The 87,869-nt window shown below is 62.5% G+C and carries 91 protein-coding genes, 5 tRNA genes and 1 pseudogene; 54 read left to right on the top strand and 43 right to left on the bottom strand.

Annotation, left to right across the window (positions count from 1 at the left end):
• Positions 1 to 4 precede the first annotated feature (4 nt).
• Both ACFY68_RS10900 and ACFY68_RS10895 read right to left on the bottom strand, forming a co-directional pair.
• A tRNA-Val gene (locus ACFY68_RS10900) sits at positions 5 to 81 on the bottom strand.
• Between the two features lie 161 nt (positions 82 to 242).
• Positions 243 to 319: transfer RNA gene (locus ACFY68_RS10895), tRNA-Val, on the bottom strand.
• A gap of 201 nt (positions 320 to 520) precedes the next feature.
• On the opposite strand from ACFY68_RS10895, the gene ACFY68_RS10890 reads away from it, so the two are divergent.
• Positions 521 to 1,804 (top strand): FAD-binding oxidoreductase, encoded by a 1,284-nt coding sequence (locus tag ACFY68_RS10890; protein ID WP_346612181.1) that lies wholly within the window; start codon positions 521 to 523, stop codon positions 1,802 to 1,804.
• A gap of 42 nt (positions 1,805 to 1,846) precedes the next feature.
• On the opposite strand, the gene ACFY68_RS10885 is transcribed toward ACFY68_RS10890, so the two are convergent.
• The 3 genes from ACFY68_RS10885 to ACFY68_RS10875 form a co-directional block, all read right to left on the bottom strand.
• A complete protein-coding gene (locus ACFY68_RS10885; protein WP_387526720.1) occupies positions 1,847 to 2,590 on the bottom strand; it encodes a peptidase C39 family protein in 744 nt (247 codons plus the stop codon).
• A gap of 462 nt (positions 2,591 to 3,052) precedes the next feature.
• A complete protein-coding gene (locus tag ACFY68_RS10880) occupies positions 3,053 to 3,805 on the bottom strand; it encodes a TerC family protein (protein ID WP_387526717.1) in 753 nt (250 codons plus the stop codon).
• A gap of 25 nt (positions 3,806 to 3,830) precedes the next feature.
• On the bottom strand, positions 3,831 to 4,070 hold the full coding sequence (locus tag ACFY68_RS10875; RefSeq protein WP_387526714.1) for a hypothetical protein: 240 nt from the start codon (positions 4,068 to 4,070) through the stop codon (positions 3,831 to 3,833).
• Between the two features lie 134 nt (positions 4,071 to 4,204).
• On the opposite strand from ACFY68_RS10875, the gene nhaR reads away from it, so the two are divergent.
• The 3 genes from nhaR (at position 4,205) to ACFY68_RS10860 (ending at position 7,092) form a co-directional block, all read left to right on the top strand.
• Positions 4,205 to 5,098 (top strand): transcriptional activator NhaR, encoded by an 894-nt coding sequence (gene nhaR / locus ACFY68_RS10870; RefSeq protein WP_387526711.1) that lies wholly within the window; start codon positions 4,205 to 4,207, stop codon positions 5,096 to 5,098.
• A gap of 46 nt (positions 5,099 to 5,144) precedes the next feature.
• Entirely contained in the window at positions 5,145 to 6,356 is a 1,212-nt protein-coding gene (gene sstT / locus ACFY68_RS10865; RefSeq protein ID WP_387526708.1) for a serine/threonine transporter SstT, read from the top strand.
• Positions 6,357 to 6,444: 88 nt separating this feature from the next.
• Positions 6,445 to 7,092: a DUF480 domain-containing protein gene (locus tag ACFY68_RS10860; RefSeq protein ID WP_346612176.1), complete on the top strand. Its 648-nt coding sequence runs from the start codon at positions 6,445 to 6,447 to the stop codon at positions 7,090 to 7,092.
• Between the two features lie 5 nt (positions 7,093 to 7,097).
• Here ACFY68_RS10860 and ACFY68_RS10855 read toward each other — a convergent pair whose 3' ends face one another.
• The 8 genes from ACFY68_RS10855 to ACFY68_RS10820 all read right to left on the bottom strand — a co-directional run bounded on the left by ACFY68_RS10855 (position 7,098) and on the right by ACFY68_RS10820 (position 14,496).
• The gene (locus tag ACFY68_RS10855) at positions 7,098 to 7,286 is read right to left on the bottom strand and encodes a hypothetical protein (protein WP_346612175.1); all 189 of its coding nucleotides are present in this window, start codon (positions 7,284 to 7,286) and stop codon (positions 7,098 to 7,100) included.
• 158 nt (positions 7,287 to 7,444) lie between these two features.
• On the bottom strand, positions 7,445 to 9,007 hold the full coding sequence (gene ahpF / locus ACFY68_RS10850) for an alkyl hydroperoxide reductase subunit F (RefSeq protein WP_387526704.1): 1,563 nt from the start codon (positions 9,005 to 9,007) through the stop codon (positions 7,445 to 7,447).
• Positions 9,008 to 9,131: 124 nt separating this feature from the next.
• Complete coding sequence (ahpC, locus tag ACFY68_RS10845; protein WP_033696855.1) at positions 9,132 to 9,695, bottom strand: alkyl hydroperoxide reductase subunit C; 564 nt, start codon at positions 9,693 to 9,695, stop codon at positions 9,132 to 9,134.
• A gap of 267 nt (positions 9,696 to 9,962) precedes the next feature.
• The gene (gorA, locus tag ACFY68_RS10840) at positions 9,963 to 11,318 is read right to left on the bottom strand and encodes a glutathione-disulfide reductase (protein ID WP_387526700.1); all 1,356 of its coding nucleotides are present in this window, start codon (positions 11,316 to 11,318) and stop codon (positions 9,963 to 9,965) included.
• Between the two features lie 98 nt (positions 11,319 to 11,416).
• Positions 11,417 to 12,256: a UTP--glucose-1-phosphate uridylyltransferase GalU gene (gene galU / locus ACFY68_RS10835; RefSeq protein WP_012315035.1), complete on the bottom strand. Its 840-nt coding sequence runs from the start codon at positions 12,254 to 12,256 to the stop codon at positions 11,417 to 11,419.
• Between the two features lie 173 nt (positions 12,257 to 12,429).
• A complete protein-coding gene (locus tag ACFY68_RS10830; protein WP_387526696.1) occupies positions 12,430 to 13,344 on the bottom strand; it encodes a c-type cytochrome in 915 nt (304 codons plus the stop codon).
• Positions 13,341 to 13,991, bottom strand: coding sequence for a c-type cytochrome (locus tag ACFY68_RS10825; protein ID WP_387526693.1), 651 nt, complete (start codon positions 13,989 to 13,991; stop codon positions 13,341 to 13,343). Before ACFY68_RS10825 ends, ACFY68_RS10830 begins: the two co-directional genes overlap by 4 nt.
• Before the next feature lie 145 nt (positions 13,992 to 14,136).
• Positions 14,137 to 14,496, bottom strand: a complete 360-nt coding sequence (locus tag ACFY68_RS10820; RefSeq protein ID WP_346612170.1) for a hypothetical protein — start codon at positions 14,494 to 14,496, stop codon at positions 14,137 to 14,139.
• Positions 14,497 to 14,656: 160 nt separating this feature from the next.
• Between ACFY68_RS10820 and ACFY68_RS10815 the strand changes: the two genes are divergently transcribed.
• From ACFY68_RS10815 to csrA, 8 genes are all read left to right on the top strand, one after another.
• Positions 14,657 to 14,959 (top strand): DUF1883 domain-containing protein, encoded by a 303-nt coding sequence (locus tag ACFY68_RS10815; protein WP_016487931.1) that lies wholly within the window; start codon positions 14,657 to 14,659, stop codon positions 14,957 to 14,959.
• Between the two features lie 7 nt (positions 14,960 to 14,966).
• Complete coding sequence (locus ACFY68_RS10810) at positions 14,967 to 15,137, top strand: hypothetical protein (protein ID WP_095115567.1); 171 nt, start codon at positions 14,967 to 14,969, stop codon at positions 15,135 to 15,137.
• Positions 15,138 to 15,160: 23 nt separating this feature from the next.
• Positions 15,161 to 16,237: an NAD(P)H-dependent flavin oxidoreductase gene (locus ACFY68_RS10805; protein ID WP_387526688.1), complete on the top strand. Its 1,077-nt coding sequence runs from the start codon at positions 15,161 to 15,163 to the stop codon at positions 16,235 to 16,237.
• An 88-nt stretch (positions 16,238 to 16,325) separates the two neighbouring features.
• Positions 16,326 to 17,084, top strand: a complete 759-nt coding sequence (gene modA, locus ACFY68_RS10800; protein WP_387526685.1) for a molybdate ABC transporter substrate-binding protein — start codon at positions 16,326 to 16,328, stop codon at positions 17,082 to 17,084.
• Positions 17,084 to 17,764: a molybdate ABC transporter permease subunit gene (modB, locus tag ACFY68_RS10795; RefSeq protein WP_387526682.1), complete on the top strand. Its 681-nt coding sequence runs from the start codon at positions 17,084 to 17,086 to the stop codon at positions 17,762 to 17,764. Before modA ends, modB begins: the two co-directional genes overlap by 1 nt.
• A 1-nt stretch (position 17,765) precedes the next feature.
• Positions 17,766 to 18,857, top strand: a complete 1,092-nt coding sequence (gene modC / locus ACFY68_RS10790; RefSeq protein WP_387526679.1) for a molybdenum ABC transporter ATP-binding protein — start codon at positions 17,766 to 17,768, stop codon at positions 18,855 to 18,857.
• 56 nt (positions 18,858 to 18,913) lie between these two features.
• On the top strand, positions 18,914 to 19,936 hold the full coding sequence (locus ACFY68_RS10785; protein ID WP_387526676.1) for a DNA topoisomerase IB: 1,023 nt from the start codon (positions 18,914 to 18,916) through the stop codon (positions 19,934 to 19,936).
• A 251-nt stretch (positions 19,937 to 20,187) separates the two neighbouring features.
• Positions 20,188 to 20,385 (top strand): carbon storage regulator CsrA, encoded by a 198-nt coding sequence (gene csrA, locus ACFY68_RS10780; RefSeq protein ID WP_012315047.1) that lies wholly within the window; start codon positions 20,188 to 20,190, stop codon positions 20,383 to 20,385.
• A gap of 65 nt (positions 20,386 to 20,450) precedes the next feature.
• Here the strand turns inward: csrA and ACFY68_RS10775 are convergent, their stop codons facing one another.
• From ACFY68_RS10775 to ACFY68_RS10760, 4 genes are all read right to left on the bottom strand, one after another.
• Positions 20,451 to 20,804 carry a response regulator gene (locus ACFY68_RS10775; RefSeq protein ID WP_346612164.1) on the bottom strand — a complete coding sequence of 118 codons (354 nt, stop codon included), beginning with the start codon at positions 20,802 to 20,804 and terminating at the stop codon, positions 20,451 to 20,453.
• 12 nt (positions 20,805 to 20,816) lie between these two features.
• Positions 20,817 to 22,262, bottom strand: coding sequence for an ATPase domain-containing protein (locus ACFY68_RS10770; protein WP_387526672.1), 1,446 nt, complete (start codon positions 22,260 to 22,262; stop codon positions 20,817 to 20,819).
• Between the two features lie 5 nt (positions 22,263 to 22,267).
• Positions 22,268 to 23,428 (bottom strand): nitrogen regulation protein NR(II), encoded by a 1,161-nt coding sequence (locus ACFY68_RS10765; protein WP_387526669.1) that lies wholly within the window; start codon positions 23,426 to 23,428, stop codon positions 22,268 to 22,270.
• 83 nt (positions 23,429 to 23,511) lie between these two features.
• A complete protein-coding gene (locus ACFY68_RS10760) occupies positions 23,512 to 23,796 on the bottom strand; it encodes a hypothetical protein (protein WP_387526666.1) in 285 nt (94 codons plus the stop codon).
• 202 nt (positions 23,797 to 23,998) lie between these two features.
• Between ACFY68_RS10760 and ACFY68_RS10755 the strand changes: the two genes are divergently transcribed.
• Both ACFY68_RS10755 and ACFY68_RS10750 read left to right on the top strand, forming a co-directional pair.
• A tRNA-Leu gene (locus tag ACFY68_RS10755) sits at positions 23,999 to 24,083 on the top strand.
• Positions 24,084 to 24,186: 103 nt separating this feature from the next.
• Positions 24,187 to 24,600 (top strand): DoxX family protein, encoded by a 414-nt coding sequence (locus ACFY68_RS10750; RefSeq protein WP_387526663.1) that lies wholly within the window; start codon positions 24,187 to 24,189, stop codon positions 24,598 to 24,600.
• 1 nt (position 24,601) lies between these two features.
• On the opposite strand, the gene ACFY68_RS10745 is transcribed toward ACFY68_RS10750, so the two are convergent.
• Positions 24,602 to 24,796 (bottom strand): hypothetical protein, encoded by a 195-nt coding sequence (locus ACFY68_RS10745; protein ID WP_387526660.1) that lies wholly within the window; start codon positions 24,794 to 24,796, stop codon positions 24,602 to 24,604.
• A 415-nt stretch (positions 24,797 to 25,211) separates the two neighbouring features.
• Here ACFY68_RS10745 and ACFY68_RS10740 point away from each other — a divergent pair, with 415 nt between their 5' ends.
• Positions 25,212 to 25,937, top strand: a complete 726-nt coding sequence (locus ACFY68_RS10740; protein ID WP_387526657.1) for a hypothetical protein — start codon at positions 25,212 to 25,214, stop codon at positions 25,935 to 25,937.
• Positions 25,938 to 26,191: 254 nt separating this feature from the next.
• Here the strand turns inward: ACFY68_RS10740 and ACFY68_RS10735 are convergent.
• Positions 26,192 to 26,265: transfer RNA gene (locus tag ACFY68_RS10735), tRNA-Cys, on the bottom strand.
• A gap of 152 nt (positions 26,266 to 26,417) precedes the next feature.
• Complete coding sequence (gene sohB / locus ACFY68_RS10730; protein ID WP_387526654.1) at positions 26,418 to 27,437, bottom strand: protease SohB; 1,020 nt, start codon at positions 27,435 to 27,437, stop codon at positions 26,418 to 26,420.
• 198 nt (positions 27,438 to 27,635) lie between these two features.
• Here sohB and ACFY68_RS10725 point away from each other — a divergent pair, with 198 nt between their 5' ends.
• From ACFY68_RS10725 to ACFY68_RS10710, 4 genes are all read left to right on the top strand, one after another.
• The gene (locus ACFY68_RS10725; RefSeq protein WP_387526651.1) at positions 27,636 to 28,346 is read left to right on the top strand and encodes a histidine phosphatase family protein; all 711 of its coding nucleotides are present in this window, start codon (positions 27,636 to 27,638) and stop codon (positions 28,344 to 28,346) included.
• A gap of 56 nt (positions 28,347 to 28,402) precedes the next feature.
• On the top strand, positions 28,403 to 28,720 hold the full coding sequence (locus ACFY68_RS10720) for an SCP2 sterol-binding domain-containing protein (protein ID WP_346612155.1): 318 nt from the start codon (positions 28,403 to 28,405) through the stop codon (positions 28,718 to 28,720).
• Between the two features lie 192 nt (positions 28,721 to 28,912).
• Positions 28,913 to 29,980, top strand: coding sequence for a phosphotransferase family protein (locus ACFY68_RS10715; protein ID WP_387526647.1), 1,068 nt, complete (start codon positions 28,913 to 28,915; stop codon positions 29,978 to 29,980).
• A gap of 23 nt (positions 29,981 to 30,003) precedes the next feature.
• Positions 30,004 to 30,771 (top strand): SDR family oxidoreductase, encoded by a 768-nt coding sequence (locus tag ACFY68_RS10710; RefSeq protein ID WP_387526644.1) that lies wholly within the window; start codon positions 30,004 to 30,006, stop codon positions 30,769 to 30,771.
• Here ACFY68_RS10710 and ACFY68_RS10705 read toward each other — a convergent pair.
• Both ACFY68_RS10705 and ACFY68_RS10700 read right to left on the bottom strand, forming a co-directional pair.
• Positions 30,772 to 30,876, bottom strand: a pseudogene (locus ACFY68_RS10705) (SAM-dependent methyltransferase); the annotation flags it as partial. It abuts the gene before it with no gap.
• Positions 30,869 to 31,219: a hypothetical protein gene (locus ACFY68_RS10700; protein ID WP_387526641.1), complete on the bottom strand. Its 351-nt coding sequence runs from the start codon at positions 31,217 to 31,219 to the stop codon at positions 30,869 to 30,871. The gene ACFY68_RS10700 and the pseudogene ACFY68_RS10705, both read right to left, overlap by 8 nt.
• A gap of 113 nt (positions 31,220 to 31,332) precedes the next feature.
• Between ACFY68_RS10700 and ACFY68_RS10695 the strand changes: the two genes are divergently transcribed.
• Positions 31,333 to 31,635: an RcnB family protein gene (locus tag ACFY68_RS10695; protein WP_387526638.1), complete on the top strand. Its 303-nt coding sequence runs from the start codon at positions 31,333 to 31,335 to the stop codon at positions 31,633 to 31,635.
• Between the two features lies 1 nt (position 31,636).
• On the opposite strand, the gene ACFY68_RS10690 is transcribed toward ACFY68_RS10695, so the two are convergent.
• Positions 31,637 to 32,797, bottom strand: coding sequence for a GGDEF domain-containing protein (locus tag ACFY68_RS10690; protein ID WP_387527138.1), 1,161 nt, complete (start codon positions 32,795 to 32,797; stop codon positions 31,637 to 31,639).
• 224 nt (positions 32,798 to 33,021) lie between these two features.
• On the opposite strand from ACFY68_RS10690, the gene ACFY68_RS10685 reads away from it, so the two are divergent.
• The 4 genes from ACFY68_RS10685 (at position 33,022) to ACFY68_RS10670 (ending at position 37,180) form a co-directional block, all read left to right on the top strand.
• Positions 33,022 to 33,201 (top strand): hypothetical protein, encoded by a 180-nt coding sequence (locus ACFY68_RS10685; RefSeq protein ID WP_387526636.1) that lies wholly within the window; start codon positions 33,022 to 33,024, stop codon positions 33,199 to 33,201.
• A 51-nt stretch (positions 33,202 to 33,252) separates the two neighbouring features.
• On the top strand, positions 33,253 to 33,639 hold the full coding sequence (locus ACFY68_RS10680; RefSeq protein WP_346612149.1) for a glycine zipper domain-containing protein: 387 nt from the start codon (positions 33,253 to 33,255) through the stop codon (positions 33,637 to 33,639).
• Positions 33,640 to 33,787: 148 nt separating this feature from the next.
• On the top strand, positions 33,788 to 35,617 hold the full coding sequence (locus ACFY68_RS10675; RefSeq protein WP_387526632.1) for an SLC13 family permease: 1,830 nt from the start codon (positions 33,788 to 33,790) through the stop codon (positions 35,615 to 35,617).
• Between the two features lie 138 nt (positions 35,618 to 35,755).
• Positions 35,756 to 37,180 carry a diguanylate cyclase gene (locus tag ACFY68_RS10670; protein WP_387526629.1) on the top strand — a complete coding sequence of 475 codons (1,425 nt, stop codon included), beginning with the start codon at positions 35,756 to 35,758 and terminating at the stop codon, positions 37,178 to 37,180.
• A 1-nt stretch (position 37,181) separates the two neighbouring features.
• Here the strand turns inward: ACFY68_RS10670 and ACFY68_RS10665 are convergent, their stop codons facing one another.
• Positions 37,182 to 37,943 carry a TSUP family transporter gene (locus tag ACFY68_RS10665; RefSeq protein WP_346612146.1) on the bottom strand — a complete coding sequence of 254 codons (762 nt, stop codon included), beginning with the start codon at positions 37,941 to 37,943 and terminating at the stop codon, positions 37,182 to 37,184.
• 100 nt (positions 37,944 to 38,043) lie between these two features.
• On the opposite strand from ACFY68_RS10665, the gene ACFY68_RS10660 reads away from it, so the two are divergent.
• Positions 38,044 to 38,964, top strand: coding sequence for a LysR substrate-binding domain-containing protein (locus ACFY68_RS10660; RefSeq protein ID WP_387526626.1), 921 nt, complete (start codon positions 38,044 to 38,046; stop codon positions 38,962 to 38,964).
• A 116-nt stretch (positions 38,965 to 39,080) separates the two neighbouring features.
• On the opposite strand, the gene ACFY68_RS10655 is transcribed toward ACFY68_RS10660, so the two are convergent.
• Both ACFY68_RS10655 and ACFY68_RS10650 read right to left on the bottom strand, forming a co-directional pair.
• Positions 39,081 to 39,275, bottom strand: a complete 195-nt coding sequence (locus tag ACFY68_RS10655; protein WP_387526623.1) for a hypothetical protein — start codon at positions 39,273 to 39,275, stop codon at positions 39,081 to 39,083.
• 382 nt (positions 39,276 to 39,657) lie between these two features.
• Positions 39,658 to 40,011: a ligand-binding protein SH3 gene (locus ACFY68_RS10650; protein WP_387526620.1), complete on the bottom strand. Its 354-nt coding sequence runs from the start codon at positions 40,009 to 40,011 to the stop codon at positions 39,658 to 39,660.
• A 205-nt stretch (positions 40,012 to 40,216) separates the two neighbouring features.
• Between ACFY68_RS10650 and ACFY68_RS10645 the strand changes: the two genes are divergently transcribed.
• The 3 genes from ACFY68_RS10645 (at position 40,217) to ACFY68_RS10635 (ending at position 43,305) form a co-directional block, all read left to right on the top strand.
• Positions 40,217 to 41,257: an alpha/beta fold hydrolase gene (locus ACFY68_RS10645; RefSeq protein ID WP_387526617.1), complete on the top strand. Its 1,041-nt coding sequence runs from the start codon at positions 40,217 to 40,219 to the stop codon at positions 41,255 to 41,257.
• A gap of 300 nt (positions 41,258 to 41,557) precedes the next feature.
• Positions 41,558 to 41,743 (top strand): hypothetical protein, encoded by a 186-nt coding sequence (locus ACFY68_RS10640; RefSeq protein ID WP_387526614.1) that lies wholly within the window; start codon positions 41,558 to 41,560, stop codon positions 41,741 to 41,743.
• Positions 41,744 to 42,087: 344 nt separating this feature from the next.
• Entirely contained in the window at positions 42,088 to 43,305 is a 1,218-nt protein-coding gene (locus ACFY68_RS10635; protein WP_387526611.1) for an amidohydrolase family protein, read from the top strand.
• 126 nt (positions 43,306 to 43,431) lie between these two features.
• On the opposite strand, the gene ACFY68_RS10630 is transcribed toward ACFY68_RS10635, so the two are convergent.
• Both ACFY68_RS10630 and ACFY68_RS10625 read right to left on the bottom strand, forming a co-directional pair.
• A complete protein-coding gene (locus ACFY68_RS10630; protein ID WP_387526608.1) occupies positions 43,432 to 44,310 on the bottom strand; it encodes a LysR substrate-binding domain-containing protein in 879 nt (292 codons plus the stop codon).
• 295 nt (positions 44,311 to 44,605) lie between these two features.
• Positions 44,606 to 44,693 (bottom strand) — tRNA-Ser (locus ACFY68_RS10625).
• A gap of 134 nt (positions 44,694 to 44,827) precedes the next feature.
• On the opposite strand from ACFY68_RS10625, the gene ACFY68_RS10620 reads away from it, so the two are divergent.
• The 8 genes from ACFY68_RS10620 to ACFY68_RS10585 all read left to right on the top strand — a co-directional run bounded on the left by ACFY68_RS10620 (position 44,828) and on the right by ACFY68_RS10585 (position 50,927).
• The gene (locus tag ACFY68_RS10620) at positions 44,828 to 45,499 is read left to right on the top strand and encodes a Bax inhibitor-1/YccA family protein (RefSeq protein ID WP_387526605.1); all 672 of its coding nucleotides are present in this window, start codon (positions 44,828 to 44,830) and stop codon (positions 45,497 to 45,499) included.
• A gap of 400 nt (positions 45,500 to 45,899) precedes the next feature.
• On the top strand, positions 45,900 to 47,279 hold the full coding sequence (locus ACFY68_RS10615) for a uracil-xanthine permease family protein (RefSeq protein ID WP_346612137.1): 1,380 nt from the start codon (positions 45,900 to 45,902) through the stop codon (positions 47,277 to 47,279).
• Between the two features lie 213 nt (positions 47,280 to 47,492).
• Positions 47,493 to 47,885 (top strand): sulfurtransferase complex subunit TusD, encoded by a 393-nt coding sequence (gene tusD / locus ACFY68_RS10610; RefSeq protein WP_346612136.1) that lies wholly within the window; start codon positions 47,493 to 47,495, stop codon positions 47,883 to 47,885.
• A 1-nt stretch (position 47,886) separates the two neighbouring features.
• Positions 47,887 to 48,246 (top strand): sulfurtransferase complex subunit TusC, encoded by a 360-nt coding sequence (gene tusC / locus ACFY68_RS10605; protein WP_387526601.1) that lies wholly within the window; start codon positions 47,887 to 47,889, stop codon positions 48,244 to 48,246.
• Positions 48,246 to 48,542 carry a sulfurtransferase complex subunit TusB gene (gene tusB / locus ACFY68_RS10600; RefSeq protein ID WP_387526598.1) on the top strand — a complete coding sequence of 99 codons (297 nt, stop codon included), beginning with the start codon at positions 48,246 to 48,248 and terminating at the stop codon, positions 48,540 to 48,542. The genes tusC and tusB overlap by 1 nt, the downstream gene beginning before the upstream one ends.
• A complete protein-coding gene (locus ACFY68_RS10595) occupies positions 48,539 to 48,874 on the top strand; it encodes a TusE/DsrC/DsvC family sulfur relay protein (protein ID WP_387526595.1) in 336 nt (111 codons plus the stop codon). The genes tusB and ACFY68_RS10595 overlap by 4 nt, the downstream gene beginning before the upstream one ends.
• Positions 48,871 to 49,875: a glycosyl transferase family protein gene (locus ACFY68_RS10590; RefSeq protein ID WP_387526592.1), complete on the top strand. Its 1,005-nt coding sequence runs from the start codon at positions 48,871 to 48,873 to the stop codon at positions 49,873 to 49,875. The genes ACFY68_RS10595 and ACFY68_RS10590 overlap by 4 nt, the downstream gene beginning before the upstream one ends.
• A 92-nt stretch (positions 49,876 to 49,967) precedes the next feature.
• Positions 49,968 to 50,927 carry a glutathione S-transferase family protein gene (locus tag ACFY68_RS10585; protein ID WP_387526589.1) on the top strand — a complete coding sequence of 320 codons (960 nt, stop codon included), beginning with the start codon at positions 49,968 to 49,970 and terminating at the stop codon, positions 50,925 to 50,927.
• Between the two features lie 209 nt (positions 50,928 to 51,136).
• Here the strand turns inward: ACFY68_RS10585 and cysG are convergent, their stop codons facing one another.
• From cysG to ACFY68_RS10555, 6 genes are all read right to left on the bottom strand, one after another.
• Positions 51,137 to 52,528: a siroheme synthase CysG gene (gene cysG, locus ACFY68_RS10580; RefSeq protein ID WP_387526586.1), complete on the bottom strand. Its 1,392-nt coding sequence runs from the start codon at positions 52,526 to 52,528 to the stop codon at positions 51,137 to 51,139.
• Positions 52,529 to 53,809 (bottom strand): serine--tRNA ligase, encoded by a 1,281-nt coding sequence (gene serS, locus ACFY68_RS10575; RefSeq protein WP_387526583.1) that lies wholly within the window; start codon positions 53,807 to 53,809, stop codon positions 52,529 to 52,531.
• A gap of 30 nt (positions 53,810 to 53,839) precedes the next feature.
• Positions 53,840 to 54,214: a fluoride efflux transporter CrcB gene (gene crcB / locus ACFY68_RS10570; RefSeq protein WP_387526580.1), complete on the bottom strand. Its 375-nt coding sequence runs from the start codon at positions 54,212 to 54,214 to the stop codon at positions 53,840 to 53,842.
• Complete coding sequence (locus tag ACFY68_RS10565; RefSeq protein WP_387526577.1) at positions 54,211 to 55,536, bottom strand: replication-associated recombination protein A; 1,326 nt, start codon at positions 55,534 to 55,536, stop codon at positions 54,211 to 54,213. Before ACFY68_RS10565 ends, crcB begins: the two co-directional genes overlap by 4 nt.
• 12 nt (positions 55,537 to 55,548) lie before the next feature.
• Positions 55,549 to 56,172 carry an outer membrane lipoprotein chaperone LolA gene (gene lolA, locus ACFY68_RS10560; protein WP_387526574.1) on the bottom strand — a complete coding sequence of 208 codons (624 nt, stop codon included), beginning with the start codon at positions 56,170 to 56,172 and terminating at the stop codon, positions 55,549 to 55,551.
• A gap of 61 nt (positions 56,173 to 56,233) precedes the next feature.
• The gene (locus ACFY68_RS10555) at positions 56,234 to 58,693 is read right to left on the bottom strand and encodes a DNA translocase FtsK (RefSeq protein WP_387526571.1); all 2,460 of its coding nucleotides are present in this window, start codon (positions 58,691 to 58,693) and stop codon (positions 56,234 to 56,236) included.
• Positions 58,694 to 59,075: 382 nt separating this feature from the next.
• On the opposite strand from ACFY68_RS10555, the gene aat reads away from it, so the two are divergent.
• The 3 genes from aat to infA all read left to right on the top strand — a co-directional run bounded on the left by aat (position 59,076) and on the right by infA (position 60,841).
• Positions 59,076 to 59,756, top strand: a complete 681-nt coding sequence (gene aat / locus ACFY68_RS10550; RefSeq protein ID WP_387526568.1) for a leucyl/phenylalanyl-tRNA--protein transferase — start codon at positions 59,076 to 59,078, stop codon at positions 59,754 to 59,756.
• A 56-nt stretch (positions 59,757 to 59,812) separates the two neighbouring features.
• Positions 59,813 to 60,520, top strand: a complete 708-nt coding sequence (locus tag ACFY68_RS10545) for an arginyltransferase (RefSeq protein WP_346612124.1) — start codon at positions 59,813 to 59,815, stop codon at positions 60,518 to 60,520.
• 102 nt (positions 60,521 to 60,622) lie between these two features.
• Complete coding sequence (infA, locus tag ACFY68_RS10540; protein WP_002553999.1) at positions 60,623 to 60,841, top strand: translation initiation factor IF-1; 219 nt, start codon at positions 60,623 to 60,625, stop codon at positions 60,839 to 60,841.
• A gap of 175 nt (positions 60,842 to 61,016) precedes the next feature.
• Here the strand turns inward: infA and clpA are convergent, their stop codons facing one another.
• Together clpA and clpS are read right to left on the bottom strand one after the other, a co-directional pair.
• Positions 61,017 to 63,287, bottom strand: coding sequence for an ATP-dependent Clp protease ATP-binding subunit ClpA (clpA, locus tag ACFY68_RS10535; protein ID WP_346612123.1), 2,271 nt, complete (start codon positions 63,285 to 63,287; stop codon positions 61,017 to 61,019).
• Between the two features lie 30 nt (positions 63,288 to 63,317).
• Positions 63,318 to 63,680 carry an ATP-dependent Clp protease adapter ClpS gene (gene clpS / locus ACFY68_RS10530; protein WP_012315251.1) on the bottom strand — a complete coding sequence of 121 codons (363 nt, stop codon included), beginning with the start codon at positions 63,678 to 63,680 and terminating at the stop codon, positions 63,318 to 63,320.
• A 230-nt stretch (positions 63,681 to 63,910) separates the two neighbouring features.
• Between clpS and cspD the strand changes: the two genes are divergently transcribed.
• Positions 63,911 to 64,168, top strand: a complete 258-nt coding sequence (cspD, locus tag ACFY68_RS10525; protein WP_387526564.1) for a cold shock domain-containing protein CspD — start codon at positions 63,911 to 63,913, stop codon at positions 64,166 to 64,168.
• A gap of 75 nt (positions 64,169 to 64,243) precedes the next feature.
• Here the strand turns inward: cspD and icd are convergent, their stop codons facing one another.
• The gene (icd, locus tag ACFY68_RS10520; RefSeq protein ID WP_387526561.1) at positions 64,244 to 65,500 is read right to left on the bottom strand and encodes an NADP-dependent isocitrate dehydrogenase; all 1,257 of its coding nucleotides are present in this window, start codon (positions 65,498 to 65,500) and stop codon (positions 64,244 to 64,246) included.
• Between the two features lie 415 nt (positions 65,501 to 65,915).
• On the opposite strand from icd, the gene ACFY68_RS10515 reads away from it, so the two are divergent.
• The 8 genes from ACFY68_RS10515 (at position 65,916) to ACFY68_RS10480 (ending at position 76,022) form a co-directional block, all read left to right on the top strand.
• Positions 65,916 to 68,141, top strand: coding sequence for an NADP-dependent isocitrate dehydrogenase (locus ACFY68_RS10515; protein WP_387526558.1), 2,226 nt, complete (start codon positions 65,916 to 65,918; stop codon positions 68,139 to 68,141).
• 202 nt (positions 68,142 to 68,343) lie between these two features.
• Positions 68,344 to 68,784, top strand: coding sequence for an NUDIX hydrolase (locus tag ACFY68_RS10510; protein WP_387526555.1), 441 nt, complete (start codon positions 68,344 to 68,346; stop codon positions 68,782 to 68,784).
• Between the two features lie 59 nt (positions 68,785 to 68,843).
• The gene (mnmA, locus tag ACFY68_RS10505) at positions 68,844 to 69,968 is read left to right on the top strand and encodes a tRNA 2-thiouridine(34) synthase MnmA (RefSeq protein WP_387526552.1); all 1,125 of its coding nucleotides are present in this window, start codon (positions 68,844 to 68,846) and stop codon (positions 69,966 to 69,968) included.
• On the top strand, positions 69,965 to 70,591 hold the full coding sequence (hflD, locus tag ACFY68_RS10500; RefSeq protein WP_387526549.1) for a high frequency lysogenization protein HflD: 627 nt from the start codon (positions 69,965 to 69,967) through the stop codon (positions 70,589 to 70,591). The genes mnmA and hflD overlap by 4 nt, the downstream gene beginning before the upstream one ends.
• A 132-nt stretch (positions 70,592 to 70,723) precedes the next feature.
• A complete protein-coding gene (purB, locus tag ACFY68_RS10495; protein ID WP_387526546.1) occupies positions 70,724 to 72,094 on the top strand; it encodes an adenylosuccinate lyase in 1,371 nt (456 codons plus the stop codon).
• Between the two features lie 81 nt (positions 72,095 to 72,175).
• Positions 72,176 to 73,342 (top strand): JmjC domain-containing protein, encoded by a 1,167-nt coding sequence (locus tag ACFY68_RS10490; RefSeq protein ID WP_387526543.1) that lies wholly within the window; start codon positions 72,176 to 72,178, stop codon positions 73,340 to 73,342.
• A complete protein-coding gene (locus ACFY68_RS10485; RefSeq protein ID WP_387526540.1) occupies positions 73,335 to 73,769 on the top strand; it encodes a GNAT family N-acetyltransferase in 435 nt (144 codons plus the stop codon). The genes ACFY68_RS10490 and ACFY68_RS10485 overlap by 8 nt, the downstream gene beginning before the upstream one ends.
• 306 nt (positions 73,770 to 74,075) lie before the next feature.
• The gene (locus ACFY68_RS10480; protein ID WP_346612113.1) at positions 74,076 to 76,022 is read left to right on the top strand and encodes a DNA topoisomerase III; all 1,947 of its coding nucleotides are present in this window, start codon (positions 74,076 to 74,078) and stop codon (positions 76,020 to 76,022) included.
• Positions 76,023 to 76,156: 134 nt separating this feature from the next.
• On the opposite strand, the gene ACFY68_RS10475 is transcribed toward ACFY68_RS10480, so the two are convergent.
• The 3 genes from ACFY68_RS10475 to ACFY68_RS10465 all read right to left on the bottom strand — a co-directional run bounded on the left by ACFY68_RS10475 (position 76,157) and on the right by ACFY68_RS10465 (position 79,344).
• Positions 76,157 to 77,254 carry an extracellular solute-binding protein gene (locus tag ACFY68_RS10475; protein ID WP_387526538.1) on the bottom strand — a complete coding sequence of 366 codons (1,098 nt, stop codon included), beginning with the start codon at positions 77,252 to 77,254 and terminating at the stop codon, positions 76,157 to 76,159.
• The gene (gene aguA, locus ACFY68_RS10470) at positions 77,254 to 78,363 is read right to left on the bottom strand and encodes an agmatine deiminase (RefSeq protein WP_387526535.1); all 1,110 of its coding nucleotides are present in this window, start codon (positions 78,361 to 78,363) and stop codon (positions 77,254 to 77,256) included. Before aguA ends, ACFY68_RS10475 begins: the two co-directional genes overlap by 1 nt.
• Positions 78,364 to 78,456: 93 nt before the next feature.
• Complete coding sequence (locus tag ACFY68_RS10465; RefSeq protein WP_346612110.1) at positions 78,457 to 79,344, bottom strand: LysR substrate-binding domain-containing protein; 888 nt, start codon at positions 79,342 to 79,344, stop codon at positions 78,457 to 78,459.
• 214 nt (positions 79,345 to 79,558) lie between these two features.
• Here ACFY68_RS10465 and ACFY68_RS10460 point away from each other — a divergent pair, with 214 nt between their 5' ends.
• The 6 genes from ACFY68_RS10460 (at position 79,559) to ACFY68_RS10435 (ending at position 85,950) form a co-directional block, all read left to right on the top strand.
• Entirely contained in the window at positions 79,559 to 80,848 is a 1,290-nt protein-coding gene (locus tag ACFY68_RS10460) for an NAD(P)/FAD-dependent oxidoreductase (protein WP_387526532.1), read from the top strand.
• Positions 80,841 to 81,392 carry an XRE family transcriptional regulator gene (locus tag ACFY68_RS10455; RefSeq protein WP_346612108.1) on the top strand — a complete coding sequence of 184 codons (552 nt, stop codon included), beginning with the start codon at positions 80,841 to 80,843 and terminating at the stop codon, positions 81,390 to 81,392. Before ACFY68_RS10460 ends, ACFY68_RS10455 begins: the two co-directional genes overlap by 8 nt.
• A 9-nt stretch (positions 81,393 to 81,401) precedes the next feature.
• On the top strand, positions 81,402 to 82,757 hold the full coding sequence (locus tag ACFY68_RS10450) for a glutamine synthetase family protein (RefSeq protein WP_387526528.1): 1,356 nt from the start codon (positions 81,402 to 81,404) through the stop codon (positions 82,755 to 82,757).
• 151 nt (positions 82,758 to 82,908) lie between these two features.
• Positions 82,909 to 83,739, top strand: a complete 831-nt coding sequence (locus ACFY68_RS10445) for an alpha/beta fold hydrolase (protein WP_387526525.1) — start codon at positions 82,909 to 82,911, stop codon at positions 83,737 to 83,739.
• 147 nt (positions 83,740 to 83,886) lie between these two features.
• Positions 83,887 to 84,855 (top strand): RHS repeat-associated core domain-containing protein, encoded by a 969-nt coding sequence (locus ACFY68_RS10440; RefSeq protein WP_387526522.1) that lies wholly within the window; start codon positions 83,887 to 83,889, stop codon positions 84,853 to 84,855.
• A 315-nt stretch (positions 84,856 to 85,170) separates the two neighbouring features.
• Positions 85,171 to 85,950 (top strand): TSUP family transporter, encoded by a 780-nt coding sequence (locus ACFY68_RS10435; protein ID WP_387526519.1) that lies wholly within the window; start codon positions 85,171 to 85,173, stop codon positions 85,948 to 85,950.
• Here ACFY68_RS10435 and nudC read toward each other — a convergent pair.
• The 3 genes from nudC to ACFY68_RS10420 form a co-directional block, all read right to left on the bottom strand.
• A complete protein-coding gene (gene nudC, locus ACFY68_RS10430) occupies positions 85,918 to 86,748 on the bottom strand; it encodes an NAD(+) diphosphatase (protein WP_387526516.1) in 831 nt (276 codons plus the stop codon). The genes ACFY68_RS10435 and nudC overlap by 33 nt on opposite strands.
• A 33-nt stretch (positions 86,749 to 86,781) precedes the next feature.
• Positions 86,782 to 87,594 (bottom strand): crotonase/enoyl-CoA hydratase family protein, encoded by an 813-nt coding sequence (locus tag ACFY68_RS10425; protein ID WP_387526513.1) that lies wholly within the window; start codon positions 87,592 to 87,594, stop codon positions 86,782 to 86,784.
• 93 nt (positions 87,595 to 87,687) lie between these two features.
• Positions 87,688 to 87,869 (bottom strand): hypothetical protein (locus tag ACFY68_RS10420; protein ID WP_387526510.1); only part of this gene is annotated, 182 nt, incomplete at its 5' end.

The raw sequence follows: 87,869 nt of genomic DNA, 5'->3' as shown, positions 1-87,869 counted from the left end.
TGTTTGGTAGGCACAATTGGACTCGAACCAACGACCCCCACCATGTCAAGGTGGTGCTCTAACCAACTGAGCTATGTGCCTGTCGTGTGGTGCGCATATTAGTCATCGAAAGCACACCTGTAAAGCGTTTTTTTTCAAAAAAATCAAAAACTTTCAGAACCCTACCGCTTGTGCAGTGCAGCGCTTTCGCGACGCGCAGAATGCAAAAAGGGCGACCCTTTCGGATCGCCCCTTCTGATGTTTGGTAGGCACAATTGGACTCGAACCAACGACCCCCACCATGTCAAGGTGGTGCTCTAACCAACTGAGCTATGTGCCTGTCGTGTGGTGCGCATTCTACGCATTCCAAAAACGGTGTCAACACTTTTTTTCGCGCTAACCCACTGAATCTTAACCCCTTTATAGAGAAGGGCCAGCCAGGGGACAGTAAAGGATTTTCAACGGACGACTAGCGGGTGTTTATTATTATTGATAGCATCGGTACATTCGTTAAAAATATAAAACACGAGGTTTCTCGAGCATGGCCAATACCCCCTACCCCCAGTCCTACTACGCCGCCTCGGCCAACCCGGTGCCGCCACGTCCGGCGCTGCAGGGTGAGGTGGAAACTGATGTGTGCATCATCGGCGCCGGCTACACCGGCCTGTCCAGCGCACTCTTCCTGCTGGAAAACGGCTTCAAGGTGAGCATCGTCGAAGCGGCCAAGGTCGGCTTCGGTGCGTCGGGCCGCAACGGCGGCCAGATCGTCAACAGCTATAGCCGCGACATCGACGTCATCGAACGCACTGTCGGCCCCAAGCAGGCACAACTGCTGGGCCACATGGCATTTGAAGGCGGCCGCATCATCCGTGAGCGCGTTGCCAAGTACAACATCCAGTGCGACCTGAAAGACGGCGGTGTGTTCGCAGCGCTCACGTCCAAGCAGATGGGCCACCTGGAATCGCAAAAGCGCCTGTGGGAACGTTTCGGCCACAACCAGCTGGAGCTGATGGACCAGAAGCGCATCCGTGAAGTGGTTGCCTGTGACAGCTACATCGGCGGCATGCTGGACATGAGCGGTGGCCACATCCACCCACTGAACCTGGCCCTGGGCGAAGCTGCCGCGGTCGAGTCGTTGGGTGGCATCATTTATGAGCAGACCCCGGCCATCCGCATCGAGCGTGGCGCCAACCCGGTGGTGCATACCCCGCAGGGCAAGGTGCGCGCCAAGTTCATCATCGTCGCCGGCAACGCCTACCTGGGCAACCTGGTGCCAGAACTGGCTTCCAAGTCGATGCCATGCGGCACCCAGGTGATCACCACCGAGCCGCTGAGCGAAGAACTGGCCCGCACCCTGCTGCCGCAGGACTATTGCGTCGAGGACTGCAACTACCTGCTCGACTACTACCGCCTGACCAGCGACAAGCGCCTGATCTTCGGCGGTGGTGTGGTGTACGGTGCACGCGACCCGGCCAACATCGAAGCGATCATCCGCCCGAAGATGCTCAAGGCCTTCCCGCAACTGAAGGACGTGAAGATCGACTACGCCTGGACCGGCAACTTCCTGCTGACCCTGTCGCGCCTGCCTCAGGTTGGCCGCATCGGCGACAACATCTATTACTCGCAGGGTTGCTCGGGCCACGGTGTCACATACACCCACCTGGCCGGCAAGGTGTTGGCCGAAGCGCTGCGCGGCCAGGCCGAACGTTTCGACGCGTTCGCCGGCCTGCCGCACTACCCATTCCCGGGTGGCCAAATGCTGCGTGTGCCGTTCAGCGCCATCGGTGCCTGGTACTACAGCCTGCGCGATCGCCTGGGCTTCTGATGCAAACAGCGCCGGCCCGCATAAGGGCCGGCGCTGGCAGGGCTACCGGCCCAGGCTGGTCACTGCCTGCTTTGCCGCCACTTCCTGGCCCGCCCGGGCCAGTTCGTCGGCAGCCTGCAGCCAGCGCTGCCGGTCTACCTGGGCTGGCAGTTGCCGCGGCGGCTGCACCAGTACCGCCCAACTCCCCTCCTGCGCCCACGCCGAGGCAAAATCGTCAAAGGCCATCATTTGCCGCCGGTGCATGCCGGAGCGCAACAGCACCCGCTGCTTGTAGCGATCATAGCCGATCAGCAGCGCATAGCGCGGCTCACTCCACCACGCCGAACCTTCCTCATACCGCAGCAGCACCGGGTTGCCAGCGGCCACTTGTGTCAACAAGGCATCAAGCTGTTTGTCCAGCGGGTAGACCACCATGCCGTAATCGCGGGCCACGCGGGGGATGCTGGTGCCCAGCGCCTCGGCGCCCTGTGGCAGGTTCAACGGCTTGTCCAGCAGCCCTGGGGTGATCGGCGCGCCCTGCTGCGAGAGCAGTGCCGCCAGGGCCATGGCGCCGCTGTGGTTGGCATTGCCGCGGTAGAACGGCACGCTGCTGATCTCCACCCGCTGTGGCAAGCCCTTGAGCGTGGCGGGTGGCGTGCTCGCGCAACCGGCCAGGGTCGCCGCCAGCAGGCAGGCAACCATGAGCCGCCGGGGGCCGGCAACCAAAGACTTGAGGGAAATTTGCTCCATGGACACTCGCTTGTTCTGGCGCCAGGCTGGCAGCGCCTGGCTCTGGCCAACGATCATAGGGTGCGGCGCCGCCCGGGTATAGCCCGGCGCTGGCTTGGAACCAAACGAACCAAGCAATAGACCTTAGATCAATGGAACGTCACACAGCCAGAGCTAGACTAAAGCAGTGTCTGGAGGGCGAGCCGTGGGCCAGCCCGAGAGAAGGAGGCACACATGAGCCTGACAATGGCAATTCTCATGCTGGTGGGTATGTGGCTTAGCGTTGCAGCCGCCATGTTATGGGGTGTTCTGCGTATCGTACGGCGTCATTCACAGCATCCCCTACCACCGCAGGTTGCGCCTGAATCACGGCCGGTCAGCCGTGCACGGCGGCATGCCGGGGTGCATTGATTCTCAGGTCTTTTAAACTCAGTCGCCGGCAAGCCGGCTTCCACAGGTACTGCACTGGCTTCAATAACAGTACGGTACTTGTGGAAGCCGGCTTGCCGGCGAATGGGGCGCTATGCGCCCCCGCATGCATCAACCTTCGGCAGCTTCGCGCTTCATCCGTGCGCGACGCGACAGGATGTTGAGGATCTCGATCACGGTCGAGAAGGCCATCGCCGCATACACATACCCCTTCGGCACGTGGGCACCGAAACCTTCGGCAATCAGCGTCATGCCGATCATGATCAGGAAGCCCAGGGCCAACATCACCACGGTCGGGTTGTCGTTGATGAAGTTGGCCAGCGGGTCGGCGGCCACCATCATTACGATCACGGCGGTGATCACGGCGATGATCATGATCGGCAGGTGCTCGGTCATGCCCACGGCGGTGATGATGCTGTCGACCGAGAACACGATGTCCAGCAACAGAATCTGGAAGATCGCGGCGGCGAAGCCCAGGGTGACCGTGGAGGCAACCTTGGATTCTTCCTTGGCGCCGTGCGGGTCGACGTTTTCGTGGATTTCCTTGGTTGCCTTCCACAGCAGGAACAGGCCACCGGCAATCAGGATCACGTCCTTCCAGGAGAAGGCATTACCGAACACCTCGAACACCGGGTCGGTCAACTGAACGATCCAGGCCACCGTGCTAAGCAACGCCAGGCGCATGACCAAGGCCATGCTGATACCGATACGGCGCGCCTTGGAGCGGTATTCGACCGGCAACTTGTTGGTCAGGATCGAGATGAAGATCAGGTTATCGATGCCCAGTACGACTTCCATCGCCACCAACGTGGCTAGGGCGACCCAGGCGGTGGGGCTTGCGGCGAGTTCCAGCAGATATTCCATTTTTCAGTCCTGCAACGGTTCTGGGTCAGATGTCCTGGGTCTTGTCTTGCTGGTCGTCACCCTTGGGCTTCTGCCCTTCGGTGCCGATGGCGTCGCTCAACGCGTTCTGCGCCGCCTTGTTGGTGTCATCGATGGCTTGCTTGGCCGATTTGGCCGCCTGGTCCAACATCTGCTGGGCGGATTTCTCGGCCTGGTCGCAACCGGCCAGGGTGAACAGGGCCAAGGCTAGCACCAGTGGCGTGCCGATGGATTTGAATTGCAGCATGGGGTCCTCGCTTGTCGATATCCCGACGGCGCGCATTGCGCCTGATGGGGTCGAATTCTAAAGACGCCGATACATCAGGAAAATTCGTTTTTTCAGGGGTTATACTTCGGTTTTTACGAATCGGGAACGCATCAATGCTCAACTATCGTCAGCTGCATTACTTCTGGGCCGTGGCCAAGACCGGCAGCATTGCCCGCGCCAGTGAGCAGCTCAACCTGACCCCGCAAACCATCAGCGGCCAGATCAGCCTGTTTGAGCAGACCTATGGCCTGGAGCTGTTCCAGCGGGTCGGCCGCCAGTTGGAGCTGACCGAGACCGGCCGCCAAACCTTGGCCTATGCCGAGCAGATGTTCCAGCTTGGCGGTGAGCTGGAGGCCATGCTGCGGGCAGGCCCGCAGGAGCAGATCCTGTTCCGCGTGGGCGTGGCCGACGTGGTGCCCAAGTCGATCGTCTACCGCCTGCTCGCCCCCACCATGGAGCTGGACGACGTGCTGCGCATCAACTGCCGGGAAGACAAACTGGAACGCTTGCTGGCGGACCTTGCCATTCAGCGCCTGGACCTGGTGATTTCCGACAGCCCGATGCCCAGCCACCTGGACATCAAGGGCTACAGCCAGAAGCTCGGCGAGTGCGGCCTGAGTTTTTTTGCCACAAAGGCCCTGGCGCAGCGCCATGCCGGCGCCTTCCCCGCCTGCCTGCACGATGCGCCGTTGCTGATCCCAGGGCAGGAGACCGTGGTACGCAGCCGCCTGCTGCGCTGGCTGGGCGAGCAGCAGGTGCAGCCGCGAATCGTCGGCGAGTTCGACGACAGCGCCCTGATGCAGGCGTTCGGCCAGTCGGGTAGCGGCATTTTCGTCGCCCCCAGCGTGATTGCAGAGGAAGTGTGCCGCCAATATGCAGTGCAGCTGATCGGCCAAACCGAGGCCGTGCATGAGTCGTTCTATGCCATTTCAGTGGAGCGCAAGGTCAAGCATCCCGGGATCGTGGCCATTACCGAAGGCGCGAGAAAAGAGTTGTTTCACTGGTGACATGGTAAAGTCGCGCGCTTTAGAAGATAACGAGATACCGCTGCACATGTCCCCCATCCTGCGCATCCTCAACCGCACCAGCCTGGTGAGCCAGATTGTCATCGGCCTGATCGCCGGCATCGCCCTGGCCCTGCTCGCGCCAGCCATCGCCCGCGACCTGGCGTTCCTCGGCAAGGTGTTCGTCAGCGCCCTGAAAGCGGTGGCACCGGTGCTGGTTTTCGTCCTGGTCATGGCCTCGATCGCCAACCATCGCCACGGCCAGCAAACCCACATCCGCCCTATTCTCTTTCTTTACCTGCTGGGCACCTTCGCAGCCGCTGTGGTAGCCGTGGTCGCCAGCATGTTGTTCCCTTCTCCGCTGGCCTTGAGCACAGGCGAAGCTGCACTGAGCGCACCGGGCGGTATCGTCGAAGTGATGCAGAACCTGCTGCTGAGCGCCGTCGATAACCCGGTCAGCGCGTTGGTCAATGCCAACTTCATCGGCGTGCTGACCTGGGCCATTGGCCTGGGCGTGGCCCTGCGCCACGCCAGCGAAACCACCCGCACCATGGTCGACGACCTGTCCAATGGCGTCACCCTGCTGGTGCGCGTGGTCATCCGTTTCGCCCCGCTGGGCATCTTTGGCTTGGTCAGCTCTACCCTCGCCCAGTCTGGGCTGGATGCCCTGCTGGGTTATCTGCACCTGCTGGGGGTGCTGATCGGCTGCATGCTGTTCGTGGCGCTGGTGATGAACCCGCTGATCGTGTTCTGGAAGATTCGCCGCAACCCTTACCCCCTCACCTTGCTGTGCTTGCGCGAGAGCGGCATCACGGCCTTCTTCACCCGTAGTTCGGCCGCCAACATTCCGGTCAACCTGGCGCTGTCGGAGCGTTTGGGGCTGCATGAGGACACCTACTCGGTGTCGATTCCGTTGGGTGCGACCATCAACATGGCCGGCGCCGCCATCACCATTACCGTGCTGACCCTGGCCGCGGTGCACACGCTGGGCATCCCGGTCGACCTGCCGACCGCCGTGCTGCTGAGTGTGGTGGCGGCCCTGTGTGCCTGCGGTGCGTCGGGTGTGGCCGGTGGCTCGCTGCTGCTGATTCCGCTGGCGTGCAGCCTGTTCGGCATTCCCAGCGAAATCGCCATGCAGGTGGTGGCCGTGGGCTTCATCATCGGCGTATTGCAGGATTCGGCGGAAACTGCACTGAATTCGTCGACCGATGTGCTGTTCACGGCGGCGGCGTGCGAGGCTGAAGAGCGGCATAGCGCCTGAATATATTGGGGCCGCAATGCGGTCCCGATTGCCTTGAACGGCGGCTTTACCTACGCTAGTGGCCTTTTCCTCGCAATGAGACAGGGCCATGTCAGAAGACCAAACCACAGACGAAGGCCGCTTCACCGCTATCGAGATCCGTATTCTCGGCTCGCTGATCGAAAAACAGGCCACCAGCCCTGAAAGCTACCCGCTGACCCTCAATGCCCTGCTGCTGGCCTGCAACCAGAAGACCAGCCGCGAGCCGGTCATGAACCTTACCCAGGGCCAAGTCGGGCAGGCCTTGCGTGCCCTCGAGGGCCAGGACATGACCCGGCTGCAGATGGGCAGCCGCGCCGACCGCTGGGAACAGCGCGTAGACAAAGCCCTGGAGCTGGTACCGGCACAACTGATACTGATGGGCCTGATGTTCCTGCGCGGGCCACAGACCCTCAACGAACTGCTGACCCGCAGCAACCGCCTGCACGATTTCGACGACACCGAACAGATCCAGCACCAGCTTGAGCGCCTGATCTCGCGCGGCCTGGCCTTGCACCTGCCGCGCCAGGCCGGCCAGCGTGAAGACCGCTATACCCACGCGCTGGGCGACCCGGCAGAAATAGAGGCGATTCTTGCCGCGCGCCAACAGGAAGGTGGCGCTCGCAGCAGTGGCGCCAGCGTCTCGGAAGAGCGGATCGAAGCCCTGGAAGCACGCATTGCAGCACTGGAGGCGCGCCTGGCCGAGCTCGAAGGCTAGGCCACTCAGTGATCCGGTTCAGGAAAGTTGCGGCAGCTTTTGCGTTCGGCCAGTTCCCGCTCACTGGGGCGCTGGTCGACGAACACGGTGCGCCCGTCGGCGTAGATTTCCAGGTAGCCCCAGTGCAGGTCCTGCTCTTTCTGCCCGGGCTTTGGCGGCACGAGCCACCAGGGTTCGCGGCTGATCAGGGTCATGGGTGAGATTCCTGAGGGTGTCTGCACTCATCATAGACACCTTCGGAATTGGGCTGGGCATGACCGGCCTCATCGCGGGCAAGCCCGCTCCTACACGTACGATACGGTACCTGTAGGAGCGGGCTTGCCCGCGATGAGGCCGGTGCAGCTTACGCAGCTTATGCCGGCGCCGAGGTGCGGATCAGGTGGTCGAAGGCCGACAGCGAGGCCTTGGCGCCCTCACCCACAGCGATGACGATCTGCTTGTATGGCACCGTGGTCACGTCACCAGCCGCGAACACGCCCGGCACATTGGTCGCACCCTTGGCGTCGACAATGATTTCGCCACGCGGTGACAATTCGACCGTACCCTTGAGCCAATCGGTGTTCGGCAGCAGGCCGATCTGCACGAAGATGCCTTCCAGCGCCAGGTCATGCAGCTCGTCGCTGGTGCGATCTTTGTAGCGCAGGCCGGTGACTTTTTCGCCGTTGCCCAGCACTTCGGTAGTCAGCGCACTGGTGATCACCTTGACGTTCGCCAGGCTGTGCAACTTGCGCTGCAGCACGGCGTCGGCGCGCAGCTGGCTGTCGAACTCGATCAGCGTCACCTGGGCGACGATGCCGGCCAGGTCGATGGCCGCTTCCACGCCCGAGTTGCCCCCACCGATTACCGCCACACGCTTGCCCTTGAACAGCGGGCCGTCGCAGTGCGGGCAATAGGCTACGCCACGGGAGCGGTATTCCTGCTCGCCTGGCACGTTCATTTCGCGCCAGCGGGCACCGGTGGCGAGGATCACGGTCTTGGCCTTGAGCGAGGCGCCGCCAGCCAGGCGCACTTCATGCAGGCCGCCGTCGGTGGCCGGGATCAGCGCTTCGCCGCGCTGCAGGTTCATGATGTCGACGTCGTACTGCTTGACGTGCTCTTCCAGCGCTGTGGCCAGCTTGGGCCCTTCGGTTTCCTGCACCGAGATGAAGTTCTCGATGGCCAGGGTATCGAGCACCTGGCCGCCGAAGCGCTCGGCGGCGACACCGGTGCGGATGCCTTTGCGCGCGGCATAGATGGCCGCCGATGCACCGGCCGGGCCACCGCCAACCACCAGCACGTCGAAGGGGTCCTTGGCGTTGATCTTCTCGGCCTGACGGGCGCCAGCGCTGGTGTCGATCTTGCCCAGGATTTCTTCCAGGCCCATGCGGCCCTGGCCGAACACTTCACCGTTCAGGTAGATGCTCGGTACCGCCATGACCTTGCGCGACTCGACCTCATCCTGGAACAGCGCACCATCGATGGCCACGTGGCGCACGTTAGGGTTGAGCACCGCCATCAGGTTCAGCGCCTGCACCACGTCGGGGCAGTTCTGGCACGACAGCGAGAAGTAGGTTTCGAAGGTGAACTCGCCTTCCAGCGCCTGGATCTGTTCGATCACTTCGGCACTGGCCTTGGACGGATGGCCGCCGACTTGCAGCAGCGCCAGCACCAGGGAGGTGAATTCGTGGCCCATGGGGATGCCGGCAAACCGCAGGCTGATGTCCGCCCCCGGGCGATTGAGCGAGAACGAAGGGCGACGGCTGTCGGTGCCGTCCGCGCTCAAGGTAATGAGGTTCGACAGGCCGGCGATTTCTACCAGCAGGTCGTGCAATTCGCGGGACTTCGCGCCGTCGTCGAGGGAAGCTACGATCTCGATCGGCTGGGTGACCCGCTCCAGGTAGGTTTTCAGTTGCGATTTAAGCGTGGCGTCCAACATACGGGCGATTCCTTATTCAAACTTCGGATACAAAAACGCCCAGGCAATAGCGCCCGGGCGTTTGGCGGGGCAGTGAGGAAGTCAGCTTTGGCGGCTGCTCACCGCCCACGATTGATGCATGGCCTTAGATCTTGCCGACCAGGTCCAGCGATGGCGCCAGAGTGGCTTCGCCTTCTTTCCACTTGGCCGGGCAGACTTCGCCAGGGTGAGCGGCAACGTACTGGGCAGCTTTGACCTTGCGCAGCAGCTCGCTGGCGTCACGGCCTACACCACCGTCGTTGATTTCGACGATCTTGATCTGGCCTTCCGGGTTGATCACGAAGGTACCGCGATCGGCCAGGCCGGCTTCTTCGATCAGCACGTCGAAGTTGCGCGAGATGACGTGGGTTGGGTCACCGATCAGCGGGTACTTGATCTTGCCGATGGTTTCCGAAGTGTCGTGCCAGGCTTTGTGGGTGAAGTGGGTGTCGGTGGACACGCCGTAGATTTCCACGCCCAGCTTCTGGAACTCGGCGTAGTTGTCAGCAAGGTCACCCAGCTCGGTCGGGCAAACGAAGGTGAAGTCGGCCGGGTAGAAGAACACGACAGACCACTTGCCTTTCAGGTCGGCTTCGCTTACCTGAACGAATTCGCCGTTGTGGAAGGCGGTGGCGTTGAACGGTTTGACCTGGCTGTTGATGATTGGCATGAGAGACGCTCCTTCATGGGGTTGGAATCAGTTGATGGATAGAATCCTAACTAATCATTCCGTTGAAGGCTCATTGGCAAAGCTCATGCTCGCGATTGGTTTTGGCTATAAGCAGGGTTTATTAATAGAAGGGATTGGGCTGAGCAAAGGATGGCGCTGCATGCATTGGCCCCATCGCCGGCAAGCCAGCTCCCACAGGTACAGCCCAGGCCCATGGACTTGTGCAATACCTGTGGGAGCTGGCTTGCCGGCATGAGGCCAGTGGCGTTAACGAGTGACCGTACGCATGGTCACGAACTCTTCCGCGGCCGTCGGGTGCACGCCGATCGTCTCGTCGAACTGCTGCTTGGTCGCGCCTGCCTTCAGCGCGATACCCAGGCCCTGAATGATCTCGCCGGCGTCAGGGCCGACCATATGGCAGCCGAGTACCTTGTCGGTTTCGGCATCCACCACCAGCTTCATCAGGGTCTTTTCCTGAATATCGGTGAGGGTCAGCTTCATGGCGCGGAAGCGGCTTTCGAAGATCTGCACCTTGTGCCCGGCCTCCAGCGCCTGTTCCTCGGTCAGGCCCACGGTGCCGATCGGTGGCTGGCTGAACACCGCCGTTGGGATGTTCTGGTAATCCACCGGGCGGTACTGCTCGGGTTTGAACAGGCGACGTGCAACCGCCATGCCTTCGGCCAGGGCAACAGGGGTGAGCTGCACCCGGCCGATCACGTCGCCGATGGCGAGGATCGACGGCGCGGTGGTCTGGTACTGCTCGTCGACGCGGATGAAGCCGCGTGGGTCAAGCTCCACGCCGGTGTTTTCCAGGCCCAGATTGTCGAGCATCGGGCGCCGGCCGGTGGCGTAGAACACGCAGTCGGCAAGCAACTCGCGGCCGTCCTTAAGGGTGGCCTTGAGGCTGCCGTCTTCGAGCTTGTCGATACGCTGGATGTCAGCGTTGAACTGCAGGTCCAGGCCGCGCTTTTGCAGTTCTTCCTTCAGGTGGGTCCGCACCGAACCGTCGAACCCGCGCAAGAACAGGTCACCGCGATACAGCAGCGTGGTGTCGGCGCCCAGGCCCTGGAAGATGCCGGCAAACTCCACCGCGATATACCCACCGCCCACTACCAGCACGCGGCGGGGCAGCTGCTTGAGGTAGAACGCTTCGTTGGAGGTGATGGCCAGTTCCTTGCCCGGAATGTCCGGCACCTGTGGCCAGCCGCCGGTCGCGATGAGGATGTGCCTGGCGCTGTAGCGCTGGCCTTCGACTTCCACTTCGTTGGCAGCGGTGATGCGCGCATGGCCTTGCAGCAAGGTCACACCGCTGTTGACCAGCAGGTTGCGATAGATGCCGTTGAGGCGCTCGATCTCGCGGTTTTTATTGGCGATCAGGGTGCCCCAATCGAAATGGCCCTCTTCCAGGGTCCAGCCGAAGCCCGCGGCCTGCTCCAGCTCATCGGCAACGTGGGCGCCGTATACCAGCAGCTTTTTCGGCACGCAGCCAACGTTGACGCAGGTACCGCCCAGGTAGCGGCTTTCGGCTACCGCCACCTTCGCGCCAAAGCCCGCAGCAAAGCGCGCCGCGCGCACACCGCCGGAACCGGCGCCAATCACGAACAGATCAAAATCGTAGGCCATGTATTCAGTCTCCTTGGCTGGCGCTCAGCATACCGCCGTTGGCCGCCACAAACAAAAAAGCCACCCCGAAGGGTGGCTTGTCGACCTGCAGGGGCGAATCAGTACGCCTTGCCGGTCTTGTAGTAGTTTTCGAAGCAGAAGTTGGTCGCGTCGATGTAGCCTTCGGCGCCGCCGCAGTCAAAGCGCTGGCCCTTGAACTTGTAGGCAATCACGCAGCCGTTCTGCGCCTGCTGCATCAGGGCGTCGGTGATCTGGATCTCGCCACCTTTGCCCGGCGGGGTGTTGCGGATGATGTCGAAGATGTCCGGGGTGAGGATGTAACGGCCGATGATCGCCAGATTCGACGGGGCGTCTTCTGGGGCGGGTTTCTCGACCATGTTGGTCACACGGAAGATGTCGTCGCGGATCATGTCGCCGGCGATGACGCCGTACTTGTTGGTTTCCTGCGGGTCGACTTCCTGAATGGCGATGATCGAGCAGCGGAACTGGTTGTACAGCTTGACCATCTGGGTCAATACGCCGTCGCCTTCAGGGTTGACGCACAGGTCGTCCGCCAGCACCACAGCGAACGGTTCGTCACCGATCAGCGGCTGGCCGGTCAGAATGGCATGGCCCAGGCCTTTCATTTCGGTCTGGCGGGTGTAGGAGAACGAGCACTCGTTGAGCAGGCGGCGGATACCGACCAGGTATTTTTCCTTGTCGGTGCCCTTGATCTGGTTTTCCAGCTCGTAGCTGATGTCGAAGTGGTCTTCCAGGGCGCGCTTGCCACGGCCGGTGACGATGGAAATCTCGTTCAGGCCAGCGTCCAGGGCCTCTTCAACGCCATACTGGATCAGTGGCTTGTTGACCACCGGCAGCATTTCCTTGGGCATGGCTTTGGTAGCAGGCAGGAAGCGAGTGCCGTAACCGGCTGCCGGGAACAAGCATTTCTTGATCATATACGTCCTTAAAATAAGGCAGACACTGTGGAATTCGGCGCAGTCTAATCAGGCGGAAGACACCTTACAATGCCCCGCCTGCAGACGACCAATGGGATCATAGAGATAACCCAGTGTAGATAGTTCCGAGGGTTCGTAAATATTACGACCCTCGACGACTGTCGGCATCACCGTCAACCACCCGTCCCCTGCCCGATCAACACACCCTCGACCTTCTGCCCATACAGGTTGACCCCGTCATTGGCATGGAACTTCAACCGGGTCTTCTCGACCGAGCCCTCCACCAGCCGAGGGTCTTGCGGGCGCTCATGGCGGTTGATCCAGGCCGCCACGTCCCACGCCTGTTGGTCACTCAAGCTGCCCGGCTTGCCCAGCGGCATGTTGTATTTGATGAAGGAAGCCGCCGTGTTGATACGGTGCATACCGGCGCCCCAATTGTAGGAATCCTTGCCCCACAACGGCGGCATCACATATTCACCGGCTACTTTCTGGCCTTCACCCTTGTCGCCGTGGCAGATGGCGCACTGCTCGCGGTAAACCTGTTGGCCACGCTTGAAGTCATAGCCACCCTGCGGCTGTGGCACGTCGGGGTACCCGCGCCCGGCAAGCTCCACGCCTGTAGGCGCCTTGGTCGACAGCCAGTAGGCGTATGCCGACAGCGCCGTCATCTGCGGGCTATCGGCCGCTGGCGGCTTGCCGTTCATGCTGAACTGGAAGCAGCCCTGAATGCGTTCGGCATAGGTGTTGACCTTGTCGTTTTTCTTGCGATAAGCCGGGTACATCGGGTAAGCACCCCACATCGGCGCAGAATGTGCCAGGCGCCCCTGGTCCAGGTGGCAGTTGCTGCAGTTCATGCCGTTGCCCACGGCGTCCGGCATCAAGCGGCGGGTATCGACGAACAACGCATGGCCTTCGCGAACCAGCTTGCCGAAGGCGTTGTCCGGCAGTTCGCCTTCGGCCGGCGGGGCGAATTGCGCCGCGTTCTGAGCGGGCGCAACGGTCAATTGCGACTGGTCTTCCATGGTGATGGGCACAGCGAGGGCACTGCCCACCGCTAAAAGCAGCAAAGTCGGCATCCAGGCTTTCATGGCTTGACCTCCGGGCTGGCGGGGTTGGCGAAGAACTCGGCGATGGCCACGACTTCATCGTCGGTCATGGCCTTGGCCACACCGACCATCAGCTGGTTGGGGTCGTTGCTGCGGCTGCCGTCGCGCCAGCCGTTGAGCTGTGCCACCAGGTAACTGGCAGGCTGCCCAGCCAGCGGTGGAAAGTGCTCACCGACACCGCTGCCACCTGGGCCATGGCACTGCACACAACCGGGTATTTGCCGGCTCCAGTCACCGTACAGGGCCAGGCGCGTGGTGGGGTCGTTGGCGATCTGCTGACGACGCACGGTGGGTGCAGGGTCGCCCGGCAGGCCGGCCAGGTAGCTGCTGACCGCCTTGATTTCGTCGTCTGTCAGCGCTTTTGCCAGCGGTTCCATCACCGGCTGCTTGCGGCTGCCCGTGCGCCAGTCGTGCAATTGTTTGCTCAGGTAGCCGGCCGGCAATCCCGCCAGGCGCGGGAAGCCAGCGGCGGCGATGCCTTTGCCATCCGGGCCATGGCAGCCAAGGCAGGCCATGGCGGCGGGGTTACTCCCGCCCTGGGTAAAGATCTTCTGGCCATCAGCGGCGTGCGCCATGGGCCAGGCCAGGATCAGCGCGCTGCCGATCACGACTCGACTCAACAGGGTCATCACGAATCTCCATTTCTTTTGTTATAAGCTTAGGCTTAAAAAACATAAGCAAATGGATACTAGCCGTGTAAGGCAATTCGCAACAACGCCAACCCCGACCAAGGGATGGCAAAAGGCCTGTTAACCGCGCATTAATTGCGCCAGATCAACTGCCGGAGATGCATTTGGTCGCTGCCGTGCGCACATCACCCAGGCGCAGGGGGAAGTTGTTCAGGCGCTCGTGCAGCTTGATGCTGCTGCCGCTGCCGCGCTTGTCGATGTCCACCAGTGCCGCCGGCCCGGCGCCAGCTGTCAGCTTTTGCGGCACGATCAGGCGCAGCCCGTCGTCACGCTGTTCTTCGACCAGCGGGTCGCGGGTATCGGCCAGTTCATTCTTGACGCAGTCGGCGTACTCGCGCGGCGTCTTGCCAGAGATCACATCCAGCGTTTCATGCGACTGCTCAAGCTCAGACACGCTGACACATCCACCCAGCGCCAGGGACAACGCCGCTACCATCCACTTCATTTGCCGCACCTCAGCTGTCAAGAATGCATAGGACCACCGCCAGGCCATTTTGCTCCGTGAACTGGCAGATTTATCTAGCCCCTTGCCATCAGGCGCGGCAGCGAAACCCGACATCGTGTTATCGTTTGCGTTTGCAGAACCAGACCTTGTGGAGCACTCCATGAAATTCGTACACCAGCGCGAGCACCTCAACGAGGACGACATCGTCGTCATCGAGTGTTCTCAGCGCTGCAACATCCGCCTGATGAACGACGCCAACTTCCGCAGCTTCAAAAACGGCGGTCGCCACACCTACCACGGCGGCCAGTTCGTTGACTTCCCGGCCAAGATCACGGTACCCAGCACCGGTTTCTGGAACATCACCATCGACACCGTGACCACCCGCCCGATCTCGGTAACGCGCAAGCCAACCTTGAGCCACAAGATCAAGATCATCCGTCGCTCGTCGTCGAAACTCAGATAAGACTGCCATGACCCAGAACATCAAGTACGTCATCAAATACAAGCTCGACGGCGAGCGCCGCTGGGATTTCGCCGTCATGCCCGACGCCTCGCAAGAGCAGGCCCTCGATGCCTTGCGCAAGATCCACGGCGACGACGCCGACAAGATCAGCGACATTCAGGTGAGCAAGGCACTGTAAGGCTGCGCGCCAAGGAGAACTGCATGAGCAACTGGCCCGACCGTCGTATCCTCGATCTGCTGGGCATCGAGTTGCCCATCCTCCAGGCGCCCATGGCCGGGGCCAGCGGCTCGGCCATGGCCATCGCCGTGGCCAACGCCGGGGGCCTTGGCGCCCTGCCCTGCGCCATGCTCACCGGTGATCAGGTGCGTGGCGAGATCGCCGCCTTTCGCAGCGCTTGCCCGGGCCGCCCGCTGAACCTGAATTTTTTCTGCCACCAGCCGCCCGCCCCGGACAGCGACCGCGACGCGCGGTGGAAGCAGGCGCTCAAGCCCTATTACGACGAAGTCGGCGCCGACTTCCAGGCCCCCACACCCGTCTCCAACCGCGCACCTTTCGATGAGCAAAGCTGCCAGTTGGTCGAGCAATTGCGCCCAGAGGTGGTGAGCTTTCACTTTGGCCTGCCAGAGGCGGCATTGCTGCAACGGGTAAAGGCCACCGGTGCCAAGGTGCTGTCCAGCGCCACCACGGTTGAGGAAGCACTGTGGCTCGAGGCCAATGGCTGCGACGCGATCATTGCCATGGGTTATGAGGCTGGCGGCCATCGCGGCATGTTCCTAAGCGAAGACATCACCAGCCAGATCGGCACGTTTGCCCTGGTACCGCAAATAGCCGACGCGGTGGGCCTGCCGGTGATCGCCGCAGGCGGCATCGCTGACCATCGCGGCCTGGTCGCGGCGCTGGCCCTGGGTGCCAGCGCCGTGCAGATCGGCACTGCTTACCTGTTCTGCCCCGAGGCCAAGGTATCTTCAGCCCACCGCCATGCGCTGGACAGCGCATCGGCCAGCGATACAGCCCTGACCAACCTGTTCACCGGGCGCCCGGCACGCGGTATCAACAACCGCATCATGCGCGAACTGGGGCCAATGAGTGCGCTGGCGCCGCGCTTCCCGCTGGCCGGCGGTGCGCTGATGCCGCTGCGGGCAATCACCGACCCACAGGGCATTAGCGACTACAGCAATTTGTGGTCGGGCCAGGCGTTGCGGCTGGGCAAGCATGCCCCTGCACAGCAGCTGACCCAGGAGATTGCCGCTAGCGCATTGGCGCTTATAACGCGCTGAAAAGATCCAGCCTGTGCAGCCCCTTCCCGGCCAATGGCCTATCGCTATATAGTTGGCGCTATAACGATAACCTCTAGGAGCTGTATTCATGCGCATCCGTCTGCCCCACCTGGCCACCACCGCCTTCGTCAGCCTGATTTCCCTCAACAGCGCCTGGGCCGACGAGGTGCAGGTCGCGGTCGCCGCCAACTTCACCGCGCCGATCCAGGCCATTGCCAAAGACTTCGAGAAAGACACCGGCCACAAGCTGGTCGCAGCCTACGGCGCCACCGGGCAGTTCTACGCGCAGATCAAGAACGGCGCCCCGTTCGAGGTGTTCCTCGCCGCTGACGACAGCACCCCGAAGAAGCTTGAAGACGAAAAGGAAATCGTCCCCGGTTCACGCTTCACCTACGCCATCGGCACCTTGGCCCTGTGGTCGGCGCAAGAAGGCTACGTCGACGCCAAGGGCGAAGTACTGCAGAAGAACGACTTCAAGCACCTGTCCATCGCCAACCCTAAAGCCGCACCTTATGGCCTTGCCGCCACGCAGGTACTGGGCAAACTGAAACTGGCCGAAGCCACCAAGGGCAAGATCGTGGAGGGCCAGAACATCACCCAGGCCTTCCAGTTCGTTTCCACCGGCAACGCCGAGCTGGGCTTCGTTGCCCTGTCGCAGATCTACAAGGACGGCAAGGTAACCAACGGTTCGGCCTGGATCGTGCCATCCAACCTGCACGACCCCATCCGCCAGGACGCCGTGATCCTCAATAAAGGCAAGGACAACGCGGCTGCCAAAGCCCTGGTGGAATACCTGAAAGGCCCGAAAGCCGCTGCGGTGATCAAATCTTACGGCTATGAACTCTGATGCCACTGGACGCCGGTGACCTGGGTGCAATCTGGCTGACCGTCAAACTGGCCAGCCTGACCACCTTCATCCTGCTGGTCATCGGCACCCCCATCGCCTGGTGGCTGGCGCGCACGCGTTCCTGGCTGCGCGGGCCGGTGGGCGCAGTAGTGGCGCTGCCGCTGGTCCTGCCCCCTACGGTGATCGGCTTTTACCTGCTGATCGCCCTTGGCCCGCACGGCTGGCTGGGCCAGGGTACCCAGGCATTGGGCCTGGGCAGTGTGGTGTTCAGCTTCACCGGGCTGGTGATCGGGTCGACGGTGTACTCCATGCCGTTCGTGGTGCAGCCCTTGCAGAATGCTTTCGGCGCGATCGGCCAGCGCCCGCTGGAAGTCGCCGCCACCCTGCGCGCCAGCCCTTGGGACACATTCGTCCATGTGGTGCTGCCGCTGGCACGCCCCGGCTTCGTCACCGCCAGCATCCTCGGCTTCGCCCACACCGTGGGGGAATTCGGCGTGGTGCTGATGATCGGTGGCAACATCCCCGACAAGACCCGCGTAGTCTCAGTGCAGATCTTCGATCACGTCGAGGCCATGGAGTATTCTCAAGCCCACTGGCTGGCCGGTGCCATGCTGGTGTTCTCGTTCCTGGTGCTGCTCCTGCTGTACGCCGGGCGCCGCGACAAGGCTGGCTGGAGCTGAAATGACTGGATCAATTGTGGCGCGCCTGAAACTGGCGCGCGACGACTTCACCCTGGATGTCGACCTGCAGTTACCTGGCCGCGGCATCAGCGCATTGTTTGGCCATTCAGGCTCGGGCAAAACCTCCTGCCTGCGCTGCCTGGCCGGGCTGGAGCGGGCTGCCAGCGCCTACGTCGAAGTCAATGGCGAGGTGTGGGAGGACAGTGCGCGTGGCTATTTCCAGGCGCCGCACCTGCGGCCCGTGGGCTACGTGTTTCAGGAGGCCAGCCTGTTTGCACACCTTTCGGTGCGCGGCAACCTGGAGTTCGGCTGGCGACGGATTGCGCCAGGCGCGCGCAAGGTCAGCCTCGACCAGGCGTGCCAGTTGCTGGGCATCGGCCACCTGCTCGAACGCCGGCCGGCTACCTTGTCCGGCGGCGAGGCTCAGCGCGTCGGTATCGCCAGGGCGCTGCTCAGCAGCCCGCGCCTGCTGTTGATGGACGAGCCCCTCGCCGCCCTCGACGGGCCACGCAAACGGGAAATCCTGCCATACCTTGAGCGCCTGCACGACGAGCTGGATATCCCGCTGGTGTACGTAAGCCATGCCCAGGACGAAGTGGCGCGGCTGGCCGACCACCTGGTGTTGCTGGAGCAAGGCAAAGCCATGGCCAGCGGGCCGATTGGCGAGACGCTTGCACGGCTGGACCTGTCGCTGGCCCAGGGCGAGGATGCCGGCGTTGTGTTCGAGGGCATAGTGGTTGGCCACGACCCTTATTACGACCTGCTCGACCTGCGCCTGCCCGGTGGCGACGCACCGTTGCTGCGCATCGCCCACCCTGCGCACAGCATGGGCAGCACCTTGCGGGTAAAGGTCCAGGCCCGCGATGTGAGCCTGACGCTGGCGGCAGACAGCGCCTCGAGCATCCTCAACCGGCTGGCGGTACGGGTGCGTGAAACACGCCCGGCGGACAACCCGGCACATGTGCTGGTCAGCCTGGACGTCGGCGGCAACGCCTTGCTGGCACGCATCACCCGCTTCTCGGCAGACCAGCTTGGCCTGCACCCAGGCCAGGCCTTGTACGCACAGATCAAATCGGTCGCGCTGTTGGGCTGAGCATCGGCCGTGCGGCCGTTGTCCATTGATCAGAAACCTGATCGAGGCCCACCGCAATGCTCGACTGCACCCTGCCGCCCAGCCTGCATTACGTTGAAGACAGCCAGCCCGGCCTGACCCGGCGGCGCTGGCGCGACCGCTTCATCTACCTTGATGCGCAAGGCCAACGCGTGCGCGACAGCGACACCCTGGCGCGCATTGCCGCCCTGGTGATCCCGCCGGCCTACACCGATGTGTGGATTTGCGCCGACCCGCAAGGCCACCTGCAAGCCACCGGGCTCGACGCCCGCGGCCGCAAGCAGTACCGCTATCACGCCCAATGGCGTGAACTGCGCGACCAGCACAAGTACGGGCGCATGCTGGCCTTTGCCCAGGCCTTGCCCAAGCTGCGTGCGCAGCTGGAAGCCCACCTGGCGCGCCCGGGGCTGGACCGGGAAAAAGTCATGGCGCTGGTGGTCAGCCTGCTGGACCACACGCTGATCCGCATCGGCAACCAGCGCTACCTGCGTGACAACAAGTCCTATGGCCTGACCACCCTGCGCAACCGGCATGTCAAGGTCGAGGGCAGCACCATCCGGTTCCAGTTCCGCGGCAAGCGTGGCGTGGAGCACAACGTCACCCTGCGCGACCGGCGCCTGGCAAACCTGCTCAAGCGCTGCATGGAGTTGCCCGGGCAGGCGCTGTTCCAGTACCTGGACGAGGACGGCCAGCGACACAGCGTGGGCTCCAGCGAGGTCAATCAGTTCCTCCAGCAACTGACCGGCGCCGATTTTACCGCAAAGGATTACCGCACCTGGGCGGGCAGCAGCCTGGCGCTGAGCCTTCTCAGGCCCTTGGCCTGGGAGCCGGAAACCGAAGCCAAGCGCCAGGTTGCAACCATCGTCAAGCAGGTTGCCCAGCGCTTGGGCAACACACCGGCAGTGTGCAGGCGTTGCTACATTCATCCCGCAGTGCTTGAGCATTACGCGTTGGGCCGCCTGGCCGCCCTGCCAGGGCGCCGCGTACGCAAAGGGCTGGACACGGAAGAAGTGGCGTTGCTGTTGTTTCTCCAGGCCCTTGAAAATACCGATGATGATTGAACCCGACTATCTGCCCAATCATGCAGAGAAATTTCCCATTAAGGCCGAAGCGCCCTATCCTTGCCACCGACCACCTTCGCCGACACGCCAGGCGCGTTTAAATCGGCACCTGCAACTAAAGACACACAACAGAATTTGTCTTACGGGGAATTAATATCCGCCGAAAGCGTCTTTAATGAGAGGAAGAGGGACAGGCTCCCACCGCTATGGCACCTGGCCAAGCGGATTTTTACATCACCAAGGAGAATTACATGCTGATACTCACCCGTAAGGTTGGCGAAAGCATCGTCATCAACGATGACATCAAAGTCACCATTCTGGGCGTCAAAGGGATGCAGGTGAGGATTGGCATCGATGCACCGAAAGATGTTCAGGTGCACCGCGAAGAAATCTTCAAGCGTATTCAGGCTGGCAGCCCGGCCCCGGAAAAACACGACGACCAACACTGAGTGCCTCGCTTCAAGCCGCACGGACGCGCTTGATCGAACGCTTGGCATTGGCTGCAGCCTGAACCTCAGGCTTCCAGCAGCTCACGCACCTTGGCAATCATCTTGTCCATGTCGAACGGCTTGTCGAACACTGCGGCGAACAGCTCCGGACGTCCTTGGCTGGCCTGGGCGCCGCTCATCAGGATCACCGGCAGGTCAGGCAACTGCAGCTCCTTGCGTATTGCCAGTACCAGCTCCTCACCATTGAGCACCGGCATCATGTAGTCGGTAATCACCAGCTCCACGCGCTTGTCCGTCAGCGCTTCCAGGGCCTTGCGCCCATTGCTCGCCTTTTCTACCAGAAAGCCTTCGTCCTCCAGGGCAAAGCCCAGGATATCGGCAATCAGGTATTCGTCATCGACGATCAGGATGGTGCTCATCGGTTGGCTCCGTCACCCGTTGCCTTGCGGCAACGGGGTACCCGAGAGCACGCCGCAGGCGCCCTCGAAGGCCTTGCGCAGGGTGATCCCTTGCGGCCCTATGTTCAGCTCGTGCAACGCGGGGTCATGGTGGCTGTCGCGCACCTTGAGGATCGACAGCATGCGCCGCAGCTGCGAGTCGAGCTCGACAAAGCGCATCAGTATGAGGTTGTCGACGATGCTCGACAGGTCGGGCGCCGGCGCGGTGATTTCCGAACCAAAAAGGTCACGCATCTCCCAGGTGAGCATTACGCTTACATCACGTGCCCGCAGCTCACCGGTCAGTGCCCGGAAGAACGCATTGAGGCGCGCAGGGTCGACCGCCAGGCGGCTGAACGCACCCAGGCTGTCGATCAGCACACGCTTGCTGCCCTGCTGCTCGACGCGTTCCAACAGGCGTGCCCCGACCTGGTCCAGCAAAGCCTCAGTGGTCGGCTGCCAGCACAACTGCAGGGTGCCCTGGCGCTCCAGCGCAGCGAAATCGTAACCCAGCGCCGCGGCCTTGTGGCGAAGCCTTGCAGGGGGTTCATAGAAGCCGAAGTGCAACGCAGGCGCCTCGGCGGTGGCCGCGCCAAGAAAGGCCAGGCCCAAGGAAGTCTTGCCGATGCCCGAAGGCCCCATCAGCAGGCTGACAGACCCTGTGGTCAGGCCGCCACCGAGCATTTCATCCAGCCCCGGAACACCCGTCGTGACCCTGCTCAGCTCGGCACAACCCAGCTGGCTGGGATGGCCGTACAACGCCTCCAGGCGCGGGTAGACATGCATCCCGGCCTCGTCGATGAGGCACTCGTGGCGCCCCGACAGCGCCCCACTGCCGCGTGTCTTGCGCAGCTGTACATGGCGCACGGCGCGGCTGCCCACCAGCTGTTCGCCCAGTTCGATCACGCCATCGACCATGGTGTGCTCCGGGCTGCCTTCATCCAGCCGTGCACTGGTCAGCAGCAACACGGTGCAGCCTGCGAAAGCAGCGTGCCCCTGCAGCTCGGAAACGAACTTTTTGGTGTCCAGGGTCGTTTCGGCGCGCACCCGGGCATTGAGCACGCCATCGACGATCAGCAGGCTGGCCTGCTGCCGGCCGATTTCCTGGCGCAGCAGTTTGACCACCGCATCGAGCCCCTCCTGCTCCAGGGTATCGAAGGCGCTGACGAACTGGATCTGATCACCCACCAGGCTCGGGTCGAAAAATTCCAGGGTCGCCAGGTACTGGAACAACCGCTCATGAGACTCACTGAGCAAGGTCGCCACCAGCACCCGGCCCCCCTCCCGCACATGGCCGCAGGCCAACTGGTTGGCGAGAATGGTCTTGCCCGCGCCGGGCGGGCCTTGAATGATGTACGAGGCGCCCGCCACCAGGCCGCCCTTAAGCAGCGCGTCGAGCCCTTCGATCCCCGTCAACAGCCGCTTGAGTGCCTGAACCATGGTGGCTACCTGTTGAGTTTAGCGTGCCCATCCTGGACAGACGCCGGCAGATAGAGGCGCATGCACGTGCCCTTGCCAAGCGTACTGTCCACGGTAATTGCGCCATTGCTCTGCTTGGCAAAGCCGTAGGCCTGGCTGAGCCCAAGGCCTGTACCCTTGCCAAACGGCTTGGTGGTGAAGAACGGCTCGAAAATACGCTGCAACACCTGGGGGTCGATGCCGGCCCCGCTGTCGCGCACTTCAAAACACACGAACGGGCCGAGCAACCCTTCCACCTCACCCTTGAGTTCGACAGCCTCGATCTCGATGCAGATGGTGCCGCGCTCGCCGATCGCGTCACGCGCGTTGAAGAGCAGGTTGAGCAGCACCATCTGCAACTGCCCGGCATCCACCTCGATCATTGGCAAACCGGGCTGCAGACGCTGCTGCAGCTCGATGTCGCGCGGCAACGCATGCTCCAGCAAGCTACGGGTAGACACCATCAGCGTGGCAGGCTCGATCAGCGAAACAGCCAGTTGCCGATGCCGGGCGAATGCAAGCAATTGCTGCGTCAGCTCGGTACCACGCTGGCCGGCATCGATGATGTGCTCGAGCATGCGCTGCACGCGGGCCGGGTCCTGGCTGGCCAACGCCAGCTTGGCCGACGTCAGGATGATGGTCAGCAGGTTGTTGAAATCGTGCGCCAACCCGCCCGTCAGCTGGCCAAGCGCCTCGAGTTTCTGCGCCTGGAACAGCTGTGCCCTAACAGCATCGAGCTGCAACGCCGTCTCACGTCGGTCGGTGATGTCCCGGGTGACCTTGGCCAGCCCGATGATCTGCCCCAGGTCGTCTCGAATCACATCGAGGGCGGCCAGCGCCCAGAACTGCGTGCCGTCCTTGCGCACTCGCCAACCTTCGTCCTGGGCCACCCCCTGCTCCAAGGCTTGGTTGAGCAGGTAATCGGGGCGCCCGTCGACGCAATCCTGGGGGGTGAAAAACAGCGAAAAATGCCGGCCAATGACTTCGTCGGCGCGATAGCCTTTAATCCGCTCGGCACCTGCGTTCCAGGACACCACCCGGCCAGAGGGGTCGAGCATGTAGATGGCGTAGTCCACAACCGACTGCACCAACTGCTCATAGCGGTTGGCGGTCATGACAGGTTGATCGATGCAGTCAGCTGAAACCATGCAAACTCCACAGGCACAGCGGGAGGGACGAAGTTAACTTAGGCAATAGTACTCGCTTGAGTCCGCCTGCGTGGCAACTGAATTCAGCGCTCCGACTCGATGAGCACCGGGGTGATTCGCCGAGGCATCGCCACCTTCAGCAGCCACAGGCCCACCAGCAGGATCAGGCCACCGCCGCCCAGTGCCATCAGGCGCTGCCGCAGAGGGTATTCCACGTCGAACCCCTGCATCACCAAGTAGCCACCCAGGCACACAAGGCAGAGATAAAGAAAGCCTCCCAGCATTAACACCAGCAGCAACAACAGGCGCCAGAGGAGCCTTGGGCGAACAATGCGGCCGCTGACAGTGGACGAACTGGCCTGAGACATGACGTGAACCCATTGGATCCAACCAAAGAGGGCACAGTGGCCTAATGACAGCAAGGTGTCAATTGCCCTTTTACTTGGCCCTTCAATCCTTTGATCATAGGTGCTGTAGTTGACTCAACTATAACAATGGGTTATAAAGCGGCCTTGATTGCATGGCCCTTCTGCCTGGAAGCGCGCCGGTCTTCATGACCCTTTCAAGCGTGCGAGTGTGGTGGAATTGGTATACACAGCAGACTTAAAATCTGTCGGCGTGAGCCTTGCGGGTTCGAGTCCCGCCACTCGCACCATATTCCTGTAAAAAAGGCGCCCCTTGGGGCGCCTTTTTGCTGCGCAGCGGAAATTCACGCAACTGCTAGAGTGGAGCTTGTCACCGTCCACTGGAATGCCGCCATGCGCTACTCCCTGTTCGCTGGTCAACGCGACGCCATTATCCTGATCGCCCGCGTGCTACTGATGATCCTTTTCGTGATATCCGGCTGGGCCAAGCTGACCGGCTTCGAAGGCACGGTCAGCTATATGACTTCACTGGGAGCCCCTGCGCCGATGGTCGCCGCAGCGGTTGCCGTGATCATGGAGTTCTTCGTTGCCATCATCCTGATCCTGGGCTTTTATACCCGCCCACTGGCCTTCCTGTTCGCCCTGTTCGTGCTGGGCACTGCGCTGATCGGCCACCCTTTCTGGAACATGATCGACCCTGAACGCTCCGCTAACATGACCCAGTTCCTGAAGAACCTGAGCATTGTCGGCGGCCTGCTGATGCTGGCTGTGAGCGGACCGGGGCGCTTCTCGCTGGACGGGCGCTGAGTCAGTCGTCCACGTCGTCATGCCAGGCTGGATGATCGTCCTCGTCGTCATCGAGGTCATCCAGCTGTTCATGGTCTTCTTCGATATCGTCTTCGGCGCCTTGGGCATCCGCCTCGGGCTCGAAGCCGTCATGAAGAAATTCATGGTCGAGCAGGTGATCGTGCTCGGGCTCGGGCAGGTCGTCTTCTTCGTGCATGGTGGCTCCTGGGAAAATAGCACGCCTGTATAGGCGCATCGCCTGCCACGGTCAATGCCCTACGGTTAATGCTGACTTAACCTACGGGCCCCAGCCTACAGACTTTCCCTTCAAACGCTCCTTGCCCGCCTTCATGGCGGGCTTTTTTTATGCTTCACGAAACCCGAGCAAACAGGACAACTTGACCACAGTTTGTTCACGAATTTACGACAAGTGCTTCGGCATACTGGCACTGCTTCGTACGTTCTTTAGGCCCGCCACTTGTTGGCGGGTTTTTCTTTTTCTGGGCTCGCCTCCGTGCGCCGGTTCAACACCCCGGCCGCAAAAGTCGCTTGCACCGAACGTTTATGGCAATCTGCCACAGCTTTCGATACCGCACGCCCAAGAAAAAGACATAAACCTCAAGAATACGACCATGTCAGAAATTTCTGCCGATAACGCCAGCCTGATTCATACCATTGCAACGGCCACCGCCATCATTGCTGCACTGATCTCGGCCTGTGCGGTCATCCTAGCGCAGCTGACATCCGAGGTGCAGACCAAGCACTCGGACCAGTCGATGGAAAACGCCAGCCAACTCATCGCCAGCGCCAACCAGTCCGCCGCGCAATCGCAGCTGAAAATCGACGCGCTCACTCAGCAGAACCTGGAGTTGACGGCGCGCCTGCGTGCAGCAGAGCACGCGGCACAACAGGCCCGAGCGCAAGCCCAAGCGCACCTGCAGCCACGGAAGCTGACGGTGCAGGCACAGGCCGCATTCACGGCATTGGCGGCGGAATTGGCTAAAGCCAAGGCAACGCCGACCGTGCTGCTCAATATCGTTAAAAATGACGACGAAGCCCTGGCCTTCTCCAAGCAGATCGCCGTAGCCCTGACGAAAGCTGGCGTCAGGGTTCAGATCAAGCAATTGATGCTTACCAAAGAGGCCACGGGCACCCATGTGGTGGTTTACAACAGCCCGGGCAGCCAGCAGATTGAACACGCCTTGAAGGCGGCCAATATTGCCTCGCAGCTAAGCCGATCGTCTCAAACGCCGAAGATCAACATCGATGATCAGGACACGGCCGCGATCAGCGCGTTTATTAGCGTGTACCCGAAGGGGGTTTCGCTGGCGGAGGTACCAGAGCCATCTGCTGGCTGACAGGCAATAAGGGCGGGGCCGCTTCGCGCCCCATCGCCGGCAAGCGCGGCTCCCACAGGTACTGCGCGCGCCCGGGGACTAGCTATACGTCTGTGGGAGCCGGCTTGCCGGCGATGAGGCCGGTACTGGTTACATAGTGTTGGGGCGGTGTCCGCTATGGGTCTAGCAGCTGTTCTAAGATCGTTGCAATCTCGGTCTTTTCGGATGCACAAATAAAAGCCCCGCAGACGTTAATCTGCGGGGCTTTCGAATGGTGGAGGCCGAGGTCGGAATCGAACCGGCGTAGACGGATTTGCAATCCGGAGCATAACCACTTTGCTACTCGGCCTCAAAGTTCGGATCTAGTTGCTTTCGCTTCTATCTCCTTGAAACGCTGAATCTTTTTCAAAGTTTGCTGCGTTTCGATGGGCGCCATTATGTCTTCATTCATCCAACCTTGCAACCCCCTGAAGATAAAAAATATTCAAGAGGTTCAAGGTGTTAGCGCAAGCGGCCGAGTTTGCTCCACAAACCCACCACGGTGTTCTCCACCGTACCGCTAGCGGCCATGCCGATGCGCTCTTGCAGGCTCTTGCGCTCGGCGTAGTGCAGGTGGAACAGGTTGGCGTGGCGGGCGCGGTCGCTGAGGTACTCGTCGCTGGTCTGCAACTGGTCCACCAGCTGGCGATTCAGGGCCGCGACGCCCAGCCAGACTTCGCCGGTGGCCACTTCGTCGATGTGCAATTGCGGGCGATAGCGGGAGACGAAGTCCTTGAACAGCTGGTGAGTGATGTCCAGGTCTTCCTGAAACTTCTCCCGGCCCTTCTCGGTATTCTCGCCGAACACGGTCAGGGTGCGCTTGTACTCGCCAGCGGTCAGCACCTCGAAGTCGATGTCGTGCTTTTTCAACAGGCGGTTGATGTTGGGCAGCTGCGCGACCACGCCAATCGAACCCAGAACGGCAAAGGGTGCGCTGACGATCTTCTCGCCGATGCAGGCCATCATGTAACCACCGCTGGCGGCGACCTTGTCGATGCACACCGTCAGCGGGATGCCGGCCTGGCGGATACGCGCCAGTTGCGAGGCAGCCAGGCCGTAGCTATGCACCAGGCCACCGCCGCTTTCAAGGCGCAGCACCACTTCGTCGCGCGAGGTGGCGAGGGTGAGCAGTGCAGTAATCTCGTTGCGCAGGCTTTCGGTGGCAGACGCTTTTATGTCGCCATCGAAGTCGAGCACGAAAACCCGGCTTTTCTCTTCGGCCTTGCCTTTCTTCTGCTGTTTTTCCGCCTTGGCCTGCTGCTTGCGCAACGCTTTGAGCTGGGCCTTGTCGAGCAGGCCCGACTCCAGGCGCTCACGCAGCTCTTTATAGAACTCGTTGAGGCGGGTGACCTGCAGCTGCCCGCCAGCCTTGCGCCGCCCCTTGCCGCGCAAGCCGGCGATGGCGGACAACACCACCAGGAGGGCGATCACCAGGGTGGCGGTTTTAGCGAGAAAGCTTGCGTATTCGGCAAGAAACTCCACGTTGACTCCTTTATGAACTTGCGCTTGAAACGCGCGAAACTGCTGCAAGCATACCGGTGCGCCGGTGGCGCTGCCAGCGGCGGCAAACGCTGGCAACACAGTTCAAACAACCTTTTCAAACGCTTGTATGTTTTTTCGTTGACAGCCCGTACGGCGCATCCTAACCTCGCATCAACCTTCAAGCGGCCGGACAACTTCGTGGGCAACCTCTACCTGATCCGACATGGCCAAGCCTCCTTTGGTGCCGACGATTATGACGTGCTGTCACCCGTGGGCATCCGGCAGAGCCAGGCGCTGGGCGAACACCTGGCTCAGCTTGGCCTGCGCCTGGACCGCTGTGTGGCGGGTAACTTGCGGCGCCAGCAGGACACTGCGCGGCTGGCGCTGGAAACCTTGAAAGGTAATGGCCATGCCGTCCCGGCCATCGAGACCGACCCGGCGTTCAACGAATTCGATGCCGACGGCGTTATCCGCGCCCTGCTGCCGGGCCTGATGGCCGATGAGCCGAACGCCGGGCATATCCTGCGTAATGGCGTGCAGAACCGTAGCGAGTTCCAGCGCCTGTTCGCCCTGATGGTGCAGCGCTGGCACGCCGGCGAACACGAGGGCGACGGCCTGGAGACCTGGCAGGCTTTCACCGCGCGGGTCAACGCCGGCCTGCAGCGGGTGCTGGACACTGCTGGCAGTGGCGACAACATCGCCGTGTTCACCTCCGGTGGCACCATCGCCGCCCTGCTCCACCTGGTTAGCGGTATTACCCCCAGTCAGGCCTTCGCGCTGAACTGGCAGATCATCAACACGTCGCTCAGCCAGCTGAAGTTTCGCGGCCGCGACGTGGCACTGGCTTCTTTCAACAGCCAAGCCCACGTGCAACTGTTGAAGGTGCCGGAGCTCATCACCTACCGATGAGCCCGGCCTGTTGTGTCCCTGCGGGGACGTGTAAATCACTCTATAAGGAATGCGCCATGACCTCCGTAGCTGATGCCGTGAAAAAGATGCAAGAGAAGTTCAACCCGTCCGCAGCCGAAGGCCTGGACCTGGTGTTCGGCTTCAACATCACCGACGAAGACAAGCACTACGCGTTGATCGTCAAGAACGGCACCTGCGACCTGCAGGAAGGTGAAAACCCGGATGCCAACTGCACCCTGGTGATGGACAGCGAAACCCTCAAGGGTATCGTCAGCGGTGAAACCGACGGCATGCAGGCGTTCATGGGCGGTAAGCTGCGCGTTGAAGGCGACATGATGCTGTCGATGAAACTCAGCGAGCTGTTCCCTTCCTGAGTGACGGGCACGCCGAGCGATGCGAAAACCGAAGCCTGACCGGCTTCGGTTTTTTTTTGCCCGGTGCAAGGCATTCGGAACAGTGATCGGCCTGCAACACCCACACCTATATGGCGCCTGGCACGCTTGTTCCAACACGCCAAGGCCATTAGATTAGCCAATAATCCTTGCGATCTATAATAAGGCAAACGCATGACGCTCACCGACCAGTCCACCCAGGTACGCCCCGGCGAAGAACTCGACGCGGCCGTCATCGATCCTTACCTCAAGGCCCACATCACAGGCCTTGATGGCACACCACAGATCAGCCAGTTCCCCGGCGGCGCTTCCAACCTCACTTACCTGGTCGCCTACCCCAGCCAAGAGTTCGTGCTGCGCCGCCCGCCGTTCGGCCAGAAGGCCAAGTCGGCCCACGACATGGGCCGCGAGTTCCGCATCCTGAACCAGCTCAACAGCGGTTTCCCATACTGCCCCAAGGCCTATGCCCACTGCACCGATGAAGCGCTGATCGGCGGTGAGTTCTATGTAATGGAACGGGTCAAAGGCATCATCCTGCGTTCGGACATCCCCAGCGAACTGAACCTGGATGCCACGCGTACCGAGGCGTTGTGCAAAAGCTTCATAGACCGCCTGGTAGAGCTGCACCAGGTCGATTATCAGGCCTGCGGGCTGGCTGACCTGGGCAAACCGGAAGGCTATGTACAACGCCAGATCGAAGGCTGGACCAGCCGCTACGAAAAGGCCCTGACGCCGGATGCCCCGCGCTGGGAGCAGGTGATTGCCTGGCTGCGCGAGAAGATGCCAGCGGACCACCCACGCCCAGGCATCGTGCACAACGACTACCGCTTCGACAACGTCATCCTCGATGCCGAAAACCCGATGCGCATCATTGGCGTGCTCGACTGGGAAATGACCACCCTCGGCGACCCGCTGATGGATCTGGGCAACAGCCTCGCTTACTGGATCGAGGCTAGCGACCCGGCACCGGTGCAGCTGATGCGCCGCCAACCGAGCAACGCCCCCGGCATGCTTACCCGCCGCCAGTTTGTCGATTACTACGCCGAGCGCGCGGGCATCAGCCTGGACAACTTCGATTACTACTATTGCTATGGCCTGTTCCGCCTGGCCGGCATCGTCCAGCAGATCTACTACCGCTTTTATCACGGCCAGACCCAGGACAAACGCTTCGCCCAGTTCATTCACATGAACCGGTTGCTGGAGCAAATGAGCTTACAGGTCATCGCCAAGTCCACGCTCTGACGACAGACAACAAGGAAAACAGCATGTCCAAGACCCACCTGTTCGACCTCGATGGCAAGATTGCATTCGTCTCCGGCGCCAGCCGTGGCATCGGCGAAGCCATCGCCCACTTGCTGGCCCAGCAGGGCGCCCATGTGATCGTCTCCAGCCGCAAGCTCGAAGGCTGCCAGCAGGTGGCCGAGGCGATCATCGCGGCAGGCGGCAAGGCCACTGCGGTAGCCTGCCATATCGGTGAACTTGAACAGATCCAGCAGGTGTTCGCCGGCATCCGTGAACAGTTCGGGCGCCTGGATGTGCTGGTCAACAACGCCGCCACCAACCCACAGTTCTGCAACGTGCTGGACACGGACGTAAGCGCCTTCCAGAAAACGGTCGACGTGAACATCCGTGGCTACTTCTTCATGTCGGTGGAAGCCGGCAAGCTGATGCGCGATAGCGGTGGCGGCAGCATCATCAACGTGGCGTCGATCAACGGGGTTTCGCCTGGCCATTTCCAGGGCATCTACTCGGTGACCAAGGCCGCAGTGATCAACATGACCAAGGTGTTCGCCAAGGAGTGCGCGCAGTTCGGCATCCGCTGCAACGCCCTGCTGCCGGGCCTGACCGACACCAAGTTCGCCTCGGCACTGGTGAAGAACGACGCCATCCTCAACGCCGCACTGCAACAGATCCCGCTCAAGCGTGTAGCCGACCCCAAGGAAATGGCCGGCGCGGTGCTGTACCTGGCCAGCGATGCCTCCAGCTACACCACCGGCACCTCGCTGAATGTGGACGGTGGCTACCTGTCCTGATCAGGCCTTGATGGCCTGCAGGGTGTAAGTCAACGGCAGGCGGTCGGGCTGTTGGCGCAGACGCCACTCGCCGTCTGCGCCTTTGTCCATCTGCGCACTACAGGCAAGTTGCCGCCGCCGCACGACGCTGCAGCGCCACGCTGTCGTTCTTCTGCGCGTAATAATCCACCCGCGTGCCGCCGCCCTGGGGATACACATCCACAAACGATTCCGCCTCACGGGTATACACCGTCAGCCCGCCCTGCTTGCGCGGCTCCAGGTAGCCACTGGCATCGTCCCCGAACACGTCCTCTTTCTGCCAGCTGAACTGGATGCACTGGGCCACCAGCTCAGGCGCCTTGCGCGAATCGAGCTGCACGGTCGGCTTGCCGCTGCGCGCCGTATCCATGGTCGCTGAAGCGCAACCGACCAATACCAGCGCCGCAGCCATCGGCAGAATTGCTCGCATGTTCCATCCTCGGGGCAAAAAAGAAAGCGACTCTAGCATTGCCGGGCATCCAGAGTGAATTGTCCGGCCATCGCCGCTGTCGCAGATAGGGCATGCCCCCAAAGGAGATCGTCATGAATGCACCCCGTCTGTTGCCTGCCCTGCTGTTTGCAGCCCTTCCCTGCCTGCCCATGGCCGCTTCGGCTGCACCTTCGGCCGAAGAAAGCATCACCGCCCCGGAGACACACAACCGTGAACTCAACGTTGGCGACAAGGCCCCCGACCAATACAAGCGCGACGACCAGACGGTGACGGACTGGAAAGCCAAGGGCCTGCCGGCGCCCGAGAAGGAAAGCCACTGGGTGCGCATGGGTGACCACTATGTGCTGGTGCAGATCACCAATGGCGTGGTCCTCGCCATCCACCCGGCCAAGTGACTCAACCGGCCCCGAGCAGCGCCGCCATGTGCACCGTGTTACGCCCCGCCGCCTTGGCCTGGTACAGCGCGGCGTCCGCTTGGGCGAGCAGGCCCGCGGTGCTGTCATGCGGGCCCGGCACAGCGCACCACAGCCCGACGCTGAAACGCAGTGCAATTTCGTTACCGGCGAAAAGCGCCGGGCTGCGGGCAATGGCCTCGCGCAAGCCCTGCAACGCTGCCATGGCGCCGTCGCGAGTGGTGTGTGGCAACAGCAGCAAAAACTCTTCACCGCCATAACGGCCAAGGCTGTCGCCCTGGCGCAGGCGTTGCTGCAATTGGCGCACGCAATGGCACAGCACCTCATCACCCGCCAAGTGGCCGTACAGGTCGTTGATGCGCTTGAAATGGTCAATGTCGATCATCGCCACGGCCAGGCTGCGCTGCTCGCCGCGGGCGCTGTCCAGCTCCAAGGCAAAGCGCTCGAGAATCGCCCGGCGGTTGTAGGTGCCCGTGAGCACATCGCGCAGGGCCAGGTGCTGCAGGCGTGACTCGCTGCGTTCCTTGGCCATCAGCACCAGGCCGAGCGAATACATCATTACCGTGACCGTGCCGATAGCCACGGAAATGCTTTGTTTGAGGTTGCTGGTGTCGTAGCGCATCTCCACAGCGGTGCCATTGATGACCGCCAGCGCACGCATGCCTAGCCCGATCAGGCTGATCAAGGCGCCGATCTCCAGCAACAGGTGCGCCCTGCCCGGCCGCTCGACGTGACGCCGAGCCCAGTAGAAGATCAGCGAGCATTGCAGCATCAACACCAGGGTCGCCAGCAGCATGCGCGGCTCCAGGGTGTCGAGCAGCAGCATCAGCGCTACCAGCATGAACGCCGGGATGCTGCACACCAGCCGCCAAGGCACCCGCTGCTCACGCACGCGGAACAGGCTCGCCGAATAGAACGCCAAGGCCAGTGACAACAGGCTGTTGCCGGCGCCATAGCTGAGCCAGAGCGGCGCGTGGCCGTAAACGGTATAGCAGACATAAGCCAGGGCGTGGGCAAGCAAGCCGCAGCCGGTGAGCAGCAAGTTGTCGCGGCGGTTGAACTGGCCAACCAGCAACAGGCAGAACGCCATGATGGTCGCGACCAGGGCAACAGCGGCGAACAATGTGGGCGTGTGGGCGATCATCATGATTCACCGTGTGGCAGGTGGCCATCTTTGCTGTGGCCTGTGCTGAAGTCTATGCCCGGTGCCGCGGGCGAGCCATGACCGAGCGGGACAGAACAGCAGCCGGCAAGCACGCCACCCATCGCTGGCAGAGCAAAAATGTGCCCGCCAAGGAAACCAAATGGATCGAACGCAGTCTCACAAAGTGCCCCGTAAACCTAAGCGGATCAAGGACCTATATCGTGATGACCCGCCTTGCAAGCTTCTCGTTGATAGCCGCCTTCCTGTTGGTCGCCGGCTGCCACCACCATCATTACCGCGATGACGATGGCGGATGGCGCGATGGCGATCGCGGCCACCGCCACCACCAGCGGCATGACCGCGACGATGATGACCGTCGCTACCGTGACCGCGATTACCGTTGATACGTCTGTTCACTCCACACCTAACCTGATGATTCTTCCGAGGCTCCTATCATGCGTCTGACTTTGCCTTCCCTTGCCCTTGGCCTGCTGCTGTGCCAAGGCGCTTTCGCCGGTGACGGCACTGCCGCCATTGGCGGCGGCCTGGGCGGTGCCCTGGGTAACATTGTCGGCAAACAGATGGGCGGCAGCACCGGCGCGGCCATCGGTGCCGGCCTGGGCGGCGCAGCAGGCAGCGCCGTAGGCGCGCGCAAGGGCAACCGTACCGAAGCCGCCATCGGCGGTGGCCTGGGCTCGGCCGGCGGCTCGCTGCTGGGCGGCAAGGTCGGCGGTTCGTCCGGCTCCACCATCGGTGCCGGCCTGGGTGGCGCGGCCGGTGGCGCCATCGGCAACCACCTGGGTGACAACAACGGCAAGAAGCATCGCCGTCACCGCCACTGATTCATGCAACACCGGGCCGCAACAGCGGCCCTTTTTGTTTCACCACGCGCGCAAACCCTGCAACACATCAACACCGCCTTCTGCACAAGCTGCCACACTGACTGCTACTGTCTTTCGTGCCCCTTGAGTGAAGGAACACCCCCGCCCCATGAACCAGGAACTGCTCTGGGTCCTCGGCCTGCTGGCTGTCGTCGTCGTCCTCTTCGTCATCAACCGCCCGCGCATGGACGTGGTCGCCCTGATGGTGATCCTCGCCCTGCCCTTGTCGGGCATCCTCACCGTGGAGCAGGCCCTGGCCGGCTTCAGCGACCCCAACGTGGTACTGATCGCTGCGCTGTTCGTGATCGGCGAGGGGCTGGTGCGCACCGGCATTGCCTACCGCATCGGCGAATGGATGAGCGAGCGGGCCGGCAACAGCGAGGCGCGCCTGCTGGTGTTGCTGATGGTATCGGTGGCCGGGCTGGGTTCGGTGATGAGCTCCACCGGGGTGGTCGCGATCTTCATCCCGGTGGTGTTGAGCATCGCCGCACGCCTGCAGATTTCGCCCAGCCGCCTGATGATGCCGCTGAGCTTTGCCGGCCTGATCAGCGGCATGCTCAGCCTGGTCGCCACACCGCCCAACGTGGTGGTGCACAGCGAACTGGTGCGCCACGGTGAGCAAGGTTTCAGCTTTTTCAGCTTTACCCCGTTCGGCCTGGTGATACTGGTACTGGGCATCGGCTACATGCTGCTGACGCGCAACTGGCTCAATGGCGAAGTGCGCAAGGACGGCCGTGTGGAAAGCCGCCGCACCTTGCTCGACCTGGTGCTCGACTACAAGCTCAACGGCCGCGAGCGGCGCCTGCGCATTCGCCCGACCTCCCCGCTGATCGGCCATACCCTCGGCGAGCTGGAGTTGCGCACCCGGCATGGCGCCAACGTGATCGGCATCGAGCGCCAGCACAAGTTCACCACCCGCGTGATCGCCGCCGACTCCAACACCGTGCTGCACCCGGGCGATGTACTGCTGCTCGACCTGTTCGCCAACCACGACGACCTGCGCAACCTGTGCCAGACCATGCAGCTGGAACCGCTGCACTTCAAGGCCGCTTACTTCATCGACCAGTCCCAGGAGCTGGGCATGGCCGAGGTGTCGCTGCCGCCAGGCTCGCAACTGATCGGCAAAAGTATTCTGGATATGGCCTTTCGCACCCGCTATGGCCTTAACGTAGTCGGTTTGCGCCGCGAGCAGGCGGCCATCGACGAGCGCCTGGTGGAAGAACCGCTGAAACTGGGCGACACGCTGCTGGTGGTCGGCCCGTGGAAGGCGGTGCGTCAGCTGCAAGGCCAACCCAAGGACTTCCTGGTGCTGAGCCTGCCCGCCGAGATCGACCAGGTGGCGCCGGCCCGCACCCGCGCACCGTATGCCTTGATCAGCCTGGCGGTGATGGTCGGGCTGATGGTCAGTGGTGCGGTGCCCAACGTGATCGCCGCGCTGATCGGCTGCCTGCTGATGGGCGCCGGGCGCTGCATCGACATGAACAGCGCGTATCGCGCAATCCACTGGCAAAGCCTGGTGTTGATCGTCGGCATGCTGCCGTTCGCCCAGGCCTTGCAGAAAACCGGCGGCATCGACCTGGCGGTCGGCGGGCTGGTCAGCCTGCTGGGTGGCGCCGGGCCCATCGCCATGCTCGCCTGCCTGTTCATGGTCACGGCGGTAATCGGCCTTTTCATCTCCAACACCGCCACCGCCGTGCTGATGGCCCCCGTGGCGATCAGCACCGCAACCCAGCTGGGCCTATCACCCTACCCGTTCGCCATGATCGTTGCCCTGGCAGCCTCGGCGGCGTTCATGACGCCAGTTTCCTCGCCGGTCAACACCTTGGTGCTCGGCCCTGGCCAGTACCGCTTCGCCGACTTCGTCAAGGTGGGTGTACCCTTCACCGTGCTGGTGATGCTGGTGGCCGTGCTGATGGTGCCCTGGTTCTACGGCTTATGACCAACTCGGCACATAATGGAGGCTAATCGGCATTAGCCAGTACGATTGGGGCAGATTGACACCAACCGGTGGGTGGAAACACACTGACGCGATATTGCCCCAGGTGCCTACAGCCGTTGTCCTGGATTTCGTCTCCGCTTGTCGGTCGATCCTATGGTTTTTCCAGCCCAATCGCGCTTGTTGCCCTATGTCGCTCTGTTCGGCCTGACCTTCGCCCTGACCCTGGGTGGCATCCTGGCCCGGCCAATCGAATCCCTGTCACTGTTCTGGCCCGTCAATGCGGTTTTGGCTGGCGTGTTGCTGCGTTACCCGCGCCAGGCCGGGCTGATCGGTTTTACCCTGGTATGGCTGGCGATGGTCGCTGCCGACCTGGCCTGTGGCAGCGAATGGGCCCCGGCCCTGTGGTTGAACCTGTGCAACCTGGGGGCGGTGGCGACGGTGTGGCTGCTGCTGTCACGCCTGCCGCGCCTGCACCGGCGCATGCGCAGCCCGCATGGCGTGCTTAGTGTATTCGGCGCCTGCGCGGCAGGTGCAGCGGTGGCCGCCAGCCTGGCCTGTGTGATGGCCGCGCCGTGGTTCGAACAATCGCTGCGCTCAACCTGGTTGGCGTGGTTCAGCGAGCAGTTCTCGACCAGCGTAATGGTGCTGCCAGTATTGCTCACCGCGCCTTCGGTCCGCGCGCTGGTGCGCAGCGGTGCCCAGGCCATCCGCCTGGCGCCCTTGCTGATGCTGCTGGCATCACTGGCCTTGAGCATTGCCTTTGGCGGGCCGGGTGCCATTGCCTTCCCGATCGCGGCGTTGCTGTGGTGTGCCTGGACCTACTCGCCGTTTCTGGTTTCACTGCTGACGCTCACGACGGGCAGCACGCTGATCGTCGCCGTGGCGCAAAACCTCATGCATTTCAGCGTGCCGCAAAGCGAAACCGGGGTCACCACGTTGATGTCGGCGCGCCTGGGTATTGCCATGCTGGTGCTCGGGCCGTTGGTAGTGGCCTGTGTCAGCCAGGCCAATCGCAGCCTGCTGGCGCGCCTGGCCCATCAGGCCACCATCGATCACCTCACCGGGGTACTGACCCGCAGCGCCTTTACCCGCCGCGCCAACGCCCTGCTCGACAGCCGCCAAAAGCATGCCCAGGCGCTGCCGTTGACCTTGATGATGCTCGACATCGATCATTTCAAGTCGATCAATGACCGCCACGGCCACGCCGTCGGGGACCAGGTCTTGCGCCAGTTTGCCCGCACTCTGCAGGACCAGTTACACGACGGTGAACTGCTGGCGCGCATGGGTGGCGAAGAGTTCGTGGTCATGCTTGCGGGCCTTGCGCCGGAGCGCGCCACGTTCACCGCCGAGCGCCTGCGCCGCGCGGTGCAGGACCTGCACCTTGCCCAACGCGATGCGCGCCTGCAGATTACCGTGAGCATTGGCCTGGACGGCTGCGCCGCGGACATGGCCGCGCCGAGCCTTGATGAACTGATGGCACGGGCTGACGAGGCGCTGTACCGCGCCAAGGCCCGCGGCCGCAACCGCGTCGAACAGGCGCACGCGCAGCGCGAGGTGAGCTGACTCAACCGGCCAGCAGGTCCCAGGACAGCTTGGCGATCAGCACGCATAGCAGGATCAGGAACAGCCCGCGTACAAACCCTGCACCCTTGCGCACCGCCAGCCAGGTGCCAGTCAGCGCGCCAAGGATGTTGCACACCGCCATCGGCAAGGCAATCGCGTACAACACGTTACCAGTGGGCACGAAGAACACCAGCGCCGCCAGGTTGGTGGCGATGTTGACCACCTTGGCCGAGGCCGAGGCATGCAGGAAGTCCAGGGCAAAGAAGCGGATGAACAGGAAGATCAGGAAGCTACCGGTGCCTGGCCCGAACAGGCCGTCGTAGAACCCGATGGCACCGCCAATCAATACCGCCAGGCACTGCTCCTTACGGCCGATCTTCGCTGGTTTGTGCAGGGTGCCAAAATCTTTCTTGCAGAAGGTGTAGATCGCCATCAGCACGATCAGCACCAGCACCGCCGGGCGCATCACGCTGGGCGGCACCAGCGACACCGTCGCGGCGCCGGCGAATGACATGACGAATGCGCTAAGGGCCGCCGGCACGATCAGCCCCCAATCCAAGGTCACCTTGCGAATGAACGAGCGCGCGGCGAAGGCCGTGCCGCACACCGACGCCAGCTTGTTGCTGCCCAGCAGTGCCGCCGGTTGCGCGGTGGGCAGCACGTTGAACAGCGCCGGGATCTGAATCAGCCCGCCGCCCCCCACGGCGGCGTCGATCAGCCCAGCGGCGAAGGCGAACAGGGAAAGTACGGCGATATCCATCATGACGCGGTTCCAGGCAGTGAATGCAGACTGCAAAGGCTAATCAAAGCGGCGCGTGTGTGTTGAAATGCCATATTGCAAAAACTGCAACAAGGAGAGCTTCATGGCGTTGGACATGCTTCGCGAAATCCAGGCCTTCGTCAGTGTCGCGCACAAGCGCAGCTTCGTCGCCGCGGCCCGCGCCCTGGGGCGCTCGCCCAGTGCTGTCACCCGCGCAGTGCAGATGCTGGAAGACAATACCGGGTGCAAGCTGCTCAACCGCAACGCCAATGCAGTGACCCTCACCGACGCCGGTGAGCGCCTGCTGCCGCATGCGGAGCGCTTGCTGGATGTGCAACGGGATGCCACCGATGAGCTGGCAGCGCTCAGGGGGAGTGCGCAAGGCTGGATCCGCTTCGGGGTGCCGCAATTACTGGGCGAGCACGTATTGCCCGAGGTACTGGCGGCGTTTTCCCAGCACCACCCCCAGGTGACCCTGGATGTGCACTACGGCGATGAGGCCACCGACCCGCTGTTGAACAAGCTCGATTTCGTGGTCCGCGGTGCTTTCCCGCAGTCGAGTGAGCTGATTGGCTATCCGCTGTGGCGTTACCAACGCCATGTGTACGCCAGCCCGGATTACCTGGCCCGTCACGGCACCCCTCGGCAGCCAGAGGAGCTGGCCAACCACTCACTGATCCTGCACACCGCCCCGCGCATCCTCAAGGCATGGCACTTCTGCCGCGATGACCGCATCACCAGCCTGCGCCCCCACCCACGGCTGCGCTTGAGTTCGGGCGATGCTGTGTACCACAGCACGCTGGCGGGTGCCGGTATCGCTCGCCTGGCTGACTGGGTCGGCGAAGCGCAAGTGAAGGCGGGGCGGTTGGTGCGGGTGTGCCCCGATTACCGGCTGACGTCGAGCACCGGCCAGGACCCACAGATGCATGCGGTCTACCCTGCTGGCGAGCTGCCGGCGCGGGTCCGCGAACTGTTGTTGGCACTACGCCAGGCGGGTGAAGCGGGTTTGCAAAGGGCCCGCTGAGGGCTGCTCAAAATCTGCTCAATTTAACAGAAGCCTCTACCGGCTTGGCTTACAGCATTTTATCCACAGACCTACCCACGATTTTTGTGGACAGATTTCCCCTTGCAAAGAAGGACTTATCGCACGCGCAGCAGTGCCACATTGGCAGCCTTGACCAGCTCGATCCATTCAACTGCAGTGATCACACCTGATTGCTCCAGTGCTTCGGCGCTGCGCAATGCCTGATCGTATTCTTCCTCGTCGAGGGTGCCTGCGGTAAGAAAACGGCTACGCCACTCCAGCACGGCTGAAGTGCCCTTCTTGCATTCCACTATGTATTGACTCCAAGGCAAAAGACCGGCCCGCACTGCGACCCATTATGACGCGAGCGGGAGAGTACACGAGCGCTTTGCACTTGAGAACGACTTGCAGGTACCGCTAGTCCAGCGGTATACCAACAACCTTGTCGAGATGGCAGGAAGCTGGCCCGTCGGCGAATGAGACGGGCCGGAGGGTCGGCGGAATGTCAGCTTGGCGGGATAGTACCCAGTAGGCCTATCAGAATGGTCAACAGCAGAAAGCCACCCAGAAACAGCGCGAGCTTGCCCATCGGAACCTCTTCAAATGTGTGTAGGGATGAAGAGCATTATCGGTTGTGGGGCTGATACGGTTACAGCTTCAGGTTGGCGTGAAAAAAGCGTATCAGATGGTTTTTCAGCGCTCGGGTTTCAGCTTTTCCAGCGGCAGCCAGCCCAGTTCGCCATTGCTCAGGCGCCTGCACCACATCCAGCCGTTAAGCTGCCGCAGCCTGTATACGCGCTGACCCGGATCGGCATCGAGCTCATGCGCCGAATAGTGTTCAAGCGCCCTGCCCTGCCCCACACCGAGCCGCTCGATCACCTGCGCCGGCACCCAGCCCGGCAACTGCCCGTCACAGCAACACAGGTACCAGTCCTGCCAGCCTGGTTCCCCCTCGTAGCGCTGGCCCACCTCCAGCAACGTGCCTTTGGCGAACCGCAGAGGCTTGGGGTATGCACTGCGATGGGGTGCGATGACAACGTATTCCACTGGCCGGTCCTTGGCTGAAAGGCGTGAATCGTAGCAGAGCTGACACGCCGGGCCGATAAAGGGTGTTTGTATCTTCGTGTGTAAAAAATGAGACCGGACACACAAGAACGCGCGCCGCAGGGTATTCGGACACATCCGCGATACAGCGCTCTTCTTTACTGGCATGCATCCAACAGCGCCGATAACCAAGCCAAGGAGACGCCTCATGTACGCCAGCCCCACCCTCGCGCCACGCCGCTTCAAATCCGCCAACCTGTTTGCCTGTGCCTTGTTGCCACTTGCCCTTATCAGCGCTGGCGCAGCGTTTGCCGCGCCAGCGCAGGCTCAGTCAGCCGTGACTGCAGCACAAACCTTCGGCCCGCTGAAGCACATCAAGGCCGGTGTGCTCGATGTGGCCTACGTTGAACAAGGCCCGGCCGACGGCCCTGCGGTGATCCTGCTGCACGGCTGGCCCTACGATATTCACAGCTTCCAGGACGTTGCCCCGGTCTTGGCCGCCCAGGGCTACCGGGTGCTGGTGCCGTACGTGCGCGGCTACGGCGAAACCCGCTTCCTCTCGGCGCAAACGCCACGCAACGCCCAGCCTTCGGCACTGGCCAGCGACGTCATCGCGTTCATGGATGCGCTGCACGTGGAACGCGCTGTGCTGGCCGGTTTCGACTGGGGCGCTCGTACTGCCGACATCGTTTCGGCGCTGTGGCCCGAGCGGGTCAAAGCGCTGGTTTCGGTCAGTGGCTACCTGATCAGCAGCCAGGAAGCGGCCAAGGCGCCACTGCCGCCCAGCGCGGAGTTGCAGTGGTGGTACCAGTACTACTTCGCCACTGAACGTGGCCAGGCTGGCTATGAAAAGGACCGTCACGCCTTTGCCAGACTCATCTGGCAGACCGCCTCTCCGAAGTGGGCATTCGACGATGCCACGTTCGAACGCAGCGCGAAGGCGCTGGACAACCCCGATCAGGTCGCGATCACCGTGCATAACTATCGCTGGCGCCTGGGCCTGGCGCAGGGCGAAACCCGTTATGACCCACTTGAAGCCAAGCTAGCCAGGCTCCCGAGCATCGGCGTACCGACCATTGCCCTGGAAGGCGATGCAAACGGTGCACCTCACCCACCCGCCGAGGCCTACGCACAGCGGTTTACCGGCAAGTACGAATATCGGCTGATCAGTGGAGGTGTCGGGCATAACCTGCCGCAGGAAGCGCCGCAGGCGTTCGCCAAGGCCGTGGTGGACGCCGATCACCTGTAATACGAGCATGCAATTGCAACCTGAGGTTTCAGCCGGAGCGACAACGGCCTGGCAGCGGTGTGCCGTGTAGCTACACACGCTGCCTGCCGAAAACCCAACAAATCCGGGTGCTACGCCCAAGTTTCAGCACACGATTAGAAACAGGTGCAGCACAAATTTGTAGGACGTTTTACCTGGTGCGGTAGGCAATATCCTGACGCCGAGCATTCGCTGTATGAAACCTCAGTTTTCGCAGGATTATCGAGGTGCTACGGTCCATTTTTCCTACAACGGCACGGAGGCCCTTAGCGTGAGAAACAAATGGACCCGTTCAATAAGTCCGGCATGGCACTGCAAAAAAACCTGCTTGCGTTGCGCAAGGAGCGCGACCGTCTGAAGGCCTTGGGCAAAGAAGAAGAAGCACAACGGCTTGCGCTAACAATCGCGCGGATGGAAGCGGTAGTCGCCGGGTTGCCACAAGGGATGAAGCCGCCGACGCTGCAGTGACGGCGACTTCCCCCCAGCGCGCTGTCGCTCAGCAAGCAGCCCTTTTGCGCGCACGCCTGGGCATTGCCCCAAGGCATGGCCGGTGAGCATGGCAATGGAAACGAACACCGCCACCAGCCCCACGGCGATCATCAGCTGGCGGTTGACCCGGGCGCCCAGCAGGCTTGGCAGTGCAGCCCCGGGCAGCCGCCGGGCGACGCGGCAGCACCAGGCTGGCGGTTGGGCTTTTTAATGCAGGCCTGCATCCATAAATGCACTGCACTCGATCCCGATAATTAATTTGAGCCCTGCCCGCATCATCCCTACCGTATGACGTCACTCAAGCCTCAGAAAAAGGCCCGACCATGAACGACCGTGAGTTCATCAACGCCATCGACCAGGATGGCCTGCCCCTGCACATCGCCGTCAACAATGGGCGCATCACCCACATCGGCCCGCAGCGCGCCGCCGAAGCTGCCCGCGAAACCATCGACCTGGAAGGCCTGCTGGCACTGCCCGGCTTTGTCGATGGCCATATTCACCTGGACAAGAGCTTCGTTGGTGACCGCTGGCGCCCGCACCAACCAGTGGCCACCTTGCGTGAGCGCCTGGCCGTGGAAAAACGCGAACTCGCCAGCGCCCCGCCCATCGTCGAGCGCGCCGACGCGCTGATCCGCCAGGCCGCCTCCTTCGGCACAATCGCCATGCGCTGCCATGTGGACGTGGACGCCACCACCGGTCTCACCAACCTGCACGCCATACTCGAAGCCCGCGAAAAGTGGAAAGGCTTGGTCGACATCGAGCTGGTGGCCTTCCCCCAGGCGGGCGTAGTCACCTGCCCCGGCACGGCCGACGTGATGGACGCGGCCGTGCGCGAAGGCGTCCAGGTGGTGGGCGGTATCGACCCGACCACCTTGGACGGCGACGCCGACGCCCAGCTGGATATCGTCTTCGGCATCGCCGACAGGCATGGCGTCAAGGCTGATATCCACCTGCACGAGCCAGGCGACATCTGCATCGCGCAGCTCGAACGCATCGCGGCCCGCACCGAGGCACTGGGCATGCAAGGCCTGGTGGCGGTCAGCCATGCCTATGGCCTGGGCGATGTGTCCGACAGTGTGGTCGACCGCACTGCCGAAGTGCTGGCCCGGGCCGGCATTTCGATCATGACCAACGCCCCCGGCGAGCACGCCTTCCCACCGGTGCTGCGCCTGCGTGCCGGCGGCGTGCGGGTGTTTACTGGCAACGACAACATCCAGGACGCCTGGTGGCCCTACGGCAACGGCGACATGCTGCAACGGGCCATGCTGGTCAGCTACCGCTCGGGGTTCAACACCGACGAAGAATTGCGCGTAGCGCTGGAGATGGCGACCGTCGCCAGTGCCGGGGTGATGGGTAAGCAGGACTATGGGTTGAAGGTCGGCAACGAAGCGAGCTTTGTGTTGTTCAAGGCGGCAAATGCGGCCGCCGCCGTGGCTGCCGCCCTCCATGAACGGGTGATCGTGCGCCACGGCGCATTTTGGGGCGGGCCTGCGCAGTTGCAGTTGAAGGCGGCGCAGTTTGCTGCAGAAATTCGTCGATAAGGCGTGAATGGGGCCGCCTCGCGGCCCATCGCCCAAACCCGAACACTTGCGCTGTACCTGTAGGAGCTGGCTTGCCGGCGATGGGCTGCAAAGCAGCCCCAACTGACGTTCAACAGCCTTCAGCCCTTACTCAGCCTCCACCCGCAAGATTCCCACAAGTATTTCAGCCAACGCCTTGACCATCGGATCCGCCGTTGGCCGATGAAATATCGCCGCCTCGAACACCGTGATCGGCTTGAACCCCTCTTGCGCCCCCAGTATCCGATGCGCTGGCGTCACCACCCGGTGCGGCAGCAGGCTGACGCCCAACCCCTGGGCCACCGCTTCCTGAATGCCGGCCAGGCTCGAACTGGTAAAGCCGATGCGCCAATTGCGGCCCATGGCTTCGATCGCGCTGATCATGTCGTCACGGTAAAGCCCACGCGGCGGGAAGGCCACCAGCGGGATCGGGTCCAGGGCAAAACACGGATACTGCGCGCTGTCGAACCAGTCGATACGCTCCGGCTCACAGGCAACCGCTTCGCGGCTGTTACGGCGCTGCTTGACCAGCACCAGGTCCAGCTCGCCACGGTCGTAGGTGCTCATCAGATCGCGGCTCAAGCCGCCAGTGATCTCCAGCTTGACCTTGGGCTGCTTGCGGTTGAAGGCCGCCAGCGCCTGCATGGTCTTGCCGGCGACAAAGTCGTCCGGCAGGCCGATGCGCACGGTGACTGTGACACCGCCTGCCATTGCTTCTGTCAGCTGGTTGCTGACTGCGAGCAAATGTCGTGCGTAGCCCAGCAGGGTCTCACCCGCATCGGTCGGGTGAACCTCGCGGTTGCTGCGGTCGAGCAACTGCTGGCCGACCATTTCCTCAAGGCGGCGGACCTTCTGGCTGACGGTCGATTGGGTGGAATGCAGGCGCGCGGCGGCGGTGGTGAAGCTGCCGCAATCGGCGACCATGACCAGGGTGCGGAGCATGTCCAGGTCGTAGATGGCGCGGTTGGGTTTGGGGGAGTCTGGCATTTCGCGGGTTCAGCTTTTGGAGGGGGTGCTTGGAGCATGATGCCTGAAGCGAGGGTACAAAGGGCTTTGCCTGAGTGCGAGAGCCCTTTGTACGCGTGCATTCTCTGCTTGCCTCAATGTGCCGCTGTGGCGCGGACGCTGCATTGAGACTGGAAATGATTGGTTGGCTGATCTGGCCTGATCGCGGGTAAGCCCGCTCATGCAGGGACGGCGCACGGTTATGACCGATGGGAGCTTGTGCCAAATTCCAGAAACGCAAAAGCCCCGAATAGTCGGGGCTTTTGTTGAAAAATAGTGGCGGAAGCGTAGAGATTCGAACTCTAGGATAGTTGCCCATCGACGGTTTTCAAGACCGTTGCCTTAAACCACTCGGCCACGCTTCCAGCTCGTTTTGCGGCCGCCATAATACCGTAATGAAACACGCTGTCAAACTCTCTATGTCGCCGGTTGCAGGAGCTCTGATAGACTCCTAGCATCTGAACGTTCCAAAACCACAGGTTTACCAAGGAGTGTCGCCATGCGCGAACAGGATTATGCCGTACACAGCGGCCAACAGGTCGAGCAGCGCGAGGTCAGCAAGGTCCTGCGCAACACCTACAGTCTGCTGGCACTCACCCTCGCCTTCAGTGGTGTCATGGCTTTCGTTGCCCAGCAGATGCGTGTCGGCTACCCGAACATATTCGTCGTGCTGATCGGCTTCTACGGCCTGTTCTTCCTCACCAACAAACTGCGTGATTCGGCCTGGGGCCTGGTGTCCACCTTCGCCCTCACCGGCTTCATGGGCTTCATCCTCGGCCCAATCCTGAACCGTTACCTGGGCATGGCCGGTGGCGCTGAAGTGGTCAGCTCGGCGTTTGCCATGACTGCACTGGTATTCGGCGGCCTGTCGGCCTACGTGCTGATCACCCGCAAGGACATGAGCTTCCTCAGTGGCTTCATCACTGCCGGCTTCTTCGTCCTGCTGGGCGCCGTGGTTGCCAGCTTCTTCTTCCAGATCAGCGGCCTGCAACTGGCGATCAGCGCTGGCTTCGTGCTGTTCTCGTCGGTCTGCATCCTGTTCCAGACCAGCGCGATCATCCACGGTGGCGAACGTAACTACATCATGGCGACCATCAGCCTGTATGTATCGATCTACAACCTGTTCGTCAGCCTGCTGCAACTGTTTGGCATCATGGGCCGTGATGACTGATTGATTGCTGTGTGAGAAAGCCCGCTTCGGCGGGCTTTTTTGTGGGCCGGAGACTGCCAGCCCTTGGGGCTGCGCGGTCACGCAGAGAACAGTGATCTTTGTGGGAGCGGGCTTGCCCCGCGAAGGGGCCGCGCGGTGCATGGCACCGGCTTTGCCGGTGTTCGCGGGGCAAGCCCGCTCCCACAGAGTCCCCCGCTAGATTAATGAGTCATGTTTTGTTCTCTGAGAGCAGCCTTTGTGCTGCTCCTACAGGGGCAGTGGCTTACGCCAATAATTGACTAAAAAGTCAGATAACCAACCAAATGCTCGCCGATCATGCCGCCATCATGCTTTTCTCTACCGCAATCCCTCATCACCCCGTAGAATGCGCTCCTTTTTTCTTCCGGGGCGGCTTTCAGCAATGAGCTCACACGAACACAGCCCAGGCGCAGCGGCGCCTGCCAATGAACTGGTGCTTGGCCTGGAGGACAAACCACGGCTACTGATCGGCCTGCTGGCTGCCCTGCAGCATCTGCTGGCGATCATCGTGCCGATCGTCACCCCTGGCCTGCTGATTTGCCAGGCGCTGGGCGTTTCTGCGCGTGATACCAACCTGATCGTTTCCATGTCCCTCGTGATCTCGGGTATCGCCACCTTCGTGCAGTGCAAACGCTTTGGCCCATTCGGCGCCGGGCTGCTGATCGTGCAGGGCACCAGCTTCAACTTCGTCGGGCCGCTGATTGCCGGTGGCGCGCTGATGGTCAAGCAAGGTACGCCGGTTGAGGGCGTGATGGCGGCTATCTTTGGTGTGGTAATCGCCGGTTCGTTCGTCGAGATGGGCGTGTCGCGCATTCTGCCGTTCGTCAAACGCCTGATCACCCCGTTGGTGACCGGTATCGTGGTGCTGATGATCGGTCTGACCTTGATCAAGGTCGGCCTGATCAGCATGGGCGGTGGCTTTGGCGCCATGGCCAATGGCACCTTTGCCAACGGCGATAACCTGCTGCTGTCGGGCGTGGTGCTGGCGATCATCGTGATCCTCAATCGCGTCCCGGTGGTGTGGATGCGCAGCTGCGCCATCGTCATCGCCCTGGCGGTCGGCTACGCGCTGGCCGGCTACATGGGCCGCCTGGATTTCACCGGCATGCATCAAGCCGCGCTGTTCCAGGTGCCGACGCCGCTGCACTTCGGCCTGGGCTTCTCGTGGGCGCTGTTCATTCCGATGCTGGTGATCTACCTGGTGACTTCGCTGGAAGCCATCGGTGACGTTACTGCCACCAGCAAGGTCTCGCGCCAGCCGGTCGAAGGGCCGGTGTGGATGCAGCGGATCAAGGGCGGCGTGCTGGTCAACGGTGCCAACTCGCTGCTGGCCGGCCTGTTCAATACCTTCCCTAGCTCGATCTTCGCGCAGAACAACGGCGTGATTCAGCTGACTGGCATTGCCAGCCGCCACATCGGCATCTGGATTGCCGTGATGCTGGTGTTGCTGGGCCTGTTCCCGAGCGTTGCCGGGGTGATTCAGGCAGTGCCTGAGCCTGTGCTGGGTGGTGCGGCCATGGTGATGTTCGGGGCGGTTGCGGCCTCGGGGATCAATATTCTGGCCAGCACCAGGCTGGACCGCCGTGCGCTGCTGATCATTGCCGTTTCGTTGGCGCTGGGCCTGGGCGTGGCGCAGGTGCCGGAGTTCCTGGCGCATATGCCGGCGGCTATTCGCAATGTGCTGGAATCGGGCGTGGCTACTGGGGGGATCTGTGCGCTGGTGCTGAACTGGTTCTTGCCGGAGAGCAAGGAGCAGGCTTGAGCCTTGTGCCCTTCTGACTGGGCCAAGGGGCCGCTGCGCGGCCCATCGCCGGCAAGCCAGCTCCTACACACCGGCCGCGTCGGTTTCAAGCCATGCGCAGCACCGCTGGGATCGCGCAGGCCTAGAGAATAAGTAGAAAGCCCGCGCCGCTTGCACAAGCGGGCGCGGGCTTTTTTGCTTTATCATGGCGGCATTCTTTTGTACGAGTTATCCATGAAATTCGCTATCGCGGTTTTTTCCCCGGCCCATGCACCCTCTTCGCGACGCGCCTTGCGCTTCGCCGAGGCGGTGCTGGCTGGCGGGCATGAGATTGCCCGGCTGTTCTTCTACCAGGATGGCGTGCACAGCGCCTCGGCCAACGTGGTCGCGCCCCAGGATGAACAGGACATCGCCGCCCAGTGGCGCGCCTTTATCGACAGCCACCAGCTCGACGCTGTGGTGTGCATCGCCGCAGCCCTGCGTCGCGGCGTGCTCGACGAAACCGAGGCCAGCCGCTACCAGCGCCCGGCAGTGAACCTGCCCAAGCCGTGGGAGCTTTCCGGCCTGGGCCAATTGCACGAAGCGGCGCAGCAAGCCGACCGCCTGATCTGCTTTGGAGGTGACTGAAATGGCCAAATCCATGTTGATCATCAGCCGCCAGGCACCGTGGAACGGCCCATCCGCCCGCGAAGCACTGGACATCGCCTTGGCTGGCGGTGCCTTCGATCTGCCGCTGGGCATGCTGTTTCTCGATGACGGCGTATTCCAGCTAGCGCCCCATCAGCAACCCGCCGCTGTGCAGCAAAAAAATCTTGCCGCCAACCTGCAGGCCCTGCCGATGTTTGGCGTAGAAGCACTGTTCGCCTGCCAGCACAGCCTGGCCCTGCGCGGGCTGGCCGCCGACACGTTAGCGCTGCCGGTAGATGTGCTGGACGACGCAGCACTGCAGGCACTGATTGCCCGTTTCGACCAAGTGGTGACGCTCTGATGCCGACCTTGCACGTGATCTCCCACTCCCCCTTCGGCGACGACCGCCTGATCAGCTGCCTGCGCCTGCTCGGCAGCGAGGATGGCTTGCTGCTGTGCGGCGATGCGGTCTACGCCCTGCGCGATGGCAGCGAGACGCAGCGCTTGCTGCAAGCAGCCGGCCTGGGTCAGCGCCTGTTCGCCCTCGATGAAGACCTGCAGGCCCGCGCCATCACCGGCGGGCTGGCCAAAGCGGTGGACTACCAGGCGTTCGTCGCGCTGTCGCTGCACTACGACAAGGTCAACAGCTGGCTATGAACACCCTGACGGTAGACAACCAGGCCATTGCCCTGGACAAAGACGGCTTTCTGGTCGACCTGCAAGACTGGTCCCGCGCTGTCGCCGAGGCGCTGGCCGAGCGCGAAAGCATTGCCCTGACCGCCGACCATTGGGAAATCCTCGAACTGCTGCGCCAGTTCTACGAGGAGTACCAGCTGTCCCCGGCCACGCGCCCGTTGATCAAATACACCGCGCTCAAGCTGGGCCCGGAAAAGGGCAATAGCCCGCACCTGAACCGCCTGTTCAACGGCACCCCCGCCAAACTCGCCGCCAAGCTGGCGGGCCTGCCCAAGCCGACCAATTGCATATGACAGAAGCTCGTCCGCTTACCCTGGAAACCCCCGCCGAACACCCGTTCGCCGAATTCGTGCGCATCCTTGGCAAAGGCAAGCGCGGCGCCCGCGGCTTGACCCGTGAGGAAGCCCGTGCGGCCATGACCCTGCTGCTGGAAGGCAAGGTCGAGGACACCCAGCTGGGTGCCTTCCTCATGCTGCTGCGGCACAAGGAGGAAAGTGCCGAGGAACTGGCCGGTTTCACCGAAGCCCTGCGCGCCCACCTGCAGGCCCCGCGCATTGCCGTCGACCTGGACTGGCCAAGCTACGCCGGCAAGAAGCGCCACCTGCCCTGGTACCTGTTGGCCGCCAAGTGTCTGGCCAACAATGGCGTGCGCATCCTGCTGCACGGCGGTGGCGCGCACACGGCCGGGCGCATGTACACCGAGCAACTGCTGGCCCTGCTGGAGATCCCCCTGTGCCGCGGCTGGCCCGCCGTCGAGCAGGCACTGGACCAGCAGCGCCTGGCGTTCTTCCCGCTGCAGGACTGGGCCCCGCAGCTGCAACGGATGATCGACCTGCGTAATACCCTCGGCCTTCGTTCGCCCATCCACTCGCTGGCCCGGGTGCTCAACCCGTTGAGTGCACGCTGCGGGCTGCAGAGCATCTTCCACCCCGGCTACCAGGCCGTGCACCGCGAGGCCAGCCGCCTGCTCGGCGACCACGCCGTGGTGATCAAGGGCGATGGTGGTGAGATCGAGGTCAACCCGGACGTCATCAGCCACCTGTACGGCACCAGCTCAGGCGCAGCCTGGGACGAGGAATGGCCGGCGCTGAGTGAACGCCGCCATGTCAAACCTGCGAGCCTGCAGCCCGAACAGTTGCTGGCAGTGTGGCGTGGCGAGGCTGAGGACAGTTACGGCGAGATGGCCGTCATTGCAACCATGGCCCTTGCCCTGCGCGGTTTGGGCCAGACTCGTGACGAGGCATTTGCCGCTGCACGCGCTTACTGGGCCGCTCGAAACCAATCGAATAAATAGATAATAAGTGCGCAGTCTTTGCGCTATTTATTCGAACGATTTCCCCTAGACTGGGCTCCAACGACAAACAATTTTGTTCCGAGGAGCTCAACATGGGCCTTTTGATCGACGGCCGCTGGCACGACCAGTGGTACGAAAACGGCAAGGATGGCGCCTTCAAGCGTGAGAACGCCCAGCGCCGCAATCAATTGCCCGCCCCCGAGGCCGGTCGCTATCACCTGTACGTCTCGCTGGCTTGCCCATGGGCTCATCGCACGCTGATCGTTCGCGCCCTCAAAGGCCTGGAACCGTTGATCGATGTGTCGGTGGTCAGCTGGCTAATGCAGGAAAACGGCTGGACCTTCGACCAGCAGCAAGGCTCCACCGGGGATCACCTCGACGCCCTCGAGTTCATGCACCAGCGCTACACTCAGGATGACCCGCACTACACCGGCCGCGTGACCGTGCCCGTGCTGTGGGACAAACAAGAGAAGCGCATCGTCAACAACGAGTCGGCAGAGATCATCCGCATCTTCAACAGCGCGTTCAACGAGCTGACGGGCAACCACCTGGACTTGTACCCGGAGCCGCTGCGTCCAGCCATTGAGGCGCTTAACTCACGCATCTACCCAGCAGTGAACAACGGCGTTTATCGCGCAGGCTTTGCCACCACGCAGGAAGCTTATGAGACTGCGTTCGACGAAGTGTTCGACGAACTGGATTACCTGGAAGATTTGCTGAGCCGCAATCGTTACCTGGCAGGCGAATACCTGACCGAGGCCGATGTTCGGTTGTTCACCACACTGGTGCGGTTCGATGCGGTCTATCACGGTCATTTCAAGTGCAACCTGCGCCGGCTGAGCGACTATCCGAACCTGTCCAACTGGCTGCGCGAGCTGTACCAGTGGCCGGGCGTGGCGCAAACGGTGAACATGGAGCATATCCAGAAGCACTATTACATGAGCCACAAGACCATCAACCCCAACGGCATCGTGCCCAAAGGGCCGCTGCAGGATTTCAACCTGCCGCATGACCGGGATCGGTTGGCAGGTAAGGGTATTTGGCAGGGTTGAGATTGTCGGGGCTGCTTTGCAGCCCATCGCGACACAAGGCCGCTCCCACAGGGACCGCGTTAAGCTTGGGATTTGCGCCAGATGGCACCCGCCTCGCGGGTGTTCGCGGCTAAAGCCGCTCCTACAGATGTCGCGTAAAGCCTGGGGCTTGCGCGGTCCGTGTAGGAGCTGGCTTGCCTGCGATGGGCCGCAAAGCGGCCCCAACAATTTCAGCTGTTCTGCGCCCCTTCAAACCAGGCCAGCTTCTCGCGCAACTGCACCACTTCCCCGACAATCACCAAGGTCGGCGCATGCACTTCATGCTGTGCCACCAGCGCCGGCAAGTCAGCCAAGGTACCGGTGAACACCCGCTGATTACGCGTTGTCCCCTGCTGCACCAGCGCCGCTGGCGTGCTCGCCGCACGGCCGTGGCGAATCAGCTCGGCACAGATGGTCGGCAACCCCACCAGCCCCATGTAGAACACAAGAGTCTGGGCAGGCGCCACCAGGTCATTCCATGGCAGGTTGCTGGTACCGTCCTTGAGGTGACCGGTAACGAAGCGCACCGACTGGGCATAATCGCGATGGGTCAAGGGAATGCCGCCGTAGGCGGAGCAACCACTGGCCGCGGTAATGCCGGGCACCACCTGGAACGGGATACCCTGCTCGGCCAATTCTTCGATTTCTTCGCCACCCCGGCCGAAGATGAACGGGTCGCCGCCTTTCAGGCGCAACACACGCTTGCCCTGTTTCGCCAGGTCGACCAGCAGGCGGTTGATCTGGTCCTGCGGTACGGCATGGTCGGCGCGGCGCTTGCCCACGTAAATGCGTTCGGCATCACGCCGGCACATCTCGATGATGGCGGGTGCCACCAGGCGGTCGTACAGCACCACATCGGCCTGCTGCATCAGGCGCAAGGCGCGGAAGGTGAGCAAGTCCGGATCACCCGGCCCCGCCCCCACCAGATACACCTCGCCGCCCTGCTGCACCGGCGCGCCGTCGACCATCGCCTGCAACAAGCGCTCGGCCTCGGCGCCCTGCCCGGCCAACTGGCGCTCGGCAATGGGGCCCTGGAACACGTTTTCCCAGAAGCCACGACGCTGATTGACGTCCGGGTAAAGCGCCTTGACCTTGTGCCGGAACCGCGCAGCCAGCCCGGCCAACTCGCCATAGGCCGACGGGATCCAGGCCTCCAGCTTGGCGCGGATCAAGCGCGCCAGCACCGGGGCGTCACCACCACTGGAAACCGCCACCACCAACGGCGAACGGTCGACGATGGCCGGGAAGATCACCGTGCACAGGGCCGGCGCATCCACCACGTTTACCGGCAGGTTGCGCGCCTGCGCATCCGCCGAGACCTGGGCATTGAGCCCAGGGTCATCGGTGGCCGCAATCACCAGGCGACAGCCGACCAGGTCGGCTGCCTGATAGCCACGCACCAGGACCTCACCGCCACCTTCACGGGCCAGCGCGGCCAGTTGGCCGTCGACCTCGGGCGCCACCACCCGCAGCGCGGCGCCGGCATCGGCCAGCAGGCGCGCCTTGCGCAAGGCGATTTCGCCGCCGCCGACGACCAGCACACGGCCGCCCTGCAGCTTGTGGAACAGCGGCAGGTAATCCATTTAGCGGATGACCTCGACACCGCCCATGTAGGGCTTGAGCACTTCCGGCACCACGATGGAGCCGTCGGCCTGCTGGTAGTTCTCCAGCACCGCCACCAAAGTACGGCCCACTGCCAGGCCGGAGCCGTTGAGGGTGTGCACCAGCTCCGGCTTGCCGGTTTCCGGGTTGCGCCAGCGGGCCTGCATGCGGCGCGCCTGGAAGTCACCGCAGTTGGAGCAGGAGCTGATTTCGCGGTATTTGTCCTGGCTCGGCACCCACACTTCCAGGTCGTAGGTTTTCACGGCGCCGAAGCCCATGTCGCCGGTGCACAGGGCCAGCACGCGGTAAGGCAGCTCCAGCAGCTGCAGAACGCGCTCGGCGTTGGCTGTCAGGCCTTCCAGGGCTTCCATGGACTTGGACGGCTCAACCACCTGGACCATCTCGACCTTGTCGAACTGGTGCTGGCGGATCATGCCGCGGGTGTCACGGCCGGACGCGCCAGCTTCACTGCGGAAGCAAGGGGTATGGGCAACCAGCTTGAGCGGCAGCTGCTTGGCGTCGATGATCTCGCCCGCCACCAAGTTGGTCAGCGACACTTCGGCAGTCGGGATCAGGTAGAAGTCAGCCTCACCTTCACGGGTGATCTTGAACAGGTCTTCCTCGAACTTCGGCAGCTGGCCGGTACCCTGCAGCGCCGGGGCCTGGACCAGGTACGGGGTGTAGTGCTCTTCGTAGCCGTGTTCACCGGTGTGCAGGTTGATCATGAACTGCGCCAGGGCGCGGTGCAGGCGGGCAATCGGGCCGCGCAGCACGGCAAAGCGGGCGCCCGACAGCTTGGCTGCCGCTTCGAAGTCCAGGCCACCGCTGATCTCGCCCAGGGCGACGTGGTCCTTGATCTCGAAATCGAACGTTTTCGGCGTACCCCAACGGCGCACTTCGACGTTGTCGTCTTCGCTGGCACCGACCGGGACGCTGGCGTCCGGCAGGTTGGGAATGGTCAGGACGATACCGTCCAGTTCAGCCTGGATCTCGTCCAGCTCGACTTTACCAGCAGCCAGCTCACCGGCCATGCGCTCGACATCAGCCATCAGCGGCGCGATGTCCTCGCCCTTGGCCTTGGCCTGGCCGATCGATTTGGAGCGGGCGTTACGCTCGGCCTGCAGCTGCTCGGTGCGGGTCTGCACCGCCTTGCGGCGCTCTTCCAGCGATTCGATGCGCGCGACATCCAGGCTGAAGCCACGGGAGGCGAGGCGGTCAGCCACTTCCTGAAGTTGGCCGCGTAACAGTTTGGAATCGAGCATGTCGTTCTCTCGTTATGTGTATAGGTTGGTTCAGAGTCGGGTCAGGGACAGGCCGGCCCAGGTGGCCAGTAGCCCGCCCATCACGCTAATACCGGTATAGCCCACGGCCAGGGGCACTTGCCCACTTTCCATCAGGCGCACGGTATCGAGCGAAAAGGAGGAAAACGTCGTCAGCCCGCCAAGAAAGCCGACGATCAGGCCGGCGCGCAGCTCGACCGGCGCCAGCGGTTTGTGCAGGAACAGGCCATAAAGCAAGCCGATCAGCAGGCAGCCGACCAGGTTGACGGCCAGCGTACCGAGGTAGAAATGCCGAGGCCAGTGGGCCGTGACCCAGTTCGAGGTGGCGAAGCGCAACCAGGTACCGGCGATACCGCCCGCGCTGACCGCGGCGATGAGTGCAATCACGGTTTTCTCCGCTGGCGGGGGCTGTTGCGGTCAAGTTCGGCCAGGTGGCGCAGTTTTTCGCCGATCTTCAGCTCCAGGCCACGGGGCACGGGCTGGTAGTACTGGCGCGGTTCGAGCTGGTCGGGGAAGTAATCTTCGCCGGCGGCGTAGGCATCGGGCTCGTCATGGGCATAGCGGTATTCGTCGCCATAGCCGAGTTGTTTCATCAGCTTGGTCGGGGCGTTGCGCAAGTGCAGCGGCACTTCCAGCGAGCCATGCTCGGCCGCTTCGCGCAGGGCCGTCTTGAAGCCCACGTACACCGCGTTGCTTTTGGGTGCACAGGCGATGTAGGTGATGGCCTGGGCCACCGCCAGCTCGCCTTCGGGGCTGCCCAGGCGCTCCTGAACATCCCACGCCGCCAGGCACAGGCTGAGGGCGCGCGGGTCGGCGTTGCCGATGTCTTCGCTGGCCATGCGTACCACGCGGCGGGCGATGTACAGGGGGTCGCAGCCGCCGTCGAGCATGCGCGCGAACCAGTACAGCGCGCCATCAGGGTTGGAGCCGCGCACCGATTTGTGCAGGGCGGAAATCTGGTCGTAGAACGCTTCGCCGCCTTTGTCGAAGCGCCGGCGGCTGTCGCCGAGCAAGCTTTGCAGCAGGTCGACACCAATCTCGCCGCCATCTTCGGCCAGGTCCGAGGCGTTTTCGAGGAAGTTGAGCATGCGCCGGCCATCGCCGTCGGCGGCGGCCATAAGCATCTTGAAGGCCTCGTCACCGACGCTCAGATGACGCTTGCCCAAGCCGCGCTCTTCGCTGAGGGCTCGGTCGACAAGCTTGCGCAATGCCGGTTCATCCAAGCTCTTGAGCACATACACCCGCGCCCGCGAGAGCAAGGCGTTGTTCAGCTCGAATGACGGGTTTTCTGTGGTGGCGCCAATGAAAATCAGCGTGCCGTCTTCGACAAAGGGCAGAAAAGCATCCTGCTGGGACTTGTTGAAGCGGTGCACCTCGTCAACGAATAGAATTGTGCGACGGCCATATTGAGCAGCCTGCTGCTTGGCCACCTCGACGGCCTGGCGGATCTCCTTGACCCCGGCCAGCACCGCCGAAACCGTTTCGAAGTGCGCATCGCAGAACTGCGCCAGCAGCCGCGCGAGTGTGGTCTTGCCCACCCCCGGCGGCCCCCAGAAGATCATCGAGTGCAGCGCACCCTGCTCCAGCGCCTCACGCAGCGGTTTGCCGCGCGCCAGCAGGTGCTCCTGGCCGACGTACTCGTCCAGGTTGGACGGGCGCAGCCGGGCAGCCAGGGGCTGGGCAACAGGTTCGCTTCGAAACAGGTCCATGGTGAGCTCTGATTACTCCTTGATGACGTCCGCGCCTTTCGGGATGTCGAACTTGAACTTGCTGTCCGGCACCGCTTGGTTGGCTTTCACGCCATTGAACAGGATGTTGGTGCGCTGGCCGACGCTGTCGATCAGCTGCATGTCATTGATCAGGCCCTTGCGGAACGACACGCGCAGCGAGTCGAACAAGGTGTCCTTGGTCTTCGGCTTGAGGGTGAAGTCCATCACTTCGCCCTGTTCCTTCGACGCAATGTCGAAGCTTTGGCTGATCTTCGACACGTCACCGGACAACAGCAGCGCCGGGGTCTGGTTCAGGCGCACATCGAGCTTCTTGATGGTGGCTTGCTCCAGGTCTGGGTCCCAAAGGGTGACCATCTTGCCGTCAGACACCACCACCTGCTCCTGCGGCGCGTTGGTGTGCCAGTAGAACAGGCCCGGGCGCTTGACAGTCATCTGGCCAGACGTTTCCTGCAGGCTGGTACCGTCGGCGCCCAACGTCAATTGAGAGAAATTGGCTTCGATGGTCTGCGACTTTTCCAGCAGCTGGGTCAGGCGTTGCACGTCCTGTTCGCCAGCGTAAGCCGCCACGGAACCCATAGCCAGGGCAGAAACCAACAGCATGCGAATCGCGCGCATGGAAATCCTCTTAGGGCAGTAAATGAGCCAGGCGCCCTGCGGGCACCTGGCAAGGTGTTCATCAGTCGCGCGGGCCGCCCGGGGCAATCACTTCCCGCGAGCCGTTGCTGTTCATCGGGGTGACCACGCCGGCCATCTCCATAGCCTCGATCATGCGCGCGGCGCGGTTGTAGCCGATCTTCAGCTTGCGCTGCACGGCCGAGATCGACGCGCGGCGGCTTTCGAGCACGAACTGCACCGCCTCATCATACAGGGCGTCGCTTTCCGAATCCTCGTCGCCACCACCACCACCGCCGCCGCCTTCGAAGCCACTGCCGGCCTCTTCGACGCCGTTGAGGATGTCGTCGTTGTAGTCCGGCGCACCGCGCAACTTCCAGGCTTCGACCACTCGGTGCACTTCATCGTCAGAGACGAACGCGCCGTGGACACGGATCGGCAGGCTGGTGCCCGGCGGCATGTACAGCATGTCACCGTGGCCCAGCAGCTGCTCGGCGCCACCCTGGTCGATGATGGTCCGCGAGTCGATCTTGCTCGACACCTGGAACGCCATGCGGGTTGGGATGTTGGCCTTGATCAGGCCGGTGATGACGTCCACCGATGGGCGCTGGGTGGCGAGGATCAAGTGGATACCGGCAGCACGAGCCTTCTGGGCGATACGGGCGATCAGTTCTTCGACCTTCTTGCCGACGATCATCATCATGTCGGCGAACTCGTCCACCACCACCACGATGGTCGGCAGGGTGTTCAGCGTCGGTGGCTCGTCATCCATGCTCTCGCGGCGGTACAGCGGGTCGTGGACGACCTCGCCGGCCTCCTGGGCGTCCTTGATCTTGCGGTTGAAGCCCGCCAGGTTACGCACGCCCATGGCGGCCATCAGCTTGTAGCGGCGCTCCATCTCGGCGACGCTCCAGCGCAGTGCGTTGGCGGCGTCCTTCATGTCGGTGACCACCGGGCACAGCAAGTGCGGGATGCCTTCGTAGATCGACAGTTCGAGCATCTTCGGGTCGATCATGATCAGCCGCGCGTCTTCAGGGCCAGACTTGAACAGGATCGACAGGATCATCGCGTTCACACCCACCGACTTACCGGAACCGGTGGTACCGGCCACCAGCAGGTGAGGCATCTTGGCCAGGTCGGTGATCACCGGCTTGCCACCGATGTCGTGACCCAGGGCCAAGGCAACCGGCGACTTGGATTCGTCGAACAGCGGCGACGACAGCACTTCGGAGAAGCGCACCATCTGCCGGTTTTCGTTGGGGATCTCGATACCCACGGTGGTCTTGCCAGGGATCACCTCAACCACCCGCACACTGGTCACCGCCAGCGAACGCGCAAGGTCTTTGGCAAGGTTGGCGATGCGGCTGACCTTGACCCCGGCCGCTGGCTGGATTTCGTAGCGGGTAATGACCGGGCCCGGGTGGATCGAGTCCACCGAGACTTCAACGCCGAATTCCTTGAGCTTGATTTCCAGCAGCTGGCCGACGCCGGCCAGGGACTCTGGCGAGTACTCGATCTTTTTCTCCTCGGCCGGGTCGAGGATGGAAATCGACGGCAAGGTGCCTTCCACAGCGCTGTCGACGAACAGCGGTGCCTGCTTCTCCTTCATCACCCGTTTGCTCGGCTCCGGCGCCTTGGCCGGCGCTGGCGGGATGATGACCGGGGCCGCAGCCTGCTCGCGCGGCACGACTGTTTCGCGTGGCACCACAGGTTCGCGTGGTGCAGCAACGGGCCGGGCTGGCGGTTCGTCGCGCTCGACGATGCGCTCGCGCAGCTGAGCCTTGGCCGGCTCGCGTTTTTCAGTGGCCGTCGGTGCTGCCTTGAAGCTCGGCTCGTCCACCTCGCGCAGTTGCGCTTCCAGGCGTTTGCGCTCGTTGCGCGCCTCCCACCAGCGGTTGGCCGCGCCTTGCACCAGCTCGAACAGGTCGAGGGTGATCTTGCCGGTCATGTCCATCACCTTGAACCACGAAAGGTCGGTGAACACGGTCAGGCCGAACAGGAACAAGGCAATGAACATCAGCGTGCTGCCCTGCACGTTCAGCAGGTTGCGCGCCAGGTCACCCAGGCTCTCGCCCAGGGCACCGCCCGCAGAGAACGGCAGGCTCGCCGGCGGGTGGAAATGGATATGCGCCAGCGCCGCACCGGACAGCACCAGGAACACCAGGCCGATCAGGCGCCAGGAGAACAGCCAGCCGCTCCACTGCCACGGCTGGTGGCGCTCACGGAAGATCTGCCAGGTCTTGATCGCCAGCAGCAGCGGGAAGATGTAGGCGAAGTAGCCGAGCACCATGAACAGGATGTCGGAGAAGTAGGCACCGGCACGCCCGGCGGCGTTCTGCACCTGGTCGACGTTGCTGGTGTGGCTGAAGCCAGGGTCCGAGGTGTCGTAGGTCAGCAGCGCCATCCACAAGTACAGGCACAGGGCGCCGACAGCGATCAACGCACCTTCCTTGAGGCGGTAATGCAGCTGCTGCCGCCACAGGGGCACAGGCAAAGGAGCTGGAGTTGCGGTGGATTTCTTCAAAACGCGTCTATTCCTGCGCGTGCTGCGCGTCCAGTAGTGATCGGCCGGCGCCCGGCCAATGAACCACTACTTTTAACATTACTGCCCGCCGGCCGCCATGGCGGTACGCCGTATGGAGCTTGGCTGGGGGCGACTTTCGTATAGGTGCAATTTGAGCATGCATTTTCTTTCGTGACAAAGGCTTATGCTGTGTTTTTGCACAGGTGTGACAGCAAATGTGCCAGATGGTGCCTACGGCCGCTGTAATGTGTAGGAATTTGCCTATTGTTTCATCTGACCAGACGCATTACGGGCAAAACGGCAACCGGGCGGGCAACAGCATTGACCCCACAAGCCTGCCTTGCCATGCTGCCCTCTCCCCTCCCCCACCGCACGATAGACCATGCTCACCTGGCTAACCCGCGACTCGCTGACCTTCCCGCCCCTGGAAAAGGCCCTGCATGAACCCAACGGCCTGCTAGCCGCTGGCGGCGACCTGACCCCCGAGCGCCTGGTGCAGGCTTATCGCCACGGCTGCTTCCCCTGGTATCAGGACGGCCAGCCGATTCTCTGGTGGTCGCCCGACCCACGCACCGTGCTGCTGCCGGGCGAACTGCATGTCTCGCGCTCGCTGGCAAAACTGATGCGCCAGGGCCGCTACCAGGTCAGCTTCGACACCGACTTCCCCGCCGTGATCGACGCCTGCGCGGCACCACGCGACTACGCCGACGGTACCTGGATCACAAACACCATGCGCAACGCATACTGCGAACTGCACAAACGGGGCATCGCCCATTCTGTGGAAGTGCGCCAGGACGGCGAGTTGGTTGGCGGGCTGTACGGCCTGGCAATGGGCCAGCTGTTTTTCGGCGAATCGATGTTCAGCCGCGCCGACAACGCCTCGAAGGTCGGCTTCGTGACCTTGGTCGAGCACCTGCGCCAGGCCGGCTTCGTGCTGATCGACTGCCAGATGCCCACCAACCACCTGCACAGCCTGGGCGCCCGCGCCATCAGCCGCGCCACTTTTGCCGAGTACCTGGCCCGCCACCTCGACCAGCCCAACAGCGCCACCTGGCTCAACTAGGCGAGTTGCGAGAGCTGGCTTACACTTAAAACAAAGTCTCACCGAAGGGGTCGATCATGACAGAGTTGGCGCGGTTGAAGTTCTATGCCACTCAGCCCCACTCCTGCAGCTACCTGCCGGACGAACAGGCGACCACGCTGTTCCTCGACCCCAGCCAGCCGATGGACGTGAACGTGTACGCCGACCTGTCGGAAATGGGTTTTCGGCGCAGTGGCGACCACCTGTACCGCCCGCATTGCCAAAACTGCAATGCCTGCGTACCCGCACGCATTCCCGCTGCGCGCTTCATCCCTAACCGCCAGCAGCGGCGCATCCTCAAGCGCAACGCCGACCTCACCGTGACCGCCGCACGCCCGGCCTTCAAGGAAGAGTACTTCGACCTGTACCGGCGCTATATCGAAACCCGCCACGCCGATGGCGACATGTACCCGCCGAGCCGCGACCAGTTTTCTACCTTCCTGGTGCGCGACCTGCCGTTCTGCTGGTTCTATGAGTTCCGCCTGGCCGGCCGCCTGCTGGCCGTCGCGGTGTGCGACCTGCTGCCCAATGGCTTGTCGGCGGTGTACACCTTCTACGAGCCTGGCGAGGAACGGCGCAGCCTGGGCCGCTTTGCCATTCTCTGGCAGATCACCGAAGCGGTGCGCCAGGACCTGGAAGCGGTGTACCTGGGCTACTGGATCAAGAACTGCAAGAAGATGAACTACAAGACCCAGTACCGCCCCATCGAACTGCTGATCAACCAGCGCTGGGTCACCCTCAACTGAAAGCATTGGCTTGACACACTATTTTCCGGCATAATCCACGCCACTTTTTTGCCCGGTGCGGTTATGCGTCGGGCCAACACTGGACACCGAGGGCTCAACTGCATGTCGAAAGAAGACAGCTTCGAAATGGAAGGTACTGTCGTCGACACCCTGCCCAACACCATGTTCCGCGTGGAGTTGGAAAACGGGCACGTCGTAACCGCGCACATCTCCGGAAAGATGCGCAAGAACTACATCCGCATTCTCACTGGCGACAAGGTACGCGTCGAGCTGACGCCGTACGACCTGAGCAAGGGCCGCATCACCTACCGTGCGCGCTAAGCTCCAGCCATGAAAAAGCCCGGCCATGTGCCGGGCTTTTTTGTGCTTGTAGCATTGCAGTATTGCATCACCCTCAGTGGGAGCGGGCTTGCCCCGCGAAGCCGACTCCGCGGTGCATGGCACCGGCTTCGCCGGTGTTCGCGGGGCAAGCCCGCTCCCACAAGGGCCCAGCCTGTCAGGCCACTTCTGCGGTGGTCTCGAAGTCGAACACCAGTTCGCCATCGCGCAGGTCGATGTGCACCACACCGCCATGCTCGGCCAGCTCGCCAAACAGGATCTCCTCAGCCAACGGCCGCTTGATCTTGTCCTGGATAAGCCGCGCCATCGGCCGCGCGCCCATCTGCACATCGTAGCCAGAGGCCGCCAACCAACCGCGGGCGTCATCGCTGACTTCCAGCAGCACACGTTTGTCTTCCAGCTGCGCCTGCAGTTCGATGAGGAACTTGTCGACGATGCTTTTGATCGTTTCGTGGCTCAAGCGGCCGAACTGGATAATGGTGTCCAGACGGTTGCGGAACTCCGGCGTGAAGCTCTTGCGAATGACCTCCATGGCATCGGACGCGTGGTCCTGATGGGTGAAGCCGATCGACGCCCGGGCCGCGGTTTCAGCACCGGCGTTGGTGGTCATGATCACAATCACGTTGCGGAAGTCCGCCTTGCGCCCGTTGTTGTCGGTCAGGGTGCCGTGGTCCATCACCTGCAGCAGCAGGTTAAAGACTTCCGGGTGGGCCTTCTCGATTTCATCGAGCAGCAACACGCAGTGCGGCTGCTTGGTGATGGCCTCGGTCAACAGGCCGCCCTGGTCGAACCCGACATAACCAGGAGGCGCACCGATCAAACGCGATACGGTGTGGCGCTCCATGTACTCGGACATGTCGAAGCGCACCAGCTCCACGCCCAGCGCCTTGGCCAGCTGCCGCGCCGCTTCGGTCTTGCCGACACCGGTAGGGCCGGCAAACAGGAACGAACCAACCGGCTTGTCCGGCGCCTTCAGGCCTGCGCGGGACAGCTTGATCGCCGTGGCCAGCGAGTCGATCGCCTGGTCCTGACCGAACACGGTCAGCTTCAGGTCACGCTCCAGGTTACGCAGCAGCTCCTTGTCGGAACTGCTGACGTGCTTCGGCGGAATGCGCGCGATCTTGGCGACGATGTCTTCTACTTGCGGCACGTCGATGCGCTTGACCCGATTCGCCTCGGGCTGCAGGCGCTGGTAGGCACCCGCCTCGTCGATCACGTCGATGGCCTTGTCCGGCATGTGGCGATCATTGATGTAGCGCGATGCCAGTTCAGCGGCGGCGCGCAGGGCCTCGTCGCTGTACTCGATGTTGTGATGGCTTTCGAAGCGCCCTTTGAGGCCGCGCAGAATGCCGACGGTGTCTTCAACCGAAGGTTCGCTGACATCGACTTTCTGGAAGCGCCGCGCCAGTGCACGGTCCTTCTCGAAAATGCCGCGGAACTCCTGGAAGGTCGTCGAACCAATGCAACGGATCTCGCCGGACGACAGCAGCGGCTTGAGCAGGTTGGACGCATCCATCACCCCGCCCGACGCCGCACCAGCACCGATGATGGTATGGATCTCGTCGATGAACAGGATGGCCTGAGGGCGTTTGCGCAACTCACCCAGCAACGCCTTGAAGCGTTTTTCGAAGTCGCCGCGGTACTTGGTACCCGCCAGCAACGCGCCCAGGTCGAGGGAATACACCACGCTCTGCGACAGCAGGTCGGGGACCTGGCCGTCGACGATACGTTTTGCCAGGCCTTCGGCAATGGCGGTCTTGCCCACGCCGGCCTCACCGACCAGCAGCGGGTTGTTCTTGCGGCGGCGGGCAAGAATCTGCGCAACGCGCTCGACTTCCTGCTCGCGCCCGACCAGCGGGTCGATACGCCCGGCACGGGCCAGTTCGTTCAAGTTGCTGGCGTAGGCATCCAACGGGTTGCTGGAAGAGGACGTTTCACCACCCTCCTCGTCTTGCATCTCCTGGTCGCTTTCGGCGTGCGAGCCATGGCCCGGCACCTTGGAAATGCCGTGGGCAATGTAGTTGACCACGTCGATACGGGCCACGCTCTGCTGTTTGAGCAGGAACACGGCCTGGCTTTCCTGTTCGCTGAAGATCGCCACCAGCACGTTGGCACCGGTTACTTCACGTTTGCCGGAGCTTTGCACGTGGAACACGGCACGCTGCAGCACACGCTGGAAGCCCAGGGTTGGCTGGGTTTCGCGGTCTTCGTCGTTGACTGGAATCAGGGGCGTGGTGGAATCGATGAACTCTTGCAGGTCGTGCTTGAGTTTGTCGAGATTGGCGCCACAGGCGCGCAGAACGGTCGCAGCAGCCTCATTGTCAAGGAGTGCCAGCAGCAGATGTTCGACGGTCATGAACTCATGACGTTTCGAACGGGCCTCCTTGAAGGCAAGATTGAGGGTGACTTCGAGCTCGCGGTTTAACATAGCTTCACCTCATACCCAAGTGGTCGGCGATTAACCGTCCTTCTCGATTTCACAGAGTAGCGGATGCTGGCTTTCCCTGGCGTATTGGTTGACCTGCATGGCCTTTGTTTCGGCGATGTCACGGGTAAACAATCCGCACACTGCCCGCCCTTCGGTATGGACGGTCAGCATGATCTTGGTCGCCAGCTCGCGGTTCAAACTAAAGAACGTTTCGAGCACTTCGACGACGAAATCCATCGGCGTGTAGTCATCGTTGAACAAAACCACCTTGTACATGGGTGGCGCCTGCAGGATCGGCTTGGCTTCCTGGACTGCAAGACCTGAGCCGTCGTCCTCATTCGATTGCGGGCGATCCTGATTGAATGTTAGTCGAATCTCGCTACGTGCATGCATGGAAAGATTTTCATCATGATCGTCAGGTTAAGGTTATGGGTTGACCGCACAGGCCACTGCCAGCGCACACGCTGGGCGACCTTGACTATCGGCAAAACGGTGTTACAACCAATAAGAACCCACCGTGGTCGATAAAGATCCGCGCAGTCAACCAGATTTTTCGCAAGGTTCGTATGCGGATGAAGTGGATGATACTCCAGTGATGGAGTCCTTTGCAGAGGGACATAGGGATGGCAAGCGGTAAAGTCAAGTGGTTCAACAATGCCAAGGGCTACGGATTCATCAATGAGGAAGGTAAATCCGATGACCTGTTCGCTCATTACTCAGCCATCCGGATGGACGGATACAAGACCCTCAAAGCGGGCCAGTCCGTAGTGTTCGACATCGTCCAGGGCCCCAAAGGCCTGCATGCGGTCGAAATCAAGGATGCGGCAGCAGCGGCAGAGGTCGCCAAAAACCAGGGCGAACCGCAGAGCGAAACCGCCTGAGCCTGGCCATTGCTCTGTGCCGGTATACGAATGAACCGGCCGCCTCTTCAGGGAGACGGCCGGTTTTATATTGCCTTACATATGCTTGATCATCTCGTCGCCAAAGCCTGAGCTGCCCACCAGCTTCGCCCCCTCCATCAGCCGCTCGAAGTCGTAGGTCACGGTCTTGGCCGCAATCGCGCCGTTGGTACCTTTGATGATCAGGTCGGCCGCTTCGGTCCAGCCCATGTGCCGCAGCATCATCTCCGCAGAGAGGATCACCGAGCCGGGGTTGACCTTGTCCTGGCCCGCGTACTTGGGCGCTGTGCCGTGGGTGGCCTCGAACATGGCCACGGTGTCGGACAGGTTGGCGCCTGGCGCGATACCGATACCCCCCACTTCCGCCGCCAGGGCATCGGACAGGTAGTCACCGTTGAGGTTGAGCGTGGCAATTACGTCGTATTCGGCCGGGCGCAGCAGGATCTGCTGCAGCATGGCGTCGGCGATCGCGTCCTTCACCACCACCTCACGGCCGGTCTTGGGGTTCTTGAACTTCATCCACGGGCCGCCATCGAGCAGCTCGGCGCCAAATTCGTCCTTGGCCACCTCGTAGCCCCAGTCCTTGAAGGCGCCTTCGGTGAATTTCATGATGTTGCCCTTGTGTACCAGGGTCAGCGACTCACGGTCGTTGTCCACCACATACTGCAAGGCCTTGCGCACCAGGCGCTTGGTGCCCTCGCGGGAGACCGGCTTGACGCCGATGCCGCAGTCCTGGTCGAAACGGATCTTGGTCACGCCCATTTCTTCCTTGAGGAACTTGATCACCTTGTTCGCTTCGGGCGAGCCGGCTTTCCACTCGATGCCGGCGTAGATGTCCTCGGAGTTCTCACGGAAGATCACCATGTCCACGTCGCCAGGCTTTTTCACCGGGCTCGGCACGCCCTGGAACCACACCACTGGGCGCAGGCACACGTACAGGTCAAGTTGCTGGCGCAAGGCCACGTTCAGCGAACGAATGCCGCCACCCACCGGGGTGGTCAGCGGGCCTTTGATCGACACCACGTATTCGCGCACCGCGTCGAGGGTTTCCTGCGGCAGCCAGGTGTCCTGGTCGTAGACCTGGGTAGCTTTCTCGCCGGCATACACCTCCATCCAGGCGATCTTGCGCTTGCCGCCATAGGCCTTCTGCACGGCCGCGTCCACGACCTTGATCATGACGGGAGAAACGTCGACGCCAATCCCGTCCCCTTCGATATAGGGAATGATGGGGTTGTCGGGCACATTGAGCGAATGGTCTGCATTGACGGTGATCTTGGTGCCGTCGGTCGGAACCTTGATTTTCTGGTATCCCATGCTTGCACTACTCCGCTTTCGGGTGTGATTGGACATCATGCGATCCCACTGAGCCTAAACCACATCCGCCGACCTGCAAGCACTGCGACAACACACCACATTGCCCCTACGTCTTTGGTCTTATAAATGGCGCCGATGTCACTTCGCCTTGCTGAATAGCCCGATTGGTTTGATATACTGCGCCGCGACCGAAGGGTCACCAGGGCGAACCCTAGGAAAATGCGGCTCGCCCTCGGCCAGCAATGGCCACGAAGCCTGGGCTGTTACCGCAGCTCAGCACTTGACGCTCGACTGATGCATCCACCATCACCGCTCGCAGCCTCTCGACTTTCCGCTCATGGCGTCGCCAGGGCGAAGCGCCTACCCTGCGCACCTCGAGACTCGAGTACGCTCAGCACATAGAGAGTTAACCCGCATGCCCACCCGTTCCAAGATCATCTATACCTTCACCGACGAAGCCCCTGCCCTCGCCACCTACTCGCTGCTGCCGATCGTCGAAGCCTTCACCGCTTGCGCCGACATCGCCGTCGAAACGCGCGATATCTCCCTGGCAGGCCGTATCCTTTCGGCATTCCCGGAGCAACTCGGCGCCGACAAGCAGGTAGCCGATCATCTGGCGGAACTGGGCCAGCTGGCCACCACCCCTGAAGCCAACATCATCAAGCTGCCGAACATCTCGGCCTCGGTCCCGCAATTGAAAGCGGCGATCAAGGAGCTGCAAGGCAAGGGCTACAACATCCCGGACTACGCCGACGAGCCGGCGACCGCTGAAGAAAAAGAATCCCGTGCGCGCTACGACCGCATCAAGGGCAGCGCCGTTAACCCGGTACTGCGCGAAGGCAACTCCGACCGCCGCGCACCGCTGTCGGTCAAGAACTACGCGCGCAAGCACCCGCACAAGATGGGCGCCTGGGCCGCCGACTCCAAGTCGCACGTTGCCCACATGACCCAAGGCGACTTCTACGGCAGCGAAAAGGCCGCACTGATCGAGGCTGACGACAGCCTGCGCATCGAGCTGGTCGGCAAAGACGGCAGCACCACCGTGCTGAAAGACAAGACCGCCGTCAAAGCCGCTGAAATCATCGACTGCGCCACCATGAGCCGCAAGGCCCTGAAAGCCTTCATCGCCGAGCAGATCGCCGATGCCAAGGCCTCCGGCGTGCTGCTGTCGGTGCACCTGAAAGCCACCATGATGAAGGTCTCCGACCCGATCATGTTCGGCGTCATCGTCGAAGCCTTCTATGGCGAAGTGCTGGCCAAGCACGCTGCTGCCCTGACCGAAGTCGGCTTCAACGCCAACAACGGCATTGGCGACCTGTATGCCCGCATCAAGGACCTGCCAGCTGACAAGCAGGCCGAGATCGAAGCCGACATCCAGGCCCTGTACGCCGTTCGCCCGGCCCTGGCCATGGTCAACTCCGACAAAGGCATCACCAACCTGCACGTGCCGAGCGACGTCATCGTTGACGCCTCGATGCCGGCCATGATCCGTGACTCGGGCAAGATGTGGAACACCGCCGGTGAACTGCAGGATGCCAAGGCGATCATCCCGGACCGCTGCTACGCCGGCATCTACCAGGCCACCATCGAAGACTGCAAGGCCAACGGTGCATTCGACCCGACCACCATGGGCAGCGTACCGAACGTTGGCCTGATGGCGCAGAAGGCCGAAGAGTACGGCTCCCACGACAAGACCTTCCAGGTCAAGGCCGACGGCGTTGTGCGCGTGGTCGATGGCAAAGGCAAGGTCGTTCTGGAGCAGAACGTCGAAGCCGGTGACATCTTCCGCATGTGCCAGACCAAAGACGCGCCGATCCAGGACTGGGTCAAGCTGGCCGTCAACCGCGCCCGCCTGAGCAACACTCCAGCGGTGTTCTGGCTGGACCCGGCCCGCGCCCACGACGGCGTGATGATCGAGAAGGTGCAGGCGTACCTGAAGGATCACGACACCGCTGGCCTGGACATCCGTGTGCTGGCCCCGGTTGACGCCATCAAGTTCTCCCTGGCCCGCATCCGCGAAGGCAAGGACACCATCTCGGTGACCGGCAACGTGCTGCGCGACTACCTGACCGACCTGTTCCCGATCATGGAGCTGGGCACCAGCGCCAAGATGCTGTCGATCGTGCCGCTGATGAACGGCGGTGGCCTGTTCGAAACCGGCGCTGGCGGTTCGGCACCCAAGCACGTACAGCAACTGGTTGAAGAGAACTTCCTGCGTTGGGACTCGCTGGGTGAATTCCTGGCCCTGGCCGCTTCCCTGGAGCACCTGGGCAACACCTACGACAACCCGCGCGCCAAGGTCCTGGCCAACACCCTGGACCAGGCTACCGGCAAGTTCCTCGACACCAACAAGTCGCCTTCGCGCAAAGTCGGTGGTATCGACAACCGCGGCAGCCACTTCTACCTGACCCTGTACTGGGCCCAGGCGCTGGCTGCCCAGAGCGACGACGCTGCGCTGCAGGCACGTTTCGCCCCGCTGGCCAAAACCCTGACCGAGAACGAGGAGACCATCGTCGCCGAGCTCAACGCCGTTCAGGGCAAGCCAGTCGACATCGGTGGCTACTACGCGCCGAATGCCGAGCTGACCGCCAAGGTGATGCGCCCAAGCCAGACCCTGAACAGCGCCATTGCTGCCCTGTAAGGCTCGCTTGAAGTAACAGCACAAACCCCGGCCACGCACCGGGGTTTGTGCTTTCTGGGAATTGGCGCTGCTGCGCAGCCCTTCGCGGGCAAGCCCGCCCCTACAGGAGGGGTGCTGCCATTGAGGCCTGCACTGTACCTGTAGGAGCTGGCTTGCCGGCGATGGGCCGCACCGCGGCCCCAGCGATACAAGGACAGACCACATGACCTGGCAACCCCACATCACCGTCGCTACCATCGTCGAACACAACGGCAAGTTCCTCTTCGTCGAAGAATTCAAAGCCGGCCAGCACGTTTTCAACCAACCCGCCGGCCACCTCGAAGCCTTCGAGACCCTGCCCCAGGCCGCCCTGCGCGAAACCCTGGAAGAAACCGCCTGGGAAGTCGAGCTGACCGGCGTGGTCGGCATCTACCTGTACACCGCCCCCAGCAATGGCGTGACCTACCAGCGCATCTGCTTCGCCGCACGCCCGCTGCGCCATCACCCGGACCTGGCACTGGACAGCGACATCGTCCGCGCCGTGTGGCTTACCCGCGAAGAATTGCTCGCCGAACCCAGCCGCTGGCGCAGCGAGCTGGTGCCACGCTGCCTCGACGACTACCTCGCAGGGCCGCTGCACAGCCTCGACCTGCTGCGCGACTGACGCGCCGCTTCGGGTTTGATAGAATCGGCGTTTTTCTCCCTTGATACACATCGGTAGCCATGACCAGCCCAGCACTTAAAGACCCCGCCAAGACCCGCGTCATCGTCGGCATGTCCGGCGGCGTGGACTCTTCCGTCTCCGCCCTTCTGCTCATCGAGCAGGGCTACCAGGTGGAAGGTCTGTTCATGAAGAACTGGGAAGAGGACGACGGCACCGAATACTGCACCGCCCGCGAAGACCTGGCCGACGCCCAGGCTGTGTGCGACCGTATCGGCATCAAGCTGCACACCGCCAACTTCGCCGCCGAATACTGGGACAACGTGTTCGAGCACTTCCTCGAGGAGTACAAGGCCGGCCGCACGCCCAACCCGGACATCCTCTGCAACCGCGAAATCAAGTTCAAAGCGTTCCTCGACTACGCCCTGTCGCTGGGTGCCGACCTGATCGCCACCGGCCATTACGTGCGCCGCCGCGACACCGGCGCGCTTACCGAGCTGCTCAAGGGCCTGGACCCGAACAAGGACCAGAGCTACTTCCTGCACGCCGTTGGCGGCAAAGAGATCGCCCGCACGCTGTTCCCGGTGGGCGAGCTGGAAAAACCCGAAGTGCGCGCCATCGCCGAAAAACACGGCCTGGCCACCGCCAAGAAGAAGGATTCCACCGGTATCTGTTTCATCGGCGAGCGCCGCTTCAGCGACTTCCTCAAGCAGTACCTACCGGCCCAACCGGGTGAAATCCAGACCACCGACGGCGAAGTCATCGGCCGCCACCACGGCCTGATGTACCACACCATCGGCCAGCGCCAGGGCTTGGGCATCGGCGGCCTGAAAGACGCCGGCGACGAGCCGTGGTACGTGCTGCACAAAGACCTGACCCGCAACGTGCTGGTGGTCGGCCAGGGCAACGAACACCCGTGGCTGTTCTCCCGCGCCCTGCTCGCCTCGGAAATCTTCTGGGTCAACCCGGTCGACCTCAGCAGCCCGCGCAAGCTCACCGCCAAGGTGCGCTACCGCCAGAGCGACCAGCACTGCACCGTGGAACTGACCGAAAGCGGTTACCGCGCGGTGTTCGACGAACCGCAGCGCGCCGTCACCCCAGGCCAGTCGGTGGTGTTCTATGATGGCGAGGTGTGCCTGGGCGGCGGCGTGATCGAGACGGCCGAGCCGTGGAGCCCGCGCGCATGAGCAACCTGCAGGAGCAATTGATTGCCCTGGGCGGTGTGTTCCAGGCCGCCGTGCTGGTCGACCGCATCGCCCGCACCGGCCAGGCAGGCGAGGCCGATATCGGCTGCATGCTCGGCAGCTTGCTGGTGCGTGACCCCAACGACACCCTCGAGGTGTTTGGCGGTGATGACAGCAACCTGCGCGACGGTTACCGCGCCCTGGTCGGCGCCCTTGAGCGCGACCCCAACAGCCTGCAGCGCGAGCCGCTGCGTTATGCGCTGTCGATGCTCGGCCTGGAACGCCAGCTGAACAAGCGCGGCGACCTGCTCGACACCATCGGCAACCGCCTGCCGCAAATCCAGTCCCAGGCCGACCATTTCGGCCTGGTTCACGAAAACGTCATCGCTTCCAGTGGCGCCTTGTACCAGGACACCCTCAGCACCCTGCGCCAGCGCATTCAGGTGCATGGCGACATGCGTTTCCTGCAACAGCCCAACAACGCCTCGAAAATCCGCGCCCTGCTGCTTGCCGGCATCCGCGCCGCGCGCCTGTGGCGCCAGCTGGGCGGGCATCGCTGGCAACTGGTGTTCAGCCGTCGCAAGCTGCTCAACGAACTGTACGACATGATGCGCAAGCCTTCCTGAAGGCGGCGCCGGCCCCACATAGGCACTGCGACATGTTTTGATAGGCCCGACCTTTGGTCAGCCACCCGACCCCGGCGCATTTTTCATGTATGATATGCGCCCTCCAAAAGCCTGACTGTCCGAGAACACCCCATGCAGCTCTCTTCGCTCACTGCGGTTTCCCCTGTAGACGGCCGTTACGCCGGCAAAACCCAGGCCTTGCGCCCCATTTTCAGCGAATACGGCCTGATCCGTTTCCGCGCCCTGGTCGAAGTACGCTGGCTGCAGCGTCTGGCCGCCCACCCGCAGATCAGCGAAGTGCCGGCGTTCTCCGCCGAAGCCAACGCTCTGCTGGACGGCCTGGCCACCGACTTCAAACTCGAGCACGCCGAACGCGTCAAGGAAATCGAGCGCACCACCAACCACGACGTCAAGGCGATCGAATACCTCCTCAAGGAGCAGGCTGCGCAACTGCCTGAGCTGGCCAAGGTCAGCGAGTTCATCCACTTCGCCTGCACCAGCGAGGACATCAACAACCTGTCCCACGCCCTGATGCTGCGCGCCGGTCGTGACGAAGTGCTGCTGCCGCTGATGCGCCAGATTGCCGATGCCATCCGCGCCCAGGCCCACGCTCACGCCGACGTGCCGATGCTGTCGCGTACCCACGGTCAGCCGGCCTCGCCAACCACCCTGGGCAAAGAGCTGGCTAACGTCGTGTACCGCCTGGAGCGCCAGATCGCCCAGGTAGCCGCCGTGCCGCTGCTGGGCAAGATCAACGGCGCCGTGGGCAACTACAACGCCCACCTCTCGGCCTACTCGCAGGTCGACTGGGAAGAAAACGCCCGCGCCTTCATCGAAGACGAGCTGGGCCTGCAGTTCAACCCGTACACCACCCAGATCGAGCCGCACGACTACATTGCCGAGCTGTTTGACGCCATCGCCCGCTTCAACACCATCCTCATCGACTTCGACCGCGACGTCTGGGGCTACATCTCGCTGGGTTACTTCAAGCAGAAGACCGTTGCCGGCGAAATCGGCTCGTCGACCATGCCGCACAAGGTCAACCCGATCGACTTCGAAAACTCCGAAGGCAACCTGGGTATCGCCAACGCGCTGTTCCAGCACCTGGCCAGCAAGCTGCCGATCTCGCGCTGGCAGCGTGACCTGACCGACTCCACCGTGCTGCGCAACCTGGGCGTGGGCTTCGCCCACAGCGTCATCGCCTACGAAGCCAGCCTGAAAGGCATCGGCAAACTGGAAGTCAACACCGCTCGTATCGCCGCCGACCTGGACGCCTGCTGGGAAGTCCTGGCCGAGCCGATCCAGACCGTCATGCGCCGCTTCAACATCGAGAACCCCTACGAGAAGCTCAAAGAGCTGACCCGTGGCAAGGGCATCACACCTGAAGCGCTGCTGACCTTCATCGACGGCCTGGACATGCCAGCCGACGCCAAGGCCGAGCTCAAGCAATTGACCCCTGCCAGCTACATCGGTAACGCGGCAGCACAGGCCAAACGCATCTAAGTTGCCCGTCGCGTTCAACGCCCGGCCTAGCCGGGCGTTTTTATTCCCGGACGAAAATTACGTTTTTTCAATAGGTTGAACATGAATCCTGATACTCCACTGCAGCTGCTCGGCGGCATCTCGGCCCGCGAATTCATGCGCGACTACTGGCAGAAGAAGCCGCTGCTGGTGCGCCAGGCGTTCCCGGACTTCGAAAGCCCGATCGACCCCGACGAGCTGGCTGGCCTGGCCCTTGAGGAAGAAGTCGAGTCGCGCATCGTGCTCGAGCACGGCGCCCACCCGTGGGAGCTGCGCCGCGGCCCGTTCAACGATGACACCTTCGCCCAATTGCCGGAAAAGGACTGGACCCTGCTGGTGCAGGCCGTCGACCAGTTCGTGCCGGAAGTCGCCGAGCTGCTGGAGCACTTCCGCTTCCTGCCGAGCTGGCGTATCGACGACGTGATGATCAGCTTCGCAGCCCCAGGTGGCAGCGTCGGTCCGCACTTCGACAACTACGATGTGTTCCTGCTGCAGGGCCACGGCCAGCGCAACTGGAAAATCGGCCAGATGTGCGACAGCGAAAGCCCGCTGCTGGAGCACGCCGACCTGCGCATCCTCGCCGAATTCGAACAGAGCGGTGAATGGACCCTGGAACCGGGCGACATGCTCTACCTGCCACCGCGCCTGGCCCACTACGGCGTGGCCGTGGACGACTGCCTGACCTACTCGGTCGGCTTCCGCGCCCCAAGCGCCGCCGAAGTGCTGACCCACTTCACCGACTTCCTCGGCCAGTTCCTGCCTGACGAAGAGCGCTACAGCGACGCCGACGCCCAGCCAGTCAGCGACCCGCACCAGATCCAGCACGATGCCCTCGACCGCCTCAAGGGGCTGATCGACAAGCACATGAACGACAAGGATCTGCTGCTGACCTGGTTCGGCCAGTTCATGACCGAACCGCGCTACCCCGAGCAGGTGGTGGGTGAAGAGCTGGAGGAGCAAGAGCTGATCGAAGCGCTGGAAGATGGCGCCATCCTGATCCGCAACCCGAGCGCACGCATGGCCTGGTCGGAGCTGGGCGACGACCTGATGCTGTTCGCCAGCGGCCGCAGCTGCCCGCTGCCAGCCAAGTTGCGCGAGCTGTTGAAACTGGTGTGCTCGGCCGACGCGTTACACATCGACAACCTTGAGCAGTGGCTGCAGGATGAAGATGGCCTTATGCTGGTACAGCAGCTGATCAAACAAGGCAGCCTGGGATTCGCCAATGAATAAGATTCGTGTGCGCCTCGCCGACTGGCAGAAGGACAACGCCGATATCCGCCGTATCCGGGAAGCAGTATTCGTCGCCGAACAGCACATTCCGCCGGAATTGGAATTCGACTCGGAGGACCAGGACGCACTGCACTTTCTGGCACTGGAAGGCGACTATCCGATTGGCACCGCCCGCCTGCTGGCGGACGGCACCATCGGCCGCATTTCGGTGCTCAAGGACTGGCGAGGCCTGAAGGTTGGCGATGCGCTGGTCAATGCGGTGATCGTCGAAGCGCAGAACCGTGACCTCAAGCAGCAGATGCTCAGCGCCCAGGTGCACGCCACGCCGTTCTACGAGCGGCTGGGCTTTCGCGTGGTCAGCGAGGAATTTCTCGAAGCCGGCATCCCGCATGTAGACATGGTGCGCGACTCTCGCGAGATCGCCTGATCGCTAACGGTTGACCTCACCGGCCCTCTCGCCGGCAAGCCGGCTCCCACACACACCTCATGGCTTTCATGAGCGGTGATGCACCTGTGGGAGCCAGCTTGCCGGCGAGAGGCCGGTGGTCACAGAGACCTCATAGCTTTCAAGAGCGGTGATCCACCTGTGGGAGCCGGCTTGCCGGCGAGAGGCCGGTGGTCACAGCAACATCCTCATTGACAAAAACCTGTACATCCATCCAGATAAAACTTGCCTCCGCGCCCCCGCTTGCGCATCCTAGCGCTTATCACCCCCGATAAAGCGTTCCCGGCCATGCGCCTGTTCCTCTGCGAAAAACCCTCCCAGGCAAAAGACATCGCCAAGGTCCTCGGCGCCACCCGCAAGGCCGACGGCTGCTGGCAAGGCACCGACGTCTGCGTCACGTGGTGCATCGGCCACCTGCTCGAAACTGCCCCACCCGACAGCTACGACGAACGCTACAAGCGCTGGAACCTCGCCGACCTGCCGATCATCCCGGAAAAGTGGAAGATGCTGGTCAAGCCCAAGACCGCCAGCCAGTTCAAGGCCGTCAAGCGCCTGCTCGGTGAAGCGCGCGAACTGGTCATCGCCACCGACGCCGACCGCGAGGGCGAGATGATCGCCCGCGAACTGGTCGAGCATTGCCGCTACCGTGGGCCGATCCAGCGCCTGTGGTTGTCCGCACTGGACGACGCGTCGATCCGCAAGGCCCTGGCCCGCCTACTGCCCGGGCAGGAAACCTTCAACCTGTACCACTCGGCTTTGGGTCGCTCCCGCGCCGACTGGCTGATTGGCATGAACATGAGCCGGCTGTTCACTCTGCTCGGCCGCCAATCCGGTTACCAGGGCGTGCTGCCAGTGGGCCGTGTGCAAACGCCGACGCTGCGCCTGGTGGTGGACCGCGACCGCAGCATCGCCGATTTCGTCCCGGTACCGTTCTGGGCCATCGACGTCCAGCTCGAACATACCGGCCAGCGCTTCAACGCCCAATGGCGCGCACCGGAAGACGCCTGTGACGACCAGGGCCGCTGCCTCAACCAGGCGCTGGCCCAACAAGCCGCTGCCGACATGGGCAACGCCGGCTCGGCACGGGTGATCAAGGTCGCCACCGAGCGCGTGCGCGAGGCTGCGCCCCTGCCCTTCGACCTCGGCACCCTGCAGGAGCTGTGCTCGAAAAAGTTCGGCCTGGGCGCCCAGGAAACCCTGGACATTGCCCAGGCCCTGTACGAAACCCACAAGCTGATCACCTACCCACGCAGCGACTGCGGCTACCTGCCCCTCAGCCAGCACAGCGAAGCGCCAGCCATCCTCGCTGCCCTGCAGCGCGCCGATGCCAGCCTGGCGCCGCTGCAGGCGCACCTGGAGCCCCAGCGCCGTTCGCGGGCCTGGAACGACACCAAGGTCACCGCTCACCACGGCATCATCCCCACCGCTGCCGCCAGCGACCCCTCACGCCTGCCGGCCAAGCACAAGGCGGTCTACACCCTGATCCGCGCCCGTTACCTGGCGCAGTTCCTGCCCAACCACGAGTATGACCGCACCCAGGCCGAGTTCGATTGTGCAGGCCATGCGCTACGCGCTGTGGGCAAGCAGATCGTCGAACCGGGCTGGCGTCGCGCCCTGCCCGAGGCGCTGACCCCGGCCAAAGGCCGCGAAGCACCGCCGGCCCAGGTACTGCCAGCCCTGCGTGAAGGCCAGGACTGCGCCGTGCAGGGCCTGCAGCTGAAAGACCTGTGGACCCAGCCGCCCAAACCGTTCACGGAGGGTGACCTGATCAAGGCCATGAAGAACGTCGCCAAGCTGGTGGACGACCCGCGACTGAAGCAGAAACTCAAGGAAACCACCGGCATCGGCACCGAGGCCACCCGCGCCAGCATCATCCAGGGCCTGCTCGACCGCGGCTACCTGACCAAGAACGGCAAGGCCCTGGCCGCCACACCTGCCGCCTTCAGCCTGATCGACGCCGTGCCCCGCGCCATCGCCGACCCGGGCACCACGGCGATCTGGGAGCAAGCGCTGGACATGGTGCAGAGTGGCGAAATGAGCCTTGAAGAGTTCGTTGCCCGTCAGTCGGCGTGGATGGGCAAACTGGTGGAGCGCTGCAGCGGCATGCGCATGACCATCAGCGGGCCGGCAGTGGGCAAGGCGGCGCCGTGGAAGAAAAAGGGCAGGAGCAAAGGCAAGGCGGCCGGAAGCAAGCCTAGGCAGCCCCGGCGCAAGACGGCCGCAAAGCCCAGCTGATTGAGTGTCAGTGCCGGCCCCTTCGCGGGGCGAGCGCGCTCCCACAGGATTGCCCAAGCCTCAAGGCAGTGGCGAACCTGTGGGAGCGGGCTTGCCCCGCGAAGGGGCCAGCACCGGCAACCCATCTTTCAACCTTAGGTGCCACTTTTCAACCGACTGAACGCCCGCGTCAGCTCCCGGTTGAATGCCTTGCCATTGTCATTCTTGCCATACAACCGGGCCCTCACCTGCGCTGGCGGGTACGTCGCCGGCGCATTGCGAATACGGGCATCCACCAGGCTGTCAGCCGCCGTGATTGCATTGGCGTAATGGATGGTATTGGTGATCGGCGCAATCACCTCCGGCCGCATCAGGTAATCCAGCAGCTTCCAGGCCGCCTCTGGATGCGGCGCATCCTTGGGCACCACCAGCGCATCCAGCCAGATGAGGGTGCCTTCCTCAGGGATGCTGTAGTCCAGGGTAAATGCCTTGCCCGCCTGCTGCGCCTGCGCCTGGGCGATCGCGACATTGCCATTCCACGACATCGCCACGCAGGTTTCGCCATTGGCCAGGTCGTTGATGTTGCGGTCGTTGTCGAAGTAGCGGATGTACGGGCGGATCTTGCGCAATTGCACTTCCGCCGCCTTGAGATCCTCGATGCGTTGCTGGTTGATGTCCAGGCCCATGTAGCGCATTACCGCGGCGAACACCTCGTTGGGGTCATTGAGCAGACTCACCCCGCAATCGGCGAATTTCGCCACCACCTGGGGGTCGAACAGCATTGCCCAGCTACCCACCGGTGCCCCGGCCATGCGCGCCGTCACCGCCTGCTGCTGATAGCCCACCCCTGTGGTGCCCCAGGCGTAGGTGCCGGCATAACGGTTGCCCGGGTCGAACAATGCCATGTGCTGGCGGAACTCTTCGCCAACGCCTGCCAGGTGAGGCAACCGGGCCTTGTCCAACGGCTGCAGGGCGCCGCTGGCAATCGCTCGGCTCAGGTGCTGGCCGGCACTGAGCACCACATCGTAGCCACTGCCGCCCGTGAGCAACTTGGTCTCGGCGGTTTCCAGCGAATCGAAGTGGTCGGCGGTGACGCGGATGCCGGTTTCCTTCTCGAAGTTGGTCAGGGTATCCGGGGCCAGGTATTCGCCCCAGATATACAGGTTGACGGTTGGCTGTTGTGCGTCGGCTGCCTGGGCCACCGACGCCGCGCAACCCAGGGCGACCGCAGCCGCCAGCAGAGGGAATTTCATCAGCGACGGCCCCCGGCGTATTGCGGCATGGTGATGCAGGCGACGTTGCCGCCACCCAGGAGGATTTCCCGGGAGTTGTGGATGCCGATGATGCGATGCTCGGGGAACAGCTCGGCCAGGGTCGCCTGAGCAACACTGTCGTTGCGGTCCCCGAACAGCGGCACGACGATGGCCGAATTGCCTGCGTAGTAGTTGATGTACGAAGCGCAGATGCGGGTGCCGGCCTCGCGCAGGTGGGTACCGTCGACCTGGTCCAGCCCGGCGGCCTCCTCAGCCGTCCACTGCAGCACTTCGGGCTGCGGCAGCTTGTGGACCTTGAGCTCACGCCCCCGGGCGTCGCGGGTGCTGCGCAGGATGTCGTAAGCCTCCTGGTAGATTTCCCATTGCGGGTCATCGCGGTTGTCCGTCCATTGCAGCACAACTTCACCCGGCCGAACGAAGCACGCCAGGTCGTCGACGTGGCCATCGGTTTCGTCGAACTTGCAACCGCGCGGCAGCCAGATCACCTGGTCGGCGCCCAGGTAGTCCTGCAGCCGGCGCGTGACCTCCTGTTTGCCCAGGTGGGCATTGCGGTTGCGGTTGAGCAGGCACTGCTCGGTGGTCAACAGGCTGCCCTGGCCGTCACTCTGGATGCCGCCAAGTTCGGCGATCAGCGGCGCGCGGTAGCGGTCCAGGTTTTCGATCTCGAGGATTTTCTGGGCGATCTGGTCATCTTTGTCCCAGGGGTAATAAAGGCCGCCGTCCAAACCACCGTAAGCATTGAATTCGAAGTCCACGCCGCGCACTTCACCGCTGCTGTCATTGACCACGAAGCAGGCGCCGCTGTCACGGAACCAGGTATCGTTGCAGGTCATTTCCACCACCCGCACTTGCGCTGGCAGCAGGCGCCGGGCATTGGCGTATTGCGCAGCAGAAGCGCACACCGTGACCGGCTCGCTGGAGGCGATGGCGGTGGCAATTTCGACCCAGACCCTTTGCGCGGGCTTGGCGCCATTGCGCCACACATCAGGCCGTTCGGGCCAGCCGAGCCAGCAGCCGGCCTTGCGCTCGAATTCGCCCGGCAGGCGGAAACCATCGGCTTTGGGAGTGGTGCTGAGCGAACGTGCCATGGGTCAACCTCGTGTCGATGAGTGATGACTGCACGCTACGCCGGCACGCCGCCGGCTTCCAACGATGAAAACTCAGCGATAGTTGAATTGAATTCAGCTATCGCCCAGCTGTTCGATGAACCAATCGATGAACTGCGCCACCGCCGCGCGCTCCAGGCGCAACCGCTCGCACACCAGCGCGTACTGCCCCTGGGCGGTCACGCTGGCAGTGAAAGGCCGCACCAGTTTGCCGCTCTGCAGGTCGCCCTGGCAGGTCAGGTTGTCGCCCATCGCGACCCCCTGCCCGAGCAACGCGGCCTCCAGCGCCAGGGCAGCGTGCGGGAAATACAACTGGCGGGTGGGCAAGGCATCTTCGGCATGGGTGGCCAGCCAGGTGGTCCAGGTGCGGCCATCCTGGTCGTCATGCAGCAGGCAATGGCGCACCAGGTCGCGCGGGCGCTTGAGGCCGCCCTGGTTGAACAGGCCCGGGCTGCACACCGGGAAGAACTGCAACAGCGGCAATGGCCTGACAAAGTGGGTACTGGCGTCGAGGGTGCTGGTGCCATAAGTGATCGCCAGGTCGACATCCAGCGCAGGCGCACCGGCATCGATCGGCTGCTCGTGCAGGTGCAGGGTGATGTGGGGGTAGCGGTTGCTGAAATCGGCGAGCCGTGCCACCAGCCATTTCTGCGCCAGCTCTGCCGTCACTGCAACCCGCAGCACTGCTTGCGACGCCGGGTCACGCAGGTCGTCGCAGGCCTTGCCGATCAATTCGAAGGCCTGCTGCAGGTGATGCAGCAGGCGCTGGGCCTCGGCGCTGGGGCGCACCTGGCGACCAACGCGCTCGAACAGGGTGACGCCAAGCTGCTCTTCCAACTGGCGGATCTGGTGGCTTACCGCACTGTCAGTGACGCACAGCTCGGCAGCGGCACGGCCGAAATGGCCATGGCGGGCGGCGCACTCGAAAGTGCGCAGGGCGGTCAGGGAAGGCAGGCGGCGCATAGGTATTCCTGTCAGGTCCACGGGGTTGCTTGGCAGCCTTCGGACCGGTCCATCATCCCGGCAAGGCCGCGCGTTTGTGGGCGCGGCCTTGTGTCGGGAATGGGTCGCCCAGCGGCCCCACGATCATAAAGCCCGCACGGCGTAACTGGCGATATGAAAATTCCCTGCTAAATTTTCATGAAAATAAACACAATAAATTTCACGAGGGTCCGGCATGTTCAAGCAATCCGCCCAGCACGTTGCTACTTACTACGCCCAGACTTACCCCGCCAGCATTCCCCTGCGCCCTACCCTGCAAGGCCGGCACGACACCGACGTGCTGATCATCGGCGCCGGTTTCAGCGGGCTGCACACCGCCCTGCGCCTGGCCATGGCCGGCAAGCGCGTCACCCTGCTGGAAGCTAGCCGGGTGGCCTGGGCCGCCTCCGGCCGCAATGGGGGCCAGGCATTGCTGGGCTGGTCGTGCGACATGCCGCCCCTCGAAAAGGCACTGGGGGTGGAGCGCACCCGGCGCCTGTGGGCCAGCATGTGCTGGGCCGCCGAAGAACTGCGTGAACTGCCACAGCGCCATGGCTTCGAAATCGACTACCGCGTGGGCAGCCTGTGGACATCGGTGCTACCGCGCCGCGTGAAAATGCTGGAGGAGGCATTGCAGGATGCCGAGCAAAAATGGGGCTATGACGCCCTGCGCCTGATCGGCCGTGACGAACTGCCACAATGGATCGACAGCCCGCGCTACCAGGCCGCGCTGTACGACGCCAAAGGCGCGCACCTCAACCCGCTGAAGCTGGCCCAGGGCTTGGCCGCCACCCTCGAAGCCGCGGGCAGCCGGATATTCGAGCAAAGCCATGTGCTGGATTACCAGCAGACCGCCAATGGCTATGTCGCCCACACCGCCCAGGGCGAGGTGCACTGTGATGTGCTGGTGCTGGCCTGCAACGCCTACATCGACCGCCTCGACCGCAACCTGTCGCGCCGGCTGCTGCCGGTCGGTTCGTACCAGGTGGCCACCGCACCGCTGGATGCGGACTTCGCCCGTTCGCTGCTGCCACGCAACAGTTGCGTGATCGACAACCAGTTCGTGCCCGACTACTTCCGCCTCACCCCGGACAACCGCCTGCTGTTCGGCGGCGGTTGCACTTACCTGGGCGGTATTCCCAAGGATGTGGCCAGCGCCACTCGCCCCTACCTGGAGCGGGTGTTCCCGCAGCTGGCCGGCGTGGCCATCGACTATGCCTGGGGCGGGCACATCGACTGCAGTATCCTGCGCACCCCGGATATCGGCCGCGAAGGCCAGCGCTACTGGCTGCAAGGTTTCTCTGGCCATGGTGTGCTGCCGACCCTGGCCGGCGCGCGGGCGGTGAGTGATGCAATCCTTGGCGACGACGACCTGCTGGCGCTGTACCAGGGCATCGACAATGGCCGCTTCCCTGGCGGTGACTTCCTGGCCGCCCCGCTAGAGGCCGCCGCCAAAGCCTGGTACCGGATGCGCGATCATGTCTGAAGACGCCCAAGGCCTCGCGCTGCTGATCCGCGACCTGCGCAAGCACCGCGGGCTGACCCTCGGCGAGCTGGCCACCCAGGTCAAGCGCTCGCTGGGCTTCCTGTCCCAGGTCGAGCGCGGCCTGTCGCAACCCACCGTGGCCGACCTGACCGCCATCAGCGAGGCGCTGCGCGTCCCCACCACCTACTTCTACCAAGCCAGTCAACCCCGTGAACTGGACTGGGTCACCCGCCCGGGCGAGCGGCGCACGATCTACTACGCCGAAGGCATCAGCGACGTGCTGGTGTCCCCCACCCTGCACGGCAGTTTCGCCATGCTCGAAAGCCACCTGGCGCCCGGCGCCAGCAGTGGCGAGGGGCACCTGGACGACAGCTCCGAACAAGGCGGTTTCGTACTTGAGGGCGAGCTGACCCTGTGGCTCGAAGGCCGCGAAGAAGCAGTGACGCTCGGCCCCAACGACAGCTTCCAGCTACCGCCACACAGCCAGTTTCGCTACGCCAACCTGACCACCCAGACGACCCGCGTCCTCTGGGTTTTCCGATGAGAGCACAGCATGACAACATCAACTACGGGCTTTGCCGATCTGCTCAGTGAAGTGCGCGCCTTCCGCGCCCTTTATCCCGATGTACGCCACATCGACCTGCTGAGCCTGGACATCCCCGGGCATTTCTACGGCAAGCGCTACCCCATCGACATGCTGGAGAAGGTCGCCGCCGGTAGCCCGCTGAAACTGCCGCAGAACTGCGTGTTGCTGGGCGTGCAAGGCGGGCTGTTCCCGATTGGCGACTACTGCTTCAACGATGGAGACCCGGATGCGCTGCGGCGCCTGATCCCCGGCACCCTCAAGCCGGTCACCTGGGAGCGCGAGCCGCTGGGCCAGATGCTGATCAGCTCCGATGGCACCGCAGCGCCCATCGAGTTCGAGCCACGAGAAGTGCTCGCCCGCGTACTGCAGCGCCTGGAGCGGCGCGGCATTCGCCCGGTGGTGGCGTTCGAGCTGGAGTTCTACCTGTTCGACCGGGCACTCAAGCAAGGGCTGCCGCAGTTCCCGCACGACCCCTTCACCGATGACCCGGACGATCAGCCGAACATGCACATCGAGCGGCTGTCGCGGTTCAGCGATGTGTTGCGTGACATGGTGGCAACGGCCAACGCACAAGGGATCGACGCCAACGTCATCACCGCCGAACTGGGCCCCGGCCAGTTCGAGATCAACTTCGGCCACTGCGACGACGGCCTGCGCGCCGCCGACTGGGCGGCCTTGTTCTGCCGCAGCACGCGCGGTGTGGCGCTCAAGCACGGGCTGCGCGCATCGTTCATGAGCAAACCCTACCTGCAGGCACCGGGCAGCGGCATGCATGTGCATGTCAGCCTGTACGACACCGCCGGCAACAACCTGCTGGCGGCCGACCAGCAACGGCCGCTGCGCCACGCCGTGGCCGGCTGCCTGGCGTTGCTCCCGCACTGCATGCCGATCTTTGCCGCCAACCACAATGCGTTTCGCCGCTATGGCGCCATGGTCAATGCTGCCAGCCGCGCCAGTTGGGGTTTTGAGGACCGTGATGCCTGTATACGCATCCCCGAGTCGGATGCACGCAATGTGCGTATCGAGCACCGGCTGGCAGGCGCGGATGCCAACCCGTACCTGGTGCTCGCGGCAATCCTGTGTGGCATGGAGCACGGACTGGATGCGGCGCAGGAGCCGATTGCGCCGCTGAATGAGGACCGCAGCAGCGGGATCGACTTTCCCACGGACATGCTGAGCGCGGTCTCGGCCATGCGTGGGCACCCGGCCGTGAATGAAGGGCTGGGCGAAGAATTCGTGATGGTGTACTGCGAGAACAAGCGCCAGGACCACCTGGCGTTCATGCAGGAGGTCAGTGCTCGCGAATATCGCTGGTTCCTCTAAGCCTTGCTGTGAACCGTCCGGCCTCTTCGCGGGTAAACCCGCTACCACAAATAGTGCGCTGCCCCCGCGAAGAGGCCGGGGCTGACAAGACAAAAATCTCTCCTATTCTCAATAGCTCACCTGGCAACCCCTGCACAGAGGAGACGCGACCATGAGCTACGTGACCACGAAAGATGGCGTTCAGATCTTCTACAAGGACTGGGGCCCGCGCGATGCGCCGGTCATCCACTTCCACCACGGCTGGCCGCTCAGCGCCGACGACTGGGACGCCCAACTGCTGTTCTTCCTCGCCCAGGGCTTCCGTGTCGTAGCCCATGATCGCCGCGGCCATGGCCGCTCCAGCCAGGTGTGGGACGGCCATGACATGGACCACTACGCCGATGACGTAGCCGCCGTGGTCGAGCACCTGGGTATTCAGGGTGCGGTGCATGTCGGCCATTCCACCGGTGGCGGCGAAGTGGTGCGCTACATGGCCCGTTACCCCAACGACAACGTGGCCAAAGCGGTACTAATCGCCGCGGTACCGCCGCTGATGGTACAGACCCCAGGCAACCCCGGCGGCCTGCCCAAGTCAGTGTTCGATGGCTTCCAGGCACAGGTGGCGAGTAACCGGGCGCAGTTCTACCGCGATGTGCCGACCGGGCCGTTCTATGGCTATAACCGGCCAGGTGCCGAGCCTGCCGAAGGGGTCATTGCCAATTGGTGGCGCCAGGGCATGATCGGTAGCGCCAAGGCCCATTACGACGGGATCGTGGCGTTTTCCCAGACCGATTTCACCGAAGACCTGAAAAAGATCCAGCAGCCAGTGCTGGTGATGCACGGCGATGATGACCAGATCGTGCCCTACGAAAATGCCGGGCCGCTGTCCGCCAAGCTGCTGCCCAATGGCACATTGAAGACGTACAAGGGCTTCCCGCATGGCATGCCGACCACCCATGCCGATGTGATCAATGCGGATTTGCTGGCGTTTGTCCGTAGCTGAAGTTCTACAAATCGGTTGCTTGTTTAATGACTCCGCAAGCAACCACCCCTAACTTGCGCATGCATACAACTGGCAAAATTGCCAGTTGTGAATAGCATTTTTTAGGTGGAAGGTAGTCGCAATCACTTCCACCGTTGCAGGTTAGCCATGTCACCGTTCAAGAGCAGCTACTTTTTCTACAAGAATGACCACGGCCTATGCTCTGTCATCGACGATGAGCGCGCTGTGACAATCATTTCAGTTCCTGGCATTTCTCTGGCTGAGCAACGTACAGACCCTCAACTTAGTGAAATACAATGTCTTGCGACAGATCAACAGTCCTCGACATTGTATATACAGCACCGGAACAACGAACATAGATTGAGCTATACCGCCTACGGCCACAGCGACTCTGTCATCAACGCCCTATCTCGCCTGGGATTTGCAGGGCAGCGTCATGACGGCCTCACAAACTGCTACCTCCTTGGCAACGGCTATCGCGCTTTCAGCCCAGTGATAATGCGATTTCTCTCACCAGATAGCTTCAGCCCATTTGGCCGCGGCAATATAAATAGCTATGCTTACTGTTCAGGCGACCCTGTCAATATGGTTGACCCATCGGGCCACACTGGTGGAATGTTCAGCAAAGCAGTAGCTTTCTTTAGTAGAAAAAAAAGCTCGAAAACGCTTAGCAACAAAGAAGGTCATGTATTAGTTGAAAACGCCAGAGAGCAAAAAATCAAAACAGAAACGCATGAGTTTTACACAATTAACGACGAACCGATAAACGATCCAGCGGAACTCATCGCACGGGCAAAAATAGCCACCAGGGCTATAAATGAGCTACATCAATTTCCTGGCTGGTACTCTCAACCCGACGTAGACGCAAGCAATCTTCAAGCAGCTGCATCGCTTATTGCAATCAAAGCCAACCTGACATTAAACACAACCGATCCAACCGGATTTATGAATAAAGGATTTTACCAGATGCTTCGCGAGACTGCATTTGCAGATAAAGTTGATGCGCTAGCGTCTGAAATTCGAAAAAAGTACCCGGAGGGATCGCCCACTCCCTCTAGGAAATCCAGTCTTGCGTCACTTATCAGTACCACTACACAGGAATTTTTCATTGACTAGTTCCACAATCAGTACATTCAATTCCTCGCTCTGCGGTCTCGCAATGAGAAGGTGTGGATTGATAATAAATCACTCTGGACTTTTTCGTTCAGGCCTCTCAGCTCACTTTACTGGGAATGCGCCATCGCAAGGCATGGAAGTGTCTGTCAAAATTATAGGTCAGCACGAAGGCCAGCATATGATCCATTAGGGTGCAAAGTCGGGATGGGGAAGTCGCTAGGGCGGGTACTGGCCACACGCTCGCCCCAGGATTACCATGCCCGGCTTCCACTGCGGCAGTTTGCCGCAACATGACCTCCTACCTGCCGAATCCCAATGCCCTTCGAACTCACCGTAGAACCCCTAACCCTACTGATCCTCGCCCTGGTCGCCTTCGTCGCCGGTTTCATTGACGCCATCGCCGGCGGTGGCGGCCTGCTGACCACCCCGGCGCTGCTCACCGCCGGCATGCCCCCGCACCTGGTGCTGGGTACCAACAAGCTCAGCTCGACGTTCGGCTCGGCCACCGCCGGCTTCACCTACTACAGGCGCAAACTGTTCCACCCCGCGCAGTGGCGCCCGGCGTTGTTCGCTACGCTGCTGGGGGCGTTGATCGGTGCAGTGATCGCCCACTACATGCCCGCCGAATGGCTGAACAAGATGCTCCCGGTGATCATCTTCGCCTGTGGTATCTACCTGCTGTTCGGCGGCACACCCAAGGCGCCGCTGGACGCCGATGCGCCCATCAAGAAGAAGTGGCAGTTCCCGCAGGGCTTTACCCTGGGCTTCTATGACGGTGTGGCCGGCCCCGGCACCGGCGCGTTCTGGACCGTGAGCACGCTGCTGCTCTACCCCATCGACCTGGTCCGCGCCAGCGGCGTGGCGCGCAGCATGAACTTCGTCAGCAACATCGCGGCGCTGACGGTGTTCGTCATTTCCGGGCAGGTGGACTACGTCGTCGGCCTGTGCATGGGCCTGTCGGTGATGGTCGGCGCGTTCTTCGGCGCCCGCACGGCAATCAGCGGTGGCAGCAAATTCATCCGCCCTGTGTTCATCACCGTGGTGCTGGCACTGACCGTGCGCCTAGCGTGGCAGCACTGGTTCGGGCAGGCCTAAGCGGCGGGCCACATACAAATCGATCAAGTACCGGGCGATCGATCGCCCGGCCGGCAGCGGCGGCAGTTCGTGCACGTTGAACCACTGGGCGTCCTCGATCTCGTCCGGCTGCATGACGATGTCGCCACCGGCGTATTCCGCGTGGAAACCCAGCATCATCGAATGCGGGAACGGCCAGCACTGGCTGCCGATGTACTCGATGTTGCGCACCTCGACCGCCACCTCCTCACGCACTTCGCGAACCAGGCAGTCCTCGGCCGACTCGCCCGGCTCGGCGAAGCCTGCCAGGGTGCTGTACACACCGGTGACGAAGCGCGGCGAACGCGCCAGCAGAATTTCGTCGCCACGGGTTACCAGCACGATCATGCTCGGCGAAATGCGCGGGTAGCTGCGCAGGTCGCAGGGCTGGCAGTACATCGCCCGCTCCCAGCGCACCTGCGTCATCGGCTGGCCGCAACTGCCGCAGAAGCGGTGCTCGCGGGCCCAGGTGCCGATCTGCGCGGCATAGCCGAGGACTTTGTACAGGTCGAAGTCGCCTTCGAGCATGAAGGCGCGCAACCCGCGCCAACTGCAGCCAGGCACCTCGGCGGTGGTGCGCAGCTCGAGCAGGAACACCGGCTCGCCGTCGAAGTGGCCGATACCGTGCTCGGCCAGCACGTCGAGGTCCTGGCGCTTTAGCCAGTCGCGCGGAAACAGCGCACCGTTGGCGTCCACCAGAAACCCCTCCGGGCTGCGGGCAACGGCCCAGCCCCCGGTGATCTGCGGGTCGAGTACTGCGGTAGTCCAGCGTGCTGACATGTCGGGGTTCCTGTGCTGCGTCCCCCGGCCCGGTCAGTCGGCGAACGTCGGTTTCTGTTTGCTCATGTGCGCCGCCACGGCCACGCGCAGATCTTCGGACTGCAGCATCGCGGCGTTCCAGGTGGCGATGTATTCCAGACCATCGTCGATGCCATGGTCGCGCATGTAGCTGAGCATTTCCTTGGTGCCGGCCACGGCGATCGGCGATTTTGCGGCAATCTCGCGGGCGATGGCAAAGACCCCGTCGAGCAGCGCAGCCTGATCATCATAGACCCGGTTCACCAGGCCAATGCGCAGTGCCTCCTCGGCCTCGACGTTACGCCCGGTGAAGGCCAGCTCACGCATGATGCCGTCGCCGATGATTCGTGGCAAACGTTGCAGGGTGCCGACATCGGCGGCCATGCCCATGTCGATTTCCTTGATCGAGAACTGCGCATCCGCGCTGCAATAGCGCATGTCGCACGCCGAAACCAGGTCGATGGCGCCGCCGATGCAGTAGCCCTGGATCGCCGCCAGCACCGGCTTGCGGCAGTTGTCCACGGCATTGAACGAAGCCTGCAGGCGCAGGATGGTGCGGCGCAGCAGGCGCGCGTTGCGGCCCACGTCCTTGCCCATCTGACCGGCCAGCGAGGCCAGCATCATCAGGTCGATGCCCGAGGAAAAGTGCTTGCCCGCGCCACTGATGACCACCGCGCGCACCGCGTCGGTGTCGTCGACCCACTGGAAGATATCGACGATCTCTTCCCAGAAGGCCGCGTTCATCGCGTTGATCTTTTCCGGGCGGTTGATCTGCACATGGGCGATGTTGTCGGTCAGTTCGACCTTGAACGCACTGTACTCGGTCACGGGCTGCACTCCTGTGGGAAAGGGTTCACAGCGCAGGATGGTAACTCAGGCGGGTTGCCGTGCTTGTGCCAAAAGCGGGACTTGGTGGGGTTGCTATGGGATATACGTTGAAGATGCGGTGTTCATGCGATCGAGCGCCGCCCGCGCGGCGCTTCGCGAAGCGCTTGCCTTGAGATCTTCAGCGCCCTTGAGACCGAGCGCCGCCCGCGCGGCGCTTCGCGGGACAAGCCCGCTCCCACATTTGTTGCAACGTGCCATGGCCTGATAGGCCATAG

It is taken from the genome of Pseudomonas sp. NPDC012596, from assembly GCF_042902325.1.
Classification (GTDB): domain Bacteria; phylum Pseudomonadota; class Gammaproteobacteria; order Pseudomonadales; family Pseudomonadaceae; genus Aquipseudomonas.
Note: the sequence above shows the minus strand (reverse complement) of the source record. Positions and strands in the feature narration are given on the sequence as shown.

What these genes read in the sequence shown, in the direction of transcription:
- ACFY68_RS10890 (WP_346612181.1), top strand. Translation starts at nt 521, where the DNA reads ATGGCCAATACCCCCTACCCCCAGTCCTACTACGCCGCCTCGGCCAAC.
- ACFY68_RS10885 (WP_387526720.1), bottom strand. Translation starts at nt 2,590, where the DNA reads ATGATCGTTGGCCAGAGCCAGGCGCTGCCAGCCTGGCGCCAGAACAAG.
- ACFY68_RS10880 (WP_387526717.1), bottom strand. Translation starts at nt 3,805, where the DNA reads ATGGAATATCTGCTGGAACTCGCCGCAAGCCCCACCGCCTGGGTCGCC.
- ACFY68_RS10875 (WP_387526714.1), bottom strand. Translation starts at nt 4,070, where the DNA reads ATGCTGCAATTCAAATCCATCGGCACGCCACTGGTGCTAGCCTTGGCC.
- nhaR (WP_387526711.1), top strand. Translation starts at nt 4,205, where the DNA reads ATGCTCAACTATCGTCAGCTGCATTACTTCTGGGCCGTGGCCAAGACC.
- sstT (WP_387526708.1), top strand. Translation starts at nt 5,145, where the DNA reads ATGTCCCCCATCCTGCGCATCCTCAACCGCACCAGCCTGGTGAGCCAG.
- ACFY68_RS10860 (WP_346612176.1), top strand. Translation starts at nt 6,445, where the DNA reads ATGTCAGAAGACCAAACCACAGACGAAGGCCGCTTCACCGCTATCGAG.
- ACFY68_RS10855 (WP_346612175.1), bottom strand. Translation starts at nt 7,286, where the DNA reads ATGACCCTGATCAGCCGCGAACCCTGGTGGCTCGTGCCGCCAAAGCCC.
- ahpF (WP_387526704.1), bottom strand. Translation starts at nt 9,007, where the DNA reads ATGTTGGACGCCACGCTTAAATCGCAACTGAAAACCTACCTGGAGCGG.
- ahpC (WP_033696855.1), bottom strand. Translation starts at nt 9,695, where the DNA reads ATGCCAATCATCAACAGCCAGGTCAAACCGTTCAACGCCACCGCCTTC.
- gorA (WP_387526700.1), bottom strand. Translation starts at nt 11,318, where the DNA reads ATGGCCTACGATTTTGATCTGTTCGTGATTGGCGCCGGTTCCGGCGGT.
- galU (WP_012315035.1), bottom strand. Translation starts at nt 12,256, where the DNA reads ATGATCAAGAAATGCTTGTTCCCGGCAGCCGGTTACGGCACTCGCTTC.
- ACFY68_RS10830 (WP_387526696.1), bottom strand. Translation starts at nt 13,344, where the DNA reads ATGAAAGCCTGGATGCCGACTTTGCTGCTTTTAGCGGTGGGCAGTGCC.
- ACFY68_RS10825 (WP_387526693.1), bottom strand. Translation starts at nt 13,991, where the DNA reads ATGACCCTGTTGAGTCGAGTCGTGATCGGCAGCGCGCTGATCCTGGCC.
- ACFY68_RS10820 (WP_346612170.1), bottom strand. Translation starts at nt 14,496, where the DNA reads ATGAAGTGGATGGTAGCGGCGTTGTCCCTGGCGCTGGGTGGATGTGTC.
- ACFY68_RS10815 (WP_016487931.1), top strand. Translation starts at nt 14,657, where the DNA reads ATGAAATTCGTACACCAGCGCGAGCACCTCAACGAGGACGACATCGTC.
- ACFY68_RS10810 (WP_095115567.1), top strand. Translation starts at nt 14,967, where the DNA reads ATGACCCAGAACATCAAGTACGTCATCAAATACAAGCTCGACGGCGAG.
- ACFY68_RS10805 (WP_387526688.1), top strand. Translation starts at nt 15,161, where the DNA reads ATGAGCAACTGGCCCGACCGTCGTATCCTCGATCTGCTGGGCATCGAG.
- modA (WP_387526685.1), top strand. Translation starts at nt 16,326, where the DNA reads ATGCGCATCCGTCTGCCCCACCTGGCCACCACCGCCTTCGTCAGCCTG.
- modB (WP_387526682.1), top strand. Translation starts at nt 17,084, where the DNA reads ATGCCACTGGACGCCGGTGACCTGGGTGCAATCTGGCTGACCGTCAAA.
- modC (WP_387526679.1), top strand. Translation starts at nt 17,766, where the DNA reads ATGACTGGATCAATTGTGGCGCGCCTGAAACTGGCGCGCGACGACTTC.
- ACFY68_RS10785 (WP_387526676.1), top strand. Translation starts at nt 18,914, where the DNA reads ATGCTCGACTGCACCCTGCCGCCCAGCCTGCATTACGTTGAAGACAGC.
- csrA (WP_012315047.1), top strand. Translation starts at nt 20,188, where the DNA reads ATGCTGATACTCACCCGTAAGGTTGGCGAAAGCATCGTCATCAACGAT.
- ACFY68_RS10775 (WP_346612164.1), bottom strand. Translation starts at nt 20,804, where the DNA reads ATGAGCACCATCCTGATCGTCGATGACGAATACCTGATTGCCGATATC.
- ACFY68_RS10770 (WP_387526672.1), bottom strand. Translation starts at nt 22,262, where the DNA reads ATGGTTCAGGCACTCAAGCGGCTGTTGACGGGGATCGAAGGGCTCGAC.
- ACFY68_RS10765 (WP_387526669.1), bottom strand. Translation starts at nt 23,428, where the DNA reads ATGGTTTCAGCTGACTGCATCGATCAACCTGTCATGACCGCCAACCGC.
- ACFY68_RS10760 (WP_387526666.1), bottom strand. Translation starts at nt 23,796, where the DNA reads ATGTCTCAGGCCAGTTCGTCCACTGTCAGCGGCCGCATTGTTCGCCCA.
- ACFY68_RS10750 (WP_387526663.1), top strand. Translation starts at nt 24,187, where the DNA reads ATGCGCTACTCCCTGTTCGCTGGTCAACGCGACGCCATTATCCTGATC.
- ACFY68_RS10745 (WP_387526660.1), bottom strand. Translation starts at nt 24,796, where the DNA reads ATGCACGAAGAAGACGACCTGCCCGAGCCCGAGCACGATCACCTGCTC.
- ACFY68_RS10740 (WP_387526657.1), top strand. Translation starts at nt 25,212, where the DNA reads ATGTCAGAAATTTCTGCCGATAACGCCAGCCTGATTCATACCATTGCA.
- ACFY68_RS10720 (WP_346612155.1), top strand. Translation starts at nt 28,403, where the DNA reads ATGACCTCCGTAGCTGATGCCGTGAAAAAGATGCAAGAGAAGTTCAAC.
- ACFY68_RS10715 (WP_387526647.1), top strand. Translation starts at nt 28,913, where the DNA reads ATGACGCTCACCGACCAGTCCACCCAGGTACGCCCCGGCGAAGAACTC.
- ACFY68_RS10710 (WP_387526644.1), top strand. Translation starts at nt 30,004, where the DNA reads ATGTCCAAGACCCACCTGTTCGACCTCGATGGCAAGATTGCATTCGTC.
- ACFY68_RS10700 (WP_387526641.1), bottom strand. Translation starts at nt 31,219, where the DNA reads ATGCGAGCAATTCTGCCGATGGCTGCGGCGCTGGTATTGGTCGGTTGC.
- ACFY68_RS10695 (WP_387526638.1), top strand. Translation starts at nt 31,333, where the DNA reads ATGAATGCACCCCGTCTGTTGCCTGCCCTGCTGTTTGCAGCCCTTCCC.
- ACFY68_RS10690 (WP_387527138.1), bottom strand. Translation starts at nt 32,797, where the DNA reads ATGATCGCCCACACGCCCACATTGTTCGCCGCTGTTGCCCTGGTCGCG.
- ACFY68_RS10685 (WP_387526636.1), top strand. Translation starts at nt 33,022, where the DNA reads ATGACCCGCCTTGCAAGCTTCTCGTTGATAGCCGCCTTCCTGTTGGTC.
- ACFY68_RS10680 (WP_346612149.1), top strand. Translation starts at nt 33,253, where the DNA reads ATGCGTCTGACTTTGCCTTCCCTTGCCCTTGGCCTGCTGCTGTGCCAA.
- ACFY68_RS10675 (WP_387526632.1), top strand. Translation starts at nt 33,788, where the DNA reads ATGAACCAGGAACTGCTCTGGGTCCTCGGCCTGCTGGCTGTCGTCGTC.
- ACFY68_RS10665 (WP_346612146.1), bottom strand. Translation starts at nt 37,943, where the DNA reads ATGATGGATATCGCCGTACTTTCCCTGTTCGCCTTCGCCGCTGGGCTG.
- ACFY68_RS10660 (WP_387526626.1), top strand. Translation starts at nt 38,044, where the DNA reads ATGGCGTTGGACATGCTTCGCGAAATCCAGGCCTTCGTCAGTGTCGCG.
- ACFY68_RS10645 (WP_387526617.1), top strand. Translation starts at nt 40,217, where the DNA reads ATGTACGCCAGCCCCACCCTCGCGCCACGCCGCTTCAAATCCGCCAAC.
- ACFY68_RS10640 (WP_387526614.1), top strand. Translation starts at nt 41,558, where the DNA reads ATGGACCCGTTCAATAAGTCCGGCATGGCACTGCAAAAAAACCTGCTT.
- ACFY68_RS10635 (WP_387526611.1), top strand. Translation starts at nt 42,088, where the DNA reads ATGAACGACCGTGAGTTCATCAACGCCATCGACCAGGATGGCCTGCCC.
- ACFY68_RS10630 (WP_387526608.1), bottom strand. Translation starts at nt 44,310, where the DNA reads ATGCCAGACTCCCCCAAACCCAACCGCGCCATCTACGACCTGGACATG.
- ACFY68_RS10620 (WP_387526605.1), top strand. Translation starts at nt 44,828, where the DNA reads ATGCGCGAACAGGATTATGCCGTACACAGCGGCCAACAGGTCGAGCAG.
- ACFY68_RS10615 (WP_346612137.1), top strand. Translation starts at nt 45,900, where the DNA reads ATGAGCTCACACGAACACAGCCCAGGCGCAGCGGCGCCTGCCAATGAA.
- tusD (WP_346612136.1), top strand. Translation starts at nt 47,493, where the DNA reads ATGAAATTCGCTATCGCGGTTTTTTCCCCGGCCCATGCACCCTCTTCG.
- tusC (WP_387526601.1), top strand. Translation starts at nt 47,887, where the DNA reads ATGGCCAAATCCATGTTGATCATCAGCCGCCAGGCACCGTGGAACGGC.
- tusB (WP_387526598.1), top strand. Translation starts at nt 48,246, where the DNA reads ATGCCGACCTTGCACGTGATCTCCCACTCCCCCTTCGGCGACGACCGC.
- ACFY68_RS10595 (WP_387526595.1), top strand. Translation starts at nt 48,539, where the DNA reads ATGAACACCCTGACGGTAGACAACCAGGCCATTGCCCTGGACAAAGAC.
- ACFY68_RS10590 (WP_387526592.1), top strand. Translation starts at nt 48,871, where the DNA reads ATGACAGAAGCTCGTCCGCTTACCCTGGAAACCCCCGCCGAACACCCG.
- ACFY68_RS10585 (WP_387526589.1), top strand. Translation starts at nt 49,968, where the DNA reads ATGGGCCTTTTGATCGACGGCCGCTGGCACGACCAGTGGTACGAAAAC.
- cysG (WP_387526586.1), bottom strand. Translation starts at nt 52,528, where the DNA reads ATGGATTACCTGCCGCTGTTCCACAAGCTGCAGGGCGGCCGTGTGCTG.
- serS (WP_387526583.1), bottom strand. Translation starts at nt 53,809, where the DNA reads ATGCTCGATTCCAAACTGTTACGCGGCCAACTTCAGGAAGTGGCTGAC.
- ACFY68_RS10565 (WP_387526577.1), bottom strand. Translation starts at nt 55,536, where the DNA reads ATGGACCTGTTTCGAAGCGAACCTGTTGCCCAGCCCCTGGCTGCCCGG.
- lolA (WP_387526574.1), bottom strand. Translation starts at nt 56,172, where the DNA reads ATGCGCGCGATTCGCATGCTGTTGGTTTCTGCCCTGGCTATGGGTTCC.
- aat (WP_387526568.1), top strand. Translation starts at nt 59,076, where the DNA reads ATGCTCACCTGGCTAACCCGCGACTCGCTGACCTTCCCGCCCCTGGAA.
- ACFY68_RS10545 (WP_346612124.1), top strand. Translation starts at nt 59,813, where the DNA reads ATGACAGAGTTGGCGCGGTTGAAGTTCTATGCCACTCAGCCCCACTCC.
- infA (WP_002553999.1), top strand. Translation starts at nt 60,623, where the DNA reads ATGTCGAAAGAAGACAGCTTCGAAATGGAAGGTACTGTCGTCGACACC.
- clpA (WP_346612123.1), bottom strand. Translation starts at nt 63,287, where the DNA reads ATGTTAAACCGCGAGCTCGAAGTCACCCTCAATCTTGCCTTCAAGGAG.
- clpS (WP_012315251.1), bottom strand. Translation starts at nt 63,680, where the DNA reads ATGCATGCACGTAGCGAGATTCGACTAACATTCAATCAGGATCGCCCG.
- cspD (WP_387526564.1), top strand. Translation starts at nt 63,911, where the DNA reads ATGGCAAGCGGTAAAGTCAAGTGGTTCAACAATGCCAAGGGCTACGGA.
- icd (WP_387526561.1), bottom strand. Translation starts at nt 65,500, where the DNA reads ATGGGATACCAGAAAATCAAGGTTCCGACCGACGGCACCAAGATCACC.
- ACFY68_RS10515 (WP_387526558.1), top strand. Translation starts at nt 65,916, where the DNA reads ATGCCCACCCGTTCCAAGATCATCTATACCTTCACCGACGAAGCCCCT.
- ACFY68_RS10510 (WP_387526555.1), top strand. Translation starts at nt 68,344, where the DNA reads ATGACCTGGCAACCCCACATCACCGTCGCTACCATCGTCGAACACAAC.
- mnmA (WP_387526552.1), top strand. Translation starts at nt 68,844, where the DNA reads ATGACCAGCCCAGCACTTAAAGACCCCGCCAAGACCCGCGTCATCGTC.
- hflD (WP_387526549.1), top strand. Translation starts at nt 69,965, where the DNA reads ATGAGCAACCTGCAGGAGCAATTGATTGCCCTGGGCGGTGTGTTCCAG.
- purB (WP_387526546.1), top strand. Translation starts at nt 70,724, where the DNA reads ATGCAGCTCTCTTCGCTCACTGCGGTTTCCCCTGTAGACGGCCGTTAC.
- ACFY68_RS10490 (WP_387526543.1), top strand. Translation starts at nt 72,176, where the DNA reads ATGAATCCTGATACTCCACTGCAGCTGCTCGGCGGCATCTCGGCCCGC.
- ACFY68_RS10485 (WP_387526540.1), top strand. Translation starts at nt 73,335, where the DNA reads ATGAATAAGATTCGTGTGCGCCTCGCCGACTGGCAGAAGGACAACGCC.
- ACFY68_RS10480 (WP_346612113.1), top strand. Translation starts at nt 74,076, where the DNA reads ATGCGCCTGTTCCTCTGCGAAAAACCCTCCCAGGCAAAAGACATCGCC.
- ACFY68_RS10475 (WP_387526538.1), bottom strand. Translation starts at nt 77,254, where the DNA reads ATGAAATTCCCTCTGCTGGCGGCTGCGGTCGCCCTGGGTTGCGCGGCG.
- aguA (WP_387526535.1), bottom strand. Translation starts at nt 78,363, where the DNA reads ATGGCACGTTCGCTCAGCACCACTCCCAAAGCCGATGGTTTCCGCCTG.
- ACFY68_RS10465 (WP_346612110.1), bottom strand. Translation starts at nt 79,344, where the DNA reads ATGCGCCGCCTGCCTTCCCTGACCGCCCTGCGCACTTTCGAGTGCGCC.
- ACFY68_RS10460 (WP_387526532.1), top strand. Translation starts at nt 79,559, where the DNA reads ATGTTCAAGCAATCCGCCCAGCACGTTGCTACTTACTACGCCCAGACT.
- ACFY68_RS10455 (WP_346612108.1), top strand. Translation starts at nt 80,841, where the DNA reads ATGTCTGAAGACGCCCAAGGCCTCGCGCTGCTGATCCGCGACCTGCGC.
- ACFY68_RS10450 (WP_387526528.1), top strand. Translation starts at nt 81,402, where the DNA reads ATGACAACATCAACTACGGGCTTTGCCGATCTGCTCAGTGAAGTGCGC.
- ACFY68_RS10445 (WP_387526525.1), top strand. Translation starts at nt 82,909, where the DNA reads ATGAGCTACGTGACCACGAAAGATGGCGTTCAGATCTTCTACAAGGAC.
- ACFY68_RS10440 (WP_387526522.1), top strand. Translation starts at nt 83,887, where the DNA reads ATGTCACCGTTCAAGAGCAGCTACTTTTTCTACAAGAATGACCACGGC.
- ACFY68_RS10435 (WP_387526519.1), top strand. Translation starts at nt 85,171, where the DNA reads ATGCCCTTCGAACTCACCGTAGAACCCCTAACCCTACTGATCCTCGCC.
- nudC (WP_387526516.1), bottom strand. Translation starts at nt 86,748, where the DNA reads ATGTCAGCACGCTGGACTACCGCAGTACTCGACCCGCAGATCACCGGG.